General features: G+C 66.1%; 97 protein-coding genes and 1 pseudogene (2 of these 98 cut by a window edge). 60 read left to right on the top strand and 38 right to left on the bottom strand.

Features of this window, described 5'->3' with window-relative positions:
- Window positions 1-805, bottom strand: partial view of an HNH endonuclease signature motif containing protein gene (locus tag AC5Y5O_RS09210; protein ID WP_500024760.1) — the 5' portion only. The gene continues 647 nt to the left of window position 1, outside the view; 805 of the gene's 1,452 nt are visible here — the first part of the coding sequence; its start codon is at window positions 803-805; its stop codon lies off the left edge, out of view.
- Between the two features lie 305 nt (window positions 806-1,110).
- Here AC5Y5O_RS09210 and AC5Y5O_RS09205 point away from each other — a divergent pair, with 305 nt between their 5' ends.
- The gene (locus tag AC5Y5O_RS09205) at window positions 1,111-1,758 is read left to right on the top strand and encodes an alpha/beta hydrolase (protein WP_370496481.1); all 648 of its coding nucleotides are present in this window, start codon (window positions 1,111-1,113) and stop codon (window positions 1,756-1,758) included.
- A 416-nt stretch (window positions 1,759-2,174) separates the two neighbouring features.
- Window positions 2,175-5,750, top strand: coding sequence for a cobaltochelatase subunit CobN (gene cobN, locus AC5Y5O_RS09200; RefSeq protein ID WP_500024758.1), 3,576 nt, complete (start codon window positions 2,175-2,177; stop codon window positions 5,748-5,750).
- 1 nt (window position 5,751) lies between these two features.
- On the opposite strand, the gene AC5Y5O_RS09195 is transcribed toward cobN, so the two are convergent.
- From AC5Y5O_RS09195 to AC5Y5O_RS09180, 4 genes are read right to left on the bottom strand one after another with little or no spacing between them, the layout of a single operon-like run.
- Window positions 5,752-6,555, bottom strand: a complete 804-nt coding sequence (locus tag AC5Y5O_RS09195) for an SDR family NAD(P)-dependent oxidoreductase (RefSeq protein WP_096288355.1) — start codon at window positions 6,553-6,555, stop codon at window positions 5,752-5,754.
- A gap of 14 nt (window positions 6,556-6,569) precedes the next feature.
- Complete coding sequence (locus tag AC5Y5O_RS09190; RefSeq protein ID WP_096288353.1) at window positions 6,570-7,238, bottom strand: TetR/AcrR family transcriptional regulator; 669 nt, start codon at window positions 7,236-7,238, stop codon at window positions 6,570-6,572.
- Window positions 7,225-8,382, bottom strand: coding sequence for a sulfotransferase family protein (locus AC5Y5O_RS09185; protein ID WP_096288351.1), 1,158 nt, complete (start codon window positions 8,380-8,382; stop codon window positions 7,225-7,227). Before AC5Y5O_RS09185 ends, AC5Y5O_RS09190 begins: the two co-directional genes overlap by 14 nt.
- Window positions 8,379-9,608 (bottom strand): DUF1214 domain-containing protein, encoded by a 1,230-nt coding sequence (locus AC5Y5O_RS09180; RefSeq protein WP_207768540.1) that lies wholly within the window; start codon window positions 9,606-9,608, stop codon window positions 8,379-8,381. The genes AC5Y5O_RS09185 and AC5Y5O_RS09180 overlap by 4 nt, the downstream gene beginning before the upstream one ends.
- A 113-nt stretch (window positions 9,609-9,721) precedes the next feature.
- Here AC5Y5O_RS09180 and AC5Y5O_RS09175 point away from each other — a divergent pair, with 113 nt between their 5' ends.
- Window positions 9,722-10,108 carry a PPOX class F420-dependent oxidoreductase gene (locus AC5Y5O_RS09175; protein WP_096288349.1) on the top strand — a complete coding sequence of 129 codons (387 nt, stop codon included), beginning with the start codon at window positions 9,722-9,724 and terminating at the stop codon, window positions 10,106-10,108.
- 19 nt (window positions 10,109-10,127) lie between these two features.
- Complete coding sequence (locus AC5Y5O_RS09170) at window positions 10,128-10,985, top strand: type 1 glutamine amidotransferase domain-containing protein (RefSeq protein ID WP_500024755.1); 858 nt, start codon at window positions 10,128-10,130, stop codon at window positions 10,983-10,985.
- Here the strand turns inward: AC5Y5O_RS09170 and AC5Y5O_RS09165 are convergent.
- A complete protein-coding gene (locus AC5Y5O_RS09165; protein ID WP_500024809.1) occupies window positions 10,974-11,669 on the bottom strand; it encodes a dienelactone hydrolase family protein in 696 nt (231 codons plus the stop codon). The genes AC5Y5O_RS09170 and AC5Y5O_RS09165 overlap by 12 nt on opposite strands.
- 73 nt (window positions 11,670-11,742) lie before the next feature.
- Between AC5Y5O_RS09165 and AC5Y5O_RS09160 the strand changes: the two genes are divergently transcribed.
- From AC5Y5O_RS09160 to lnt, 3 genes and pseudogenes are all read left to right on the top strand, one after another.
- Window positions 11,743-12,261: an FxsA family protein gene (locus tag AC5Y5O_RS09160; RefSeq protein ID WP_500024807.1), complete on the top strand. Its 519-nt coding sequence runs from the start codon at window positions 11,743-11,745 to the stop codon at window positions 12,259-12,261.
- A gap of 101 nt (window positions 12,262-12,362) precedes the next feature.
- Entirely contained in the window at window positions 12,363-13,895 is a 1,533-nt protein-coding gene (locus AC5Y5O_RS09155) for an amidohydrolase (protein ID WP_500024805.1), read from the top strand.
- A gap of 115 nt (window positions 13,896-14,010) precedes the next feature.
- Window positions 14,011-16,640 (top strand): annotated as a pseudogene (gene lnt, locus AC5Y5O_RS09150) (apolipoprotein N-acyltransferase).
- Window positions 16,641-16,662: 22 nt separating this feature from the next.
- Here lnt and rbpA read toward each other — a convergent pair.
- Entirely contained in the window at window positions 16,663-16,998 is a 336-nt protein-coding gene (gene rbpA / locus AC5Y5O_RS09145) for an RNA polymerase-binding protein RbpA (RefSeq protein WP_090603109.1), read from the bottom strand.
- Between the two features lie 169 nt (window positions 16,999-17,167).
- Here rbpA and AC5Y5O_RS09140 point away from each other — a divergent pair, with 169 nt between their 5' ends.
- The 4 genes from AC5Y5O_RS09140 to AC5Y5O_RS09125 all read left to right on the top strand — a co-directional run bounded on the left by AC5Y5O_RS09140 (window position 17,168) and on the right by AC5Y5O_RS09125 (window position 34,147).
- Complete coding sequence (locus AC5Y5O_RS09140) at window positions 17,168-17,518, top strand: hypothetical protein (protein ID WP_096288337.1); 351 nt, start codon at window positions 17,168-17,170, stop codon at window positions 17,516-17,518.
- 217 nt (window positions 17,519-17,735) lie between these two features.
- A complete protein-coding gene (locus AC5Y5O_RS09135; RefSeq protein WP_500024752.1) occupies window positions 17,736-30,251 on the top strand; it encodes a type I polyketide synthase in 12,516 nt (4,171 codons plus the stop codon).
- A 72-nt stretch (window positions 30,252-30,323) separates the two neighbouring features.
- The gene (locus AC5Y5O_RS09130) at window positions 30,324-32,918 is read left to right on the top strand and encodes a sugar epimerase family protein (protein ID WP_500024750.1); all 2,595 of its coding nucleotides are present in this window, start codon (window positions 30,324-30,326) and stop codon (window positions 32,916-32,918) included.
- A gap of 146 nt (window positions 32,919-33,064) precedes the next feature.
- Window positions 33,065-34,147, top strand: a complete 1,083-nt coding sequence (locus AC5Y5O_RS09125; RefSeq protein ID WP_096288332.1) for an NAD(P)H-dependent amine dehydrogenase family protein — start codon at window positions 33,065-33,067, stop codon at window positions 34,145-34,147.
- Window positions 34,148-34,150: 3 nt separating this feature from the next.
- Here AC5Y5O_RS09125 and AC5Y5O_RS09120 read toward each other — a convergent pair whose 3' ends face one another.
- A complete protein-coding gene (locus AC5Y5O_RS09120; protein ID WP_500024748.1) occupies window positions 34,151-34,777 on the bottom strand; it encodes a TetR/AcrR family transcriptional regulator in 627 nt (208 codons plus the stop codon).
- Between the two features lie 93 nt (window positions 34,778-34,870).
- Between AC5Y5O_RS09120 and AC5Y5O_RS09115 the strand changes: the two genes are divergently transcribed.
- Both AC5Y5O_RS09115 and AC5Y5O_RS09110 read left to right on the top strand, forming a co-directional pair.
- A complete protein-coding gene (locus AC5Y5O_RS09115; protein WP_500024746.1) occupies window positions 34,871-36,082 on the top strand; it encodes a cytochrome P450 in 1,212 nt (403 codons plus the stop codon).
- Window positions 36,079-37,035 (top strand): SDR family NAD(P)-dependent oxidoreductase, encoded by a 957-nt coding sequence (locus AC5Y5O_RS09110; RefSeq protein WP_500024744.1) that lies wholly within the window; start codon window positions 36,079-36,081, stop codon window positions 37,033-37,035. Before AC5Y5O_RS09115 ends, AC5Y5O_RS09110 begins: the two co-directional genes overlap by 4 nt.
- A gap of 43 nt (window positions 37,036-37,078) precedes the next feature.
- On the opposite strand, the gene AC5Y5O_RS09105 is transcribed toward AC5Y5O_RS09110, so the two are convergent.
- Window positions 37,079-37,774, bottom strand: a complete 696-nt coding sequence (locus tag AC5Y5O_RS09105) for a hypothetical protein (protein WP_500024742.1) — start codon at window positions 37,772-37,774, stop codon at window positions 37,079-37,081.
- Between the two features lie 78 nt (window positions 37,775-37,852).
- Here AC5Y5O_RS09105 and AC5Y5O_RS09100 point away from each other — a divergent pair, with 78 nt between their 5' ends.
- Genes AC5Y5O_RS09100 through AC5Y5O_RS09090 form a run of 3 tightly spaced genes read left to right on the top strand, consistent with a single transcriptional unit; the run spans window position 37,853 to window position 41,911 of the window.
- Window positions 37,853-39,358 carry a carboxylesterase/lipase family protein gene (locus AC5Y5O_RS09100; protein WP_096288323.1) on the top strand — a complete coding sequence of 502 codons (1,506 nt, stop codon included), beginning with the start codon at window positions 37,853-37,855 and terminating at the stop codon, window positions 39,356-39,358.
- A gap of 58 nt (window positions 39,359-39,416) precedes the next feature.
- The gene (locus tag AC5Y5O_RS09095) at window positions 39,417-41,411 is read left to right on the top strand and encodes a DUF7064 domain-containing protein (protein ID WP_096288321.1); all 1,995 of its coding nucleotides are present in this window, start codon (window positions 39,417-39,419) and stop codon (window positions 41,409-41,411) included.
- Window positions 41,412-41,449: 38 nt separating this feature from the next.
- Window positions 41,450-41,911, top strand: coding sequence for a gluconokinase (locus tag AC5Y5O_RS09090; RefSeq protein WP_243394142.1), 462 nt, complete (start codon window positions 41,450-41,452; stop codon window positions 41,909-41,911).
- 3 nt (window positions 41,912-41,914) lie between these two features.
- Here the strand turns inward: AC5Y5O_RS09090 and AC5Y5O_RS09085 are convergent, their stop codons facing one another.
- A complete protein-coding gene (locus AC5Y5O_RS09085; protein WP_096288317.1) occupies window positions 41,915-42,931 on the bottom strand; it encodes a DoxX family protein in 1,017 nt (338 codons plus the stop codon).
- 72 nt (window positions 42,932-43,003) lie between these two features.
- On the opposite strand from AC5Y5O_RS09085, the gene pncA reads away from it, so the two are divergent.
- The 3 genes from pncA to AC5Y5O_RS09070 all read left to right on the top strand — a co-directional run bounded on the left by pncA (window position 43,004) and on the right by AC5Y5O_RS09070 (window position 45,166).
- The gene (gene pncA, locus AC5Y5O_RS09080; protein WP_500024739.1) at window positions 43,004-43,564 is read left to right on the top strand and encodes a pyrazinamidase PncA; all 561 of its coding nucleotides are present in this window, start codon (window positions 43,004-43,006) and stop codon (window positions 43,562-43,564) included.
- On the top strand, window positions 43,564-44,364 hold the full coding sequence (locus AC5Y5O_RS09075; protein ID WP_096288313.1) for a ketosteroid isomerase family protein: 801 nt from the start codon (window positions 43,564-43,566) through the stop codon (window positions 44,362-44,364). Before pncA ends, AC5Y5O_RS09075 begins: the two co-directional genes overlap by 1 nt.
- 157 nt (window positions 44,365-44,521) lie before the next feature.
- Entirely contained in the window at window positions 44,522-45,166 is a 645-nt protein-coding gene (locus tag AC5Y5O_RS09070) for a hypothetical protein (protein WP_165796414.1), read from the top strand.
- Here AC5Y5O_RS09070 and AC5Y5O_RS09065 read toward each other — a convergent pair.
- Complete coding sequence (locus AC5Y5O_RS09065; RefSeq protein WP_096288311.1) at window positions 45,163-45,519, bottom strand: DoxX family protein; 357 nt, start codon at window positions 45,517-45,519, stop codon at window positions 45,163-45,165. The genes AC5Y5O_RS09070 and AC5Y5O_RS09065 overlap by 4 nt on opposite strands.
- A gap of 184 nt (window positions 45,520-45,703) precedes the next feature.
- On the opposite strand from AC5Y5O_RS09065, the gene AC5Y5O_RS09060 reads away from it, so the two are divergent.
- From AC5Y5O_RS09060 to AC5Y5O_RS09035, 6 genes are read left to right on the top strand one after another with little or no spacing between them, the layout of a single operon-like run.
- A complete protein-coding gene (locus AC5Y5O_RS09060; protein ID WP_500024736.1) occupies window positions 45,704-46,711 on the top strand; it encodes a sigma-70 family RNA polymerase sigma factor in 1,008 nt (335 codons plus the stop codon).
- Complete coding sequence (locus tag AC5Y5O_RS09055) at window positions 46,701-48,026, top strand: ABC transporter substrate-binding protein (protein WP_096288307.1); 1,326 nt, start codon at window positions 46,701-46,703, stop codon at window positions 48,024-48,026. Before AC5Y5O_RS09060 ends, AC5Y5O_RS09055 begins: the two co-directional genes overlap by 11 nt.
- Window positions 48,023-48,985: a carbohydrate ABC transporter permease gene (locus tag AC5Y5O_RS09050; protein ID WP_096288305.1), complete on the top strand. Its 963-nt coding sequence runs from the start codon at window positions 48,023-48,025 to the stop codon at window positions 48,983-48,985. The genes AC5Y5O_RS09055 and AC5Y5O_RS09050 overlap by 4 nt, the downstream gene beginning before the upstream one ends.
- Window positions 48,972-49,814, top strand: a complete 843-nt coding sequence (locus AC5Y5O_RS09045) for a carbohydrate ABC transporter permease (RefSeq protein WP_096288303.1) — start codon at window positions 48,972-48,974, stop codon at window positions 49,812-49,814. The genes AC5Y5O_RS09050 and AC5Y5O_RS09045 overlap by 14 nt, the downstream gene beginning before the upstream one ends.
- A gap of 3 nt (window positions 49,815-49,817) precedes the next feature.
- Entirely contained in the window at window positions 49,818-50,888 is a 1,071-nt protein-coding gene (locus AC5Y5O_RS09040) for an ABC transporter ATP-binding protein (protein ID WP_096288301.1), read from the top strand.
- Window positions 50,885-51,841: a patatin-like phospholipase family protein gene (locus AC5Y5O_RS09035; protein ID WP_096288299.1), complete on the top strand. Its 957-nt coding sequence runs from the start codon at window positions 50,885-50,887 to the stop codon at window positions 51,839-51,841. The genes AC5Y5O_RS09040 and AC5Y5O_RS09035 overlap by 4 nt, the downstream gene beginning before the upstream one ends.
- Here the strand turns inward: AC5Y5O_RS09035 and AC5Y5O_RS09030 are convergent.
- Window positions 51,838-52,125, bottom strand: coding sequence for a DUF3349 domain-containing protein (locus AC5Y5O_RS09030; protein ID WP_096288298.1), 288 nt, complete (start codon window positions 52,123-52,125; stop codon window positions 51,838-51,840). The two genes, AC5Y5O_RS09035 and AC5Y5O_RS09030, sit on opposite strands and share 4 nt — an antisense overlap.
- A gap of 193 nt (window positions 52,126-52,318) precedes the next feature.
- Here AC5Y5O_RS09030 and AC5Y5O_RS09025 point away from each other — a divergent pair, with 193 nt between their 5' ends.
- From AC5Y5O_RS09025 to AC5Y5O_RS08975, 11 genes are all read left to right on the top strand, one after another.
- The gene (locus AC5Y5O_RS09025) at window positions 52,319-53,152 is read left to right on the top strand and encodes a DUF3097 family protein (RefSeq protein ID WP_096288296.1); all 834 of its coding nucleotides are present in this window, start codon (window positions 52,319-52,321) and stop codon (window positions 53,150-53,152) included.
- A 92-nt stretch (window positions 53,153-53,244) separates the two neighbouring features.
- A complete protein-coding gene (gene efeU, locus AC5Y5O_RS09020) occupies window positions 53,245-54,855 on the top strand; it encodes an iron uptake transporter permease EfeU (RefSeq protein ID WP_500024803.1) in 1,611 nt (536 codons plus the stop codon).
- Between the two features lie 7 nt (window positions 54,856-54,862).
- The gene (efeO, locus tag AC5Y5O_RS09015; RefSeq protein WP_500024801.1) at window positions 54,863-56,077 is read left to right on the top strand and encodes an iron uptake system protein EfeO; all 1,215 of its coding nucleotides are present in this window, start codon (window positions 54,863-54,865) and stop codon (window positions 56,075-56,077) included.
- 2 nt (window positions 56,078-56,079) lie between these two features.
- Window positions 56,080-57,393 (top strand): iron uptake transporter deferrochelatase/peroxidase subunit, encoded by a 1,314-nt coding sequence (gene efeB / locus AC5Y5O_RS09010; RefSeq protein ID WP_500024731.1) that lies wholly within the window; start codon window positions 56,080-56,082, stop codon window positions 57,391-57,393.
- A gap of 158 nt (window positions 57,394-57,551) precedes the next feature.
- On the top strand, window positions 57,552-58,076 hold the full coding sequence (locus AC5Y5O_RS09005) for an OsmC family protein (RefSeq protein ID WP_096288290.1): 525 nt from the start codon (window positions 57,552-57,554) through the stop codon (window positions 58,074-58,076).
- A gap of 17 nt (window positions 58,077-58,093) precedes the next feature.
- Window positions 58,094-58,570: a cyanase gene (cynS, locus tag AC5Y5O_RS09000; protein WP_096288288.1), complete on the top strand. Its 477-nt coding sequence runs from the start codon at window positions 58,094-58,096 to the stop codon at window positions 58,568-58,570.
- Window positions 58,567-59,634: an acyl-CoA dehydrogenase family protein gene (locus tag AC5Y5O_RS08995; RefSeq protein ID WP_500024728.1), complete on the top strand. Its 1,068-nt coding sequence runs from the start codon at window positions 58,567-58,569 to the stop codon at window positions 59,632-59,634. The genes cynS and AC5Y5O_RS08995 overlap by 4 nt, the downstream gene beginning before the upstream one ends.
- A gap of 10 nt (window positions 59,635-59,644) precedes the next feature.
- A complete protein-coding gene (locus AC5Y5O_RS08990; RefSeq protein ID WP_500024726.1) occupies window positions 59,645-60,259 on the top strand; it encodes an RNA polymerase sigma factor in 615 nt (204 codons plus the stop codon).
- A complete protein-coding gene (locus AC5Y5O_RS08985) occupies window positions 60,256-60,525 on the top strand; it encodes a hypothetical protein (RefSeq protein ID WP_096288282.1) in 270 nt (89 codons plus the stop codon). Before AC5Y5O_RS08990 ends, AC5Y5O_RS08985 begins: the two co-directional genes overlap by 4 nt.
- Window positions 60,522-61,436, top strand: coding sequence for a formate/nitrite transporter family protein (locus AC5Y5O_RS08980; RefSeq protein WP_500024724.1), 915 nt, complete (start codon window positions 60,522-60,524; stop codon window positions 61,434-61,436). Before AC5Y5O_RS08985 ends, AC5Y5O_RS08980 begins: the two co-directional genes overlap by 4 nt.
- Before the next feature lie 97 nt (window positions 61,437-61,533).
- On the top strand, window positions 61,534-62,427 hold the full coding sequence (locus tag AC5Y5O_RS08975; protein WP_096288278.1) for a universal stress protein: 894 nt from the start codon (window positions 61,534-61,536) through the stop codon (window positions 62,425-62,427).
- On the opposite strand, the gene mhpA is transcribed toward AC5Y5O_RS08975, so the two are convergent.
- Genes mhpA through AC5Y5O_RS08960 form a run of 3 tightly spaced genes read right to left on the bottom strand, consistent with a single transcriptional unit; the run spans window position 62,399 to window position 66,020 of the window.
- The gene (gene mhpA, locus AC5Y5O_RS08970) at window positions 62,399-63,958 is read right to left on the bottom strand and encodes a bifunctional 3-(3-hydroxy-phenyl)propionate/3-hydroxycinnamic acid hydroxylase MhpA (RefSeq protein ID WP_500024722.1); all 1,560 of its coding nucleotides are present in this window, start codon (window positions 63,956-63,958) and stop codon (window positions 62,399-62,401) included. The genes AC5Y5O_RS08975 and mhpA overlap by 29 nt on opposite strands.
- Complete coding sequence (locus AC5Y5O_RS08965) at window positions 63,955-64,890, bottom strand: fumarylacetoacetate hydrolase family protein (RefSeq protein ID WP_096288274.1); 936 nt, start codon at window positions 64,888-64,890, stop codon at window positions 63,955-63,957. The genes mhpA and AC5Y5O_RS08965 overlap by 4 nt, the downstream gene beginning before the upstream one ends.
- On the bottom strand, window positions 64,887-66,020 hold the full coding sequence (locus AC5Y5O_RS08960; protein ID WP_500024720.1) for a VOC family protein: 1,134 nt from the start codon (window positions 66,018-66,020) through the stop codon (window positions 64,887-64,889). The genes AC5Y5O_RS08965 and AC5Y5O_RS08960 overlap by 4 nt, the downstream gene beginning before the upstream one ends.
- A gap of 82 nt (window positions 66,021-66,102) precedes the next feature.
- Between AC5Y5O_RS08960 and AC5Y5O_RS08955 the strand changes: the two genes are divergently transcribed.
- Entirely contained in the window at window positions 66,103-66,753 is a 651-nt protein-coding gene (locus AC5Y5O_RS08955; RefSeq protein ID WP_096288270.1) for a TetR/AcrR family transcriptional regulator, read from the top strand.
- Between the two features lie 47 nt (window positions 66,754-66,800).
- Here AC5Y5O_RS08955 and AC5Y5O_RS08950 read toward each other — a convergent pair whose 3' ends face one another.
- The 13 genes from AC5Y5O_RS08950 to AC5Y5O_RS08890 all read right to left on the bottom strand — a co-directional run bounded on the left by AC5Y5O_RS08950 (window position 66,801) and on the right by AC5Y5O_RS08890 (window position 81,562).
- Window positions 66,801-68,129, bottom strand: coding sequence for an acyltransferase family protein (locus tag AC5Y5O_RS08950; protein ID WP_500024717.1), 1,329 nt, complete (start codon window positions 68,127-68,129; stop codon window positions 66,801-66,803).
- A gap of 108 nt (window positions 68,130-68,237) precedes the next feature.
- Complete coding sequence (locus tag AC5Y5O_RS08945; RefSeq protein ID WP_096288266.1) at window positions 68,238-68,750, bottom strand: type II toxin-antitoxin system Phd/YefM family antitoxin; 513 nt, start codon at window positions 68,748-68,750, stop codon at window positions 68,238-68,240.
- A gap of 239 nt (window positions 68,751-68,989) precedes the next feature.
- Complete coding sequence (locus tag AC5Y5O_RS08940) at window positions 68,990-70,540, bottom strand: MCE family protein (RefSeq protein ID WP_500024715.1); 1,551 nt, start codon at window positions 70,538-70,540, stop codon at window positions 68,990-68,992.
- Window positions 70,534-71,700: a virulence factor Mce family protein gene (locus AC5Y5O_RS08935; protein ID WP_096288262.1), complete on the bottom strand. Its 1,167-nt coding sequence runs from the start codon at window positions 71,698-71,700 to the stop codon at window positions 70,534-70,536. The genes AC5Y5O_RS08940 and AC5Y5O_RS08935 overlap by 7 nt, the downstream gene beginning before the upstream one ends.
- Window positions 71,701-71,714: 14 nt before the next feature.
- On the bottom strand, window positions 71,715-73,289 hold the full coding sequence (locus AC5Y5O_RS08930; RefSeq protein ID WP_096288260.1) for a virulence factor Mce family protein: 1,575 nt from the start codon (window positions 73,287-73,289) through the stop codon (window positions 71,715-71,717).
- Window positions 73,286-74,845, bottom strand: coding sequence for a virulence factor Mce family protein (locus tag AC5Y5O_RS08925; protein WP_500024713.1), 1,560 nt, complete (start codon window positions 74,843-74,845; stop codon window positions 73,286-73,288). Before AC5Y5O_RS08925 ends, AC5Y5O_RS08930 begins: the two co-directional genes overlap by 4 nt.
- A complete protein-coding gene (locus tag AC5Y5O_RS08920) occupies window positions 74,842-75,882 on the bottom strand; it encodes a virulence factor Mce family protein (protein ID WP_096288258.1) in 1,041 nt (346 codons plus the stop codon). Before AC5Y5O_RS08920 ends, AC5Y5O_RS08925 begins: the two co-directional genes overlap by 4 nt.
- On the bottom strand, window positions 75,879-77,195 hold the full coding sequence (locus AC5Y5O_RS08915; RefSeq protein WP_096288256.1) for an MCE family protein: 1,317 nt from the start codon (window positions 77,193-77,195) through the stop codon (window positions 75,879-75,881). Before AC5Y5O_RS08915 ends, AC5Y5O_RS08920 begins: the two co-directional genes overlap by 4 nt.
- Before the next feature lie 6 nt (window positions 77,196-77,201).
- A complete protein-coding gene (locus tag AC5Y5O_RS08910; protein WP_096288254.1) occupies window positions 77,202-78,065 on the bottom strand; it encodes an ABC transporter permease in 864 nt (287 codons plus the stop codon).
- Between the two features lies 1 nt (window position 78,066).
- Entirely contained in the window at window positions 78,067-78,780 is a 714-nt protein-coding gene (locus tag AC5Y5O_RS08905; protein WP_423790918.1) for an MlaE family ABC transporter permease, read from the bottom strand.
- A 550-nt stretch (window positions 78,781-79,330) separates the two neighbouring features.
- Entirely contained in the window at window positions 79,331-80,002 is a 672-nt protein-coding gene (locus AC5Y5O_RS08900) for a TetR/AcrR family transcriptional regulator (RefSeq protein ID WP_096288252.1), read from the bottom strand.
- Window positions 80,003-80,100: 98 nt separating this feature from the next.
- Window positions 80,101-80,415 carry a hypothetical protein gene (locus AC5Y5O_RS08895; RefSeq protein ID WP_096288250.1) on the bottom strand — a complete coding sequence of 105 codons (315 nt, stop codon included), beginning with the start codon at window positions 80,413-80,415 and terminating at the stop codon, window positions 80,101-80,103.
- Between the two features lie 151 nt (window positions 80,416-80,566).
- Entirely contained in the window at window positions 80,567-81,562 is a 996-nt protein-coding gene (locus tag AC5Y5O_RS08890) for an Acg family FMN-binding oxidoreductase (protein ID WP_096288248.1), read from the bottom strand.
- Between the two features lie 99 nt (window positions 81,563-81,661).
- On the opposite strand from AC5Y5O_RS08890, the gene AC5Y5O_RS08885 reads away from it, so the two are divergent.
- A complete protein-coding gene (locus tag AC5Y5O_RS08885) occupies window positions 81,662-82,633 on the top strand; it encodes an aldo/keto reductase (RefSeq protein ID WP_096288246.1) in 972 nt (323 codons plus the stop codon).
- Window positions 82,634-82,640: 7 nt separating this feature from the next.
- Here the strand turns inward: AC5Y5O_RS08885 and AC5Y5O_RS08880 are convergent, their stop codons facing one another.
- Window positions 82,641-83,774: a phosphotransferase gene (locus AC5Y5O_RS08880; RefSeq protein WP_096288244.1), complete on the bottom strand. Its 1,134-nt coding sequence runs from the start codon at window positions 83,772-83,774 to the stop codon at window positions 82,641-82,643.
- A 118-nt stretch (window positions 83,775-83,892) separates the two neighbouring features.
- Window positions 83,893-84,501 (bottom strand): TetR/AcrR family transcriptional regulator, encoded by a 609-nt coding sequence (locus AC5Y5O_RS08875; RefSeq protein ID WP_096288242.1) that lies wholly within the window; start codon window positions 84,499-84,501, stop codon window positions 83,893-83,895.
- A 138-nt stretch (window positions 84,502-84,639) separates the two neighbouring features.
- Here AC5Y5O_RS08875 and AC5Y5O_RS08870 point away from each other — a divergent pair, with 138 nt between their 5' ends.
- Together AC5Y5O_RS08870 and AC5Y5O_RS08865 are read left to right on the top strand one after the other, a co-directional pair.
- Entirely contained in the window at window positions 84,640-85,770 is a 1,131-nt protein-coding gene (locus tag AC5Y5O_RS08870) for an Rv3169 family protein (RefSeq protein ID WP_500024709.1), read from the top strand.
- Window positions 85,767-86,837, top strand: coding sequence for a phosphotransferase family protein (locus tag AC5Y5O_RS08865; RefSeq protein WP_500024708.1), 1,071 nt, complete (start codon window positions 85,767-85,769; stop codon window positions 86,835-86,837). Before AC5Y5O_RS08870 ends, AC5Y5O_RS08865 begins: the two co-directional genes overlap by 4 nt.
- A 5-nt stretch (window positions 86,838-86,842) precedes the next feature.
- Here the strand turns inward: AC5Y5O_RS08865 and AC5Y5O_RS08860 are convergent, their stop codons facing one another.
- The 3 genes from AC5Y5O_RS08860 to AC5Y5O_RS08850 all read right to left on the bottom strand — a co-directional run bounded on the left by AC5Y5O_RS08860 (window position 86,843) and on the right by AC5Y5O_RS08850 (window position 89,395).
- Complete coding sequence (locus AC5Y5O_RS08860; protein ID WP_096288238.1) at window positions 86,843-87,958, bottom strand: NAD-dependent epimerase/dehydratase family protein; 1,116 nt, start codon at window positions 87,956-87,958, stop codon at window positions 86,843-86,845.
- Between the two features lie 8 nt (window positions 87,959-87,966).
- Window positions 87,967-88,497 carry a nuclear transport factor 2 family protein gene (locus AC5Y5O_RS08855; RefSeq protein WP_096288236.1) on the bottom strand — a complete coding sequence of 177 codons (531 nt, stop codon included), beginning with the start codon at window positions 88,495-88,497 and terminating at the stop codon, window positions 87,967-87,969.
- Between the two features lie 85 nt (window positions 88,498-88,582).
- Complete coding sequence (locus AC5Y5O_RS08850; protein ID WP_500024705.1) at window positions 88,583-89,395, bottom strand: acyl-CoA thioesterase; 813 nt, start codon at window positions 89,393-89,395, stop codon at window positions 88,583-88,585.
- Between the two features lie 129 nt (window positions 89,396-89,524).
- Here AC5Y5O_RS08850 and AC5Y5O_RS08845 point away from each other — a divergent pair, with 129 nt between their 5' ends.
- From AC5Y5O_RS08845 to AC5Y5O_RS08825, 5 genes are all read left to right on the top strand, one after another.
- Window positions 89,525-89,923, top strand: coding sequence for a nuclear transport factor 2 family protein (locus tag AC5Y5O_RS08845; protein WP_165796413.1), 399 nt, complete (start codon window positions 89,525-89,527; stop codon window positions 89,921-89,923).
- Between the two features lie 78 nt (window positions 89,924-90,001).
- Window positions 90,002-91,330, top strand: a complete 1,329-nt coding sequence (locus AC5Y5O_RS08840; protein WP_500024703.1) for an acyl-CoA dehydrogenase family protein — start codon at window positions 90,002-90,004, stop codon at window positions 91,328-91,330.
- The gene (locus AC5Y5O_RS08835) at window positions 91,327-92,346 is read left to right on the top strand and encodes a zinc-dependent alcohol dehydrogenase family protein (protein ID WP_096288230.1); all 1,020 of its coding nucleotides are present in this window, start codon (window positions 91,327-91,329) and stop codon (window positions 92,344-92,346) included. The genes AC5Y5O_RS08840 and AC5Y5O_RS08835 overlap by 4 nt, the downstream gene beginning before the upstream one ends.
- Window positions 92,347-92,363: 17 nt before the next feature.
- Window positions 92,364-92,948, top strand: coding sequence for a TetR family transcriptional regulator (locus AC5Y5O_RS08830; RefSeq protein WP_096288228.1), 585 nt, complete (start codon window positions 92,364-92,366; stop codon window positions 92,946-92,948).
- 40 nt (window positions 92,949-92,988) lie between these two features.
- Window positions 92,989-93,573, top strand: coding sequence for a TetR/AcrR family transcriptional regulator (locus AC5Y5O_RS08825; RefSeq protein ID WP_500024700.1), 585 nt, complete (start codon window positions 92,989-92,991; stop codon window positions 93,571-93,573).
- Here AC5Y5O_RS08825 and AC5Y5O_RS08820 read toward each other — a convergent pair whose 3' ends face one another.
- A complete protein-coding gene (locus AC5Y5O_RS08820; RefSeq protein ID WP_096288224.1) occupies window positions 93,574-94,338 on the bottom strand; it encodes an SDR family NAD(P)-dependent oxidoreductase in 765 nt (254 codons plus the stop codon).
- Entirely contained in the window at window positions 94,335-95,366 is a 1,032-nt protein-coding gene (locus tag AC5Y5O_RS08815; protein ID WP_165796412.1) for a phosphotransferase family protein, read from the bottom strand. Before AC5Y5O_RS08815 ends, AC5Y5O_RS08820 begins: the two co-directional genes overlap by 4 nt.
- Before the next feature lie 307 nt (window positions 95,367-95,673).
- On the opposite strand from AC5Y5O_RS08815, the gene AC5Y5O_RS08810 reads away from it, so the two are divergent.
- From AC5Y5O_RS08810 to AC5Y5O_RS08755, 12 genes are all read left to right on the top strand, one after another.
- Window positions 95,674-96,906, top strand: a complete 1,233-nt coding sequence (locus AC5Y5O_RS08810) for an acyl-CoA dehydrogenase family protein (RefSeq protein WP_096288220.1) — start codon at window positions 95,674-95,676, stop codon at window positions 96,904-96,906.
- Between the two features lie 30 nt (window positions 96,907-96,936).
- Window positions 96,937-97,803, top strand: a complete 867-nt coding sequence (locus tag AC5Y5O_RS08805) for a hypothetical protein (protein ID WP_096288218.1) — start codon at window positions 96,937-96,939, stop codon at window positions 97,801-97,803.
- Between the two features lie 21 nt (window positions 97,804-97,824).
- Entirely contained in the window at window positions 97,825-99,003 is a 1,179-nt protein-coding gene (locus AC5Y5O_RS08800; RefSeq protein WP_500024697.1) for a cation:proton antiporter, read from the top strand.
- A gap of 112 nt (window positions 99,004-99,115) precedes the next feature.
- Complete coding sequence (locus AC5Y5O_RS08795; RefSeq protein WP_096288214.1) at window positions 99,116-101,467, top strand: heavy metal translocating P-type ATPase; 2,352 nt, start codon at window positions 99,116-99,118, stop codon at window positions 101,465-101,467.
- Window positions 101,468-101,647: 180 nt separating this feature from the next.
- Window positions 101,648-101,899: an Rv2628 protein family gene (locus AC5Y5O_RS08790; protein WP_165796411.1), complete on the top strand. Its 252-nt coding sequence runs from the start codon at window positions 101,648-101,650 to the stop codon at window positions 101,897-101,899.
- A gap of 132 nt (window positions 101,900-102,031) precedes the next feature.
- Complete coding sequence (locus tag AC5Y5O_RS08785; RefSeq protein ID WP_096288212.1) at window positions 102,032-103,027, top strand: Acg family FMN-binding oxidoreductase; 996 nt, start codon at window positions 102,032-102,034, stop codon at window positions 103,025-103,027.
- 40 nt (window positions 103,028-103,067) lie between these two features.
- Window positions 103,068-103,643, top strand: coding sequence for an Rv1733c family protein (locus AC5Y5O_RS08780; protein WP_500024694.1), 576 nt, complete (start codon window positions 103,068-103,070; stop codon window positions 103,641-103,643).
- A 41-nt stretch (window positions 103,644-103,684) separates the two neighbouring features.
- The gene (locus AC5Y5O_RS08775) at window positions 103,685-104,815 is read left to right on the top strand and encodes a 4Fe-4S dicluster domain-containing protein (protein WP_207768539.1); all 1,131 of its coding nucleotides are present in this window, start codon (window positions 103,685-103,687) and stop codon (window positions 104,813-104,815) included.
- Window positions 104,808-105,668, top strand: a complete 861-nt coding sequence (locus AC5Y5O_RS08770) for an FAD/NAD(P)-binding protein (RefSeq protein WP_096288208.1) — start codon at window positions 104,808-104,810, stop codon at window positions 105,666-105,668. Before AC5Y5O_RS08775 ends, AC5Y5O_RS08770 begins: the two co-directional genes overlap by 8 nt.
- Window positions 105,668-106,426 (top strand): NADH-quinone oxidoreductase subunit B family protein, encoded by a 759-nt coding sequence (locus AC5Y5O_RS08765; RefSeq protein ID WP_500024692.1) that lies wholly within the window; start codon window positions 105,668-105,670, stop codon window positions 106,424-106,426. Before AC5Y5O_RS08770 ends, AC5Y5O_RS08765 begins: the two co-directional genes overlap by 1 nt.
- The gene (locus AC5Y5O_RS08760) at window positions 106,423-107,715 is read left to right on the top strand and encodes a Ni/Fe hydrogenase subunit alpha (protein WP_096288204.1); all 1,293 of its coding nucleotides are present in this window, start codon (window positions 106,423-106,425) and stop codon (window positions 107,713-107,715) included. The genes AC5Y5O_RS08765 and AC5Y5O_RS08760 overlap by 4 nt, the downstream gene beginning before the upstream one ends.
- Complete coding sequence (locus tag AC5Y5O_RS08755; RefSeq protein ID WP_096288202.1) at window positions 107,712-108,176, top strand: hydrogenase maturation protease; 465 nt, start codon at window positions 107,712-107,714, stop codon at window positions 108,174-108,176. Before AC5Y5O_RS08760 ends, AC5Y5O_RS08755 begins: the two co-directional genes overlap by 4 nt.
- On the opposite strand, the gene AC5Y5O_RS08750 is transcribed toward AC5Y5O_RS08755, so the two are convergent.
- Together AC5Y5O_RS08750 and mgtA are read right to left on the bottom strand one after the other, a co-directional pair.
- Window positions 108,157-108,564, bottom strand: a complete 408-nt coding sequence (locus tag AC5Y5O_RS08750) for a DUF302 domain-containing protein (RefSeq protein ID WP_096288200.1) — start codon at window positions 108,562-108,564, stop codon at window positions 108,157-108,159. The genes AC5Y5O_RS08755 and AC5Y5O_RS08750 overlap by 20 nt on opposite strands.
- A gap of 82 nt (window positions 108,565-108,646) precedes the next feature.
- The gene (gene mgtA, locus AC5Y5O_RS08745; protein WP_096288198.1) at window positions 108,647-111,307 is read right to left on the bottom strand and encodes a magnesium-translocating P-type ATPase; all 2,661 of its coding nucleotides are present in this window, start codon (window positions 111,305-111,307) and stop codon (window positions 108,647-108,649) included.
- Window positions 111,308-111,520: 213 nt separating this feature from the next.
- On the opposite strand from mgtA, the gene AC5Y5O_RS08740 reads away from it, so the two are divergent.
- Genes AC5Y5O_RS08740 through AC5Y5O_RS08730 form a run of 3 tightly spaced genes read left to right on the top strand, consistent with a single transcriptional unit; the run spans window position 111,521 to window position 114,967 of the window.
- Window positions 111,521-112,702, top strand: a complete 1,182-nt coding sequence (locus AC5Y5O_RS08740; protein WP_096288196.1) for a site-2 protease family protein — start codon at window positions 111,521-111,523, stop codon at window positions 112,700-112,702.
- 34 nt (window positions 112,703-112,736) lie between these two features.
- Window positions 112,737-113,531: a universal stress protein gene (locus AC5Y5O_RS08735; protein ID WP_096288194.1), complete on the top strand. Its 795-nt coding sequence runs from the start codon at window positions 112,737-112,739 to the stop codon at window positions 113,529-113,531.
- Between the two features lie 41 nt (window positions 113,532-113,572).
- Window positions 113,573-114,967: a bifunctional lysylphosphatidylglycerol flippase/synthetase MprF gene (locus tag AC5Y5O_RS08730; RefSeq protein WP_096291178.1), complete on the top strand. Its 1,395-nt coding sequence runs from the start codon at window positions 113,573-113,575 to the stop codon at window positions 114,965-114,967.
- Between the two features lie 20 nt (window positions 114,968-114,987).
- Here AC5Y5O_RS08730 and AC5Y5O_RS08725 read toward each other — a convergent pair whose 3' ends face one another.
- Window positions 114,988-115,343 carry the 3' portion of a pyridoxamine 5'-phosphate oxidase family protein gene (locus AC5Y5O_RS08725; protein ID WP_500024688.1) on the bottom strand. 88 nt of this gene lie beyond the right edge of the window, so 356 of the gene's 444 nt are visible here — the last part of the coding sequence; the start codon falls outside the window, past its right edge — the gene reads right to left on this strand; its stop codon occupies window positions 114,988-114,990.

Raw genomic sequence — 115,343 nt, 5'->3', positions numbered from 1 at the left:
TGACGACGTGGATGACGACGCCCGTCGCGCGCTCGTCGGACTCTAGGCGCGCCGCGCATTCGGCATTGTCGCAGCCACAGCTGAGTCGCTCTGCTCCCGCGGCGAGCGCGCCCAGCGCATCGGCACGGCGCTGGGCGAGGGTCCGCGGGTCGTCGTCGCAGACATCGTGGGCCATGTGCAGGAGCCGTCGGTCCAAAGCCGCGGCGTCGGTGGCGTACAGCCGGCCCCACACCGCGGCGGTTCCCGACTCGTCATTGGCCAGGTCGACCACCAAGTCCCGGCTGCGCGCAGCCGCTCGGCTCCGGCGCACTGCACCGGGGTCATAGCGGTCGACTATCGCGTCGATGGCCTGCGCCGTCTTATTCACCGACAGTGGCCCGTATCGGGCCGCGCTCTTGGCCAGTGCCGTATCGACCAGCCGCAACGTGTCCGGGTCCTTGATCAATTCCGTGTGCCACACGATGGCCGCGGCCAGCCGAGCGCTGATGGCGCCGTCAAAGAAGAGGGCTGCTACTTCTGGTAGCCGGTCGCGCAATGCCACGGCTTGATGCATCTGACCGGACGCCATGGAGTGACTGATGCCTTGTGCAGCAGACACTTCGGCGGCCATCGCATCCCAGTTGTCACATGACCACATCGCATGGTCGACGGGACCCACCGCGCGGCGGCGCACCAGTTCGGCGATGGCCGCCAGCCGGCGCGATGAAGCGGCGGCTTCGGCTCGCGTCCACTCCGCGATCGCCGCGACCACGGTCGCATCGTCGGCGCGCAGTAGCTCGTCCGCACCCTGCAATCCATCGAACATATGTTCGAGTATACCCCGATCTACTGCCTCAAACTTTTGGCAGGGTCGCAGGTTGTGGATAACTGCGGACGTGACTGAAAGGTTGTTTACACGGTTCGGTCGCGGCGAACAAACATCCGGACCCTCTTCGATGGCGACGCCCTCGACATGGAAATCCAAGACTTCCGGATCGTCTGCAAACCCATCAGACCGCACCCCCAAACAGGCCTACCTCCACCTAGAAACCTGCCAACTTCTTGACGCAAGACAGACGTCCACCGACAAGTCCGAAGATTGCCGCGGGTCGCGGTGGGCACCCTGCTGTGGTGCAGACGATGGAGTACGCCCCAGGACGCTTGGCCGATGTCTTCGGGGATCGAACTCAGCCGGCCGTTCTTGTATGGCACGGCATGCAGGCCAATGCCCGCGCTGTCGTCCGGCCGCTGGCCGGCGTGCTGGCCGACCGCGGCGCCAACGTCGTGGTGGCCGACTGGGATTCGCATTCCCACGACGGAGGCCGCGCGGACTTGTTGGGATCGGTCGAGTTCATGCGCCAGCGCTGCAAGGGCTTCGTGCTCGTCGGGTGGTCGATGGGCGGCCTCGCCGCGGCAGGGTTGACACTGACTCGCCGGGATGTCCCGCTGACCCATACCGTCTGTCTGGCAGGCGCTTTCACGGTCCCCGACCCGATCACGGGTCGCATCCCGGGCGACGGACTGAGTCCCGGCCCGGCCGGTCCGCCGTTCACCCTGCTGCACGGCCTGGACGACGATGTGGTTCCGGTGACGGCCAGCCGCGACTTCGCCGCCCAGCTCGAAGCCGTCGGGTGGCCGGTGCAGCTGGCAGAGTTGGCGGCCGATCACGGGTCGATCGCCGGAGCGGAGTACGACCCGACCGCCGATCGCTACCGCGCGGCCGAGCCTGCTGACGTCGTGGGCGAGGTCGCCGCACGGATCGCGGCGGTACTCCATTGAAAACGATATGAACACGCGCGGGGCGGCGGCATTTGTGGCAATGTTTGCTGAGGGGGAAACGGTACGCACGGAGAGCTGCGATGTTCAAGATAGCGAATCGCTTGGCACTCATCCTCCCGACCGCTTTCGCACTCGCCGCCGCCGCGACCGCGATGTCGCCGGCGATTAGTCGAGCGGCCCAATGTGGCGAAGGGACCGTCTACGACGCGCCATCCAACACGTGCGTCGTCGCCGCCCAAGCGCCGGCCCCCCCGCCGCCGGCTGCCCCGCCGCCCCCGCCCCCGCCGCCGGCTTGGTCCGGCCCGCGGCCACACGTCTGGGTCAGCGTCTGCGCGCCCATCCGTTTCATCAGCATCTGCACCGGGATCTGAGCGGGCGCCGTCCGCCCACCGGTCGCGTTACGGTACGAATGATGAGTGGCTGAGCCGACGATCGTCCTGCTGTCGACATCCGACACCGACCTGATCAGCGCCCGTTCCAGCGGGAAAAACTATCGGTGGGCCAACCCCGCGCGGTTGTCCGACGAAGAGCTGCTCGACCTCTTGGCCGACGCCGAGATCGTGGTGGTCCGGATCCTCGGCGGCTACCGCGCCTGGCAAAGCGGCATCGACACCGTGCTCGCGAGTGGCATTCCGACGGTCCTGGTCAGCGGCGAGCAGGCCGCGGACGCCGAGCTGACCGGACTGTCCACGCTGGCCGCCGGAATCGCGGTGCAGGCGCACATCTACCTGGCGCACGGTGGCGTGGAGAACCTGCGCCAGCTGCACGCCTTCCTGTCCGACACCGTGCTGATGACGGGCGTCGGCTTCACCGAGCCGGTGGTGACCCCGACCTGGGGGGAACTCGAGCGGCCTGCGGCCCGGCAGACGGCGGGCCCCACCATCGCGGTGTTGTACTACCGCGCGCAACACCTGGCCGGCAACACCGCCTACATCGAATCGCTTTGCACGGCAATCGAAGACGCCGGCGGACGACCGCTGCCGGTCTACTGCGCGTCGCTGCGCACCGCCGAGCCCGAGCTGCTGCAACGGCTCGGTGACGCCGACGCGATGGTGGTCACGGTGCTGGCCGCCGGGGGACTGCGGCCCGCGGCCGCGTCGGCCGGTGGGGACGACGACAGCTGGAACGTCGAACACCTTGCCGCCCTGGACATTCCGATCTTGCAGGGGCTGTGCCTGACGAGCTCGCGGGATCAGTGGGACGAGAACGACGACGGCCTGTCCCCGCTGGATGTAGCCACCCAGGTGGCGGTGCCCGAGTTCGACGGGCGCATCATCACCGTCCCGTTCTCGTTCAAAGAGATCGACGACGACGGGCTGATCTCCTATGAGGCCGACGCCGAACGCTGCGCGCGGGTCGCCGGCCTGGCCATCCGGCACGCGCTGCTGCGACACATCGCCCCCGCCGACAAGCGGGTGGCCCTGGTGTTCTCGGCGTATCCCACCAAGCACGCCCGCATCGGCAACGCGGTGGGACTGGACACCCCGGCCAGTGCGGTGGCGCTGGTACAGGCGATGCGCGAGCGCGGCTATCGGGTCGGGGATCTGCCCGGCATCGACGCCAACGACGGGGACGCGCTGGTCCACGCGCTGATCGAACGCGGCGGGCAGGACCCCGACTGGCTCACCGAGGAGAAACTGGCCGGCAACCCGGTCAGGGTGTCCGCCGCGGACTACCGCGCCTGGTTCGCCACCCTGCCCGACGACTTCCGCGAGGCCGTCGAGACCCATTGGGGCCCCGCACCCGGGGAGCTGTTCGTCGATCGCACCCACGATCCCGACGGCGAGATCGTCATCGCCGCAATGCAATCCGACAACCTGGTATTACTGGTGCAGCCGCCGCGCGGGTTCGGCGAGAACCCGGTTGCCATCTATCACGATCCCGATCTGCCACCGAGCCACCACTATCTGGCCGCCTATCACTGGCTCGACGCCGGATTCGGATCGCACGCGGTGGTGCACCTGGGCAAGCACGGAAACCTGGAGTGGCTTCCGGGCAAGACGCTGGGCATGTCGGCGGCCTGCGGATCCGACGCCGCACTGGGCGACCTGCCGCTGATCTACCCGTTCCTCGTCAACGATCCCGGCGAGGGCACTCAGGCCAAGCGCCGGGCGCACGCGGTACTCGTCGACCATCTGATCCCGCCGATGGCCCGTGCCGAAAGTTACGGCGACATCGCGCGTTTGGAGCAACTGCTCGACGAGCACGCCAATGTCGCCGCCCTGGATCCCGGCAAGCTGCCCGCCATCCGCCAGCAGATCTGGACGCTGATCCGCGCTGCCAAGATGGACCACGATCTGGGCCTGACTGAGCGGCCCGAAGAAGACTCGTTCGACGACATGCTGCTGCACGTCGACGGCTGGCTGTGCGAGATCAAGGATGTCCAGATCCGCGACGGGCTGCACATCCTCGGGCAAAAGCCCACGGGGGAAGCAGAACTCGACCTCGTCCTCGCCATTCTTCGGGCTCGCCAGCTGTTCGGCGGCGAGCAGGCCATCCCCGGTCTGCGGCAAGCGCTCGGTCTCGCCGAAGACGGCACCGACGAGCGGACGACGGTCGATCAAACCGAGGCGGTTGCTCGCGAATTGGTCGCATCGCTGCAAGCCAGCGGCTGGGACCCGGACACCGCCGACACGATCACGGACAACGCCGAGGTCGCCACGGTGCTGCGATTCGCGGCCACCGAGGTAGTGCCCCGGCTGGCCGGTACCGCATCGGAGATCGACCAGGTGCTGCGGGCGCTCGACGGCCGGTTCATACCGGCAGGACCTTCGGGGTCACCGTTGCGTGGCCTGGTCAATGTGCTGCCCACCGGCCGCAACTTCTACTCCGTCGACCCCAAGGCGGTACCGTCGCGGCTGGCCTGGGAAGCCGGTGTCGCGCTTGCCGATTCACTGCTGGACCGGTATCGCAACGACCACGGGGAGTGGCCGCAATCGGTCGGGCTGTCGGTGTGGGGCACTTCCGCTATGCGCACCGCCGGTGACGACATCGCCGAAGTCCTTGCGCTGCTCGGTGTTCGGCCGGTGTGGGACGACGCGTCGCGCCGCGTGGTCGGATTGACTGCGATTTCGCCGACTGAGCTGGGCCGCCCGCGAATTGACGTAACCGTCCGCATCTCGGGATTCTTCCGCGACGCGTTCCCGCATGTCGTGACGATGCTTGACGACGCGGTGCGCTTGGTCGCCGAACTCGACGAGCCCGCCGACGCTAATTTTGTCCGCGCGCACGCGCAGGCCGATCTGGCCCAGCATGGCGACCAACGGCGTTCCACCACAAGAATTTTCGGTTCTAAACCGGGTACGTACGGCGCGGGGCTGCTGCAGCTGATCGACAGCCGGAACTGGCGCGACGACGCTGACCTCGCCCAGGTGTACACGGCCTGGGGTGGTTTCGCCTACGGACGCGACCTCGACGGTCGCGAGGCGGTCGACGACATGAACCGCCAGTATCGGCGAATTGCCGTGGCCGCCAAGAACACCGATACCCGTGAGCACGACATCGCCGACTCGGACGACTACTTCCAATACCACGGCGGCATGGTCGCCACGGTGCGAGCGCTGACCGGCAAGGCGCCGGCCGCCTACATCGGCGACAACACCCGACCCGACGCGATCCGCACCCGCACGCTGTCCGAGGAGACCACGCGGGTGTTTCGGGCCCGGGTGGTCAATCCGCGCTGGATGGCCGCGATGCGCCGGCACGGCTATAAGGGCGCATTCGAGATGGCGGCCACCGTCGACTACCTCTTCGGCTACGACGCCACCGCCGGGGTGATGGCGGACTGGATGTACGAACAGCTCACCGAGCGGTACGTGCTGGATCCGGAGAACCGCAAGTTCATGACGGAATCCAACCCGTGGGCGTTGCACGGCATGGCGGAACGACTGCTCGAGGCCGCCGGGCGCGGGATGTGGGAGCAGCCGCAACCGGAAACCCTGGACGGGCTGCGCCAGGCGCTGCTGGAAGCCGAAGGTGATCTCGAAGGCTGACCTAGATGAAGTCGGATCCGCCGTCCACATTCACCGTCGCCCCGGTGACGTAGCCGTTGCGCCGGGACGCCAGGTAGGCGGTGATGGATGCGACCTCCTCGGGAAGCCCGGCGCGACCAAGGTCACAGGGTTGATGAAAGTGGTTGTCGATCCAGGTCATGACGTCCACCGGGTCGGTGGCGTCCAGGCCGTCGGCCGCCAGGATGTCCTTCAGGTTTTCGGTGAAGCTGGCGGTCACGATGGTCCCCGGGCACACGCAGTTGACCAAGATGCCATCGGCGGCAAGGCTTTTGGAAAGATTCTTGGTGACACTGGCCAACGCCGCCTTGGATGCGGTGTAGGCGACGATGCGCGGGTTCTGTCGTTGAATGGAGTGTGCGGACAGCGTCACGATGCGGGCCCAGTCCGCCGCGCGCAGCAGCGGCAACGACGCGCGAATCGACCGCACGGCCGACATCGTTCCCAGCGCGAACGCCTCGTCCCATTGTGTGTCGTCCATCTGCTCGAAGTAGCCGTCGCCCGGCCCGATCGTGTGCACCAGAGAGTTGAGGCGGCCCCAGCGTTGGGACACGGCGGCGAAACCATCGGCGATGGATTCGGCGTCACCCATGTCCACGCTGATTCCCACGGCGTCGGGCGCGCCGGCTTTCAGAAGTGATTCCACGGCGGCATCGAGCGCTTCTCGGCTCCGTGCCATCACCGCCACGCTGGCGCCTTCGGCCGCAAGGGTTTCGGCGATGGCCAGGCCCATTCCCTTGCTGCCGCCGGTCACCACCGCCGTCGATTCGGCAAAACCCAGGTCCATCGATACTCCCTCGGTCAGTCTTGTGAACAGATCTGATTGATCGCACCCAGCGCTACGCCCAGCGCACGCAGGCAGAACCGGAGCGCGTCGTTGCGGACCTCGATGCGGTCGCAATCGCCGGTTCGCCACTGCCGGTTGATGCTTGCCCACACCACGCCCTGGATGAACTCCGCGTCGTTGACCGGGTCGATGTGGTGGAACACCCCGGCCTGCAGGCCCCGCCGCAGCGCATCGCCGAGCGGCTTGAGCATTTCGGCGTATGCGGGCTGAATCAGGCTGGGGGAGATCGACGTTTGCGATTGAGCTTCCAGCGACAGCCGCCGCAAATCGGATTTGACGTTGTCGTCGAACGCTAGGTCGAGCCGACCGTCGATCCAGGCCGCGACCGCTTCGATCTCGTTGGCGGCGCCCGACATTCGCCGTTGCAGCCGCCGCCTCTCCGCGCGCGCGGTATCCAGGAACACCGCGGCAACCAGTTCGTCCTTCGAGTCGAAATGCCGGTAGAAGGCGCGGGTACTCAAATTGGCGCGATCCAGCACCGCCGCGACGCTCAAGCCGGGAACCCCCTGTTCACGCAGGGTCGTCGACGCGGCCGCCAAAATCTCGCGACGCACCGCCGGATCTGGCTCCAGCTTGTCGCGGCGCCGCGTCCGGGGAGCGCTCGTGCCCTCAGGCGGTGGCATCGTAGGCGGCGAGGTAGTCCGCGAAGCGTTCGCGAACCTCCTCCGATGTCAGGCCGTACTCGGCGAGGTCATAGTCGTGTGCGCCGCGAGAGCCGGGTTTGTGGCCTTGCGCCCATTGCCTGACCGCGTTCGAGGCGGCGTCGGTGAAGCTCAACCCCAGGCGTTCGTAGCCGGCTTGCAACGTGCGCACCGGATCGGTTTGCAAATCGGCGAAGGAGATGTCGGCGAAGCGGTCCTGGCCACCATCCGAGCCCATCCGGCAACGGAAATCCATGGCCCGCCGGATGGCTTCGACCCAGCTGTCGAGTTGCTCGGCGCCCAGCTCGTGCGGATCGTTGCGGTCGCTGCTCCAGCTGCGGACGTACTGGATCAGGCTGCACACCGAACCCAGCACCCTGGCCGGATCGCGGTGACTCCACAGGAATTTGGCGTTCGGATAGGCCGCGACGAGCGCGTCGAGGGCGAACATGTGCACCGGGGTCTTGAGGTGCCACAGGGTCGGCGGGCAGTGCCACTGCAACAGCCGCAGCACCCGCCGGTGAAAGGTGTACGTCTCGCGCATGTCGCAGTCCATCAGCCACGACAGATATCCCGGAGCGCGCACCGCGCCGTCAAAGTGGAAGGTACGAAAGCTCATTCCCATCAGGTCCTGGCATTCGGTCGCGGCCGTCGCTTCGGAGTTGTGCATCGTCTTCATCAACGGGAACATGTCGTCGAGCATCTTCAGGCTCGCCTCGGTCTGCGCGATTCGCGGATCGGTGTGCTGAGTCGCGGACTCCGGCGGCGGGGTGGGTGCCTGAGATTCCCACGTCCGCAGCGACCGGAATTGCGGATCGGCGGCGACCAGTTGGCTCAATGCCGTGGTGCCCGTGCGGGGGAGGCCGATCACGAACACCGGACCGTCCACCACCTCGTCGTCGATCTCGGGATGCCGCCGGTAGGTGTCCTCGACCTTGAGGCGCTGAATCAGCGCGTTGCTGATGGTCGCGTGCTGGATGACCTGGCCGATGTCATTGAGGTCGGCTTCGGTGTTCAGCGCGTCGACGATGCGATCGAGTCCCTCGCGGTAGTAAGGCGATCCGAAATCGTCGAGACCGGTTGCCGCCCTGGCACCGTTCTCCAACTCGTCGGCGTCAAACGTCATCGGGCGAACCTTTCGCGCACGGCGGTGCGGCGCGCCGCGATGATGCAGGCCCGCTGCTCGCGTGTCACCAACGCGGTGTCCGGCGGCAATGCCGCACGAATGTCGTCGAACGGCACGACTCGCGTCGACGGCGTTGGCGCCGTCTTGGTCCGTACGCAACGCAAGATGATCGACCCGTTGCTGAAGCCCGCCGTGTCAAGCCAATTCGCGACGCCGGGGTCTTCCGAGCACAGCACCACGCGTACCAGTCCGTCGGCATCCACCGCAGCCTGGAAGGCGTTCAGGCTGGACTGATGACGACCGTAGTGAATCGTCTCCCACCACGGATTGCCGATGGAGAAACTCCAGTAAATCCCTTCGGGCGGTTCGGATTCCACGATCAGCGCCTCGCCCGGGCCCAGCTCCCACCGGCCGATCACCGGCCGGTTTTCCGCGGCCGCGCCGATATCGGAGCGGTCGATCGGCGCCAGGAATCCGTTCGTCGGTGCCGCGGCGCCGAATTGCAGGAAGAACGCGAGGTTGTCCTTTACGAAATCGCCGAGGGCAACCAGCTGTCGTGACACCGTCACGGCCGGATCGAGCGTGCGGCCGGTTGCGGCAACCGGGTCGCTGATCCGCTCGATGCGCAACGACGACGCGACTTCGGTGTTCCAGTCGTAGAAGAAATGCCGCACCGTCAATATGGGGTGATCGCCGTCGAGTCGCATCCAATCGCCGGCCGCCGGCTTCGAAGCGGACAGCACCACCTCGAAGTTCCCGTCGGCATCCACCTCGAGTTCGTCGACCAGTTCGTTGGCCGTTGCGACAATGCCGTTCATCGTCTGCAGACCGACGTAGCGTGCGGTGCCCCGATTGCCGAACAACCGGTAACTTTCACCCCCGCGCAGCACGGCGCTGGTGTAGACGCAGTCCGGACACTCCATTCCCCAGGTCACCAGATCGTCGGTGCTGGTGCGCTGCACACACAGGATGGGATCGGGGTCGAAACGCAGCACCTCGTGGATGCCGGCGGTGAGCAGCACCAGCAGGTGACGCATTCCCGCGGCGAGGTCGACCCGATTGCGGCCGGCCGGGTCCGATTGCACGATCCGCGCCGCGTCGCGCAGCTGGTCCTGCAGATACGACCACGCCTGGGACAGGTCGACCTCGTCGGCGTCGGAGCCTGCCAGCGCCGCCTCGGTGATCGAGAACGGCAGCCATGCCAGCGGCCTGTTCGGATCGCTCACGCGTGTCCTCGCTCCGGTCGTAGCCACAGATGCTTAAACGAAAACAATATTTTCACTTAACAGGATTGCAGCCGACTGCTGAGAATGTCAACGTTCACAGGTAGGTTGAGACCGTGACGCCCACCTTTGCCGATCTCGCCAAGGCGCAATACATCCTGCTGACCACCTTCACCAGGGACGGTCGAGCGAAGCCGACCCCGGTCTGGACCGCTGTGGACGGCGACCGCCTGCTGGTGATCACGCAGGCAAACTCCTGGAAGGTCAAGCGGATTCGTCATACACCCCGCGTGACGATGGCGACCTGCACCATGCGTGGTCGCCCGACGAGCGAGGCGGTCGAGGGCACCGCGGCGCTGCTCGACAAATCGGACACCGGCACCGTTTACGACGCGATCGGCAAGCGTTACGGCATCGTTGGCACGGTCTTCAACTTCTTCAGCAAGCTGCGCGGCGGCATGGAAAGCAACATCGGCCTCGAACTCCGCGTGGCCCAAGGCTAGTTTGGCCCGCAGGGCGCTGATGAGTACGGTGCTCATTCCGATCCCCGACCGTGACTTCGACCCGACCGAGGTCGCCGTCAGCTGGCGGGTCCTGACCGACAACGGTCACCGGGTGATCTTTGCGACCGAAAGCGGAGCGCCCGGTGTGGCAGACGACATCATGGTGACCGGTCGAGGGCTCGACATCTGGTCCGCGCTGCCGCTGGTGGGCTCACTGTCACTCGTCGGGCTGGCGCTGCGCGCCGACAAGAACGGTCGCGACGCCTACGCCGCCATGCTGGATTCACCGGAATACCGGCATCCCGTCAGCTGGACAGCGGCCACGCTGAACGGTGTCGACGCGGTGCTGCTGCCCGGTGGTCATCGCGCCCGCGGGATGCGCAGCTACGTCGACAGCGACGTCCTGCAGCGCCTCGTCGTCGAGGCGTTTGCCCGCGACATGATCGTGGCCGCGATTTGCCACGGGGTGCTGCTGGCCGCGCGCAGTATCGACCCCGACACGGGTCGCTCGGTGCTCTATGGACGCAAGACCACGGCGCTCACCTGGGCGATGGAACGGGCAGCCTGGCGGCTGACCCGAATCACCCGGTTCTGGGATCCCGATTACTACCGGACCTACACCGAAGCGCCCGGTCAGGCGAGGGGCTTTATGTCCGTGCAGTCGGAAGTCACACGCGCGCTTGAAGATCCGGCGGATTTCCGCGACGTCGAACGCGGTACGCCGCACTGGCGGCTGAAGTCGTCCGGGATGGCGCGGGACACCGCGACGGACTCGCGGCCCGCATTCGTCGTCGACGACGGCAACTACATCTCGGCGCGCTGGCCCGGCGATACCCACACCTTCGCGGGCGTCGTGTCGGACAAACTACGTCTTTAGCTGCTCCCCGAAGAAGGAGAAGACGCGGCTCCACGCGTCTTCGGTTGCGGCGTCGTCGTAGCCGAACCCCGCGATGCGCAGCAGTGGTTGGGCGGGAAGGGTATTCGCGAAGCTGTGCCCGGCGTCGGGATAGACCTTGACGTCACTGGTGATCTGCTTGGCCGCAACCACTTCACGCAATTTCTCGGGTGCGCCCTTGCCCAGCGGATCGCGCCCGCCGAAGCTGGCCACGATCGGGCACGCCCCCTCCAGTGTGTCGTTCAGGTGCCGGGGCAGGGGAGCGCCGTAGAACGGAGCGGAAGCGCCAAAACCCTTGGGCGACATGATGAGTGCAAACTGGCCGCCCATGCAGAAGCCGGCGATCCCGACCTGCCCGGTGCAGTCCGGCCGCTTCAGCAGGTAATCGCGGGCCGCAAGAATGTCATCGAGAGCGCGGCCACGCTGTGTCATCAGCTCACGCATCACCCGGGTGATGCAGCGGATGCGGCCGCCGCGCGCGTACATGTTCGGCGTGAGCGCCAGATAGCCCGCCCGCGCGATGCGGTCGTTGGTCTGCTCCTTGTCCCGGCCGTAGCCGAAGGCGTCGTGGATCACCACCACACCCGGCCAGGGGCCGTCACCGGCCGGGATGTTCAATAGCGCATCGATCGGTCCGTCCGGCGTATCGATCTCAATCGTGGTCATATCGTCATCTAACTGCAGCCGCGACACGGATCACCAGGGGAACTCGAGTGCAATGCACAGACGTTGGCATCACATGGTGAGCCGGATGTTACTCGTCTACGCCGTCGTCGAGCTGGCGGCGATCTTTGCGCTGGTCTGGACGGTCGGGTGGGGCTGGACCCTGCTGGGCCTGCTGGCCACGTTCGTTATCGGCTGGGGCCTGCTGGCCCCGATCGCGGGGTCGCAGCTGATTCGCGACATCGGGCGGATGCGCTCCGGGCGCAAGGAACCGCGCACCACCCTGGGCGACGGCGCACTGGTGACGGTGGCGACCGCGCTGGTCCTGGTTCCCGGCTTCGTCACCACGCTGGTGGGAATGCTGCTGTTGCTGCCGCCGGTGCGGGCGGCGGCCGGGCCGCGATTGACCCGGATCGCGCTGCGCGGTTTCCAGCGACACGCACCGCTGGTCATGACCGAGTTCACCGCCAACCGCGGGGACTACATCGACGGAGAGGTCATCGACGTCTACGACGTCGAGCCGGCCGCGCTGCCGAAGAACCGGCCCGCCGACGAGCACTGGGGCGGACCCCGTTACGCGTCCGGCCCGTACTGATGGGCTCTTGCGCCACGTAGTTTTGCTCTGTGAACCCGATTCCGACCACTCTGCTGCTCAACGGGCGGGTGCACAGCCCCACCAATCCCGACGCGACCGCGATGGCGGTGCGCGGTGAGGTCGTTGCCTGGCTGGGTAGCGACGACGTCGGCCGCCGGCAGTTTCCCGACGCCGAGTTGGTGGACCTCGAAGGCGGCTTCGTGGCCCCGGGATTCGTCGACAGCCACATTCATGTGACCGCGACCGGCCTCGCCCTCAGCGGCCTGGACCTGCGGGGGGCCACCTCGCGCGGGCAGTGCCTGCGGATGGTCGCCGACTATGCCGCCGCCCATCCCGGCGAGCCGATCTGGGGGCACGGCTGGGATGAGTCGTCGTGGCCCGAGAACAGCCCGCCGTCCACCGCCGAGCTCGATGCGGTGCTCGACAACCGGCCGGCCTACCTGGCGCGCGTCGACGTCCACTCCGCGCTGGCCTCGACCGGGCTGCGCAGGCTGGTGCCAGACCTGGCGGCAGCGCGCGGTTTCATCGCCGACCGGCCGCTGACCGGCGACGCTCACCACCTGGTCCGTGCGGTCGCCCGCGGCCTGCTCACGCCCGCGCAGCTAGCGGAGGCCAGGACCGCCGCGCTGGGTGCCGCGGCGGCGGTCGGCATCGTCGCCGTCCACGAATGTGCGGGACCCGAGATCGGTGGCCTCGACGACTGGCTACGGCTGGAGGCCGTCGACCACGGCGTCGAGGTGATCGGCTATTGGGGTGAGGCGGTCAGCACCGCCACCCAGGCCCGCGCGCTGGTGGAGCAGACCGGAGCCCGTGGCCTGGCCGGTGACCTGTTCGTCGACGGAGCGCTGGGCTCGCACACCGCCTGGCTGCACGAGCCGTACACCGACGCTCCGGACCGCGTCGGAACCCGCTACCTGGACGCCGACGTCATCGAAGCCCACGTACGGGCATGCACCGAGGCGCAGGTGACGGCGGGCTTCCACGTCATCGGCGACGCCGCGGTGTCGGCGGCGGTCGACGCGTTCGCACGGGTCGTCGCCGACCTGGGGGTGGTCGCCGTGGCCCGCTGCGGCCACCGGCTCGAGCACCTCGAGATGGTGACCGCCGACCAAGCCGCCAAACTGGGCGCGTGGGGCGTCATCGCCAGCGTGCAGCCCAATTTTGACGCCCTCTGGGGCGGTCGCGACGGCATGTACGCCGACCGTCTCGGCGCCGAACGAGGCAGCCGGCTCAATCCACTCGCGCTGTTAGCATCCCAAGGCGTGCCCCTCGCGCTAGGTTCCGACGCCCCGGTGACCGGGCTCGACCCGTGGGAAAGCGTGCGCGCGGCCGTCAATCACCACACCGCGGGCAGTGGGCTCTCGGCCCGGGCGGCGTTCGCCGGCGCCACCCGCGGCGGTTGGCGCGCGTGCGGCGCGCGCGACGAGAACATCGGCGCCCTGGTGCCGGGTGCTCCGGCCTCCTACGCGGTCTGGGACGCCGGAGACCTCGACGTCCACGCCCCGGACGACAGCGTCCAGCGATGGTCGACCGATCCACGGTCGCGGGTTCCCGCGTTGCCTCGCCTGGGCCCGGCCGACGAGCTCCCGCGGTGCCGGCGCACCGTGCACCGAGGTGCTGTCATCCATGGTTAGGGAGGAGCCGGACCCGCTCGAAGATTCCGCTGCTCAGGAAGACGCTCAGCAAGACGAGGCCGAGCCGAACCGTCCGGGCCGGGCCACTCGCGCTGCCGCCGCCACGGGCCACGGGCTGACCCGGCTGGGCAAGGGGGCGATCACCCGGCTCGCCGGCACAGGGGCCGCGCTGCGGCCCAGGCTGACGCGGCTGGTGGCCGCCGTCGCGGGCGGAGCGCTGCTGTGCGCCAGCTTCCCGTCAGTCAACTGGTGGTGGGCGGCCGTCGTCGCGGCTGCGTTGCTGGCCTGGGTGCTCAAACATCCCGCCACGACACTGGCGGGCGGATTCGGTTACGGATTCCTGTTCGGGTTCGCGTTCTACGCCCCGCTGCTGCCCTGGATCAGCCTGCTGGTGGGCGCCATCCCGTGGCTGGCGTTGGCCACGATGTGCGCGCTGTTCCCCGGCCTGTTCGGCTTCTTCGCCGTCCTGGTACGGCGACTACCGGGCTGGCCGCTCTGGTTCGCACTGCTGTGGACGGCCCAGGAGTGGCTGAAGTCGATCGTGCCGTTCGGCGGCTTTCCCTGGGGCGCGGTGGCCTACGGCCAAGCCGAGGGCCCACTGCTGCCGTTGGTCCAGCTCGGCGGGGTGGCGCTGCTCTCCATGGGGGTCGTCCTGCTCGGCTTCAGCGTGACCGCGATCGCGCTGGAAATCGCCAAGTGGTGGCGGACTGGTAGCCGGTCGCGCGGTGACGCCTCGGAGGAAGGTATGTCAGCCGCGCCCCCGCCCGCGGTCGTGCTGCCCGGCGTCTGCTTCTGTCTGGTGCTCTTTGCCGCGGTCATGGTCTGGCCGCAGGTGCGGCACTCCGGCGCCGGGTCGGGCGGCGAACCGACGGTCACGGTCGCGGCCGTGCAGGGCAATGTGCCCAGGCTCGGCCTCGGCTTCAACGAACAACGGCGCGCGGTGCTCGACAACCACGTCGACGAGACCCTGCGGCTGGCCGAGGACGTCCGGGCCGGGGCCGCCCCGCAACCGCAGTTCGTGATCTGGCCCGAGGATTCCTCCGACATCGACCCCTTCGTCAACGCCGATGCCGCCCAGCGCATCGCGGAGGCGGCGCACGCGATCAACGCGCCGATCCTGATCGGGTCGGTACTCGCGGTGCCAAACCACGACCAGGGACCCGAGCAGTACACCAACACCGCGATCGTCTGGAATCCGGTCACCGGGCCGGCCGATCGCCACGACAAAGAGATCGTCCAGCCGTTCGGCGAATACCTGCCCATGCGGTGGCTTTTCGAGCATCTGTCGAGCAAGGCCGGGCTGGCGGGCAATTTCGTCCCCCGCACGGGCACCGACGTGGTGCAGATCGCCGGTGTGCCCGTCGGCGTGGCCACCTGCTGGGAGGTGATCTTCGACCGGGTGCCGCGCAAGGCCGTGCTCAACGGTGCCCAGTTGTTGGCGGTGCCCGCCAACAACGCCACCTTCAACAAGCGCATGAGTGAGCAACAACTCGCATTCGCCAAGGTTCGCGCCGTCGAGCACGACCGTTACGTCGTGGTCGCCGGCACCACCGGGGTCAGTGCGGTGATCGCTCCGGACGGCGCCGAGCTGGTCCGTACCGACTTCTTCCAGCCCGCTTACCTGGACATCCAGGTGCGCCTCAAGACGGTGCTGACGCCGGCGACGCAGTGGGCCCCGATAGTGCAGTGGGTCTTGGTCGCGGCGGCCGGAGCGGTCATTCTGGCCGGAATACGGCACAATGGGAGCTTCCCGCGTTCGATTCGGCGGCGGTCCAGGCCGTCGGCTGAATCGGCAGACGTCGGGGCAGCCCCGGACGAACCCGGGTCCGACGAGAAGGCTCGGCCGGCGACCGAGCACGACGCTGCGCCGGACACACTCGGCGACTACACTCCGCTCCACCAAAAGGGCGGCCGACAACCTCGGTATCTCGGGCGACACAGAGGAGATAAATGACCACCGGCGAGCAGGCGACCCGGGCTCCGGCCAATCGTCCCAGCCAGCGTGTCCTGGTTATCATCCCGACCTTCAACGAGCGGGAGAACCTACCGCTGATTCATCGGCGGCTGACCGACGCCTGCCCCGATGTGCACGTGCTGATCGTCGACGACGGCAGCCCCGACGGGACCGGCGAACTCGCCGACGAGCTGGCCGCTGCCGACGGTGGCCGCACCCACGTCATGCACCGCACGGCCAAGGACGGCCTGGGCGCCGCTTATCTCGCCGGTTTCGGCTGGGGATTGAGTCGGGACTACGCGGTCCTCGTCGAGATGGACGCCGACGGCAGTCATGCGCCCGAGCAGCTGCGCCGGCTGCTGGACGCCGTCGACGCCGGAGCCGATCTGGCCATCGGTTCTCGCTACGTCGAGGGCGGCGCGGTGCGAAATTGGCCGAAGCGCCGCTGGGCCCTGTCCTGGACCGCCAACACCTACGCGCGGCTGGCGCTCGACATCGACATCCATGACATCACCGCCGGCTACCGGGCCTACCGCCGCGAGGTGCTCGAGGCGATCGATCTCGACGGCGTGGACTCCAAGGGCTATTGCTTCCAGATCGACCTGACCCGGCGCACTCTGGACAACGGATTCATCGTCGTCGAGGTGCCGATCACCTTCACCGAGCGCGAACTCGGCGTTTCCAAAATGAGTGGATCCAACATTCGCGAGGCGTTGGTGAAGGTCGCGAAGTGGGGCATTGAGAGCCGCCGCAACGGCGCACGGGCCGCGCGCGCGGCCAACCACAGCTAGCGGGCCGGGCGCACCGTCCGGGTCAGCCGCGTCGCTTCGAGCGGATCAGCTCGAGGCGCTCCTTGAGCAGTTCTTCGAGTTCTTCGACGCTGCGGCGCTCCAGCAGCATGTCCCAGTGGGTGCGCGGCGGCTTGACCTTCTTCGGCTCGGGCAGGTCACCCTCGATCAGGGTGCCTTCCATGCCGTTGCGGCACAGCCAGGTGCCGGGGATGTCGGCGTCGTCGGCGAACGGAACCTCGAATTCCTCGCCGTTCTCGGTGCGGTACTTCGCGAGCTGACGGGGCGCGAGATCGTGGTTGCGGTCGGTCTCGTAGCTCACGGCTCCGAGGCGACTGCCCCTCAGTACACGATCAGCCATGGCTGCTACTCCTTTAAATTGCTCTGAGCCCTAGGCTCCGGTGACGCGATTCTATTCGCATAGCAAACGTTAGGACGTTGTGCGTAGTTCCCGAGTCGACACGCGGCATACGCGACTCGACCGTCAATGATACCGGGATCGCGCAGTGGGGCCGACTAAAGTCGGCAGCGTGAGCCGCCGTTCCCACCCACAACCATGCCGCTGGTGCGGTCGAGACGTGACCGAAGTCGGGATGGGTCGGCGCCGGCAATACTGTCGGCAGTCTTGCCGGCAGCGGGCCTACGAGCAGCGGGCTTCGATCAACCGGGGTGAGGTGACGGCCGTGCCGGTCGATGCCGTGGTGCTCTCGGCTGACGATGCGTCCGACCTGTCAGATCGCGTCTACCAGGTCCGATGCGCTGCGGAGGATGTCGCGACGGCGCTGGACGAAGGCGCCGAGGCGACCGAACTGCGCGAGCTCTGCCAGGTGCTGATCCGCGCGGCCCAGGCCGCCGACGGCTGGCGTCGAGCGGTCGTCTGACCGCACTTGACCATGACAGATGGTTAGCCGGGTACAGTCGCGCCATGGACGGGCGCCCGTGCCTGCGGATTACGGGACGTTTTGAAATCCTGTCGGAGTTGGCCATACTCACCAGCGACATCTTGGGTCGTAGCAGCACGACCACGTCGCTCGTGCCGCAACTGCCGTGACTCGCATCCGGTGGTTGAACGGCCAGTGTTAGGCAAGGGGTACTGAGGTGGATCAACTCCAGCATGCGACCGAGGCGCTGCGCAAAGCGCTGGTCCAGGTTGAACGCCTGAAGCGCACCAACCGTGCGCTGCTGGAGCGCTCGAGCGAGCCGATCGCGATCGTCGGCATGTCCTGTCGCTTCCCGGGCGGGGTCGATACCCCGGAGCGGCTGTGGCAGATGGTGGCCGACGGCCGCGACGTGATCTCGGACTTCCCGACTGATCGCGGCTGGGATCTGGCGGGGCTGTTCGACCCGGATCCCGACGCCCGGCACAAGACGTACGCGCGCACCGGAGGGTTCGTCGACGATGTCGCGGACTTCGACCCGGCGTTCTTCGGTATCGCACCCACCGAGGCGCTCGCCATGGACCCGCAGCATCGAATGCTGCTGGAGCTGTCGTGGGAGGCGTTGGAGCGCGGCGGCATCGACCCCAGCGGGCTGCGCGGCAGCGCCACCGGAGTGTTCGCCGGACTCATCGTCCAGGGCTACGGCATGCTCGCCGAGGAGATCGAGGGCTACCGCCTGACCGGCATGACCTCCAGCGTCGCCTCCGGGCGGGTGTCCTACGTGCTCGGGTTGGAGGGCCCCGCGGTGTCGGTGGACACCGCCTGCTCGTCGTCGCTGGTGGCATTGCACATGGCGGTCCAGTCGCTGCGGTCCGGCGAGTGCGACCTCGCCCTGGCCGGCGGCGCGACCGTTAATGCCACGCCCACCGTTTTCATCGAGTTCAGTCGCCACCGGGGGCTCGCCCCGGACGGCCGGTGCAAGGCCTACGCCGGCGCGGCCGACGGGGTCGGCTGGTCCGAGGGCGGCGCGATGCTGGTCGTGGAGCGCTTGTCGGACGCGCGCCGGCTGGGTCATCCGGTGCTGGCGGTGGTGCGCGGCTCGGCGGTCAATCAGGACGGCGCTTCCAACGGATTGACCGCGCCCAACGGCCCGTCGCAGCAGCGGGTGGTGCGTGCGGCGTTGGCCAACGCCGGATTGTCGCCCGCCGAGGTGGACGTCGTCGAAGGCCACGGCACGGGCACCACATTGGGCGATCCCATTGAGGCGCAAGCGTTGTTGGCGACCTACGGCCAGGATCGCAGCGAGCCGCTGTGGCTGGGCTCGATCAAGTCGAACATGGGTCACACCCAGGCCGCCGCCGGCGTCGCGGGCGTGATCAAGATGGTGCAGGCGATGCATCACGAGACGCTGCCCGCGACGTTGCACGTGGATCAGCCCAGCCCGCACGTGGATTGGACCGCGGGCGCGGTGTCGTTGCTGAGCGAGGCGCGGCCTTGGAAAGTTAAGTCGGCAGCGGATCACGCGCGCCGCGCGGGGATCTCGTCGTTCGGTATCAGCGGCACCAACGCCCACGTGATCGTCGAGTCCGCCCCGCCGCAAGAACCGGCCGAACCCGTCCCAACCCCCGCGGTCGTGCCGTGGGTACTGTCGGCAAAGTCGTTGCCGGCGTTGGCTTCTCAGGCTTCTCGGTTGGCCGCGCACGTAGCGGCCTATGACGGGCTCGACATCGCCGACGTGGCGTGGTCGTTGGCGGGCCGGGCCACCTTCGAGCACCGGGCCGTTGTCGTCGGTGGTGACCGCGACCGGTTGCTGGCCGGGCTGGAGGAGCTGGCCGGCGACCAGCCGGGCGCCTCGATCATCCGGGGCACAGCGTTGCCTGCGGGCAAACACGTCTTCGTCTTTCCCGGCCAGGGCTCGCAATGGCTCGGCATGGGCATCGAATTGCTCGATGCCGCACCGGTATTCGCCCAGCACATCGAAGCATGCGCGGAGGCGTTCGCCGAATTCGTCGACTGGTCGCTGATCGACGTTCTGCGCGGCGCGCCGGGCGCTCCGAGGATGGACCGCGTCGACGTCGTGCAGCCGGTGCTCTTCGCGGTGATGGTGTCGCTGGCCGAATTGTGGAAGTCGGTCGGGGTCAACCCCGATGCGGTGATCGGTCACTCGCAGGGCGAGATCGCCGCGGCCTATGTCGCCGGTGCGCTGTCGTTGCGGGATGCCGCGCGCGTGGTGACGCTGCGCAGCAAACTGCTGCGCTCGCTGGCTCACCCCGGCGGCATGGTGTCCATCGCGTGCAGCACCGAGCGCGCGCGAGAATTGCTGGCGCCCTACGGCAGTCGGATCAGCATCGCCGCCGTCAATGGCCCGTCCGCGGTCGTGGTCTCGGGTGAGGTCGCCGCGTTGGAGGAACTCATCGGCTTCTGCGCCGATCTCGACCTGCGGACCCGCCGTATCGACGTGGACTACGCGTCGCATTCGGTCGAGGTCGAGGCGATACGCGAGGAGCTGACCGCGGCGCTGGCCGGCATCGACCCGCGCACCTCGCGGGTCGCCTTCTTCTCCACCGTATCCGGAAGCCGTTTGGACACGGCCGGTTTGGATGCCGCCTACTGGTACCGCAACATCCGGCAGACTGTGCAATTCGAGCAAGCGGTGCGCGCCGCGTGCGAGAGCGGATACCGGACATTCATCGAATCGAGTCCGCATCCCGCGTTGATCGCCGGCATCGAGGAGACCTACAACGACTCGGGCGCCCCCGGCGACACCGAGGCGATTGTCGTTCCCACCCTGGGCCGCGACGACGGTGGACTCGAGCGATTCCTGACGTCGGCCGCTGCGGCCTTCACCGCCGGCGTGAACGTGAACTGGCGCGGCGTACTCGACGGAGCCGGTTTCGTCGAGCTGCCCACGTATGCCTTTGACCGACGCAGGTTTTGGCTGTCGGGCGAGGGCATCGGCGCCGACGTCGCAGGTTTGGGGCTGGGCACCAGCGAGCATGCGCTGCTGTCCGCGGTCGTCGAGCTGCCGGCCTCGGGCGGGGTGGCGCTGACCGGGCGCCTGTCACCCAGCGTGCAGGGCTGGCTGGCCGATCACGCCGTGTCGGGCACGGTGGTGTTCCCCGGCGCGGGTTTCGTCGAGCTCGCCATCCGCGCCGGCGACGAAGTCGGATGTTCGACGGTCGACGAGCTCACGCTGCAGGCGCCGTTGCTGCTGCCGGTCGCCGATTCCGGGTTCGGTTCGGTGGCAGTGCAAGTCGTGGTGGGCCCGGCCGAAGAGTCGGGGCAGCGCAGTGTCGCGATTTTCTCGCGCGTCGACGCCGACTCCGCGTGGGTGTGCCACGCCGAGGGGGCCCTGAGCTCCGCGCCGGTCGAGCCGGGCGCCGATCTGTCGGTGTGGCCGCCGGCGGGTGCGGTCGCGGTGAACGCGGCCGACGGCTACCAGAAGCTGACGGCCCGCGGGTATGGCTACGGCCCGGCCTTCCAGGGCCTGACCGCCATCTGGGTCCGCGGCGACGAGGTGTTCGCCGAAGTGCGACTGCCTGACGCGGCCGGCGGCGTCAGTGGGTTCGGGGTGCACCCGGCATTGCTCGACGCGGCAATGCATTCCATGGTCATGGCTCACCAGGGTGACGACCAGGCCGCCGATGTGGTGTTGCCCTTTGCCTGGCAAGGCATTTCGCTGCATGCCGGGGGCGCCTCGGCGGTTCGCGCGCGCATCGCGCCGGCGGGCGCCGCCGGATTCTCGATTGAGCTTGCCGACGGGCTGGGGTTGCCGGTGCTCTCGGTGGGGACCGTGGTCGCCCGCCCGGTCAACGAGCAGCAACTGCGCGCGGCGATCGCGGGCTCGGGCCCGGACCGGCTGTTCGAGGTGGTGTGGTCACCTGCGGTCACCGGTACCAACCCGGCTCCGTCTCACCGACTGCTTGAATCCGTTGCCACCGAGGATGATCCGATGGCAGCTACCCATCCGCGCACCCATCAGGTGCTGGCCGCCGTGCAATCGTGGCTGACCGAACACGACTCGGGCGTCCTGGTCGTCGCGACCCGTGGGGCGATGGGATTGCCGGGGGAGGACGTCACGGATCTGCCGGGCGCCGCGGTGTGGGGGCTGGTGCGATCGGCGCAGACCGAACACCCCGGCCGGATCGTGCTGGTGGATTCCGATGCGCCCCTCGACGATGACGCGACAGCCGCGGTCGTGGCGGCCGGTGAACCTCAGGTATTGCTGCGTGGCGCAACGCTTTACACCCCACGGGTACGGGGCAGCCGCGCAGTCGACGGCATCTTGGTGCCGCCCGCCGAGGGGCCCTGGCGCCTGGGCATCAGCAACGCAGGCACCTTCGAGAACCTGCGCCTGGAACCGGTTCCCAACGCCGGGGCACCGCTGGAGCCGGGCCAGGTTCGGGTGGCACTGCGGGCCATCGCCACCAACTTCCGTGACGTGATGATCACCCTGGGCATGTTCACCCACGACGCCCTGCTCGGCGGCGAGGGTGCGGGCGTGGTGGTCGAAGTCGGTCCGGGTGTCACCGAATTCGCGGTCGGCGATTCGGTCTACGGATTCTTCCCCGACGGCAGCGGCACGCTGGTGCCCGGCGATACCCGTCTGCTGCTGCCGAAGCCCGACGACTGGTCCTACGCCGAAGCCGCCGCCATTTCCGCGGTTTTCACCACCGCATACATGGCATTCATCCATCTGGCCGACGTCAAGCCGGGCCAGCGGGTGCTGGTGCACGCGGCCGCCGGCGGCGTGGGCATGGCCGCCGTACAGCTGGGCCGGTACCTGGGTCTGGAGATTTTCGCCACCGCGAGCCGCGGCAAGTGGGACACGTTGCGGGCCATGGGCTTTGACGACGACCATATCGGTGACTCGCGCAGTCTGGACTTCGAGGAGAAGTTCCGCACGGTCACCGGCGGGCGTGGCATGGATGTGGTGCTGGACTCGCTGGCCGGTGAATTCGTCGACGCATCACTGCGCCTGGTCGCCCCCGGCGGTGTGTTCTTGGAGATGGGCAAGACCGACATCCGCGACCCCGGTGCGGTCGCCCGCGAGTACCCGGGTGTGCGCTACCGCGCCTTCGACCTGTTCGAGCCGGGCCGTCCCCGCATGCACGAGTGGATGCTCGAGCTCGCGCAACTGTTCGACAGCGGGGTGCTTAAGCCCCTGCCGGTGACGACTTTCGATGTGCGGCGCGCCCGTTCGGCGTTGCGGTATCTTAGTCAGGCCCGCCACATCGGCAAGGTGGTTCTCACGCTGCCCGACGCTTGGGCGGCGGGAACGGTGTTGATCACCGGTGGCACCGGGATGGCGGGTTCGACGCTGGCCCGTCACCTGGTGACGCGCCATGGCGTGCGGGACCTGGTGCTGCTGAGCCGCAGCGGTCCGGATGCCGCCGGATCTGCCGCGCTGGTCGCCGAATTGGAGGCGGCCGGGGCGAGCGCAAAGGTGGTCGCCTGCGACGCCGCCGACCGGGCCGAACTGGCCGCGGTGATCGCCGAGATTCCTGAGCTGACCGCGGTCATTCACGCCGCCGGCGTGCTCGACGACGCCGTGGTCACCTCGCTGACGCCCGAGCGGGTGGATGCCGTGTTGCGCGCCAAGGTGGACGCGGCCTGGAACCTGCACGAGCTCACGCGCGAACTCGATGTGTCTGCGTTCGTGATGTTTTCGTCGATGGCCGGCCTGGTGGGTTCGTCGGGCCAGGCCAACTACGCCGCGGGTAACACCTTCCTGGACGGGTTGGCCGCGCATCGCCGCGCCCACGGACTGCCGGCGATCTCGCTGGGGTGGGGGCTGTGGGACCAGGCCAGCGCCATGACCGGCGGACTCGACGCCGCCGACCGCGCCCGCCTGAACCGTGACGGCATTCTGGCGTTGTCGTCGGATGAAGCGATGGAACTGTTCGACACCGCCTTGATTGTCGACGAGGCCTTCATCGCGCCCGCCCGCATCGACCTGGCGGCGCTGCGCGCGCATGCGGCCGCCGTACCGCCAATGTTCGCCGACCTGCTCAACGCGCCAGCCCGGCGCCAGGTCGACGACTCGCTGGCCGCCGCGAAGTCGAAATCGGCTCTGGCGCACCGGCTGCACGGGCTCTCCGAGCCCGAACAGCACGCGGTGCTGTTGGATCTGGTCCGCTCGCACATAGCGACCGTGCTGGGCAATACGACCGTCGAGGCGATCGACCCCGATAAGGCCTTCCAGGATCTGGGCTTCGACTCGCTGACCGCGGTCGAAATGCGCAACCGGCTGAAAACCGCTACCGGACTGGCGCTTTCGCCCACTCTGATCTTCGATTACCCGACGCCGAACGGGCTGGCCGGTTACATCCGCAAGGAGCTCGCCGGAGTTCCGCAAGAAATCGCCCATACCCCGGCCGTGGCGGTCACCGGCGAAGACCCGATCGTGATCGTGGGCATGTCATGCCGCTACCCGGGTGGGGTGAGTTCTCCCGAGGACCTGTGGGAGATGCTGACCGAGGGCCGCGATGTCCTCACCGAATTCCCGAGCGATCGCGGCTGGGATATCGCCGGTGTGTACAACCCGGACCCCGATGTTCCGGGCACCTGCTACACCCGCACCGGCGGTTTCGTCGACGGGGTCGGCGACTTCGATCCCGCCTTCTTCGGCATCACCCCGACTGAGGCACTCGCAATGGACCCGCAACAACGGATGTTCCTCGAACTTTCGTGGGAAGCCTTGGAACGGGCCGGGATTGAGCCCGGTGCGTTGCGGGGCAGCGCGACGGGCATGTTTGCCGGCGTTTACACCCAGGGGTACGGCATTGGCGCCGCACCGACCGCGGAGGGCTTCCGGCTGACCGGTCAGTCCTCGAGCGTCGCGTCGGGCCGAGTGTCCTACGTGCTGGGCCTGGAAGGCCCCGCGGTGTCGGTGGACACCGCATGCTCGTCGTCGTTGGTCGCGTTGCACATGGCCGCACAGTCGCTGCGCTCCGGCGAGTGCGACCTGGCCCTGGCAGGTGGTGTCACGGTCAACGCCACCCCCGACATCTTCGTGGAGTTCAGCCGGATGCGTGGGCTGTCCGTCGACGGTCGTTGCAAGGCGTACGCGGGGGCCGCCGACGGCACCGGATTCTCCGAAGGCGGCGGCATGCTCGTCGTCGAGCGGTTGTCGGACGCTCGGCGGCTGGGTCATCCGGTGCTGGCGGTGGTCCGCGGCTCGGCCATCAATCAGGACGGGGCCTCCAACGGTTTGACCGCCCCCAACGGCCCGTCGCAGCAACGCGTGGTGCGCGCCGCGTTGGCCAGCGCCGGCCTGTCGACGGCCGACGTCGATGTGGTGGAAGGCCACGGCACCGGCACCACCTTGGGCGATCCCATTGAGGCCCAGGCATTGTTGGCGACCTATGGCCAGCACCGCACCGAGCCGCTGCTCCTGGGCTCGATCAAGTCGAACATGGGTCACACTCAGGCCGCCGCGGGTGTGGCCGGTGTGATCAAGATGGTGCTCGCGATGCGCCACGAGCTGCTGCCGGCGACCTTGCACGTGGATCAGCCCAGCCCGCACGTGGATTGGTCGGCGGGCGCGGTGTCGTTGCTGACCGAAGCGCGGCCGTGGCCCGCCGTGGGGCGCACGCACCGGGCGGGTGTGTCGTCGTTCGGCATCAGCGGCACCAACGCCCACGTGATCATCGAGGCTGCCCCCACCGACGTCGACGACATCGTCGAGCGCGCAGTGGGACCGGTGCTGCCGTGGGTGGTGTCGGCAAAGTCATTGTCGGCGTTGGGCTCTCACGCGTCCCGGCTGGCCGCCTACCTGCGCGGCCACCGTGACCTCGAGTCCGCCGACGTGGCGTGGTCGCTGGCGGGCCGGACGAACTTCGAACATCGTGCCGTCATCGCCGGTGCCGATCGCGCGCAGTTGCTGACCGGCCTGGACGAATTGGCCACCGGCGAGGCCGCTTCGGTGATCCGCGGCAGCGCAACGACGGGCAAGACCGTCTTCGTGTTCCCGGGCCAGGGCGCCCAGATTCTGGGCATGGGCATGGGCCTGCACGCCGGATATCCGGTGTTCGCCGAGGCGTTCAACAGTGTGGTCGCCGAACTCGACCGGCACCTGCTGCGCCCCCTGCGCGACGTCATGTGGGGTCGCGACGAGGCGCTGCTGAACACCACCGAATTCGCCCAGCCCGCCTTGTTCGCGGTGGAAGTCGCCCTGTTCCGGCTGCTCGAATCCTGGGGTGTGCGACCCGACTTCGTGATGGGTCACTCGATCGGCGAGGTGGCCGCCGCGCACGTGGCCGGGGTGCTGTCCTTGGAGAACGCCGCGGTGCTGGTGGCCGCCCGGGGTCGCTTCATGCAAGCGCTACCGGCGGGCGGGGCGATGGTGGCCGTGCAGGCCGGCGAAGAAGAGGTGCGCCCGTTGCTGACGGCCGATACCGGCATCGCGGCAGTCAATGCGCCGGGCTCCGTGGTGATTTCGGGTGCCGAAGACGGGGTCACCGCGATCGCCGAGCGGCTTCGTGCCGACGGCCGCCGCGTGCACAAGCTGACGGTTTCGCACGCGTTCCACTCGCCGTTGATGGATCCGATGATCGACGAATTCGGTACGGTCGCGGCCGGACTCGCCATCGGCAAGCCCACCATCCCGATCATGTCGAATGTGACCGGCCAGCTGGCCGGTGACGACTTCGCCACGGCGGCGTATTGGAAGCGGCACGTGCGCGAGGCGGTGCGATTCGCCGACAGCATCCGGTTCGTCAACGCAGCGGGTGCAACCCGTTTCCTCGAAGTCGGGCCCAGCGGCGGCCTGACGGTTTCCATCGAAGAATCGCTTCCCGATGCCCCGATCATCACGATGTCCGCACTGCGCAAGGACCGTTCGGAGCCGGAAACCCTGACCACGGCGATTGCGCAGGGGTACGTCGCCGGCATGGAGGTGGACTGGCGCGCCGCCATTGGCCGGGCTGAATTCGTCGAGCTTCCCACCTATGCCTTTGAGCGACGGCGCTTTTGGCTGGCCGGCGACGGTGCCCCGGCCGACGCGGCGGGCCTGGGGCTGGCGGCCGGCGAACATCCATTGCTGGGGGCGGTGGTCGAGCTGCCGGCCTCGGGCGGGGTGGTGCTGACGGGCCGGCTATCGCCGAGCGTGCAGACCTGGTTGAACGACCACGCCGTCGGTGGGGTCGTCCTGTTCCCCGGAGCCGGATTCGTCGAGCTGGCGATCCGCGCCGGTGACGAGGTGGGCTGTGGAACCGTTGACGAATTGAATCTCGCGGCGCCCCTGGTGTTGCCGGCCGGCGGGTCGGTCGCGGTCCAGGTGGTGGTCGGCGGTGCCGTGGGGGCACCTCCCGCTGGCGGGGGAGAGGGCGGTGTTCGGGCGGTGTCGGTGTTCTCCCGCGGCGAGGCCGGTTCCGACTGGGCGTTGCATGCCGAGGGGATGCTGCGCACGGGCTCGGCCGAACCGAGCGCAGACCTGTCGGCCTGGCCGCCGGTCGGTGCGGTTGCCGTCGACATCGGCGACGGTTATGGGCGGCTGGCCGAACGCGGCTACGGATACGGGCCCGCGTTCCGCGGCCTGAGCTCGATGTGGCGTCGCGGCGACGAAGTGTTCGCCGAAGTGACGCTGCCCGCGGACGCCGGGGTGTCGGTGGCCGGGTTCGGGGTTCACCCGGTGATGCTCGACGCCGCGCTGCACGCGGTGATCCTGGCTTCCGATGCCGACGAGCTTGCCGAAGGTTCGATGCTGGTGCCGTTCTCCTGGCAGCAGGTCTCGTTGCATGCCGCGGGCGCGGCGGCGGTCCGGGCGCGGATCGTGCCGGTGGGAGATTCAGCTGTGTCCATCGAGCTGGCGGATGGCCTTGGGCTGCCGGTGCTTTCGGTGGCGTCGATGGTCGCCCGGCCGGTCACCGATCAGCAGTTGCTGGCCGCGGTCTCGAACTCGGGTCCGGACCGGCTCTTCGAACTCGACTGGATCGTGCAGCCGTCATCCTCGGTACAACCGGTCGCGGTGTCCGCTTGGAACGCAACGGAATCCGAGGCCGTCGAGGGGCAGCGGCAAGCGGTGGTGTTCGAGTCGACGCCGGTCGCCGACGACATTCTGGCCGGGGTGTACGCCGCCACCCGCGCGGTGCTGCCGGTGCTGCAGTCGTGGTTGGCTCGTGAGGGCGCAGGCACGCTGGTGGTGTCGACCCGGGGTGCGATGACGTTGCCGGGGGAGGACATCACCGATCTGGCGGGTGCCGCGGTGTGGGGCTTGGTGCGCTCGGCGCAGACCGAGCATCCCGGGCGGATCGTACTGGTCGACACCGACGGTCCGCTCGACGACGAGGCGGTCGCCGCGGTCCTGGCCGCCGGTGAGCCGCAGGTATTGCTGCGTGGCGCAAAGGTTTACATCGCCCGCGTGCATGGCAGCCGCGCGGTCAGCAGTCTCTTGGTGCCGCCGGGCGATGGCCCGTGGCGGCTGGGGATGACCAGTCGCGGCACCTTCGAGAACCTGCGACTGGAACGGATCCCCGTGGCCGACGCGCCGCTGGGTCCCGGACAGGTTCGGGTCGCGCTGTCGGCGATCGCGGCCAACTTCCGCGACGTGATGATCGCGCTTGGTCTCTACCCGGACCCGGACGCGGTCATGGGCATCGAGGCGTCCGGCGTCGTCGTGGAGACGGGGCCGGAAACCGCCTCGCGGGAAGGCCGTTTCGTTGTCGGCGACCGCGTCATGGGCCTGTTCCCCGACGGAACCGGAACAATCGCCGTTACCGACGAGCGACTGCTGGCCAAGGTGCCGGCCGGCTGGTCGCACACCGCCGCCGCGACCACCACGGTGGTTTTCGCGACCGCCTATTACGCGCTGACGGATCTGGCCGCGGCCAGGCCCGGCCAGCGGGTGCTGGTGCATGCGGCTGCCGGCGGTGTCGGGATGGCCGCCGTGCAGCTCGCCCGGCACCTGGGCCTGGAGGTCTTCGCGACCGCCAGCCGCGGTAAGTGGGACACGTTGCGGGCCATGGGCTTCGACGACGACCACATCTCCGACTCGCGCAGCCTGGACTTCGAGGACAAGTTCCGCGCGGTCACCGCGGGGCGCGGCATGGATGTGGTACTGGATTCGCTGGCCGGCGATTTCGTCGACGCTTCACTGCGGCTGGTGGCCCCCGGCGGAATCTTGCTGGAGATGGGCAAGACCGACATCCGTGAACCGGATCAGGTCGCCGTCGAGCATCCGGGTGTGCGCTACCGCGCGTTCGATCTCTTCGAGGCGGGACCCGAGCGCATCCAGCAGATGCTGGACGAGCTGGCCGCACTGTTCGGCGACGACGTGCTACGGCCGTTGCCGGTCACCAGGTTTGACGTGCGACGCGCTCCGGCGGCGTTGCGGTACCTGAGCCAGGCCCGCCATGTCGGCAAGGTCGTGATGACTGTGCCTGTTGGACCGGGTAACTGGCTGGGTGCCGGCACCGTGCTGATCACCGGTGGAACCGGGATGGCGGGCTCGGCACTGGCCCGTCATGTGGTGTCGCGACACGGCGCCCGCAATGTCGTGTTGGTGAGCCGGCGTGGTCTGGATGCGCCGGGCGCCGCGGAATTGATGACCGAGCTCAGCGCAACCGGGGCCCAGGTGCAGGTGGTGGCCTGCGATGTCGCCGATCGCGAGGCGCTGGCCAAGGTGATCGCCGATATCCCGGTGACCCGACCGCTGTCCGGGGTGATCCATGCGGCCGGGATGCTCGACGACGCAGTCATCTCCTCGTTGACCCCGGAGCGGGTGGATGCGGTGTTGCGGGCCAAGGTCGATGGCGCCTGGAATCTGCACGAGTTGACCCGCGACCTGGATGTGTCCGCCTTTGTGCTGTTTTCGTCGATGGCCGGGTTGGCGGGGGCGTCCGGCCAGGCCAACTACGCGGCCGCCAACTCGTTCCTGGACGGGTTGGCGCTGCACCGGCGAAGGTCCGGGTTGCCGGCGATATCGCTGGGGTGGGGACTGTGGGACCAGGCCAGCGCCATGACCGGTGCGCTGGGCGCCGCCGATCGTGCCCGGTTCGGCCGGGACGGCATCGTCGCGATGTCCTCCGATCAGGCGCTGGAGTTGATGGACACCGCACTGATCGTCGACGAGCCGTTCCTGCTGCCGGCTCACATCGACCTTGCCGCGCTGCGGGTGAAGTTCGACGGCGGAACGCTGCCGCCGATGTTCGTCGATCTGATCAACGCGCCGACCCGGCGCCAGGTCGACGATTCGCTGGCTGCTGCCAAGTCGAAATCGGCTCTGCTGCAACGCCTTGAAGGCCTAGCCGAAGACGAGCAATACGCCGTGCTGCTGGATCTGGTGCGCTCCAATATCGCCACGGTGCTGGGGAGCTCCAGCCCCGAGTCCATCGATCCGGACCGCGCGTTCCAGGAGCTCGGCTTTGACTCGCTGACCGCGGTCGAAATGCGCAACCGGTTGAAGTCCGCGACCGGCCTGGCACTTTCACCCACGCTGATCTTCGATTACCCGAACTGCGCGGCGCTGGCCGGTTATATGCACTCCGAGCTCATCGGAACCGAAGAGCAAAGTACTCCGTCGGCCGCGCCCGGGGAAGCCGACATCCAGCGTGTGGTGGGCTCGATTCCGGTGAAGCGACTGCGGCAGGCCGGCGTGCTGGAGTTGTTGCTGGCATTGGCAACCGAAGACGCAACCGTGCCGGTGCCGGCTGCAGGGGTGAGTGCCGAAAAGGACATCGCGGACATGGACCTCGAGGACTTGCTCAATGCCGCGTTGAGCGACGACGACGAATAGCCGACGAAGGCGCGCCGGCGACGATGCAGAGCGTAGCGATGAGGAGGAGCGGCGCTTGAGCAAGGGAAGTCAGTGAGAGTCGCGGTCACCGGGGCCGGCGGTGTCCTCGGCCGCGGTCTGTCCGCCCGACTGCTCAGCCAGGGCCACGAGGTCGTGGGGATCGCGCGACACCGGCCCCAAAGCTGGTCGAGCGCGGCCGATTTCATCGAGGCGGATATCCGGGACGCGAGCGCGGTCAAACGCGGCATCGGGGGCGCGGACGTCATCGTGCATCTCGCCTGGGCACGATGCCCCGGACCTGACGAACGTATCGGCCATGAGGTCAACGTCGGGGGCACGGTCAACGTCCTGGAAGCGATGGCCGAGACCGGTTCCCGGCGCCTTGTTTTCGCCTCGTCCGCGCACGTCTACGGCAGGGCCGACGCGCCGAAAGGCGAGCAGCAGCCGATGGTTCCGGTGCTGGCCGACGGCGTGCATCAGGCCCGCGTCGAGGATCTGCTGGGTGGGTTGGACGCCGAGTGGGTCGCGATCCGCTCGGCGCTGATCGTCGGACGCAACGTCGACAACTGGGTGCGCGGGCTGCTGGCGTCGCCGGTGTTCCCCGAGGGATCTGACGATCGCCGCATACAGGTCGTCCACCTCGACGACGCACTGCGGCTGTTCACTCGCGCGGTAACGGACGCCGACATTGCCAACGGCCCAGTCAATCTGGCCGCCGCGGGCGGGCAGACGTTCCGTCAGATCGCCGCCGCGCTGGGTCGCCCGATCCGACGGCGGCGCGGGCCGTTGCGGCCCTGGGGACGACGCGGCGAGCTGGAGCTGGTGCGCGGCGCCCCGCTGATAAATACCACGCGGCTGCGCGAGCAGTGGGGATTCCAGCCGGCGTGGAACTGCGACGAATGTATCGAGGACTTCGCGGTTGCGGTGCGCGGCCGCATCGCGCTGGGCAAGCGGGTCGTGTCGCTGCCGTGGCGGCTGGCCAACGTCGCGGACCTGCCGGCCGTCGATGCGGCGGCCGATGACGGGGAGATCCCCAGATTGGCTGGGCCGGCAGGAGTTAACGGCGAGTTCGACACCCCGATCGACCCGCGGTTTCCGACCTTCCTGGCCACCAACTTGTCCGAGGCGCTGCCAGGGCCGTTTTCGCCCGCCTCGGCGTCGGCGACCGTACGCGGGTTGCGCGCCGGCGGTGCCATCATTGCCGAGCGGCTGCGGCCGGGCGGAATGGTCCAGCGCGAAATCGCCATGCGTACCGTCGCGGTGTTCGCCCATCGGCTGTACGGGGCGATTACGTCGGCGCACTTCATGGCCGAAACCGTGCCGTTCGCCAAGCCGTCGATGATCGTCAGCAACAGTGGGTTCTTCGGCCCCAGCATGGCCTCGCTACCCGTCTTCGGTGAGCAGCGCCCCGCCGAAATCGGCCGGGGCCGAAGGCAACTGCGTAATGCCCGCAACATCGGGGTATTCGGTGTCAATCTCGTCGGCCTGAGCGCCGGCGCATCCCGCGATACCGAAGACTTCATCGCCGACGTGGACCGCCTGGAACGGCTGACCGAAGATGTGACCCAGCTCGACGATCGCCGGTTGCTGAGCCTGATCGGGTTGGCGCGCGACCAGGTGGTGCACGGATGGGTGCTGGCCTCGGCGTCGTTCATGCTGTGCGCCGCGTTCAACGTATTGCTGCGCGGCTTGTGCGGTCGCGACACCTCCCCGGCTGCGGGGCCCGAACTGGTCAGTGCTCGCTCGGTAACGGCGATGCAACGGTTGGTTCTCGCGGCACAATGCGATCCGAATGTAGTGCGGCTGTTGGACGAACCGGGAGAGCGGCTCGACAAGCTGGCCGTCGACGCGCCGCAATTCCACGCCGCGGTGCTGGCCGAGCTGGCGTTGATCGGTCACCGCGGTCCCGCGGAGCTCGAGATGCTTTCAACGAGCTATGCCGACGACCCCGAGCTGCTGATCCGGATGGTGGCCAGGGCAATGAGCGCCCCTGCGGCGCCCAAGCCGCACCAGCCGCGAATTCCGTTGCGGGCCAAGCCGGTAGCGGTGCTGGCTGCAGGCCAACTGCGCGACCGCGAAGCCCGTCGCGACAAGGTGGTACGCGCCAACTGGGTACTGCGCGGTCTGCTGCGCGAATACGGGCGCAGGATGGTCGACGCCGGGGTCTTCGACGCCCCCGACGACGTGTTCTACCTGCTGGTCGACGAGCTCGACGCCCTGCCGCCCGACGTCAAAAAGCTGGTGGCACGCCGCCGGGCCGAGCGGCGCCGTCTGGTCACCGTCGCTCCGCCAACAGTATTCAGCGGGAGGTGGGAGCCTTCCACCACGTCGGCCCCCGCTCTTTCCAGCGGAGACACCCTGCGCGGTGTCGGTGTGTGTGGTGGACGGGTGCGCGGCCGGGTGCGGATCGTGCGGCCCGAAACCATCGACGAACTGCAACCCGGTGAGATTTTGGTCGCGGAGGTTACCGACGTCGGGTACACGGCGGCTTTCTGCTACGCCGCGGCCGTCGTGACAGAACTCGGCGGCCCGATGTCGCATGCCGCCGTAGTGGCTCGCGAGTTCGGGTTTCCGTGTGTGGTCGATGTTCACGGCGCCACCACCTCATTGCCGTCGGGCGCGCTGATCGAGGTCGACGGAACGACGGGCGAAATCTGCGTGCTTTAGCCGGCCGGTGCGGACGAGCGAGCCGGACTAGCTCGCGGATCGGCTGAATTCCCAACGCGTCCCCAGCGGTGGCTCTGCCGCCGGCACCCCTTACGCCGGTTTCCAGAAGGCGATACAGTAACCGCCACGGGAAGGACGACGTAACGATGCGCAGAGTGATCCAGTTCTCCACTGGGAATGTGGGCCGACATTCGCTGCGGGCGATCATCGGCCGGCCGGACCTCGAACTTGTCGGCGTGCACGCCGCAAGCGCGGACAAGATCGGCAAGGACGCGGCCCAGCTGTGCGGACTCGACGCACCGACCGGCATCGTCGCCACCGACGACATCGATGCCCTGGTGAACCTCGGTGCCGATTGTGTGGTGTACACGTCGCAGGGCGAGACCCGGCCGATGGAAGCGATCGAGCAGATGTCTAAGTTCCTCGCCGCGGGCACCAATGTCGTCGGTACCTCGATGGTCTGGCTGGTCACGCCGCATCACGCCGAAGACTGGCTGCGAGAGCCGCTGGAGCGCGCCTGCGCGGCGGGCAACACCTCGCTTTACGTCAACGGCATCGACCCCGGCTTCTCCGGCGATACGCTCGTTCATGCGGCGGTCAGCCTGGCGACTCGCGTCGATTCGATCACCGTGCAGGAGATCTTCGATTACGGGAACTACGATGATGCCGAGTTCACCGGCGCCGCAATGGGGTTCGGATCGACTGAAGACGACGATTCGCCGATGATGTTTCTGCCCGGGGTGATTGTGTCGATGTGGGGTGGTCAGGCCCGGAGTCTGGCGGACAATCTGGACATCGACCTCGACGAGGTGCGCCAGCGCGTCGAGCCCTGGTACACGCCACAACGAATCGACTGCACGATGATGACGGTCGAGCCGGGACAGATGGCCGCGGTGCGTTTTGCGACCGAGGGCGTGCTCGGCGGCAAGCCGGTGATCACCCTCGAGCATGTCACCAGGCTCACCAACGCGGCGGCACCGCACTGGGAATTCCCGCCCGAGGGCCACACCGGGGTGCACCGTGTCGTCGTGGAGGGCGAGCCGCGCGTCGAGATCAACACCCATCTTTCGCACCCGGTGCTGGATTCCACTGACGCGGGCTGCATTTCGACGGCGGGTCGCGCGGTCAACGCGATCGAGTGGGTGTGTCGCGCACCGCAGGGACTTGTTGCGGTGGAGGACATTCCGCTGTCCGCGACGATGCGCGGCGCGATGTGGGCCGAGGGCTGACCGTTACAGCGGCCAGTTGTCCGGGTCGATTGCGCGGAAAGTGGCCGCCGGCGGAAGCGGCCGTCGTTCACCGGTCGATATCGCGTCGAGCATCAGCGCCACGTAGCGCCGCCAACCATCGCTGAACGGCTCCATCGTCGACAGCACGCTGTACAGCATTCCGATCAGGCGCAACAGGTCCGCGGCTACCAGCTCGGCGCGGATCACGCCGTCCCGCTGACCGCGCCGTACCAGCTCGTTGAGCGCTTCGCTCAGCGAGTCGGACATGTCGGCACTCAGCGATCCCGCTCGTTGCGCGGCGATCAACAGGTTCTGCTCCCGCGAGCCCAGCGCAATCGTTGCTTCGAAGAGCTGGGTGAGGCCGCGCAATGCGTCCTCGCACTTGCGGGCGTCGGCGATGACGGGCATCAGGTCTTCGGCTATGCCCTGATCCAGTGCCGCCCGCACCAGGTCGGCCTTTGCGGGAAACCGGCGATAGAGCGTTCGTTCGCCGACTCCGGCCCGGCGTGCGACCGCCTCCACCGGCGCGTCGGGTCCCAGCTCGCTGTAAACGTCCCGGGCGGCTCGCAGGATCCGCTCGACGTTGCGAGCCGCGTCCGCGCGCAAGGTTCGGTCGGCAACCGCCGTCATTCTCACAGCTTAACTTCCCGTTGACTGCCAGTCCGCTAGGTCCTACGCTGAGGCAAATGGCAGCCAACTGACACTTATGGGGAAACGCGGCTAATGTCAATCGCTTTCGAAACCTCCGAATCCAGCCTTCCCGTCATACCCGTTCAACGTGCGACGCACTGCCCGCTACACCCGCCGGCCGAGTTCGTCAACTGGCGCGACGAGCCCGGACTGCGCAAGGCGATGTATCACGGCCGACCGGCCTGGGTGGTGAGCCGCTATCGCGACATCAGGGCGGCGCTGCTCGACCCGCGCCTGTCCGCTGATACCATCCCCGCCTCGCTGAAGCCCGAGAGCCCGGACCGCACCGTGCCGGTGATGTTCGCGCGCATCGACGATCCCGAACACAATCGGCTGCGCCGGATGTTGGTGCGCGACTTCACCTTTCGGCGTTGCGAGTCGATGCGGCCGCAGATCCAGGAAACGGTCGACGGATTCATCGAACAGATGATCGGCAACGGGCCGCCCGCCGACCTGGTCAGCGACTTCGCGCTGCCCATCCCGTCGCTGGTTATAGCGCTGTTGCTGGGCGTGCCGCCCGAAGACCTGGAACTGTTCCAGCGCAACTCGACGCTGGGGCTCGAGGTCGCCACACCCGATGACGTCAGGGCACAGGCCTTCGCCGAGATGTACGTCTACATACAGGATTTGGTGGAACGCCGGACGCACGATCCCGGCGACGACATGATCAGCCGCCTTGTCACCGACTACGTCGCGACGGGCCAGCTCACCCGCGAGACGGCGGCGATGAACGGCGTGGTGATGATGCTTGCCGGTCACGAAACCAGCGCGAATATGATCTCGCTGGGAACGGTTGCGCTGCTCGAGCATCCGGAGGTTTACCAACGTCTGGGCCGTACCGACGACCATTCCGTCATCGCCAACATCGTCGAAGAGTTGATGCGGTATCTCAGCATCGTGCACAGCCAGGTGGACCGGGTGGCGACCGAAGACTTCGTTCTCGGCGGTCAGATGATCCGGGCCGGTGACATGGTCTTGATGAACATACCCGCCGGAAACTGGGACGCCGAGTTCGTCGACAACCCTGAACGCTTTGACCCCGAACGGAATACCCATGGGCACTTGGGGTTTGGTTACGGCGCGCATCAGTGCATCGGCCAGAATCTGGCCCGTGTCGAGATGCAGGTCGCGTTCGCCACGTTGGCACGGCGACTGCCCGGCCTCAAATTGGCGGTCTCTGTGGACAAGCTGAAGTTCAAAGAAGCGGACATCTACGGCATGAAGGAACTGCCGGTCAGTTGGTGAACGAGCTGAGGTTCGACGATCAGGTCGCCGTCATCACCGGCGCCGGCGGCGGCCTGGGCAAGCAGTACGCGCTGCTGCTGGCCTCTCGGGGTGCGCGAGTCGTCGTCAACGACGTCGGTGGCTCGGTGACGGGGGATGGCTCGAGCAACCGAGTGGCGGACGCTGCCGCACGCGAGATTCGCGAGCTGGGCGGTCAGGCCGTCGCGGACACGCACAGCGTGACCAGCGCCGAAGGGGGACAAGCGATTATCGACACCGCCCTGAGCACATGGGGTCGTGTCGATATCGTGATCAACAATGCCGGAATCGTTCGGGATGCGCCGTTCGAGGACATGACCGCCGAGCGCTTCGAGCCGCTGCTGGACGTGCATTTGCGGGGTGCGTTTCACGTGACGCGACCGGCATGGAAGGCGATGCGCGAGCAGGGATATGGCCGGATCCTCAACACCACTTCGGCAGCCGGCATCCTGGGCAATGTCGGAATGAGCAACTACGGCTCGGCCAAGACCGGGCTGCTCGGTTTTACCCGCGTGTTGGCCGCCGAAGGTGCCGGCCGCGACATTAAGGTCAACGCGGTCGCCCCGATCGCCTACACGCGGATGCTGACGCACTCGATCGACGGTGCCGCGCCCCCGGCCGACGCCGCGGCGCGAGCCGTGTTGGACGACCTGACGAACCAATACCTCAAGAAGCTGGATCCGGCCCTGGTTGCTCCGGTGGCGGCTTTCCTGACCCATCGCGATTGTCCGGTGTCGGGCGAGGTCTATACCGTTGGCGCAGGCCATGTTTCGCAATTCTTCATCGGGCGGACCAAGGGCTTCTACAGTCCCGCACTGTCAATCGAAGAGGTGCGGGACAACCTGGGGCAAATCCGCGACGAAGCCGGCTACACGGTGCCCGGCGGACCCGCCGAAGAGATGGCCGAGCTCTTCGCCATGATCATGGCCGAGTAACCGCACTGGCGGCGCTGGTCGCCGCGGGGGTGCAACAAAGTCCTCAGCAGCTGAACGCAACGCCGATGCCGTCGGGCGGCGGCACCGACCGCAGACAGCCGAACTGCTGGATTCCGGCGCTGCTGAACCTTACGGCCGACTGGCGGGCGTAGTTCACACAAAACAGGCCGGCCGGGTCGGCGCGGCAGCGATAGTCGTCATAGGACAATGTGTCCCCGCCCGCCAATTCGGGCCCGTTGCCGTAGACGAACGGCCCCGGGTCGGCGCGGGCCGCCCCGATCTGCAGGTTCGCCCCGTCGAAGGTGACCCAGCCGCCTTTCCATTCGCCGTAGGCGGTGTCCGGGCGGGGCGGCGGACTGGACAGATCGACCAGGCAGGTCAGCGCGGCGCCGGTGTGCGCGGAATCCGTCGTGCAGTCGAGCTTGGCGGCCGGGACGCTGAACGCGACGTCGGTTCCGAGCTGGGTGGTGACACCGTCGCGGACGACCGCGTGATATCGGGCCGGATCGGCAGGATGACCTGCCTCGATCCAGGTGATGACAGCCGAGATCGGCGCGCCGGCCGCTGGCGGGGCCGACGGCCCCGGCGGTTTACTCCCGGGTGAGACCGTGCTGGTGGGGGAGAAACCCGACACCGCGGTGGTGTTCGGCGCCTGCCTGGGTGCCGATTGACCCCCGCCGCCGTGCGAGCATCCGGCGGCAATCAGCACCGAGAGTGTGACCCAGACGGCCATTCGCATGCCGACAGGCTATCCGTCACACCGTGGATTTAGCCGCTACGCGCGCCCCGTATACGTAGTGTCGGCTACCGTCGGCGTATGCACGAGCGCACTATCCGCGCACGCACCGCCAACGGCATCGTCGAAGGCTTCACCCGTGACGGCGTCAACCGTTGGCGTTCCATTCCCTATGCCCGGCCGCCGGTCGGACGGCTGCGGTTGCGGGCGCCGCAGCCGGCGCAGGCCTGGTCGGGCGTCCGTCATTGCCACGGTTTCACCAACTGCGCGCCCCAGCAGCGCCGCTACACCATGCTGGGTGTCGGCCGATATCAGCCGATGAGCGAGGATTGCCTCACGCTCAACGTCGTTGCGCCGGAGTCGGGCCACGACGGACCGTTACCGGTCATGGTCTTCATTCACGGCGGCGGATACATCCTGGGCAGCTCCGCGGTCCCGCTCTACGACGGCGCGGCGATGGTCCGCCGCGGCTGTGTGTACGTATCGGTCAACTACCGGCTGGGTGCGCTGGGATGTCTTGACCTGTCGTCGTTGTCGACCGCCGACACCACCATCGACAGCAATCTGTATCTGCGCGACCTGGTGATGGCGCTGCAGTGGATTCGGGAGAACATCGCGGGATTCGGCGGCGATCCCGGCAACGTCACCATCTTCGGCGAAAGCGCCGGTGCCTGTATCGCCGCCACGTTGTTGGCGGTGCCGGCGGCCGAGGGCCTGTTCGCGCAGGCGATTGCCGAAAGCCCGGCGTCGGGTCTGGTTCGGTCGAAGGAGATTTCGGCCCAGTTCGCGACGAGGTTCGCCGAGTTGCTGGGCGCGCGTCCCGAGGACGCCGCCAACGCGCTGATGCAGGCATCCCCGGCGCAACTCGTCGAGACCCAACACCGGCTGATCGACCAGGGCATGGAGAACAGGCTGGGCGCCTTCCCGATCGGTCCGGTGATCGGCGACGACTGCCTGCCCGAAGACCCCGTCGTGGCGATGGAGAACGGTCGGGCGCATCGGGTCCCGCTGATCGTGGGCACCAACGCCGAGGAAGGCCGGCTGTTCACCAGGTTCCTCAAGATGTTGCCGACCAATGAGTCGATGATCGAGGAGTTGCTGGCAGACCTGGAACCGGTTGCCCGCGAACGCATTATGGCCGCATACCCCGGTTACCCGTCATCCTCGGCATGCATCCAGCTGGGCGGGGACTTCGCGTTCAGCTCGGCGGCCTGGCAGCTCGCCGAGGCGCACAGTCATCACGCCCCGACGTATCTGTATCGCTACGACTACGCTCCGCGGATGCTGCGCTGGTCGGGGTTGGGTGCGACCCATGCCACCGAGTTGTTGGCCGTTTTCGACTTCTATCGAACCCGGCTCGGCGCGTTCTTGACCGCGGCGGCCGATCAGCGCGCCGCAATTCGGGTCAGCAACCAGGTGCAGCGCCGTTGGCGAGCATTCAGTCGCGACGGGGTGCCGGGTGAGGACTGGCCCGCCTACACGGTTGACGACCGCGCCGTGATGGTGTTCGACCGCAAGAGCCGTGTCGAATTCGATCCGCACCCGCATCGCCGGATGGCGTGGGCAGGCTTCTCATTGGCGCAGTGACCTGGCACGCTGACGTGGCACGCTGAACCCGTCAGCGAAATTCGGCCAAAGGACGTCAATGCAGACCCAGCCAGTCGAACGACCCAGTGATCTCACCGCTTCGTGGTTGACCGCCGCGATCGGAGCCGGCGAGGTCGCCGACTTCGAGACCGAACGCATCGGGACCGGCCAGATGAGTGAGTGCTACCGGGTGCGGCTGCGCTACGCGGATGGGGCCGCGGGACCGGAGTCGGTGGTGTTGAAGGTCGCGGCCAGCGATCCGATCAGTCGGCAAACCGGGTTGGCGCTGGGCCTCTACGAGCGAGAAGTCCGCTTCTACAGCGATATCGCGCCACGCCTCGGCGGGCCTGTCGCACCGTGCTATCACGCCGCGATCGACACCTCGACCGGTGTCTTCGATCTGCTGCTCGGCGACGCCGTTCCGGCAGTTGTCGGCAACGAAATCGCCGGTGCCACAATCGAACAGGCCACCATCGCGGTCGTTGAGTTGGGGCGGCTGCACGGCCCGCTACTCGGCGATACGTCGCTGGCCGACGCGCCCTGGCTCAATCGGCATGCTCCGCTCAACCAGGCCATGATCGCCCCGCTCTATGCCGGGTTCCTCGACCGCTACGGCGACCAGATCGCGCCGGCGCACCGCATGGTGTGCGAACGCCTGGTCGGAGCGTTCGATGCCTATCTGGCCGCCGAAACGGAACGAAACCGGATCCTGGGCCTGGTGCACGGCGACTATCGGCTGGACAACCTGTTGTTCGGCGCCGAGGGAGCCGACCGCGCGCTGACCGTCGTGGACTGGCAGACCGTCTCCTGGGGTGCGCCGTTTACCGACCTGGCCTACTTCCTCGGCTGCGCATTGTGCACGCAGGATCGTCGAACACACTACGGCGCGTTGCTGCGGGCTTACCACGAGGCGCTCGGTCCCCAAGTGCCGATCACGCTTGCCGAGGTCACCGAAGGGGTTCGGAGGCAAAGCTTTTTCGGCGTGATGATGGCCATCGTGTCGTCGATGCTGGTGGAACGCACCGAGCGCGGCGACCAGATGTTCATGACGATGCTGGCGCGGCACTGCGATCATGTGCTCGATACCGACGCGCTGGCGACGCTGCCCAATGCGGTCGCGCCCGAACCGCTGCGGCCAACCGATGACGACGAACTTGCGCATGTGCCGACCGACGAGCCGCTGTGGAGCGAGAGCTGGTATGCCGACTTCGTGGATGCGGCACAGGGATTCGGCGGCTGGTTCCGCATCGGCCTGGTCGCCAACCAGCGGGCCGCCTGGGTTCAGGTGCTGCTGTGCGGACCGGACCTGCCGACCGTCGCGGTGCTCGATTACGAAGTTCCGCTGCCCGAAGACCCGTGGGTGCTGCGCACCGACGCCTTCGAAATCAGCCACGCCGCCAGCGCGCCACTGCAGACCTACCGGGTCGACGTGCGGGCGAAGGGACAGTCCTACGCGGACCCGTCGGCGATATTGCGCGGCGAACCGGGAACACCCGTCGACGTGACAATGGATCTGGTGTGGACCACCGACGGTGCCCCATACAAGTACCGGGTGACGACACGCTACGAAATCCCTTGCACCGTAACGGGAACCGTCACCGTCGAGGGCACCACCTATCGGATGGATTCCGTTGCCGGACAGCGTGATCACTCGTGGGGTGTCCGCGACTGGTGGAGCATGGACTGGATGTGGAGTGCGCTGCACCTCGGCGACGGCACGCACCTGCACGGGTTGGACATCAACATCCCGAATGTTCCGCCGGTGGGTATCGGTTACATCCAGGACGCCGACCGTAACGTCACCGAACTGCACACCGTGACGAACCCAAGAGCATTCGGCGACAACGGGTTACCGCTTAAAATGACCTTGAGTCTGGACCCCGGCGGCCTGCGCGGCGACGTCGACATCCACGGCCACGCCCCGGTGCTGCTAACCGGCCCCGACGGACAAGTCAGTGAGTTCGCCCGCGCCTGGGTCAGCATCGAGACCGCGGACGGCCGCAGCGGCGTCGGCTGGATGGAATGGAACCGCAACCTCGAGCGACAGACCTAGGCGCGGTGCCGACCGCCGCGGCGTCGACCATCGTGGTGATGGGTGTGTCCGGGTCGGGCAAGTCGACGGTGGGTCGCGCGCTCGCCCAGCGGTTGCGGGTACCCTTCGTCGACGCCGACAGTCTCCATACACCGGCCAACGTGGCCAAGATGACCGCCGGGCAACCGCTGACCGACCAGGATCGCGGTCCGTGGCTGGAGCGCGTCGGGGAGTGGTTGGCCGATCACCGTGCGGGTGGGGTGGCGAGTTGCTCGGCTCTCAAACGCAGCTACCGAGACCAGTTGCGGGCACACTGGCCGGGCGTGGAGTTCCTGTATCTGAGCGGCTCCCCGGAGCTGATCGGCGCGCGACTGGCGGCCAGGTCGGACCACTTCATGCCGGCCGCACTGCTGCAATCACAATTCGACACCTTGGAACCGCTGGGGGCCGACGAGCCCGGGGTCACCGTCGACATCGATCGGGGTGTCGACGCAATCGTCGACACCTTCTTGGCGTGCTAGCCGCTACCAGGGACGACGGCGGGTCTTGACCTGCCCGCCGACTCGGTCGCGCGCCGCGTCGGCCAACTGGTTGCCGTGCGTGCGTGCGGTTTCGGCGAAGTCTTCGCCACGCACTCGAGCCTTCTTGGCCAGCTTCTCGCTGCGCTTGCGCGCCTTCTTCGCCAGCGGTCCGGCCTTCTCGGCGGCCTCTTCCGCCAGCTTTTCGCTGCGCTTGCGCGCCTTTTCGGCCCGCTCGGCCACCTCGTCGGCGAGCTGCTCACCGCGCTTGCGTGCCTTCTTGGCCAGCGGCTCGGCGCGTTCGGCCGCCGCGCTGGCCAGTTCGCGACCGCGATCCAAGGCGAGCTCGGCGTACGGCGCGCCGCGCTCGGCAGCGGTATTGGCCAGTTCACGACCGCGGTCGAGGGCGGCCTCGGCGTATGGGGCGCTTCGTTCGGCGGCCGTGCTGGCCAGTTCGCGACCGCGTTCGGCACCGACATGCAGGCCGTGCGCGATCTTTTCGCCGAGCTCGGCGAAGTCGGCGTCGAACAATGCGTCGTCGGACCCGGGCAGCACCGAGGACACCCGGTCGGAAAGGCGCTCGGCTGCCTTGCGGCCACGCCATCCCAGCGATGGCTTGCCGGCGGTGTCGGCGGACGCGATCATCAGCCCACCCAGCAGGCTCAAGTCTTTCAGGAACTCGCGGCGTCGCTCCGCTTTGCGCTGCGGATCGCTCTCGTTCCAGAACGAGTAGGAGCCGAAATTGGCCGGCAGCACCGTGAGGGCGAGTACGGCCGACGCGACGCGCGGCATTTTCCCGGTGGCCAGCAGCAGCCCGCCGCCGATCTGAACACCGGCGGTTATCTGGGCGAACGTTTGGGGGTCGTTGGGCATACTGCGGGCCACCTGGTCCGGCAACGCCTGCAGGCCATCCACCGCGGGGGCTGCGGCCTCGGCCGCAGCTTTGGGATTAAGCAGGGATTCAACTCCTTGGCCGATAAAGGCAACCGACAAGAGGGGACGTGCGATTCTGCGGATCACCATGGCAGGGGGTGTACCCGAGGAGTCGGCAAACAAACCGACTCGGCGACAGTTGACGGCGATATGGTGGAGCGCGTGCGAGCGTTGATCATCGTCGACGTGCAAAACGACTTTTGCGCGGGCGGCTCGCTGCCCGTGCGCGGCGGCGCTGAAGTGGCCGGTGCCATCAACGACTATCTGGCCCGCAAGCCCGGCTACCAACACGTGGTGGCCACCAAGGATTTCCATATCGACCCGGGCGGCCATTTCTCCGACCACCCCGACTACTCGTCGTCCTGGCCGCCGCACTGCGTTGCCGGAAGTCCGGGAGTGGAATTTCGTCCCGACCTCGACACCCGGCCGATCGAGGCGGTCTTTCGCAAGGGTGCCCGCGCGGCGGCCTACAGCGGCTTCGAGGGTGCCGACGAGAGCGGGACATCGCTCCTCGAGTGGCTGCGGCAGCGCGGCGTCGACGAGGTCGACATCGTCGGCATTGCCACCGACCACTGCGTCCGGCGAACCGCCGAGGACGCGGCGCGCAACGGTTTGAGCACCCGGGTGCTGCTCGACCTGACCGCGGCCGTGTCGCCGAGTTCGGCAGCGCAAGCACTGGTCGAGATGCGAAGTGCCGGAATCGAATTGGTCAAGGGCATCTGATGGTGGTGCCACTGGACCGCGAGTCGCTCCTGGCCGCGGTCGAGCGTTCCCCCCGGGCGGCCGCCGCGCACGACCGCGCCGGATGGGTGGGGTTGTTCACCGAGGACGGCCGTATCGAAGACCCGGTCGGCTCGCGACCGCATCTGGGTCGGGTCCAGATAGGGAACTTCTACGACACTTTCATCGGTCCGCGCGTGATCAAGTTCCATCGCGACCTCGACATCGTCTTCGGCACCGTCGTGCTGCGCGACCTCGAACTCGAGGTGTCGATGGGTGCGGCCGTCACGATGTACATACCAGCGTTCCTCCGTTACGACCTGCGAGAAGCGAACGGCCAATGGCAGATTGCTCATCTGCGCGCGTATTGGGAGCTACCGGCGATGATGCTGCAGTTCCTGCGGACCGGATCGTCGGCGGTGTCGCCCGCGGTGGCACTGTCGCGAGATCTGCTCCACAATCAAGGGCTGCCCGGAACTGCGGGCTTCATGGCCGGCTTTCGCCGGCCGGGTGCCCGGCACAAGAGGCTGGTGCAGACATTTCTCGGCGCTGTTTCGCGCGGCGATATCTTGGCTGCGGCTCACGCGCTATCACCTGCTGCCGCAATCACTTTAGGTGACAATGACCCGCTCGACATCGCCGAACTCGCAGCGGAACTCGCGGGCGGGAACTGGACCAAGATGATCGGTGCCGGGTCCACGGTCACCGTGTCGATCAATTCGGCTCATGGGCGCGCCATCATGTTCGCCGACCTGGGCCGGCGCGGTAAAGCGATCGATCACATCCGCTATTTTCCGGCCTGAGCGTTCCCCGATCGGCTTGCTGCGAGCACCGCCCGCAACGACGGCGGAGTTTGCGGGTCACCGCGACTCGTTCGGCCCTGCGTACCGCATGGCTGCATGTATTGCCGAGAACCTGATAGGTGCCGTAGAAATAGCTGTCATGAAACGGAGGCAAGCGATGAGTGTGATACGAACCGTCGGCGTTGGGGTGGCGGTCACCGCCTTGCTGACCGTCACGACAGCCTGTGGCAAAGACGAAAAGTCATCTTCCTCGTCCTCGTCCTCGTCCTCGTCGACGTCCTCGTCGACCTCGGCGGCATCGTCGAGTTCGGCCGCGTCCTCATCCGCTTCGAGTGCGGCGCCGTCGGGGACCGCGCCGCTGGCCGACTACTCCAACCTGCTGATCTCGGCCGCCGACATCGGCGCCGACACGACTTTGGGTCCGCCGGAGCAGAACCCGGGCGGCGTGGCCGGGGTGGCGGTGACCTTCAGCAACACCTCCAAGACTCACACGATCACCGATCTCCTCGTCGTGTTTACCGACCCGGCGTCGGCCGCCCAAGGCGCCAAGGACCGCCCGGCCTCCCTGGGCAAATACGTCACCGGTGCCCCGCAGCCGTTCGCGGTGGGGACCAACGGAGTCATCGTGGTCGGGCCGTCGCCCGATAACACCAAATCGGTGACCTACGTGGTGTTCTCCGAGGGCAAGGTCATCGTCGACCTGGAGTTCGACAGCGGACCCAACGACGCCGCGCCGCAGGACTTCGTGATGGACGTGGCCAAGAAGCAGGACGACGCGGTCAAGACCCGCATGACCAGTTAGTAGCGCCGACTCACCAGCAGCGCCAGTGACGCTGCGGACAGGCACAGGAACGCGCCCGGAAAGGCGATGTTGTACAGGACGTGTGCCCTGACGTGAGTCAGCACCGCCCCGATGAAGAACAGGACCAGGCCGGCCGCGGCCGCGATACCTAACGCCGGCAGACCGACCAGCCCGGCGACCAGTCCGACGGCCCCGGCCAGCTTCGTCAACGCCAACGCCGGTAGCCACGAACGAGGCACGCCGACCTCGGCGGAGTTCGCCAACACGAAGTTCGCCGGGATGAGGTCGGCGACGGCGATCCCGCCGGTGGCGATCACGGTGATCACGGTGATCACCAGGTAAGCGATGTGCATGCCAATCAGGTCCTTCCTTCGTTCAAACCCTTGTGGTGCAGCTATTTCCGCTGCGGCGAGCCCAGTGGCCGCGGTGCGCGCCGCGGCGCACAATCGGTAGGGTCATGGTGCTGGTCTCCTGGGTGCAAAGAGCTCGATCGATGCGGTCATCTTCTTGACGACTCCCGTGCGGAAAAGGTGACCCATGAATGCGACAGCCGAAGATCCGGTGGACCTCGACGATCTGGCGCAGCGGTTCGACGCCGATCGTCAGCACCTGCGGGCGGTGGCGTTTCGGCTGCTCGGCTCGACCGCGGATGCCGACGACGCGGTGCAGTCCGCGTGGCTGAAGGCCAGCCGGGCCCACGGCGTCGGCGATATCGGCAACCTGACCGGTTGGTTCACCACGATCACCGCGCATGAGGCGTTCGACCAGCTGCGCGCGCGAAAGCGCCGCGCCGAGCAGCCGCTGGCCGACGCCCACGAATTCGACCGGCTGACACCCATTGCTTCGGCGCCTGCGGACCAGGATGCGCTGCTGGCCGACTCGGTCGGCACCGCGATGCTGGTGGTGCTGGACCGCCTGTCGCCCGCGCAGCGTGTCGCATTCGTGCTGCACGACGTGTTCGCGGTGCCGTTCGAGACGATCGGCGATGTGCTGGGCCGGTCACCGGCCGCCGCGAAGAAACTGGCGAGTCGGGCCCGTTCGCGACTGCACGGCGGCCGGCCCGCTCAACCCCGCCTGCTCGCGGGGCACCTTGAGATCGTCGAAGCGTTTCTGACGGCATCCCGCGGCGGTGATATCGCCACGTTGCTCGAGCTGCTGGCCCCCGATGTCGTGCGCAGGGTCGATCGCGCGTTGGTTCCCGATGACGTGGCGGTGCAGGTTCGCGGGGCCCGTGAGGTCGCCGAGGAGACGCGTCGATTCGCACGGCGTGCGCGGGCCGGCGTGGTCATGCTGATCGACGGGGCGCCGGGCATCGTGATCGCGCCGCGCGGGCGCGCGCAGATTCTGTTGCAGCTCGGCATCGGCGCCGACAACCGCATTCACACCATCGACATCACCGCCGACGGCGGTCCGCGGCGGGCCGAACTCGCGCTGCCGCAGTGGCCGGCTCAGACATATCCCAGCCCCATCGGGTACCAAGGACATGGGACACCGCCGGCGGGGGCGTCGGCGACGGGGCGAGAACGGGAGCACGATGCCCGATAAGCCGTTCGGACGGCGCAGCTTGATGCGGGGCGCCGGCGCGCTTACGGCTGCGGCTCTGGCGCCGTGGGCCGGTGGGTGTGCTTCCGACGACGACGCGTTGACGTTCTTCTTCGCCGCCAACCCGGACGAGGCCGCCGCCCGCCTTCGTGTCGTCGCCGAGTTCGAGCGCCGCCACCCCGACATCAAGGTTCGGGCGGTGCGGTCCGGGCCCGGAGTAATGCAGCAGTTGTCCACGTTCTGCGCGGGTGGCAAATGCCCGGATGTGCTGCAGACGTGGGACCTCAGCTATGCCGAATTGGCCGCCCGGGGCGTGTTGCTCGACTTGAACGACCGATTGGCGCGCGAGAAAGCCTTCGCCGCCCAGCTCAAGTCGGACAGCGTCGGGCCGCTCTATGACACCTTCACGTTCGACGATCAGCAATCGGCTTTTCCCGAGCAGTGGTCGGGAAACTTCTTGTTTTACAACAGGCGGCTGTTCGCCGAAGCCGGGGTGGCGCCCCCGCCCGCGTCGTGGGACAAGACATGGACGTTCGCCGAATTCCTGGACACCGCCAAGGCCCTGACCAAGCGGGACGGATCGGGGCGCGTCACGCAGTGGGGTTTCGTCAACACCTTTGTCTCGTACTACTCGGCCGGGTTGTTCGCGATGAACAACGGCGTACCGTGGTCGACGCCGATTCGGAATCCGACCCATTTCAATTTCGACAACCCGGCGTTCATGGAGGCCGTGCAGTTCTACGCCGACCTCGCCAACAAACACAAGGTGGCACCGAATGCGTCCGAGGTGCAATCGATGTCGACGCCAGATCTGTTCGCCGCGGGCAGGGCGGCCATGGCGCTGGGCGGTCACTGGCGATACCAGACCTTTATTCGCGCCGAGGGATTGGATTTCGACGTCGCGCCCCTACCGGTGGGGCCATCGCTGCCCAGCGGGCACAGCGCCTGCTCCAACATCGGCACCACCGGACTGTCCGTCTCGGCGAGCAGCCGACATCAGGACCAGGCCTGGCAATTCGTCAAGTTCGCCTGCGGTCCCGTGGGTCAAGCGATCATCGCCCAATCCTGCCTGTTCGTGCCGGTGTTGCGATCCGTGCTTGCCTCGGACGGCTTCGCCAAGGCTCACCAGAGGATTCGCAACCTCTCGGTGCTCACCGAAGGACCCGCTTATTCCGAACCGCTGCCCGTCACCCCGGCTTGGGAAAAGGTCGTTGCGCTGATGGATCGCAACATGGGACCCGTCCTGCGTGGCTCGCGCCCCGCGACATCGCTGACCGGGTTGTCGGTCGCAGTTGATGAGGTGCTGCGCAACCCATGACATCGGTCAACAGGTCAGCCGTGCTCACCCCGGTCGCCGCGAAACGCCGTCCGCAGGGGCCGTATCCGTCACGGCGGCGAGCCTGGGCGGGACGCGTGTTCGTCGCGCCCAACCTGGCCGCGGTCGCGGTGTTCATGCTGTTTCCGCTCGGGTTCTCGCTGTACATGAGCTTTCAGCGGTGGGACGTGTTCAGGCCGCCGAAGTTTGTGGGCCTCAAGAACTTCGAAGAACTCTTCACATCAGACCCGTTGTTCCTCATCGCGATCCGCAACACCATCGTCTTCACTGTCGGAACAGTCATACCGACGGTCGTCATCAGTCTGATCGTGGCGGCCGTGCTGAACCGGAAAGTCAAGGGCATAGCCATCGTTCGGACAATCGTCTTCATGCCCCTGGCGATCTCCTCGGTGGTGCTGGCGGTCGTCTGGCAGTTCGTCTTCAACACCGACAACGGGCTGCTCAACATCATGCTCGGCTGGGTGGGACTCGGTCCGGTCCCGTGGCTTGTCGACCCGAATTGGGCGATGGCCTCGCTCTGCGTGGTCGCCGTGTGGCGCAGTGTGCCGTTCGCGACCGTCATTCTGCTGGCGGCGATGCAAGGCGTGCCGCAAACCGTCTACGAGGCAGCCAAAATCGACGGTGCCGGCGAGATCCGGCAGTTCTGGTCGATCACGGTGCCGCTAATCCGCGGGTCGGTGTCGTTCGTCGTCGTCATCTCAATCATCCACGCGTTCCAGGCGTTTGACGTGGTCTACGTTCTCAACGGTTCCAATGGCGGCCCGGAGACATCGACGTATGTGCTGGGCATCATGCTGTTCCAGCACGCCTTCTCATTCCTGGAATTCGGGTACGCGTCGGCGCTGGCCTGGGTGATGTTCGCGATTTTGCTCGTATTGACCCTGGTGCAGTTGCGGCTGACGCATCGGCGATCGTGGGAGGCTTCGCGTGGCCTTAGCTGAGGGAGTGTTCAAGCGCAGTGCTTTTCGCGCCGTGGTGGTCTACGCGCTGCTGGTCACCATCGCGTGGTGCTGGCTGTTCCCGGTCGCCTGGGCGGTGTCGGGTTCGCTGAAGCGGGAGGGCGAGATCAGCGAGCCGAAGCTGTTGCCGTCCCACCCGAGGTGGTCGAACTACGTCGAGGTGTTCAACGTGATGCCGTTCTGGCGAATGTTTTTCAATACCGTGCTGTACGCCGGATGCGTAACCGCGGGACAGGTGTTCTTCTGCTCGCTGGCCGGATATGCCTTCGCGCGACTGCAATTCCGTGGTCGCGACACGTTGTTCGTGTTGTACCTGGGCACGCTGATGGTACCGCTGACCGTGACGGTGATTCCGCAGTTCATCCTGATGCGGACGGCGGGCTGGGTTGATACACCCTGGGCGATGATCGTGCCCGGCCTGTTCGGCAGTGCGTTCGGCACCTACCTGATGCGGCAGTTCTTCCAAACGCTGCCCGCCGATCTGGAGGAAGCCGCGATTCTCGACGGTTGTACGCCGTGGCAGATCTACTGGAGGATTCTGTTGCCCCATGCCAGGCCCGCGGTGATGGTGCTCGCAGTGCTCACCTGGGTCAACGTCTGGAACGACTTTTTGTGGCCGCTGTTGATGATTCAGCGCAACAGCCTGGCCACGCTGACGCTCGGCCTGGTACGGCTGCGAGGCGAGTACGTTGCCCGCTGGCCGATCATCATGGCTGCTTCGATCATCATCATGGTGCCGCTGGTGATCATCTATGCGGTCGCGCAGCGTTCCTTCGTGCGCGGCATCGCCGTGACCGGGCTTGGTGGGTGAATCGTGGCGTCAGTGAGTTGGGAGCAGGCGACACGACACTTTCCGGGCGCGGAACGCCCAGCCCTGGACGGCCTCGACCTGTTTGTCGGCGACGGCGAGTTCGTCGTTCTGGTGGGGCCGTCGGGATGCGGCAAGACGACTTCGTTGCGGATGGTCGCCGGACTGGAAACGCTGGACGCCGGATGCGTTCGCATCGGTGAGCGCGACGTAACCCATGTCGACCCCAAGGATCGCGACGTGGCGATGGTGTTCCAGAACTACGCGTTGTACCCGCATATGACGGTCGCGCAGAATATGGGTTTCGCGTTGAAGATCGCGAAAACCTCCAAGGCCGAAATCACCGACCGGGTGCTCGCCGCGGCGAAACTGCTTGATCTGGAACCATATCTGGATCGCAAACCCAAGGACCTGTCCGGCGGGCAACGCCAGCGGGTGGCGATGGGACGTGCGATCGTGCGGCGCCCGCACGTGTTCCTGATGGACGAGCCGCTGTCGAATCTCGATGCCAAACTCCGGGTGCAAACCCGCAATCAGATCGCCGCCCTACAGCGACGGCTTCAGACCACGACCGTCTACGTCACCCACGACCAGGTCGAGGCCATGACGATGGGGGACCGCGTGGCGGTGCTGCGCGACGGCGTGCTGCAGCAATTCGCGGCGCCACGCGAGCTCTACCGCAACCCGGCCAACGTGTTTGTGGCCGGATTCATCGGGTCGCCGGCAATGAATCTGTTCACTCTGCCGATCGTCGATAGCGCTGTCTCGCTGGGGGATTGGCCGATCCAGTTGCCGCGTGAGATCGCCAACAATGCGAGCGAGATCGTCGTCGGTGTCCGGCCGGAGCACTTCGAGCTGGGCGGCCTCGGTGTCGAGATGGAGGTCGACGTCGTCGAGGAGCTCGGGGCCGACGCCTACCTGTACGGCCGGATCACCGACTCCGCGAAGGCAATCGACCAGGACGTCGTCGCGCGCGCCGATGGGCGCAATCCGCCACAGAAGGGCAGCCGGGTGCGGTTGCATCCGGAACCCGGGCATGTGCACTTCTTCGGGGTCGACGGCGAGCGGATCTCGTGAGTACGCAGCCCGTCGATCTGGTTTGCGAGGGCGGCGGCGTCCGGGGTATCGGCCTGGTGGGGGCGGTGGACGCGCTGTCAGCGGCCGGCTACCAGTTCCCTCGCGTGGCCGGGACGAGCGCGGGCGCGATCGTCGCAGCGCTGGTGGCAGCGCTGCAGGCGGCGGGCGAGCCACTCGGCTGGCTCGCCGAGATCATGCGTTCGCTCGACTACCGAAAGTTCCTGGACCGCAACCTGATCGGGCATGTTCCGCTGATCGGTGGGGGATTGTCATTGCTGGTATCGGATGGGGTTTACCGCGGCGCCTATCTCGAACACCTGCTCGCCGGCTTGCTGGCCGACCTGGGTGTGCGGACCTTCGGCGACCTGCGCACCGGTGAAGAACCCGAGCAATTCGCGTGGTCGCTGGTCGTCACCGCCAGCGACCTGTCCCGGCGCCGGCTGGTGCGCATACCGTGGGACCTCGACTCCTACGGAATCGACCCGAACGACTTCTCCGTGGCACGCGCGGTGCACGCGTCGGCGGCTATTCCCTACGTGTTCGAACCGGTCCGAGTGGGCGGCGCGACCTGGGTCGACGGCGGCTTGTTGTCGAGTTTTCCGGTGGAGCTGTTCGACCGGGCTCAGCCGCGGTGGCCGACGTTCGGGATCCGGCTATCGGCACGGCCGGGCATTGCGCCCACGCATCCGGTGCACGGGCCGGTGTCGTTGGGCATCGCGGCGATAGAGACGCTGGTAAGCAATCAGGACAACGCCTACATCGACGATCCATGCACGGTGCGACGCACCATCTTCGTGCCCGCCGACGAGGTGAGCCCGATCGACTTCGACATCACCGCCGCGCAGCGCGACGCCCTCTACCAGCGCGGATTGGTCGCGGGCCAGGAGTTTTTGAAGACCTGGAACTATGCCGACTATTTGGCGGCCTGCGGCGGGCCGGTCGCACAGGGTTAGCGCCGTGCGCACCCGATCGCATCGAGCCTTTGCTCGACGCGCGCGATGTCGTCCAGCGAGGGAATCTCGTTCGTGATCCGAAAGATCGCGACTCCGACATCGACGGTGCTGACCGGCCCTGCTTTACGCGTCATGAATTCACTTGTGATGGTGGTGATTTCGTCATCGGTGACGCGGCGGCGCAGCAGCGCCAGCAGCGGCACGTAACCGCGCTTCGGCGCACCGGTCGGATAGCCGGCGCGCAAAAACGCGACAGCCTTCGACACCAGGCCGGCAATCCCCATTGCTTCCACCTCATCAACTGCTGCGCGCAAGGCGCACCTAATTAACGTAGCAGCTAAGCGCTGGTTCGCGGGTGAGACAACGCGGTCCTTACGGGTTTCGCGCCGATCTTGCCGCTTCATTGACGGCCGTCGGCAGGCGCTCATGGCGCGCCGATCACCGATTTCGGCCGCGAGCGTTCCTAGTATTGCCCGCGTGATGGATCGCTACGGAACCGATGTGCTGGCCGCCGGTCGGCGCCAGCCGCGTTCGACCGAACACCCCGCCGACCTGGGACTTGTTGTCGAGGATGTCGAGACCGGTTACGTCGGTGCGGTGGTACGGGTCGAGTACGGACGCATCGACCTCGAAGACCGGCATGGCCACGTCCGAGGCTTTCCGCTCGGGCCCGGATACCTGCTGGAGGGGCGTCCAGTGATCCTCACCGAGCCGCGCCGCGCGGCGCCGGCCGCCGCGAGCCGTACCGCCTCCGGATCCGTCGCGGTACCGGGCGCTCGCGCCCGCGTCGCGCGTGCCAGCCGGATCTACGTCGAAGGCCGTCACGACGCGGAACTCATCGCGCAGGTCTGGGGTGAGGACCTGCGTATCGAAGGTGTCGTCGTCGAGCATCTCGGTGGCGTCGACGATTTGGTGGGGATCGTGGCAGAGTTCGCTCCCGGTCCGGGGCGCCGGCTCGGTGTTCTCGTCGATCACCTCGTCACGGGCTCGAAAGAGGCACGCATTGCCGAGGCGGTGCGCCGGGGGCCCGGCGGGCCCGACACGCTGGTCGTCGGCCATCCGTATGTCGACATCTGGCAGGCGGTGAAGCCGCAACGGCTCGGGCTGGCAGCCTGGCCCGAGGTGCCGCGGCACCTCGAATGGAAGCACGGCGTATGCCAGGCGCTTCGCTTGCCGCACGCCAACCAGGCCGACATCGCCCGGGCGTGGCAGCGCATCCGGTCGCGGGTGCGGGACTGGAACGACCTGGAACCCGCGCTGATCAGCAAAGTCGAAGAACTCATCGACTTCGTGACCGAGCCCGGTCGCTGACGCGGGCGGGAAGTGCCGGCGCTCTTAATCGCGACATCAAGTTAGGTTAGGCTAAGTCGAAGGTCCCGATCCGCGGGATGGGAATCGGACGCATGCAAGGCGTATTCGGCGTTTTCCTCGGCACGTTCCTCATCGGCCTGCGCGAAGGCCTGGAGGCGACGCTCATCGTGAGCATCGTCGCGGCCTTCCTCAAGCGAAATAGGCAATCGACCCGCCCGATGTTTGCCGGCGTGGCCTTAGCGGTGCTGATCAGCATTGCGGTCGGCGTCGGTCTGGATCTGTTCTCGGCGACGCTTCCACAGGCCCAGCAGGAGATGATGGAGACGGTCATCAACGCCATCGCCGTGGTGTTCGTGACCTCGATGATCATCTGGATGAACCGCAACTCCAGGCGGCTCAAAGGCGAACTCGAGCGCGAAGCCCAACAGGCGCTCAACCGTGGCGGAGCGCTCGCGCTCGTCGCGATGGCGTTCCTCGCCGTTCTCAAAGAGGGCTTCGAGACATCGGTCTTCCTGCTGGCGGCCGCACAGACGTCGCACGGCAACCGGTGGTTCGCCGTGTTGGGCGGCGTGGTCGGACTCGGGGCGTCGATCGTGCTGGGTGTCGGTCTGTACTTCGGCGGTCTGAAGCTCAATCTCGGCCGCTTCTTCCGTATCACCGGGGTGTTCCTGGTGCTGATTGCCGCCGGGCTGGTGCTGGGCGCACTGCGCACCGCACACGAGGCGGGCTGGGTGACCATCGGCCAGCAGCAGGTGCTCGACTTCTCGTCCTGGGTACCGAGCCAGTCCGTGCTGGGCGCGTTGCTCGCCGGCGTGTTCGGCATCCCCACCGACCCTCGCCTCATCGAGGTGCTGGGCTGGCTGCTGTACGCGGTGCCCGTGCTCGTCGTCTTCCTGTGGCCCGCGCGCCTGGCCGCAATGCCGCGTAGCCGCTGCCGGCTACAGCTGGCCGCCGCGGCGGTCCTGGTCATCATCGCGGCGGTGCTGGCGACGATGACGCCCGCCGGTAGCTCGTCGCCGAGCGCGCGGACGCGCACCGTCATCGACCACTCCGGGCACACCGCCCAGGTGTCGATCACGACCGGGCCGCACGGACGCGAATTGATTGTCACCGCCGAGGGCACCCCGACCGGCCGCAGTATCCCGCTGATCCCGGCGGACGACCAAACCGTGGACGGCTTACCGGTCCAGGCGTGGCAGGCTTCCGAGCCCGCCGGGGCCGATGGTGCGCCGGCCGTCACGCTGGATCAGTTGCGAGACATGGCGGGGGGCCGGCTGCCGGTCGGTCTCGCGCCCGGCCGCACCCCGGGGCCGTTTGTGGGGCAATGGGCGACGAATACCGCGTATGCCGTTCTTACGCAGGGTGATTCCGTGATCAGTGCGCAAGCGACGAGCAACCGCACGGCGATCTTGACCGGCGGCGGGCTGACCGGGGCCAAGACCGTCAGTCTCGGTGGGCTACCAACAGACTGGTCGACCGCCGCCGCCGAAGACCAGTCGACCGCCGCACAACTAGCCGCCGGCACCCAGAAGCACGCCGAGCGACAGTTATGGCGGGTCTGGCTTCCGTTGGTACTGGCCGGCTTCGCGCTGGTCTGTGCCCTTGGCGCCATAATCACGATGCGCGGCGACGCGCGAGGCCAACAGGAGAGGAAAACGAGTGATAGCGAATCGCACCGCCCGGGCAAGGTCGCGGTCTCGTGAATTCCGGCTGACCGCACCGGCTTTGGTCGCCATCACGGTGTTGGCCGCGGCCGGCTGCAACCACTCGAGCCCAGCCGCGAGCTCCCCGCCGTCTCGCCAAGCCAGTCCACCAGGCGGGACGAACGCTGTCAAAGTGACGATGGCCAACAGCGGCGGAAAAGACGGTTGCGCGCTGGACACCACCAGCGTGCCGGCCGGCCCGGTGACCTTCACCGTCGTCAACACCAGCGCGCCGGGCATCAGCGAGATGGAGCTGCTCCGGGATCAGCGCATCGTCGGCGAGAAGGAGAACCTCGCACCCGGATTGAACCCGGTGTCGTTCACCGTCACTCTGGACGGCGGCTCGTATCAGCTGTATTGCCCCGGTGCGAGTGTGGAATACCAAACCCTGGCGGTGACCGGTCAGGCGCCCGCCGGGCCGACGGGCACGGTGGCAAGCATCCTGGGTCAGGGCACCAAGGACTACGCGACCTACATCGTGACTCAGATCGGCCAGCTCAATGACCAAGTGAAAGCACTCGACGCCGCCATCCAGTCCGGAAACCTCGACGCCGCCAGGGCGGCCTACGCCAAAGCCCGACTGTTCTATGAGCGCGCGGAATCCAGCGTCGAAGGCTTCGTCCTGCCGGGCTTCGCGGTCGGCGACAACGCGGGCAGCCTGGACTATCTGATCGACATGCGTGCCTCCACTCCGGTTGACGCCAAGGTCGGGTGGAAGGGCTTCCACGCCATCGAGCGCGACCTGTGGCAGGGCAACGCGATCACGCCCGGCACCAAGGCGTTGAGCACCGAATTGGTCGGTAACGTAGGAAAATTGAAAGATGTGGTCGCCGGCTTGCAATACAAGCCCGAAGATTTGGCCAACGGTGCAAGTGATTTGATCGAAGAGGTGCAGAACACCAAGATCACCGGTGAGGAAGAGGCATTCAGTCACATTGACCTGGTTGACTTCTCGGGCAATGTCGAAGGCGCCCAACAGGCTTACGCGTCACTTCGGCCGGGCTTGGAGAAGATCGACGCCAACTTGGTCAGCCAGATCGATCAGCAGTTCCGTGCGGTGCTCAGTGTGCTGGACGGCTACCGCGACCCGGCCGCGCTGGGCGGCTACCGAACGTACACCCCGGTACTGCAGGGTAGCGATGCGCCGAAACTGACCGCGGTGATTCAGCCGCTGCACCAGAGCCTGTCGATGGTTGCTCAAAAAGTGGTCTCCGCCAACTGATCATGGCTGACGACGAACTGGCTGAACCTGACGGCGTTGAGACGCCGGCCGATGACGCGTCGGTATCGCGGCGGCGGATGCTCGGCGGCGCGATGCTGGCCGGTCTCACCGGGACCGCGATCGGTGCCGTCGGTGGCGGGTTCGCCGGCTATGCGTCCGCGACAGCCCACCACGGCGGGTCGGATGCTGGGGACGACATCGTTGACATGCGCCGTAGCTATCCCTTTTACGGCCAGCTGCATCAGGGCGGAATCGCCACGCTCCCACAGCGTTACGCCGTCTTCATGTCGTTCTCGTTGGCTTCGGCCGCGGCTCGCGCCGATGTCCAGGGGTTGCTGGCGCGCTGGTCGGCCGCGGTGGCGGTGCTGCAGCAGGGTAAGCCCGTCGGCACGGTTGCGCCCCAGGTCGAGGTGCAACCTCCTGCCGACACCGGGGAGGCCTACGGACTGAGCCCCGCCAGCCTCACCGTCACGATCGGATTGGGGCCGTCGCTGTTCGGTGATCGGTTCGGACTTGCCGCGCGGCGTCCGGCGGTATTCACTGATCTGCCGCCGCTCAACGGGGACAACCTCGATCCGAGGCTGCACGGTGGCGACCTGTCGGTGCAAGCCTGCGCCGACGACCCGCAGGTCTGCTACCACGCGGTGCGTAATCTGGCCCGAATCGGGCGCACTATCGCTTCGCCGTTCTGGGCGGTGCTGGGCTTCGGCCGAGCTTCGGCCGGCCCCGGTCAGCAGACCCCGCGAAACCTGTTGGGATTCAAGGACGGTACCCGCAACGTCACCACCGAGGCAGAGTACGAACGTTTCGTCTGGGTCCACAACAGCGACCAGTCGTGGATGAACGGCGGCACCTATCAGGTGGTGCGCAAGATCCGGATGCTGCTCGAGACGTGGGACGTCGACCGGATCGGCAACCAGCAGAAGATCTTCGGCCGTACCAAGCAGGAAGGAGCGCCGCTGAGCGGCAAGGCCGAATTCGACACGCCGAATTTCGCCGCCAAGGGCGCCGACGGCGAACCGCTGATCGATCCGCGCTCACACGTCGGCTTGGCCGCCCGGGAAAACAACGACGGGATCATGATCCGCCGCCGCTCGTACAACTACACCGACGGCCTGGACCCCAACGGCCAACTGAACGCCGGACTGCTGTTCGTCTCGTATCAAAAAGATCCCCAAGATTTTATTCGTTTGCAGAACCGGCTGGGCGCCAACGACCTGCTCAACGAGTACATCCGTCACATCGGATCAGCTATCTTCGCAGTGCCGCCCGCGCCGGCAGAAGGCCACTACATCGCGCAAAGTCTTTTCGGCTAAGCAAATTTCGCCTGCCTGCGGCTAGCTGCCGACCGCCGTTGCGTTTCGGGCATGTGATCTTTCGTGTCGGCTCTGTAAACCAATCCGGTCGACCGTCACGCACGGGTGTCGCGCGAGCACTAACGCCGTGAAGATCGAAAACTACAAGGAGAAACTTTATGACCGACGCGCTCGTCATCGACGCTGCAGGGCTCGACCGGCTGTCCTGTAATGCCAAGGAAAACCCCACCACCGGAAAGAAGACACTGAAGGCTAAAACTGTTTGTGAGGCCGGGTTTCGCAACATGACCTATGTGCGCGACCTCACACCAATGCTCGTCGGGGAACCGCCAGCACTGCTCGGTGACGACTCCGCACCCAATCCCTCCGAAACCGCTTTGGCCGCCTTGGGATCCTGCATCTCGGTGGGCATGCTGGCCAATGCCACGCACCGCGGTGTGCGACTGACCAAGATCGAAGTTGAGATGGAAGGCGACATCGACATCTCGGCGGTGTGGGGAGTCGGTGACACCCCGGACGGAAAGGTTCTCGGCTTCACCGCGGTGCGCTGCAAGGTGTCGTTGGCCGGAGATACCGACGACGAGACGCTCAAGCAGATCCACGACAACGCCATCGCCTGGTCGCCCGTGGTGAACACGTTCCGCCGCCCGGCAAGCGTCGACTCGACCCTAGTCATCGACTAGTCCGCAAGGAGCCGACCGTGACACATAGATTGACCAAGACGGACCTCGGCGAGGTCATCAGGTTGACTCGGTTCAAGCGCGGGCTGAGTTGGACGAAGATCGCCGAGGCGATCGGCAAGGACCGGGTGTGGACTGTTGCGGCGCTGCTTGGACAACATCCCCTCTCGGCGCAGGATGCCTCGACGGTGGCGTCGCTTCTCGACCTCGATGAGGAGGCGGTCGCCGTCTTGCAGCTGGCGCCGTACCGGGGAAGCGGCGACGTGCCCGCGTACGATCCGACGATTTACCGATTCCTCGAAGCGCTGTCCGTGTACGGGCCCGCGCTCAAGGAGTTGATTCACGAGGAGTTCGGCGACGGGATCATGAGCGCCATCAACTTTCAGTTGGATGTGCAACGCCGTCCCGACCCGGCAGGCGACCGGGTGATCGTGACGTTTGACGGCAAATTCCTTGACTACAGCTGGAGACACACCGAACAGGAGGCACTGGCGTGACCGCAACCGTGGACGCCGCAGTCCAGCGGCTCGATCCGGAGCTGCTGGAAGACATTCGTGCCCACGCCGGCGCGCTGGACCGCGGCGAGGAGACCGCTCGCCGCAGCTTCACTCGGCTCGGTGCCGCCGGCCTGCTCGGCCTCGGCGCCCCGGGGAACAACGATGGACAGCTCCCGCAGATGGCCGATGTGATCGGCGGTATCTCCGCCGAGTGCATGAGCACGGGATTCTCCGTGTGGGCCAACCGGATGGCCGTGGAGTATTTACTCACGGCTGCAACGCCATTCGGCCGCACGGCGGCCGAGTCGCTGCTTTCCGGAACCACGCTGGGTGTGAGCGGAATGGCGTCGGCTTTCAAGGAGGCAGCCGGCTGCGGCAGCCTGGAGCTGACCGCCGCTCCGGTCGACGGAGGCTATCGGCTGAGCGGTTCGCTGCGGTGGGCCAGCAACCTCTATCCCGACTCGACGATGATCACCGCGGCGCGCAGCGACGCGGGCGAGAAGCTGATCGTCGCGCTTCGGCTGGACACCCCGGGCGTTGTGATCGGCGATCACTTCAACCTGTTGGCCATGGGAAGCACCGCCTCGTCGTACCTGAAGTTGGAAAACGCCTACGTCAATGCGGAACAGGTGCTGTCCAACGACTTTGACGCATTTCTGCAGGCGGTGCGACCGACTTTCCTGGTCCTGCAGTCGGCCATGTGTCTGGGGTTGACCAGGACCACCGTCGAGCAGAGCAAGCAGGCGCTCACCGGGGTCAACGCGGTGTTCACCGCCGAAGTCGACGCGATCGCGGACAAGCTTGGCGCGGCACAGGCGACATTGGCCAATCTGGCCGGCGCTGTCGGCGGGCCGAAGTCACCGACGAAGAAGCAGCTGCTGTCGTTGCGCCTCGCCGCCGCTGAATTATCAAGTGCTAGTGCTGATTTAGAAATCCGGACAGCCGGCGGCAAGGGGTACGCGAGCCGGACTTCGGCCAGTCGGCGCTACCGGGAGGCGGCGTTCATTCCGGTGCAGTCGCCCTCGGAAGCGCAACTGTGCTGGGAACTAGGAAGATGCGCTTGAGTTCGGGCCGATGGTGACTCCGGTGGCGGTGCCACCGGAGGGCACTCAGCATCTGGTCGGCGGGATTCCGCTGGCCACTTTGGTTCGCGACTTTCATCGGCCGATGGTGAATTTCGCTCGCACGATGGTGAATTCGGCGACGGTAGCCGAAGAAGCGGTGCAGGAGGCATGGGTCCAGGTCTTGCAGTCGTCGGCGTCTTTCGAAGGCCGCTCCTCGGTAGGCACCTGGCTGTTCGGAATCGTCAAGAACACCGCCTCGCGGCATCGGCGTCGCGAATCGCGGATCCGCGACTACGAGGTACTGTCCGACGCGGACGCCGATCCGCTGTCGGGCCGCATGCATCTCGCCGGCCACGGCGATGCCGGGCATTGGAGTCTTCCGCCGTCGCGGCGCTTTCTTCCCGAGGACCGCACCGTGGCCCAAGAACTGATCGGCTACCTGCGGGCGGCCCTGGCCGCATTGCCGGAACGGCAGCGGCAGCTCATTATCCTGCGCGACCTTGTCGGCACCTCGAGCGAAGAGGCGGCGACGCTTCTTGACCTGTCCGCTGAGGCGCAGCGCGCGCTGCTGTATCGCGCCCGGGGAAACCTCCGCAACGAACTGGAGAAGCGGTACTGCCAATGACCATCTACGACAACACCGTTCCCGCGATCGACTGCGTCGATTTCGTCCGGCTGGTCGACGATCTCGTCGACTCGGATCCAGACCAGTGGGGTCCGATCGTCGCCAAACATCTCGAGGACTGCCCGCCATGCCTGGTCTATCTGCAACAAATGCTCGACCTCAAGATTCTGCTCAACCACGTCTTTGAGGGGGAGAAGCTCAGCGACGAGCACATCGCGGGGGTCCTCAATGGACTCAACAACTTCAAGGAAGGCGATCAAGGATGACGATCGAAGCGCGGGCACCGCAACGAGAATTACAAGTACCGATGCAGCGCACATTGGCCGGCTCGACTTCTGGTGCCGCCATCGGCCGGCTGGGCGACGACCCGTTCGAGCCGCTCAGCGTCGGTGCCATGGTGGACCGGGTCGCCGCCATGGCCGTGGAAAAGGCGGCACATCCCTGGGCGTTCTTCGTGCGGTCCCTGGTCGGCGGCGTGTTCGTGGCGTTCGGGGTATTGCTGGCATTGGTGGTGAGCACCGGCGTCAAGACGCCGGGCATCGGGAGCCTGCTGATGGGCTTGGCGTTCGGCATGTCCTTCGTACTGATTCTGGTATCGGGGATGTCGCTGATCACTGCGGACATGGCCGCGGGATTCCTCGCGGTGCTCAAACGCAGCATGCGGTTGCGAACTTACGTGTTCCTGGTATCGGTCGGCCTGGTCGGCAACATCGCCGGCGCATTGGTATTCGTCACGGTCTGTGGCGGGGCCGGCGGCCCGTACCTGGGCGCGTTCGCCGAGCGGGCGGCTACCGTCGGTGCGCTGAAAGCCGGCCAGCCGTTCTGGACGGCGTTCCTGCTGGCGGTGGCGTGCACCTGGTTCCTGCAGACCGCGATGTGCATGTACTTCAAGGCGCGCAGCGACATCGCACGAATGGCGTTTGCGTTCTACGGCCCCTTCGCCTTCGTGATCGGCGGCACCCAACACGTGATCGCCAATGTCGGCTTTCTCGGCTTTCCGTTGCTGCTCAACCTTTTCCACCCCGCGGCACCGCGTGGCGGGATCAGCTGGGGCTTCGGTGACGACGGGCTGCTCACCGACATCTGCATCACCACCGTGGGAAACCTGGTCGGCGGGACGCTGTTCGTGGCCCTGCCGTTTTGGGGCATCGCGCGCCTGCAACGGCGCCAGATCTAGAGCGCGAAGGTCCTGAAGTCCCGGTGGTTGGGGACCAAAGCCTCACGACCGACCCCCAGCGGGTCAATAGCGTTACTCCTGACGAAAGGAGTACGAAATGTCGGCACCTGTCAAAACACTCGGTATCGTCGTTGCGGTCGATGGCTCACCCGCATCGGACACCGCCGTTGTCTGGGCGGCCCGCGACGCGGCGATGCACAACATTCCGCTGACCCTTTTCCACGCGGTGGTGACTCCCACCACGACCTGGCCGCCGGTTCCCTATCCCGACTCGCTGTTGGTCAAGCTGGAAGATGATTGCCGCCAGCAACTCGCTCACGCATTCAAGTTGGCCGAGGAAGCAATGCCGGCAGGCCGTAAGGTCACCATTACCAAGGAGTTCGTCTACTCGACTCCGGCGCTGGCCCTGATCAAGATGTCCGACGACGCCGAGATGATCGTCGTCGGCAGCTCGGGTCGCGGGCTGCTGGCGCGCGGTGTGCTCGGTTCGGTCAGTTCAACCGTGGTGCGCCACGCTAAGTGCCCGGTCGCGGTCATCCGTGACGAAGACGTGCCGGACCCGCAGCGCGGCCCGGTTCTGGTGGGCATCGACGGTTCACCGGCGTCGGAACTCGCAACGGCGATCGCGTTCGATCAAGCGTCTCATCGGGGAGTCGATCTGGTGGCGCTGCATGCATGGAGTGATGTCGCAATCCTCGAACTTCCAGCATTCGACTGGGAGTCGGTCGAGGCCGAGGCCGAGCGCAGCCTCACCGAAAGGCTGGCCGGTTGGCACGAACAGTATCCCGATGTCACCGTGCGCCGTCTCCTGGCTCGGGACCTGCCGGCCCAACAGATCATTCAACAGACGAAGTCTCTGGAAGCGCAGCTGGTGGTGGTGGGCAGTCACGGCCGCGGTGGTCTCACCGGCCTGATCCTGGGATCGGTCAGCAATACCGTCCTGCATTCGGTGTTGGTGCCGGTCATCGTTGCGCGGCCGACGCAGGTGTAGGACCGAATCGGCCATTCACGACGTCACATGCCCATGCGCACAGTGCGCAGACGTCGCGCCCCGCGCGCATGACCGTCCGATCCGGGCGGATGAGCGCGGCGGTGGCGTGGCCCTCGCGCAGCCAACGCGCCAGCTCGTCGCCTGGCTGGGCAACCAGCACGATGAAGCCGCGCCGCGCCAGCGCGGCTTCATCGGCGGCACTCGGGCTGCGGGTGGTGATCAGGCCGAAGCCGCTTCCCAACACCTCGTCGAGCCGCTGATCACCGCCCAGCTGCGGGTTCGGGCACAGCGTGCCGGCGAGGTGGCCGGGCCGGCGTGATCTGCCCACCAGCGCGGAAGAAGACAGTGCCGGTGTGGTGGAGTCCACCACCTTGTCGCGCAGGCCAGGGATCAGCCGCAGCCGGGGCAGCACCACGCGGCGTAACGCGTCGCCCACCCGGGCGCCGCCGGTCATCGCACGACCGACGTTGAGCGCCAAGCGAATCAGGCTTCGGGTGTGCGGTTTACGTTCCTGCTCATAGGTGTCCAGAACGGCAGGAGCAAGATTGCCATGGTGTACCCCGGCGATCTTCCAGGCGAGATTCATCGCGTCGCGTACCCCGGCTCCCATGCCTTGGCCGATAAACGGGGGAGTGAGGTGCGCCGCGTCACCGAGGATGAAGATGTTGCCCCGGCGCCAGCGCTCGGCGATCTGGGCGCGAAACGTGTACTCCGCGACGCGCAGCAGCGTCAGCTGGTGGTCCTCGACACCGGCGGTCCAAGGTGTGATCAACGGCCGCAAGGCAGTCAAAGTGCCGAATTCGTCCGCACTTTCGTCGTCGAGCAACCGAAACTCCCAGCGGTAGCGTGACGCTCCGATGCGCATGTAGGTGCCCGCGCGCGCCGGATCGCACACCTGGTGCACGCCTTCCCACTGGTGCAGGTCGGTGTCGGTGGCGACGTCGACCACCAGCCAGCGCTGTTCAAAGTTCAAATCCTTGATCACTGAGCCTATTTGGGCGCGCACCAGGCTGTTGGCTCCGTCGCAGCCCAGCAGGTAGTCGGCATCGACCTGGTGCACGGTGCCGTCGGTGCGGTCGGTGAAGGTGACGCGCACGTATTCGCCGGTGTCGGTCACATCGGTAACCTCGGCGTCGCCGCGCAGTTGAGCCTGCGGGCGTCGCTTGAGGTTTGACCGCAGTAGTGCCTCCAACTCCGGTTGGTCGAACATGTTGGCCTGCGGAAATCCATTGCGGCTGCGGGCGGTGTCGCGAGTGAACTCGGCGAGGACGCGAAGACGACGGTCGAGCAATCGCAAGCCCAGCGTCGGCCGGGAAATGGCGGCGAATTCGTCGGCGATGCCGAGCCGGGCGATAATCCGGTAAATCTCGTCGTCCAGATGGACGGCGCGCGGTTGTTGATAGACGCCGCGCCAGCGATCGAGGATCAGGTTGTCGACGCCGTACTGAGCCAACAATGTGGCGGCGGTGATGCCGGTAGGTCCGGCGCCGACGATCACGACGGGAACGCGCCGAATTGCCTTAGTGCTCAATCGAATCGGACTGTGTTGCGCTGCGCCCCGAGGTCGATGGCTCCGTCATCGGTGGCGACCGACGCCTCGACGACGTCCCCGTGTCGCAGATAATTCGGGTTGCCGGCCTGACGACTGAAGAACACCTTCCACTTGAGGGAGGTCGGCAGCAGGTTCCCGATCATCGCCAGCGGCTTGGGTGGAGCGCTGAGCGCGGTGCCGGCCGGGGTGCCGGTGAGCACCAAGTCGCCGGGGGCGAGTTCCTGGAACTGGGTGAGTGACTGCAGAGCTTGCAGCGGCCGATACAACATATCCCCGTCTACCAGCGCGTTCTGCCGTTCGACGCCGTTGACGCTCAGACGCAGCCGCAGATCGCCGAAGCGGGCGAGCTCGTCGGCCGTCAGCAACACCAGCTCCGGTCCCACCGGGGTGAACGTCGGATACGACTTGGCCTCGTAGAACTGGGTTTGCGGAAGCTGGACGTCACGCGCCGAAACATCGTTGGTGACCACCAATCCGGCGATGAACTCGGCCAAGTTCGCCTCGGAAATGGTGGTGCCGACCGGGATTGCGCGCCCGATCACCAACCCGATTTCCACCTCGTAGTCGAGCAACTGAACGTGCGGCGGTTTGACGATCTCGTCGAACGGACCGGTGATCGATGCCGAGGCCTTGCGAAAGAACGTCAGCGGAACCGATGCTGGGTCCATGCCCGCGTCCCTGACGTGCGACTCGAAGTTGGTCATTTGAGCCACTACTCGGCACGGCCGGGTCACCGGCGAGAGCAACGGGAGGTCGGCCACCGAGACGGTGTCGGTGTGCGCGGCGGCTTCGATCGCCGCTCGATCCGCCAGCAGCGCGCCGGTCGTGGTCGCCGCGGTGTCGATCTTGGCCGCACCCGTCCCGGTTTTGAGCCACCAGGCTTCGGCAGTACGCAGGACGGAAACGGTCATGATGTGGGTACTTTCAGTAGGCCGATGAGGCGGCTGATGTCGAACTCGTTGCGGGCACGCAGCGCGGTGATTATCGAAACCAGTTCGTGGCGAGCCGATTTCAGATCAGTTCCTAAAAAGTCTTTGGTCGCTGCCGGTCCCCACTGGGCCAAGCCGGACGCGCGAAACGGTGCCCAGCCGGGTTCGACGGTGTTGTCGAACAGGTCTCCGTCGGCGAAGTGCTCGACCAGAAATCCGTCGGGATCGCGCCAATAGTCGAAGATCTGGCTGCCCTGGATGTGCCTGCCGATTCCCCACGACCGAAAGTAGCCACGCTCGTGCAAGTATTCGCCGCCCGCGGCCAGGGCATCGAGATCGCTGACCTGATAAGCGGAATGGACGTAGCGGTTCGCCGGACCCAGAGCCAGCGCCAGCGTGTGGTGATCGGCGGGGGTCGCTCCTCGATCGCACCGGATGAAGCTCATGGTCGGTCCGCGCTCGCGCTGACCCGGAAAGAACAGGAAGTCGCTGACGACCATCCCCAGATTGTCCAGATACCAGTTCAGAGTTTCGACGTACTTCGTGGTCTGCAGCACCAGGTGACCCAGCCGTTGCACTCGGGCGGGCACCCGTGCCGGGCGCTGGCCGGCGTTGATCCGCTGCGGGTGGTCTCCGAAGTTGAACGTGTGAGGCTGCTGACTCGGCAGTTCCGGCAGCTCGTGCGTGCCGGCGACCACCCGGACCGGCATGCCGCCGGGGTCGGCCAGGTCGACCGTCACGCCGCCGAGGGAATCCGGCAGCGGCCGCGCGCGGGTGCCGCACGCGTCGGCCAGGCGCAACACGTCGGCCTCGTCGCCGGCCCGAAAGGCCGCGCCGGTGAACCGGGTTCGGGGACCGCGCCGCACGATCACACAGGGTGCACCCGTCCGGGTCCCACGGAGCTGGATTTCGTCCGGGCTGCGCTGTGCCGTGTGAAACCCGAAGGCTCGCGCGAATGCCTCGGCGCGGAGCAGTTCCGGCTTCTCGAACTCGAGCCATGCGATGTCGACGACCTTGATCACCGGGTTCCGGGACCGGCCGCTCGGTTCACCCGGGAGTGCGCCCTGCTCGCTGTGCAGTTCCCGGTGCGTGGTGCTGGCTTGAGTAAACATAACTGACGAAATCGTCACATACGAGACAATGCTCAGTCAAGGTATCTGACGAAATCCTCAAAAGTGATGCATACTTTGTGAGATGAGCGCGATGCCGGAGGAGGCCGCTCCGCCCAATCGGCTGGAGCGGCGCAAGCAGCGCACCCGGGCGGCGCTGATCCAGGCGGCGCAGCGATTGATCGCCGAGGGCAAGCTCAACGTGCCGGTGCTCGAGATCACCCAGGCCGCCGACGTCGGAATGGGTTCCTTTTACAACCACTTTGGCACCAAGGAGGAGTTGTTCGAGGCCGCGGTCGCCGACGTGCTCGATGCCCACGGGGCGATGCTGGACCGGCTGACCGAATCGATCGACGATCCGGCGGAAATCTTCGCCGCCAGTTTCCGGCTGACCGGTCGGCTATTTCGTCAACGACCCCAGGAGAGCGAGATTCTGCTCGCGCATGGGCCCGCGTTGCTATCGTCCGACCGCGGCCTGGCTCCCCGGGCGCTGCGCGATATCAAGGCCGGCGTCGATGCGGGCAGGTTCGACGTCGACGACCCGGAACTCGCCCTCGCCATGGCCGGCGGTGCACTGCTCGGGCTCGGAAAGCTACTGCGCGACGACCCGGGCCGCGATGACGCGCGTGCGGCCGACACCGTCACCGAAAATGTGCTGCGCCTGTTCGGGTTGGGGGCCGACGAGGCCCGCGACGTTTGTCGGCGTCCGCTGCCCGACGCGTTCAGCCAAGGCTAGGTCAGTCGTAAATCGGCGTCACGTCGACGAGTGATCGTCGCCGGCGCTCAACCTGTCGTCGTCGCGGGCGCCGCGGGTCGCGGGCTGACCTGTTTGGGACGAAGCGCCACCAGGAGCGTGCCGACCGCGAAGACCCCGACCGTAACCCGGGCAAAGTGCCCGTCCGGGGCGAACCCGTCGGCGGCGACGAACTCGAGGCCATATGCCGCGAGCACGGCTCCCAGCACCATGACCGGTTCGGCCCAGCGCTGCGGCAGTGGAATTCCGAGCAGGGGGAGTGGAGCGGCGAACAGGCGCCGTCCCCACCACAACAGCATCATCTCGACCGCCGTCACGAGTCCCAGGATGGCAACCCATTGCAGCCGGCCCAGCCACCACTGCGCCGTGCCCTCCGCGGGTTGCATCAGCAAGCCGGCCGGGTAACAGACGAGGGCCACGATCACGACGGGAATCATGTGCCACAGATAGAGGGCCATCACGTTGTTGTTGCCGACGGCGAGCACTCGCCGGATCGCGCCCGCGCGCAGGATGCGATTGAGCGCCGGGGCGGCCGCCATCGCGATTCCGGCCTGCGCACAGCCGAATGCGAGCATGGCGACCGTCGGGGGTGAGGTGTTCTGCACGGCCTGGCCGGGAACGCCGATCATGCTGACCGGATAGCGCGCCAGCCAGATCAGGAGTGCGAGTGCGATAGCAGATCCGGTGGCGAGCAGCAGGGGCCTACGGCCGGCCAACAGCCCACCATGCCAAGCGATGCCGAGCTGATACAGAGTTCCCCAACAGAACAAGTAGTTCAGCCAGCCGAGGTCGTGCAACGGCCCCCGCTTCAACGTGGTGTCCACCACGGTGACCGCCACGGCGACCACTACCGGCACCCACAGCCCCCAACGGCGTTGTGCGGCAATCGCAATCGGAGTCAGCGAAACCACCAAGACGTAAACGGCGAGGAACCACAAGTGCATCGCCACCGCCCAGCCCGCATATTCCAGTAGCGAGCCGCCGACACCGTAGGCCGCGGCAGCCACCACGATCGCCGAGACCAGCGCGACGTAAACGACGGTCGGGCCCAGAACCCGCGCGAGCCGGCGCCGAAGCCAGGCCTGGCGCGACACCCCGCCGCTTTCGCGGTGATGCGTCCAGGACACCGCACCCGCATAACCGGCCACCAGGAAGAACACCGGGACCGCCTGAAACGGCCAGGTCAGCCACTGTGTCCAGGGCATGTCGACGAGCGGATTCTGCCGTCCGAATTGACCGTCATGGTAGGTCACGGATCCGGCCAGCCAGTGTCCCAGCACGATCAGGATCACGCCCGAGACGCGGTAGTAATCCACTGCCAGATTGCGGTCCGGACGCGGGGTGTCTGCCTGGTCCATCAGGTCGCGCGAAGCTCGAGCGGATACACAGCGCCACGGTACCCGTTCGCGGTCAAGCCGCATCGGAGATCAGCTGGTGGAAATTATGTGGTTGCGGCGCGCCGATTTTCACAGCGCGTGGTGCAGCTCCAGCGATTCGGCGGTGTCGCCATCGGCTGACACGATCTGGGCAACCAGCTTGCCACCCCGGACCACCTCGATCGTCTGCCCAGCGGCAACCCTGTCGAAATAACGCCCCGCGCGCTTTCGCAGTTCGCCGAGTTCGATCCGTCGGCCAGCGTCCGCCGTGGTCGGGATCATCCTCGAATCACCCGCCGGCACGATCCGCGCCAGCAACCTGCCGCCTCGGACGACACAAATCGTCTCCCCGCCGGCGACCCGATCGAGGCACCGCCCGGCGCGCGTTCGCAGTTCGTCCAGCCCGACCCAGCCGCCGGCGTCCGGTGCCACGACCGTGGCAGAGCGTGCGGGAATCGGAGCCACCCGCCAGTCGCCGACTGGCACGATCCGGGCCACCACCTTGCCGCGACGGACGACGTCGATAGTCTCCCCGGCGGCTACCTGCTCCAGATACGCACACGCGTTGCTCCGGAGTTGGCCTAGGCCAATCACTTCCCGCATTTCGCTCCGATCTCGGTCTGCATCCGCGGTGCGTTGCGCCGGGCTGGGCGCAAAGCCGCGACACGCTCCGATTGACGGAGCCGACCGTCGACCGCCAGTATATGACTGTACGTGCGGTCAGTGTCAACGATTCTGCCGTACTCGGCGCTGAATTGAGGAAACCAGCACGACGACGTTGAGGGCTGGACGATTGTTCTTGAAAAGCGCTGTGAATAAGGGAGATTGACGCAACATGGGGCTCAGCCGGGTGGTGCGAGCATGTCCTTCCAGCCGTCGTCTCCCGTTTTGGCCGAATTTTGGACGGAGTATTTGACACCGTCGGGTCCCACCAGTTCACCGCTTTGTGGGCGGTAGACGGCCGGGGGAGGGGCGCCGGGAGTGTAGACGCAGGGATTCGGCTGTTGCCCATTGCATTGCACGGTCCCCGATCCCGGCCGCTGCAGGACATCGCTGATCGGAGGCGGTGTTCCCGCTACCCGGTCGGAAGGCGCCGGGTTGAGGCCGTTGTCGATCGACGGCGCGGGCATCACCTGGCCGGGTTTCACCGGCTGGTCGCAGCGCGCCGCGGGCGCCGGGCAGGTCAGGATTTGGTTCGGGTCGCCGTACCAGGGGTTGGTTCCCGCCGGAACGTAGGGTTTGGGGTCGCGGCACTCCCGGGGGGTCGCGGCGCGCTTGCCGGGGACGTCGACACACGGGAGGTTGCGTGCTCCGCGAACGGCGTTGGCCGGAGCGTCCTGCGGGATCTTGCAATACGTTCCGGATGGCATCGGCGCCAGGCTGGTATCGGCCGGCGACCGCCACTGCGATGCCGGGAGAAAGCCGGTCAGGCACGGCGGGGGTTGGTTGATCGTCAGCGAGGTGCCCAGCGCGGCGTAGCCCGGGAAAGGCGTCGTCACCGTCTGGCCTTCCGCTGCGCCCTGGGGATATGCGACCAGCAGTTGCTCGACGCCTTTGTGGTAGCGCTTGAGCATGTCCCACACGATCTCGAGATTCGCCAGTGTCTGCGGCAGCGACTCCCTTACGTCGTTGAAGACCGCATCGACCTGATCGGCGGTCGGCGCGGCGTGGGTCAAAATGCTTTGCACCCGCTGGTCGTTTTCCGCGCTCTGGGCGGCCAGGATGTCCAGATTGTGCGACCAGCGCCGGATCGAGTCACCCGAATCGACCTGGCTGTCGATGATCGGCCCGGAGTTTTCAATGATGTCGTCGACGTCGCCGAGGTTGGTCTTGAAGTCGCCGGCGATCGCCTGCGTCGCATCGACCAGGCGTTGCAGCGCGGGGCCCAAACCTCCTACCGCTTGCGCTGTTTCGTCAAGCAGGGCGGCGATTTTCTCCTTGGGCAGGGCGGCCAGCCCGCGGTTCGCCGCGTCCACCGCCGGCCCGATCTCGGTGGGCACGGTGCCCTTGGTAACCGTCTGTCCCGGCGCGAAGTACGTGCCCGGGTTGCCCGACGACACCAGATCCAGATACTGCTCACCGACCGCCGACACCGAATGTACGTTCGCCGACGCGTCAATCGGGATCTTGTAGCTGTCGGCGATACTCATGGTCACTCGCGCGCCCGTCTCGGTCGGTTCGACCGCGGTCACGGTGCCGATGGTTTCACCGCGGTAAGTCACGTTGGCGGTCTTGTACAGACCGCCCGATGCCGGCAGGTCCGCCTTCAGCGTGTACCGGCCAATCCCCGCCGCGGTGGGAATCTGCAAGTAGTACCACCCCAAGGCAATTGCCGTGATCACGCTGAGAATGCTGAAGATGATCAACTGGCGCCAGATGAAGCGCGTCAACATTGCCTATCCGCCCTTTCGACCAGCGGACCGCCCGGGGCATCGTTGGGGTTCGGCGTGTATCGGACGTCGGGGATCATCGTTTCGGGGTCACGGCCCCACGACTGCTCGAGCGCGCGCAGCCCTCCGGAGAAACCGGTCCCGGTGAGGATTGCGTTGTCGACCGAGCTGAGGGTCAGGTCGAGCGTCAGCGAAAGGTTGAAGTAGTCGCCGCGGAACGACTTCGGCACGGCGTCGACGTCGAAGGGCCGCACGAGGATCAGCTTGAGGGCGCGGATCAGATACGGCGAGGCCCGGCCGAGTTCGCGCAACGGGCATTGCAGCGACAGCAGGTCGGAATGCAGGTCGCTTCGCGAGCCGGAAAGATATTGGTCGGCAACTGCGCTCAGCCGTCCTGTCGAGTCGACCGCATCAACCAGAAGTTTCTGCTTGTCGGCGAAATGCTTTAACAGCGGCGGGAACTCGGTGAGGACCCGATCCAAGACATCCGAGCGCGAGCTCACGTACGCCAACAATCGGTCGGTGGAATCGATCGCTGCAGTGATGTCCTCGCGTTGCTCGTCGAGTCGGGCGGTGAAGGTGTCGAGCTTGCCCAGGAAGGAGTGGATCTGCTCGGCCCGCCCATTGAGGATGTTGTAGACCTCGTTCTGCAGCACTTCGAGGTTCGGGATACCCCCGCCGCGCAGGATCAGCGCCAGACTGGCCAGGGTCTGCTCGGTCGTGGGGTAGGCGAACGAATTCTTCAGCGGGATGGTGTCGCCGTCCCTGAGCGGCTCTGCGGACGGGTTGGGCGGGGAGGTCAGCTCAATATGTTGAGAACCCAGGAGACTTGTCTGCCCGATCTTGGCGGTGGCGTTCTTGGGCAACTTGACGTTCTTGTCCAGACGCAGCGTCAGCGTGGCGACCCAATTCTTCAGCTGGATCGCGCGCACCGTGCCGACAAAGACGTCGGCCACCCGAACCCGGCTATTGTCGTTCAGCGCCAGCGTGTCGGGCATCTGGACGTAGACGGTGTAGGAGCCGGGCCCGCTCCCCGGGCCCCCGGGCATCGGGATATTCGCGATTCCGTGCCACTTCGAGCACGACGTCAGCGTCACTGCGGCCGCGAGCAGAGCTAGCCCCTGCCACGCGCGGTGGCGACTGCGAGAAGCCCACGTGCGCAACGTGGTTGAGCCTCTCACGAGCCCGGTCCCGTCGACGCGGCGGCCTGCGCGGGCGGTGGTGGTCCAGCTGGAGTCGGTGCGACCGGTCCCGGGATCACACCCGGTGCCGGGGGCGGTGGCGGAATCGGCACCTGGGGCAGGCCGATAACAGGCGCGACTGGGTTCTCGTCGTAAGCATTCGGCGGTCCGGGCGGCGTCTGCAGCCCTGACGCCGGCGGTGCGATGTCGGGGCCGCCCATCAGTTCGGCCAGCGATTCGGGGGTCAACAGGCCCCCGGTGATCGGGCCCACCTGGACGCCCTGCATCCCGGGCGCGACAACCCAACCGGGCTGGGTGTTGCGGTGCGACAACGGCGTATCGGGCACCCAGACCCCCGGAACGGTGGTGTCCTTGTACCCGTTGGGCGGCTGCAACCGCGGCTCGGAGTAAGCGACCTCCTTAGGCAGCGTCTCGGCGGTGCTGAACAGGTTCAACCCGAATGGCAGGTAGTTGAACTTGATCGCGTCGAGAATCGGCGCCAGGTACTGCGCACACAATTCGGCGGAATCTTGATAACCGAGCCTGCTGCCGGCCTGAATCATGCTGCACACGAACTGCATTGGATTCGCGAAGTTCGGTATCGCCGGGATCGACATGACCGCACCGTGCGCCGGGTGGTAAATCTGGCTGAGGTTGGTCTCCAGCGTCGGCAGCACATGCAGCGCGGTCTCCAAACCATTCAGCGGCTCGGGTTGTACCAGCGTGGTGGTCAAGTTGGCGAGGTTGGCGATATCGTGCGCGAACACGCCACGGTTCTTGGCCAAAAACGGGCGCAGTGTCGAGAGCAGGCTGTCGAATTGCTGTATCGCCGTGGCAAGGTCGCCGTCAGACCCGGTCAACCTGTCGGTGAATTGAGCTAGGTTACGATTCAACGCGACGAATTGTTGGTCGTCTTTGTGCAAGGCGTTGACGAACAAAGCCAGGCTGTGCACCACCGCGAAGAAATTGCCACGGCCCTGATTCAGCGCGGTGAGTGCCCGCGACAGGCTGTCCAGCGTGGCGTTGATCTGCTTGCCCTTGCCGGCCAGTCCGTCCGCGTAAGACTCGATGAGGTCACCGAAGGGGCCCTTGGGCTGCTCGGGGGTCGGGCCGAGTTTGTTGATGGTGTTGGCGACGCTCTCGCGCAGTTCATCGAACTCCGTTGGCACCTGGGTACGCTCGATCGGGATGACGGCGTTGTCGGTCATCACCGGGCCGCCCTTATACGGTGGCTCTAATTGAATACTCCGCGATGCCACCAGGGTTGGGTTCACGACCACGGCGGACGCGTTGGCGGGCACCTTGTATTTGTTGTTGTAGTGAAACGTCACCTTCATCTTGCCGCCGGCCGGCTCGATCTTGTCGACTGAACCCACCCGAACGCCCATGATCTGGACCTTGTCCCCGGAATAGAGCGCGTTGGCGGCGGGGAGATAAGCGACCACGGTGTTGGTGGTCAACTTCTGGTAGAGCCGCCAGCCGGCGAGCCCCACAGCAATGGCCAGCACCAGTACCAATGCTCCGACGACGCTGCGGCGCCCAGGGCGGCGGAAATTAAAGATAGCGCTCAATTCTGGCTACCTCCCGTGATGCCGCTGCCTCCCGTGCCGCCGGGGTTGATGAACGGCGCCGGCAGCTGGGTCCCGGGTCCGGGCGGCGCGGGTGGCCCTGGCGGCAGACCCGGCGCCAACGTCGACGAGTGCGGGACGGGACCCGCGGGCTGCAGGTTCTCCGTGCGTGCGCCCGGCGGTGCCTGGGCGGGCAGGGGCGCCGGCGTGCCCGGCACGTCGGGCGGCGGTTCACCCGGACGCCCGGCGATCGCGATCCCCGGTGTCGGTGGCAGACCATTCGGGTTTGGCGGTGAGGTCTGCACGTCGATCGGTGCCGGGAAGGCGCCGCCGAACGGCCCGGCGTCTATGCCCATGCAGGGCAGCGGGTTCCACGGCCGCGGGGGAGCACCGGGCGCCGGAACGTACGAACACGCCGTTCCCGGTGGGACGGCCGGACCCGGATGATCCGGGGTGCCTTCGGACACTGGGGGTGCGGGCGGGGGCGCACCGTTGGGCAACCGGGTGCCGTTGGGGTCGGGCCAGCGGAACGCGGGCAGGCCGGCGCTGCGCCAGAAGTCCTCCGGGTCGATCCCACGCTTCTTGAAGGCGGCATCGACAGACGGCTGCAGGACCCAGTACGGCAGCAGATTGGACAGGACGATCTTGAAGAACGGTCCGGATGCCACGGATTCGCCCAGCGATGCCGCGAATTGACTTACGTACGTGAGAGTTTGAGCCAAGTCGTCCTTGCGCGCCACCAGCACATCGCTGAGGGCACGCAACTGTTCGAGGACGCGATTCAGGTTCGGGTTGTCGTTGATGAATCCCTGCACCTGTGTCGAGAAAGCTGAAACATTTTGCAGCAGTGCGTCAATCGCCCTGCCGCGTTCGTTGAACGCGGCAAGCAGCGTCTTGGCGTTGACGAGCAGCCGGTTGATTTGCTCGCTGCGGTCACCGAGCACGCTGGCAACCTGGCTGGCCTGAGTGAGTAGGTGCTTGATCGCGTCGTCGCGCTTGCCGATGGTGTCGGAGAATTTGGTCAATCCGTCGAGGGCAGGGCTCAGGTGCGGATACGTCTGATCGATGGTCTGCGACAACACATTCAGCGATTGCTTGACCCTGTCGATGTCCCAGCCCGCGGCGGCCTTGTTGACATCGAAGACCGCGTCGTAGAGCTGGTAGGGGGTGGTGCTTTGACCCAGCGGCAACACGCCCCCAGGCCGCAACGTCTGGGCTCCCCGCGGCTCGATCTCGAGCACCTTCTTACCGAGGATGGTGTCGGTCTTGATCGCGAGCCTGCTCTCGGTGCCGATGGTGTTGGCGCCGATGGAGAACTTGATCACGACGTGGTCGCCGTCGATGTCGAGCCCCTCCACCGTGCCGACGTTCACACCGCTGATGCGCACCTTGTCGTTCTTGTTCAGTTGACCGGTATCGGTGAACTGCCCGTAGTAGCTGGGACTCGCGAACAGCATCGGGACACTGGTGAAGCTTTGGCCGACGGCGACGACGAGAGCGAGCACGGTGATGCCCATCAGCCCGACCCGGCCGCGGTTGAATTCCGTCAGTGTTCTCATTGCGGCGTGCACCTGCCCGTGGGCTGCTGCCAGAGCCGGACCGTGCGGACCGGGCCGCCGGGCTGCAGTCCGTTCCACTTGATCGTGAGGTCGCAGAGGTAGAAATTCACCCAGTCGCCGTAGAGTCCGATGCTGCGCCCGATCAGGTTGAGCGCTGTCGGAGTCTTGCGGATCAGGTCGTCGAGTTGATCGCTGCGGTCGATGAGCGGCTGCTGCAGCGCCTGCAGGTAGTTGATCTCCTTGTGCAGCAGAGCGCGGTCCTCGGCCAGCAGGTCGGCTACCGTTCCGGCGGCGTTGCTGATGTTCGCGGTGCCCGCGGCCAGTGGATCGGCGTGATTGGCCAGCCCCGTGATCAATTTCTCGAAATCGTCCACGGTCTGGTCGAATTCCCTGCGATGCCTGACCGTGGTGTCCAGCACGACGTTCAGGTTTTTGACTACCTCGCCGATTGCCTGGTCGCGTTCGGCCAGGTGCGCGGTCAGCCGTGCGGTCTGATCGAGGATGTCGTTGATCGTGCCGCCCTGCCCCTGAAACACAGTGATGATGGCCGACGCGATCGTGTTGACCTTTTCCGGATCGAGCGCCCGGAACAGCGGCTTGAAACCACCGATCAGGGCATCGAGATCCAGCGCCGGTGACGTTCGAGCCAGCGGGATGAACCCACCCGGCGGCAAGACCCGGTCGGCGCCCTCGCCTTCGCCGCGTTTGAGCTCCAAATAGCGGTCGGCGAACAGATTCAGATAGCGGATCTGCGCGGTCGTGGACTCATAAAGCGGTATCGAGCGATCGACGGTGAAGTCCACTCGCACTCGCGTGCCGCCTTGCACCAGCTGTACCTTTTCGACCTTGCCGATCTCGACCCCGGCCGCGCGGACGAACTGGCCGTCTTTCAGGCCGGTGGCATTGCTGAATTCCGCGGAATAGCTGTTGGTGCTGTTGAAGCGCATTTGACCGAACACCACAACGATCGACAGGGTGATCAGCAGCAGGACAAATGAGATGGTGCCGAGCTTGATGGCGGGTCCGGTGATTTTCATGGGTTGATCGTGTTGTCCCCGACCTGGCGGCCCCACACATACTCAATTGCGTACGGGGAGCCGGTTTCTAGATGGTTATACGGCGCGAGGCTGGCGCCGGTGTCCACCACCAAGGACGGTGCCGGCCACAGGTCATGGGTGATGGCCTGCCAGCACCCCGGAGCGCCCCCGGGACCGCCTCGAGCATTCACCCGCGGCAGATTGTCGGGATACACATAGGGATTCGGCGCCCCGCCCACCACACCGGCCAGCCCGAGGAGCCCCATGGTGGCCGCGGTGCCGGCCAGCCCGGGCAGGGTCAGCAGGCCTCCCAACCCTGACGTCAGCTCGGTCATGGTGTGCAGCGCGTAGCCGTTGCCGCCGCCCGTTGTCTCATAGGCGTGGGGTTCTTCGTCGTAGTAATTGCGGACGGTGCAGAAGATTTCGGGACTGTAGGTGTCGAGCAGCTGCGCGGTGGGCACCAGATCGGCGGTCCCGCGCTGCAGGTAGGGGCCGCCTCGCCGGACGATGTCCTCGCCCGTGTTGCCGAATCCCGCCGCCGCCAACAACGCAGCATCCAGGTCGGATTCCTGGCGGTGCAACGTACGCGCCGTTATCACGGAGTTGTTGAGGGCGTCGAACAGAGAGGGTGCCGCGTCGGCATACGTGTCGCCCAGTGCCGCCAGTTGCCGGATGTCGTGCCGGATCCGCGGCATCTGCGGATTGATGTCGTCGAGAATCGCGTTGGCGTTGACGATCGACTGCCCGAACTTGTCGCCCAACCCGGTGAATGCGGCTGCGGCCGCGGCCAGCGTCAGATTCACCTTGACCGGATCCACCTTCTCGGTGATCGAGTTGAGGGTCTCGAACAGCGTATTGAACTCCGTCGTCACCGATCTTGCATCGATGATTTGATTAGGTGTAATACGTTGTGGGGTAGGGTTTTTCGGCGAAGTAAGCGACACGTACTTGTTGCCGAACACCGTGGTGGCCTTGATATTGGCGTCCACATTCGCCGGAATGAGGTTGACGTACCTCGGATCGACATCCAAGACGAATTTGGCCGCCGGGACACCGTCACGTTCGATCTCCGAAATGCTGGACACCCGGCCGATTTCCGCGCCGTTGTAGGTGACCTTCGAACCCGGATCCATCACCAATCCGGACCGGGGCGCCAGCATCGTCAAGTTCGTCTTCGGCGTGAGCTCGCCCCGGAACTGCAACCACACGAGCGCCAGCACCAGCGCCGCGACCGCCAAGAACACCGCGGCCGCGGTCTTATACGGCGGGATACGCGGCTGATTCTCCTTGACTTTCGGGGCCGGGGCTGTCATTGGCGGCTACACGGTGAGGTTGAAGTTCGGGCTTTTGCCATAGACCGCCATGGCGGTCAGCACGACCACGACAACGATCGTGATCAACGACAGCCGCATCGACCGGCCGACCGCTTCACCGACGCCGACCGGGCCGCCGGTGGCGGTGTAACCGTAGTAGCAATGGGTGGTCATCACGACCACCGCAACCAGGATCACCTCCGCGAAAGACCACCCCACGTCGGTGAGGCGCAGGAATGTGTGGAAATAGTGGTTGTAGGTGCCGATGGACTGCCCGTAGAAGAACACCGTGGTGACCTGCTGGGACAGGAAGGCCATGGTCATCGCGAATCCGTAGAGCGGGACGATGACGACCAGACCCGCCATCACGCGGGTCGACGCCAGAAAGGCGACCGACCTGATCCCCATCACTTCCAGGGCGTCGATCTCCTCGCTGATGCGCATCGCGCCCAGTTCGGCGGTGGCCCCGGCACCGACCGTGGCGGCCAGCGCCTGACCGGCGGCGACCGGTGCGACAAACCGCACATTGACCAGTGCGGCCAGAAATCCGGTGAATGCCTCGACACCGATGTTTCCCAGCGTCGCGTAGCCCTGAATGGCGACCAGGGAGCCGGCGGACAGGGTGATGAAGCCGACGATGGCGGCCGTGCCGCCGACCACGGCCATGGCGCCGGTGCCCATCCCCATCTGGGCCACCATCCGCAGCAACTCCTTGCGGTAGTTGTGCAGTGCGTACGGGATCTGTGCGACCGCGCTCAGCGCGAACCAGACCATCTCTCCGATCTCGACCATCAGCCGCACCGGGATGTGCCGGTATCGAAGTAAGGCGGCCCGCGGGAAACGGATATGGGGCGCAGCGGCTGTCGTCATGTCAGCGCCCCGTTCCGAAGCGGACGCCGATGGTGGTCAGCGCGGCGTTAACCGCGAACAGCGCGATGAAACACAGCACCACCGTCTCGTTGACAGCAGTGCCGAGACCTTTGGATCCGCCGCGGACGATCAGTCCGCGATAACAGCCGACCAGTCCGGCGATCAGGCCGAACGTCGCGGCCTTGATGAACGCGATCACCACCTCGGGTAAGCCGGTGAGCGCTGTCAACGTCGAGAGGTAAGCCCCGCTCGAGACGTTTTGCAGGTACACGCTGAACAGGTAGCCGCCGCCCAGGCCTACGGCGACCACCAGGCCGTTGAGCAGCACCGCGACGATCGTCGAGGCGACCACGCGCGGCAGGACCAGCCGGTGGATCGGGTCGATGCCGAGCACCTCCAGCGCATCGATCTCCTCGCGGATGGTGCGCGCACCGAGGTCGGCACAGATGGCGGTGCCCCCGGCGCCGGCGACCACCAGCACCGTCACGATCGGGCCGAGCTGGGTGACTGCGCCGATCGCGGCACCGGCACCCGAGACGTCGGCGGCGCCGATCTCGGCGAGCAGGAGGTTGAGGGTGAAGATCAGCAACACGGTTTCCGGGATGGACACCGCGATGGTGGGCAGCAGCGATACCCGCATCAGGAACCAGCCGTTCCAGATGAACTCGCGCCATTCGAACGGCTGCTTGAGGGCCTTCGCGGTCAGCACGCACATCCGGAAGAACCCGCCGGCAACTTCTGTCCCCGGTCGGATCCTGGCGAGCACTCGGCCGCCTATCACGTTCGTCGTTGTCACCGGCGCGGCCTTCGACGTAACCACGCTCGGCGGATCGCGTCCCCAGCCGGTGTTCTCGTCGCCGTCGTCATATGCGCCCGCGATATAAGGTTGTCGCGAAAACTGGTCCGCCATATGAGATTTCAGATCCGGTCGGGACGACGGCGATTTCGGGCCTTTCCGCGCGGAGCCCCGGAGTCCGGGTTATCGCCCCCCGGATAACTATCGGCCGCGTTTGCTCCACGCAGCAACTATGGCACTAGACCGTACGGTCAGTCAATAAATTCGGACGACGTGGTCCGACCGTGCCAACCGCCCCGCGCCGGGCCATAGGCCGCGTGGGCGTCTTTGCCTGCCTGGCGGGCGCCGCAGCGTCGGATGCCCGCTGGAAACACCGCGCTCAACGGCGAACGGCCGCCGACGCCTCGGCGGTTCCAAATAATTTGATGCACCAATTCCCGTGGCGCGCAAAATAATCCGCGTTAGGCGGTCAAGTTGTCGCACTCGTTACTGCGGCAAGGCATTCGCGCACCACCGAGACGACGTTCGCCGACGGGTCCGCCCACTTGCTCAGCCCTAAGCGGTCGAGTAACAGCCCGCCGAGAAACACGTCGACAAAAGCGGCGCCGACTTGTTCCGGAGTTCGGGAATCGGCGGGATCAAACCAAACCCACATCCACTGCAATGACCCCCACAGTTGCAATGCCGCCAGCTCGACGTCCACGGTACGGAACACACCGCTCTCAATCCCGTTGCGGATCTCGTCAACGGCAAGAGCTTGTAGTTGCTGACGCAGCTTACGCACGTGCTGCATAGCCGGATCGTCGGACAACTGCACGACTTCACGCTGGCTTGCCACCGTCGCATTGCGGGCGATCACTTGCAACATGGCCGAGGCGTAGATGATCGCTGCGATGCGTTCGTGCGGCGTGTCCAGCCGATCCCATACCATCCCGAGCGCGTCGAGCTGCAGGCCCAGATGGGCCTCTTCCAATTCGCGCAACATCTGCGCTTTGGTTCCGAAGTGATGGACGATGGTGCCTTTAGACATGCCGAGCTCGTCGGCGATGTCACCCATATTCGTTCTGTCGTAACCGCGTTCGGCGACATAGCGGACAAACGCGTCGAGAATCTCGCTGCGTCTACCAGGCAATCGGGGCATCTTGAACCCTTCGGCTAACCGTACGAACGGTCTATCATAACCTCCGGGACATGAGAAGCCGCCCACCGGTCGAGCCGGCGTGGATCGTGTCCGGTAGTTCAGAGGGCCTTCAACGCCCGCGAGCCCGTCGCATCCGGTGCGGTGATCACGTGCGTGTTCGCACCGGGTGCTGACTTGATTTCGCCGGCGGTGTATATGGTCATGAGCTCTCTGCCATCGCTGTCCGCGATGCACACGTAGGTGTCGGTCTCGGGGTCGTAGTCGAAGCTGTCCCAAGCCAATACGAACGCCAAGCAATTGCCGTCACGATCTGTGACGACCAACTTGTGTACACCCGACTCTTTCAAGATCTTGGCGTCCTGCGCTCGCTGCTGAGGGGACCGATTGTGATGGACCGTTACGCTGTTCGACATTTGCGTACTCCTTTGCCGATGCAATCTTCGTCTGCCCGAGCGCTCAAATACTCCAATCTCCTGAACATTACTTTTCCGCATTACGTCCGACGAGGGCATTACGGCCCCTTCCAGGAGGCCGTAGGTCGCATCGCGCAGAGTCTGGCGGAGCTCAACCAGATTCGTTGGGATTGAATGTCAGAACCTCACCGAGCGGCCGCCGCGGCGTCAGTGGGGCTGCGTCGGTGGGGCCAAGTGCTTCGCCGACACGGATCAGGAGTTGTGGCATCGCCGCCCGCCCGATCAGGGTCGCGATGAGATCGCGGCTGGCCCACAGTTCGGTGAGTTGGGTCAGTGTGCACGTCGCCATCCCGGCTAACGTGCATTCCAACAACACCGCGGACAACGCTTCGCCACATCGCAGAGCATCAGCGGGCGTGTCCTCGTCGGTCGACAACACGAGCACGGTGGATTGGTCTCTTCCAAGCGGCGTGTGCCGCTCGTTGTGCGGGCTAACCGGGAAGGCCCTTCCGATGTCGACCTGATCGTTCTCGGCTGCCGACAACAGCGAGGTGCGCGGAATTCCGTCAACGTTCTCGAAATGACCTGTCCACCAGTCTAATTCGGTATGATACGAGGTATCGTATAGCCGCAGCGACTCGGTGAGCCGGGACGCGCGGGCTAATTGTGGCCGCAGCTCTTCAGGGATCACGTCGAGGTGAACTGTGGCGGTGTCCGCGGCTTCGCGCAGCCTCGCCTCCAACGCCGCCCAGTTGCTCGGTGGGGAGAAGGGGAGCCGATCGGTGCGCCGGTGCGCGATGGCCTCGGCTCGCGAGCGCCGGTCATCGGTGACGGGACGCTGCGGGCCGAGATCGACGGACGCGAGTAGATCGGAGTTCTCCGGGTCCGGAAAGAGATCGACCCGGCTGTCCCACCCTGCTGCTGCCAACGCCACGCGCAGATGGTCGAGCACGGCGCCGCAACTGATCAGCGCCTCGCGGCCCGATTTGTCGGCGGCCGGCAGGCTGCGGCTTTCATCGATGTAGAGGAGCAACCGTGAGCCGGTGGCAACCCACTGCCAGGGCTGGCTGTTGTGCAACGACGGGGCCCGGCAGGCCAGCTGCACGGCGTCCCTGACTACGTCGATGTCCACCAACGCATCCGGCATGTTCGACCTCCAATCTAAGGTCAATCGTGGAACACGAGCGCGAACAGCGCCAGGGTCGTTGGTCCTCGAGTCCAACAGGCACGAACAGGAGAACGTGGCATGAAACAGGCTCACCTCGGCGACCTGCAGGTCGGCCGTATCGGCTTGGGCGCGATGGGTATGTCCGCCGCGTATTCGATCGGTGGGTTCGACGACGCCGAATCCATCCGCACGGTGCACCGCGCCATCGATCTCGGTGTCACGCTGATCGACACCGCGGAGATCTACGGCCCCTTCGTCAACGAGGAGCTGCTCGCCCGCGCGCTGGAGGGCCGGCGTGACCGCGTGTTGCTGGCCACCAAATTCGGCCTGATCTCGCACACCGGACGCAACGGCCTCGACAGCAGCCCCGCCAGTATCCGCGTCGCGGTCGACGGATCGCTGAAGAGGCTGGCGACCGACCACATTGACCTCTACTACCAACACCGCCTAGACCGCGACACCCCGATCGAGGACACCATGGGAGCGCTCGCGGAGTTGGTCGCCGCCGGCAAGATTCGGCACATCGGTCTTTCCGAGGTCGGTGTCAACACCATCCGCCGCGCGCACGCGGTGCACCCCGTCGCCGCCGTGCAATCGGAGTACTCACTGTGGACCCGCGACCCCGAAGACGGGATCCTGGCGGTGCTGCGCGAGCTGGGAATCGGGTTCGTCCCATACTCGCCGCTGGGCCGGGGCTTCCTCACCGGCACAATACGATCCAACGCGGAGTTTCCCGACACCGACTATCGCAAGACCAACCCGCGCTTCTTCGACGAGAACTTCCAGCACAACCTGCGCAGCGCGGACGAGCTGCGTGAGATCAGCACCGACATCGGCGCCACCCCGGCTCAGGTCGCACTGGCCTGGCTGTTGGCCAAGGGATCCGACATCGTGCCCATTCCGGGGACCAAAAAGGTTGCGCGCCTTGAGGAGAACGTCGGTGCCGACGGCGTCGAACTCTCGCCTGAGCAGCTCTCCCGGCTGGACCAACTCACCCCGGCCGCCGGGGGCCATCACGCCGAAGCGCAAATGGAATGGATCGACCGCTAGCCGCTGGCTACAACGAACGTTTCAGCGCGGCAACGGTTTCCAGGTCTTCGAGGGCCGCGACACCGCGTCGCAAGCCTTCCATCGCGATGTCTTCGACCTGCATTCCGCCCATGCCCGCGGTGATCAACGGTGCGACATAGGCATACAGTGCGGCCTGCCGGTAGCGCAGCCAGAGGTCGTCGCGGTCCAGATCGGGTCCGCCGGCTGCGAGCAGTGCCTGTCGATAGATGTCGAGCAGTTCGCGCTGGGCACTCTGGCGGTCGTCGGGCGTAAGGCTCGTGACCAGGGTGTAGGCCAGTTCGCGGGACGGATGGCCGCGTCGCACGGCCTGCCAATCCAGTAGCCCGGCCTCGCCGTGGCGGAAGTAGATGTTGCCGGGGTGGGCATCGCCGTGCATGACGGTATGCGGTGCGGTGTCGATCACCGCGGCGACCGCGCGGTAGTTCTCGGCGATGAATCGGCCGTTCTCCACCGGGATGGTGGTGCGCTCAGCGAGGCGCTTCATCGAGGTGGTCATCAGTGAACCGGTCAACAGCGATGTGACGTCACCCGACGGTGTGTAGAGCCAGCCCAGCGGGCCGCGCCCGTTCTGGCGCATGCGGTTCCAGAACGTCGCGTGCAGGGTCGCCAGCAACTCGACGACGAGGCCCGCCTGGTCGGTGGACAGCGGGTGCAACGTGTCGGGGAAGACGCACGACTCGGGCAGGTCTTCCAGCACCAGCAGGTAGCGACCGGTCCAGGTGTCGAAAGCCGCGCCGTAGGCGATCGGGACGCCCGGGAGTTCCGGGGCGAGCTGGCTGTAGAAGCGCACCTCGGTGTGGCCCAGCCGGCCCAGCTCACCCATCAGCCGGGTGGCGGCGGTCTGCGCCGTGATCTTGACGAAGACCGACTCCGGTACGTCGTCGCCCGTCAGCACGAGCCGGGCCCGCGACGAGGTGCCGGCATCGCTGTTGAGCACCCGGATCGACCTGACATTTCGGCCCATCACGCGCGACAGCGCGGCGGTGGTGAGGTCGTCGACCGTACGGGGCAGTCCCGCCCGGCTGCCGACGACGGCGTCGGCGGTCACCCGGCCGATTCCCCGGCCGAGATGCGCGGCCAGTCCGACGACGGAAATGGCCTGTTCAACCGCATGTGTCATGACTGTCCATCCCTGGGTGCACCGGCGCCGGATCCAGGGAGCGGCGCGCGCGTACGAGTTGCCGAGACAAAAATAGCTCAATGTCTGGACATCAGACAAAGTGAGACTAATGTCTGATCTATGGCACCAGGGCTCGTACCAGGAACTGCTCGACGAATTCGCGCTTGTCGGCAACCGGGCGGAGTCGCCATGCCGGCGACAGCAGGAACAGCGTCGTCGTGCTCAGCCATTGCACGATCGAGCGGGGGTCGAGGTCGGTGTAGAGCTTGCCCGCGTCCTTCCATCGCTGCAGCAGCGGGCCGTAGTGCGCCAACATCAGTTCGATCATCGGTTCGGAGCCCAGCTGTAGAGCCGCCGGCACGGCGGTGCTCTCCGCGGCGAACAGCGCCTCGTTCAACGGGTTGCCCGCCACCGACTCCACCCGCGCCAACACCATCTCGGGTAGCGAACGCACCGGGTCGTCGGGGTGACGCAACGAGCCGACCAACTCGCCCAGCGCCGTGTCGACCCGCGCCAGCATCAAACCCAGCAGGACCTCGTCGCGGTTGGGGAAGTAGCGGTACACCGTCGAGCGGGATACGCCAGCCTCATCGGCCAACTCGGCCATCCGGATCTGGGCGTTGCCCCGACGCACGATGCAGCGGCCCGCAGCGTCCAGCAGCCGCCGCCGCGCCTCCTCGTCATCGAGGATCGCGCGGTCGTCGCCCCACCACCGGCTCGGCTCCATTGCAGCGATAGTAGGGGATGCGTTGTGCCATTGAGTATCTGATGCGCGAGGTTTCGTCACAAATTTTTCGCCGACCCGATGTGGTCGTTAAAACCGTTCGACGACAGTCGATTTCGTCATCAGGTGGAAAGGCAATTCATGGGTTACAGTGCCGCCGACGAGTCGTTCACCCATCAGCTGCCGACGACATTCGATCAGGTGCATGATCCCGATCCGACTTGGTCGGACCGGTGTTACTTCTTCGCCGCCTCGCCGGACGGCACCCTGCTGCTGGCCAGCGGCTACGGTAACAACCCGAACACCGGCACCGGGTTGGGATACGTCAAGGTCAGTTTCGCCGACGGCCGGCACTGGGATCTGTTGGCCGGACGTCCGATTGACGGTGGCGGCCGCGGCGATCTGAAGGCGGGTCCGATGCGCTGGACCTGTGTCGAGCCCCTGAAGAAGTGGCGTCTCGACGTGGAGCCCAACGATTCCGGAATCGCGTGGGAGCTCTATTACGAGCCCAGCACGCCGATGTGGGAGCTGTTGCCGATGAAGGTGCACGACTCCGATGGCCGGATGCTCGCCGACATGTACCACATGAAAGAGCCGGGAAGATGGACCGGCTGGGTGCAGATCGACGGCGAGCGGATCAGTGTCGACGGCTTCCACGGCGGCCGGGATCGCACTTTCGGGGTGCGTGTCTCCGACAAGATCGATTTCTGGTTGTGGCTCGACGCCGGTTTCGAAAACCGTGCGATCGAGGCATGGATCATCGAATCATCCGATGGCACAGTCAACTACGTAGACGGCGGCATCACCCACAATAACGGCACGCTATCGAAGCGATTCGTGAAGATCGAGCACGACGTAGAATTCGACGCCGACCGCAAACGGCCCGCGCGGGCGGTGCTCGTTTTCACCGACGAGGACGGCACGACCTACCGGGTCACGGCCGACGCTCCGCATCAACACGTCAACGCCTACTACGGCCTGCCGATGGCGCACTGCCAGTATCAGGACCTCGGCGACGGTGCATACTTCATCCACTTCCAATGGGACAGCACTGATTCCGCGCAACTCAGCGAGACCGAGGGTAAATCGATGGCGCTGGACCAGTTGATGCGGTTTGAACTCGACGGCGACACCGGCTGGGGCATCTTCGAATTGCTGATGGGCGGCCGGGGCTATGCCCGTTACCCGAACTGGGCGGCGATGGACATGTCGGCCTTCACGCAGGACAAAACCCCGGTCGAACGGCTGCCGGACGATGGAGTGCGCCAATGACGCACGACACCAGCGTCGCTGAGTGTTTGACCGCGTGGCTGCGCACCCAACTCAACGCCGCCGAGGTCCGCATCGAGGGCCTCGATCGGGTGAACTTCGGCCACTCCGCCGAGATGATGGTGCTCACGGTCGTCACCGGGGACACCCGCCGTGATGTAGTGGTGCGGCTGCGCCCCAAACCGCCTGCGCTGCTGGAACCTTACGATCTCGCGCGTCAGTTCTCGATCCTGCGGGCGTTGCAGGACAGCGCTGTTCGTGTTCCGCCGGCACTGTGGCTCGAGGACAGCGGCGACGTCCTGGGACGGCCATTCTTCGTGATGGAGCGGGTCGGCGGTGACGTCTACGAAATGGAAGCACCCGCCGACGCGCCGGGCGCGACGGTGGTGCGGATGTGTCAAAGCCTGGCCGAACAGCTTGCGGCCATCCATTCTGTCGACCTCGAGCAGACCGGGCTTGACGCCCTTGACGACGGCGGCAACCACCTGCGCCGCGAACTCGACCATTGGGCAACCGAAATGGACCGGGTCAAGCGGGATTCATTGCCCGCGCTGGAACGGCTTTTGCAGGCACTGCGGGACAGCTTGCCGGAGCCGTGTCCGAAAGTCGCCCTGGTGCACGGGGACGCCAAACCGGGCAACTTCGCGTTCACCGACGGGGAGGTCAGTGCGGTCTTCGACTGGGAGATGACCACCATCGGTGATCCTCTGACCGACATCGGCTGGCTCGAACTGCTCTGGATGCAGCCGGTCGGCATCACCAGTCACCCTGACGCGCTGGGCATCGAGGCACTTCTCGAGCACTACCAAAAGGCCAGCGGCATCACGCTGCAGAACCGTTCCTGGTATCGCGCGTTCAACGCGTACAAGATGGCCGTCATCTGCCTGATCGGTGCCATGCTCGTCGATGATGGGCATAGCGACGATCAGAAAATGCTGCTCGCCGCGTACGGCACCTCGATGCTCACCCAGGTCGGGCTGTCGGAGTTCGGTATCACCGAGCCGATCGACGACGGTCCGGTTCTGCCACGTGAGGAACGCATCCAGCAACTGCAGGCATCCGCCCGCTAGGGGTATCAGTCCGATTGCTTGTCGGCATGGGCCAGCGCCGCAGGGCCGTACTTGTTTTCGATCATCGCCCAGGGGTCGGAGTAGGGACCACGGCCCTCGGCGCGGTTCTGCAGCTTGATCACGATGCGCAGTACCGGCCGCAGTATCGGACCCAGGACACGCAAGACGGTGCGCGTTTTCCCCTGGGATTTACTAACCCAGTCCATGGTTTGCTGCCAGTCGTGCTCTTGAAAGCCAAGCAGCGCTTGCGCTTCCGTGGTGTCGTACCAGCCGGTGAAACTCCAGCCCCGGTCGTCGTCGGGATCGCCGGTCAGACCCGCTGATGGACCGAGGCGACCCAGTCCGACGGCGGTCATCAGGTCACCCTCGAGTTCATGCTGAAGCATGACGCACGTTTCGTTTCCCCCGATCAGCAGCGCCTTGCCGGAAATCGTGGCTTCGCGATCGACACCGTTGGCAAATGCCAGCGCCGCGTCTCGTGCGTCTACCGTGTGAATCCGGTTGTCGACGGGCATAGAACGCATGATCACCAGGTTGTCACCGTCCACCCCACCCGATTGGGTGTCCGGCGAGATGACGCCGGCCAGTCGGTACAGCGCATGGGGGAGACCGCTGGCCCGGATCGCGGCTTCCGCCAGCACTTTGTCCTGCCCATACTGATCGATGGGGTTCACCGGAGTATCGGGGGTGATTCGTTCTGGAAACCGGTGGGGATTGCGGGAGCCGTAGACCGCGGCACTGGACGCCAGCAGGAACAGCGGAGGCCGCGGCAGTGCGGTGGCCGCCGCCAACAGGTTTTCGGTGCCCCCGACGTTGACCTTTCGTGCAAGCGCGGGATTGCGGTACGAAACCGGTGCGACCACCGCGGCCAGATGAATGATGGCTCCCGGCTGGTGGGTCATGATCAGCTCCCGCACCGCTTCGGCGTCGGTCAAGTCGACGTAGCTGGTAATCAGCGCCTCGGGTTTGGCGCTGGCCGACAATTCTTTCTGCACCGCAACGGTTTTGTCGTTTCGTAGGTCGGTCGCGATGACCGTTCGGCCCCGCTCGAGCAGAATCTGAGCGCATCGCTTGCCGACCTGTCCGAACGCGCCGGTAACCAGGATGGTGTCGACAGTCATGAAGTCTCCTATTTCTCCAGCAGCCGGTTGGCGAACCTGGCGGCGGTATTGCGGATCCGGTTGGAGATGTAGAACGAGAAAACCGGTGTGACGATGTCCTCACGCAGCCGAGTTAGCTTGGAGCTCTTGATAAGCCACTGCCCGGCCACGTTTTCGTAGGTCTCGTGGTAATGGCCGTAGCCCACCAGGCTGACGCCGGGCCCGAACCGCACGACATCTTGCAGCGCCCACACCCCGCGCGCCGTCGTCGCCGACGTGAGCTCGATCTCGGGGGCGTGTACCTGGTGTGCCGTGGCCTGTGCGGCGCGTCCGATGCTCTTGCGGGTGAACGCGACGAAGTCGTCGGCGCCGGTGATCAGTTTTCCGCCCGCCTCGGAGGTGTCGCTGACGAAGTCGTCAGCGAAGATCGCACGCCACGCGGCCCAGTCCTTGGTGTCCAGGTGCCGGCAGTAGCGGGCCTTGAGTTGCTTGATGGACTCGATCGCCAGCAGTGCGGCGGCCTGGTCGTCCGCGATCACATCGTTCGGGCGCTCAGTCATTGCGGCTCGATTCTGGTGCACCGGTCTTTTGCGAGGTCACGCCCAGCCTGACATTGATGCGCGAGCCGCTCATCAGCGGGGCCGGTCAGGCCTTGAAGTAGACGATCTGATGCGTGCTGGCCAGCAGCACGCCGTGGCGACTCCACACTTGCGCGCTCTGATCGGAGTATCCGTGGGTGAACCGATCGGCGTGAGCGCAGGCCAGGACGAAGTCGCCGCCAAGCGCGTCCAGCTCCTGCTGATCGGCATGGAAGTAGGTTGTCATCGAGATGGTCCCGACCGGGACGACGCCGCCGCGGCGCTGGAACACCCGCGGGTAGAACACGTCGCACAGGGCGGCCAGCGCCGGGTAGTCGACCGGGCGCTGCGCGCGGTCGCGCACCCACAGTGCGATCTCCGATGCCGGGCTGGGCCGGGCGCCGGGGCCGGGAAACGCACCCTCGGCGAAGCGCATGTCGTACAGGCGCGCCCAGGCGACGACGATCTCCGGGCCGCCTCCGGGAGCCAGTTGTTCCGGGGGAGGCGCGCTCGGTGGCCGGGCTTCGGTGTCGGCCCAGGTATCGCGCCGGATACCGAAGACCGCGGTCGCGGTGGTCTTGACGTCACCGTCTTGGCTGAGCTCGGCAATCCAGTGCTGACTGCTGCGGTTGGTGCGCGGGGTCCGAAGGCGGATGTCGAAGTCGCCGTCGGCGACGGGGCCGGCGAAGTTGATGGTCACCGCCAGCGGCTCACCGATACAGCCGGGGTGAGTCTCGATGGCACGCAGCAGGATTGCCGTGGTGATCCCGCCGAACGGGCCGACCATGTTGGCCCACTCCGGATGCGTGCGGCCGCGCCTGGTGTCGGCATCCAGGACATCGAGCCGCAGGGCTCTGTCGAAAGGGTGGATCGGCGTCATGCTGACGGCAGACTACTTCGCGGCGACCCGAACTCCGGACACCGGGGTTATCACATTCGGCTGAAGCCCCGGCGCATTGGAAATCGGTGTTATTTTGAGAACCCGCCGCGGCTGCCTGGGAGGGCCGATATGACCGAGTCGTCGACGCGGGCGTTGCTCACGGCACTGGTGGCCGCGTTCGGCGATGCCGAGCGTGTCACCGAACTGCTAGCGCCCAAGGCGCAGTGGTGGATCACCCCGGCGGTCGGGGTGCTGGGCAGCCCGACGGTGGGGCGCGACGCGATCCGGGCCGGCATGCGCATCATTTTCGGCCAGCTGTACGCCGACGTGCGGACGACGGTGCACCACGTGCTCTGTGATGACGACATGGGTGCGGCGCGCTTCACGATGCGGGCAACAGCGTTGTTCGCCGGGCGGCAATCCTACGAGAACGAGTACTGCGTGTGGGTGCAGGTGCAGGACGGGTTGATTATCCGGGTCTGGGAGTATCTCGACGTTGCCCATGCGACAGCGCAATTCAGCTCATGATCGATCGAGGGTGCGGCAGGAGTTGCGCCAATGCATGACACCATGATTACACTGTGATTTCGCTGTAAGGAATTGTCGATGCCGCGAGCACGGTCGATGGTGAGGAACGCGATGGCATGGGATTTCGAGACGGATCCGGATTTCGCTGAAAAGCTGTCCTGGATGCGCGGTTTCATCGATTCCGAGGTCATCCCGCTGGAACCGATCCTTGCCGAGATTTCGCCCGACCAGTGGCTGCCGGTCAAGCGCTACCTGCAGGACCAGGTCAAGGCGCAGGGGTTATGGGGTTTGTTCCTCGATCCCGGCCTCGGCGGTGCGGGGCTGGGCCAGCTCAAGCTCGCGCTGATGTCGGAGATCATCGGCCGGTGCATGGTGTCGATGGAGCTGTTCGGGGTCCAGGCGCCCGACAGCGGGAACATGGAGTTGCTGGCACACGGGGCGACCGACGCGCAGAAGCAGCGCTGGTTGTACCCCAATCTCAGCGGGGAGATATCGAGCGCGTTCGCGCTGACCGAACCGTTCCTGGCCGGCGCCGACCCGACCGTCATCGCCACCACCGCCGTGCTCGACGGCGGAGACTGGATCATCAACGGCCACAAGTGGTTTACCACCAACGCGTCCTGCGCCGACATCATCTTGGTGGTCGCGGAGACCGATCCCGCCGGCCGGCCGCACCGGCACGCGTCGATCTTCGTGGTGCCGACCGGAACGCCGGGGTGCAACATCGTCCGGGACATTCCCACCATGGCGCATCCCGATCCGGAGTTCGGCCGGCGTGGCAACCATGCCGAGGTGGTTTTCACCGACTGTCGGGTTCCCGCGGATCACCTGATCGGCCCGCGTGGCGGCGGATTCGTGCTGGCGCAGCAGCGTCTCGGCGGCGGACGTATTCACCACTCGATGCGTTGGCTCGGGCAGGCGCAGCGCGCCCTGGATATCATGGGTGAACGTGCGGTCTCACGCCGGTCACATGGCCGCCTGTTGGGCGAACACCAGCTGGTGCAGGACTATATCGCGTTGTCGCATACAGAGATTCAGGCCGCGCGATTGCTGACCTTCCAGACCGCTTGGAAGATGGACCGTTTCGGCGCGGGGGAGGTGCGCGCCGAGCTGGGCATGATCAAGGCTCATGTTTCGAAGGTGGTGCTCGCGGTCCTCGATCGCACCATCCAGGTATGCGGGGCGTTGGGGTACTCCGGGGACCTGCCGGTCGAATCGTGGTACCGGATGACGCGGTTCGGATCGATCGGCGACGGGCCCGACGAGCTGCACAAGTCGGTGTTGGCCCGGCATGTGCTCAAGAAGTACCGTCCGGTGGAAGGCTGGCCGACCGACCACCTTCCGTCGCGGCGGCCGGCCGCGGAACAGAAGTGGCAGGCACTACGTCAGGAGGCAGGCGTCGCATGAGTATTCCGGACCGTCAGCAGGCCATCGTCATGCCCGGGCCCGGCGAGCCCGTGCGGACCGTCGAGATGCCGGTGGGTGAGCCCGGTCCCGGGCAGGTGCTGGTCAAGGTCAACGCCTCGAGCCTTAATTTCCACGACAACATCAATCTGATGGGCCTGCTGCCCGGGCCCTGGCCGCGCGTACCGATGACCGATGGCGCCGGGGAAGTGGTGGCGATCGGGCCGGGAGTCGACGAGTTGCGGCCAGGAGATCGGGTCATGGGAGCGTTTCATCCGGGCTGGCAGGACGGGCCGCCCAACCCGGAAGCCAAGCGTGAGGTGCCCGGTGATACCTGCGACGGGTGGCTGCAGCAATACCGGGTCGAACATGTCGCCGGCCTGGTCCGCACGCCTGCGCACCTCAGCGATGTCGAAGCCGCGACAATCCCCTGCGCGGGCGTCACGGCGTGGAGTGCGTTGGTGGAAGCCAACATCGGCGACGGGGACGTGGTGGTGACCCAGGGCACCGGTGGGGTATCGCTGTTCGCCGTGCAATTAGCCCGGCTGCGGGGTGCCACCGTGATCCTGACTTCGTCGTCTGACGACAAGCTCAAGGTCGGATCGGATTTGGGGGCAACGCATCTCGTCAACTACCGAACCCACCCGGACTGGGAGACGCAGGTCAAGGAACTGACCGCCGGTCGCGGCGCCAAGTTGGTCGTCGACCTCGGTGGTCCTGCGACGCTGCCGCATTCGCTGCACGCGGCCGCGATAGGCGGCACCATCGCGGTGATCGGTGTGCTCAGCGGATTCGACATGGCGTCCATCGCGGTTGCCGAGGTGATGCTGAACAACCTGCGCGTCATCGGAATCACGGTGGGCAGCGTGCGCGCTCACCGCGAGATGTGCGAGGTGGTGTCCACGGCCGGCATCAAACCGCAGATCAGCCACGTCCTCGACTGGGAGCAGCTCGACGAGGCGCTTCGGGTAATGCGGGCAAACGAACATATCGGCAAGATCGCCCTGACTATCCCGTAGCTTGCGAGGAGTAAGACGTGCCCGGCGAACTGGAGCTCGACGCGGACCAGATCGTGGCTGCCGCAGTGGAAATCATGCGGGAAAGTGGCCTGGACGCGATCAGCATGCGCAGCGTGGCTAACCGGTTGGGCGTCACGCCGCCACCGGTCTATTCCAGAATCGGAAACAAGGATGCGCTGATCGATGCGATCGCCGAGCACATGCTCGACGATCTCGCTCCGGAGCTGGAAAGCGACGAATCCTGGCCGGACTACGCGCGCCGCTGGACCCGTCAACTCCGCGCACGGCTGACCGATGCCGCCGACTGCCGGCTCTTCCTGCAGGCGAAGCGCCCGGCCTATCTGAAAGCATCGCGCCCGCTGCTGAAAAGCATGCGCCGCGACGGTATGTCGACCGATATGTCGGTGCGGGCCTGCCGCCTGTTGACCTGGGCGGCCGTGGGTTTCGTTGCGATGGACCATCCGCCGGGCACGAACTCGACGCGCCGGCGGGGCCGCCTGGCCGGCAGCGATCCGGCCGGCGTGACTCGCGAGGAAGTCGACGAGTTGTTCGCCACGCACATCGACTACCTGATCGAAGGTATTCGTCGCGACAGCGCTTAGCCTGCAGGGTCGCCGCGGCCGGGGCTTGTACGATGCAGCGATGGCCAAGCCGCTGATCCCGGCCGACGACATCCTCACCCACGCGCTGGACATGCTGGATTCCGAAGGCATCGAGGCGCTCAGCGTCCGTCGACTATCGGCCGCACTGAAGATCTCGCCTCGGACGCTGTATCAGCAGGTCGGCAATCGCGAAGCGTTGATCAGGGCGCTGGTCGCGCGCCACTTTGCGCAGCTGAAGCTCGACTTCAAGGAATACGACACCTGGGAGTCGACGGCACTGCATTGGTGTCAGGCGTTGCACGACGCCCTGCGAGCGCATCCGTTTCTGACCGAGCTGATGACCATCGACGACCGCAGCGCCGTTGCCGATTACGTCAACGCCTTACTCAAAGCCACTCTGCAAGAAGGAATTCCGCGCCCGCTGGCCACCGAGTGCTGCCGTGGCCTGGCGCACATGACGATCAATCATTCCATCGTCGAGGTGCGCGGGCTGCGCGAACCGAAGCGCTCGGAGTCCGAGACAGCCAAGATCGATCGGAATTTTCCCCGGCTGGTCGAGTGGGTGATCTCCGGGGTGCGCGCCGAGGCCGGGGGCGTCGATGCCGCAGCGAAGCGGTGCCGCTGATCAGCCGGAGACACCGCCGTCGATGGTCATCAGTGACCCGGTGGTGTAACTCGACGCGTCGGAGAGCAAATAAACGACAGCTCCGACGATCTCGTCAGGCCGGCCCACCCGACGAAGCGCGATGCGGCGGACCAGTTCCGGCAGCAGGTCGGGGTCGCGGACGAAGCCCGACGCCGCGTCGGTATCGAAGGTCCCGCAGATGATCCCATTGACCCGCACGCCCACACCGGCGTATTCGATGGCCGAGGCGGTGGTCAGCGCGTTGAGGCCGGCTTTGGCCGCCGCGTAGACCGTAGTAACGGGAGTGGGTTTCACCGACGCCAGCGAACTGATGTTGATGACCGATCCACCGCCGGTCGCGGCCATTGCCGTGGCAGCCAGCGCCGTCAACCGGGTTGGGCCTTTCAGGTTGACGCCGATCACCTTGTCGAACAACACCTCTGAGGTTTCCAGCAGCGAGGGCGCAAGCGGGCTCATGCCGGCGTTGTTGACCAGGCCGTCCAGTCGGCCCCACCGGGAAACGGTGGTCTCGACGATGCCGGGGAGAGACTCCCAATCACCGACATGGCAGGCCAACGGGTGGGCCTGTCCGCCCGACTCGGTGATCGTGGCAGCTAGTGCCTCGCACGACTCGATTTTCCGGCTGGCGATCACCACTCGTGCGCCGCGCGCGGCCAGCCCGACACTCATCGCGGCACCTAGTCCGCGGCTGCCGCCGGTGACCAGGATGACCCGGTCGGCGACGTCGAACAGCTCGTCGATCATTGCGCGAACCTCCTTGCGCGGCTGAGCAGTTCATCGATCACCGCTCCGAAGAACTCATGGACGGGATTGCGGGACTCGCCGCGCAGAAACTTCGCGTAGGACGCCTCCAGGACGATCGCCAGCTTCCACGCACTGAACACCTGATACCAGCCGAACTGTGACAAATCGCGGCCGGTGGCCTCGCCGTAACGCTCGATCAGTTGATCCGGTGTCTGGCAATGGTCGCGATCAATGCCGTGCGCTGCGTCCGGCGACCCCAGCGCAATGGGATTTCCTGCCTCGGGCCAGAAGATCATCGCCCATGCCAGGTCGATCAGGGGATCGCCCACCGTCGTCATCTCGAAGTCGACGACGCAGGCGATCCGTGGTGGCGGCGCGGGTGACCAGATGACGTTGTCCAGCTTGTAGTCCCCGTGCATGACGGTGAGATCGCCGTCGTTGGGCAGGTTCTCGCGCAGCCAGCCGGCGAGCTCGTCCACGCCGTCCAGCGGGCGGGTTCGATAATTCTGCAGTTGCGCGAGCCACCGATCGACCTGGCGCGGCAGAAACCCCTGCGGGTGCGACAATTCGGCCAGTGCCGTGTCCATCCAGTCGACCGAGTGCAACGCGACCAGGGTGTCGATCAGCTGTTCGCCGATCAAGTGGTGTGACGACGGAGCCCGGTGCAGCGCTTCGGGGAGTCCGTCGCGGCGGATCACGCCACCGTCGACGTAGGACATCACGAAAAAAGGCGCGCCCAGAATGGCGGGGTCCTCGCTGCGAGCCAGCACCGTGGGCACCGGTATTCCGGCGGCGCCCAGCGTCTCCATGATGCGCGCCTCGCGGATCACCTGGTGAGCGGTGTCCGAGACCGTGGCCAGTGGCGCCCGGCGCACCACCCAGGCCTGCCCCAGCCGGTCGATGCGGAACATCTCGCAGCTGCCGCCTCCGCGAATGGGCGCCACCGATACGTCCGCCGGCTCGCCGGTTGCCTCGGCCAGCCAATCGCGAAACCGCGGAACGTCGAAACCCGTTGCGGCAGCGGCCATGCGCCGATCCTCCGATCGCCGGTTAAAATAGCGCCGATTCCCAAACATGTCAGCCCCGGACGCGTAATCGGCAGGGCGGCGAATGCGTCGAGCCTGCGCCTAGGGCGCAAATTTCCGAGATTTCTCGCCGTGGGCGCAGACTCAAAGCGGTGGACGCGTACTCGTTGACACTGCGGCGGCAGGACGTCGATGTGTACAGTCATTAGCCGGGCGCTGTACGGTCGCCCAGCACACGCTCGAGGTTTGGGCACGACAACGGTGTCGGGAGGTCAGCGGCGATGACGCACAGACGAATTCGGCACGCCTGGTGATCGACGAGACCGTAGCGGAGTTTCGCCGCCGGGCCAGGGCCTGGTTGGCCGAGAACATGCCGCGGCAGGGTCCCGCCGAAGCGGCGCTTCTCGAACGCGATGCGGAGGTGTCCTGGCACCGGGCGCGCGAATTGCAAAAGACGTTGTACGGCGGCGGATTCGCTGGCATCTGCTTTCCCCGGGAGTACGGCGGTCTCGGACTGGGCTACGAGTACAAGAAGGCCTTCGACGCCGAGGCGCAAGGCTATGAAACACCGTTGCTGCTCAACGTGCCGTCCTTCGCCATCTGCTGCGCCACCATCCTCGACATGGGCAGTGAGGAGCAGAAGCGCACCCACATCTCCGCGGCGCTGCGGGGCGACGAGGTGCTGGTCCAATTGCTGTCTGAGCCGAGTGGGGGATCGGACCTCGCGGGCGTCATCACCCGTGCCGACCGCCGGGACGGGCGGTGGATCATCAAAGGCGCCAAGACGTGGAGCACCTGGGCGTTCGCCGCGGACTACGGGTTATGCCTGGCCAGGACCGATTGGGACGCGCCAAAACACGAAGGGTTGACGATGTTCCTGGTGCCGCTCAAGCACCCCGGAATAACGATCAACCGCATCCGGCAAATCAACGGCTCCATCGAATTCTGCGAGGAATTCTTCGATGACGTCGAGGTGGGCGACGAAGCCGTCGTCGGCGAGCCGGGCAAGGGGTGGGAAGTCGCCTCGCGACAGCTCTACCACGAACGGCGCAGCATGGGCGACGGCTCGGAGTACACCAGCGGCCCGGGAATCTCTGAGGCCGAAGACGTTTCGATCGACCTACTGGCGCTCGCCGAAAAGACCGGCCAGCTGGACGACGAACGCGTCGGCGAGATGATCGGACGTGCCCTGGTCCACCGGACGGTGGCGCGTCAACTCAGCGAGCACGTCTTCCACGCCGTGGCCGGCGGTGCGCTGCCGCCGACCGCGGGATCGATCATTCGCTTGCAGATGGCCGCGGTCCACGACGTCGAAATCGATACCGCGATCGCCGTCGCGGGGACCTCCGCGGTCGTCGAGGACGACGCGCAGCTGCTCGATATCGGCATCCGGTATCTGGGCCGCCAGATCGCCAGCATCGGCGGCGGCACCACCGAAATGGCGCGCAACGTGATCGGCGAGCGGGTGTTGAACTTTCCCCGCGAGTACGCCGCCGACCGCGGCGTGCCGTTCAACCAGGTGCGGCGAAACAGACTGTCCTGACGGACCGAAGTCGGGGAGAGGTGGCCATAAGTGAGCGACCAATTGCGAGACATCCGAGAGTTGGCCGGCGACGCCGATGCCTATCGCGATGAGCTGTACCGCCGGTGGACCGGTCTGCTCAGTTACCGCTACATCGGCCGCAAGCACTCGTCGATGGACATCGGCGACGTCGACGACACCGTCGTGATCCGCCGCGACATGCGCAACGAGGCAGGCGGCATTATGGTTGCACCGCTGGCCATCTCGTCGCCCGAGGGATGTCAGACCGACATGGTCGCGGTGCCCAATCCGGTCATCGCGTCGGTGCAGATCATCGACCCCGGTTACGACGTCTCTGCCGTCGAGATCGTCGGCTCCGGCATCGTGCACCAAGGCCGGACCATGGGGTACGGGCGGTGCAAGATCGTCGACGCCGACAACCCGGACCGGGTGATCGCGTTCAACGAGGGCCAGGGCGCGATCATTGGGATCCCGCCGGAAGGGCTTGACAGGATGGATGTTTCGGGCACCGAGCTGGTTGTCGAGGACTCGCCCGAGCTGCCGCCGCTGTGGGCTGCCTTCGGGGCCTCCAGACGCGACGACGGACACTGGATACTGCCCGCGCTCAGCGCTGAACTCGCCTCGCCGGATGCGGCGCTGCACATCGGGCCCCAGCACGTCGTGCTGGAGACCGCGGCGATCGACCTGGCCGCCGATCTCGCCTGTACCCGCAAGCTGCAGGTCGTCAGCTGGCACGTCATGTTCATGTCCCGCGGGAAGGCCGGGCCGTTCCGGGTGGCGGGCACCGCCCATGCCGGCGGTCCCGGACGCATCGGCGTGCGCATGCTGCTGCACGACGAGGGCAACGCGGACAAGGCCGTGACGTCGGCCGCGGCGATCTTCGAGGTGGTCGGCTGATCGCGCCGCGGGGCTACTGAGATGTCGGGGTTCGGCTTCGAGACGCTGGCGCTGCTGGCCGCGGTGGGTTTTGCCGGCCCGCTGGTGGCTTCGCTGCCGCGCCTGCGGATTCCGCTGATCGTCGGTGAGCTGCTCGCGGGACTCGTGCTCGGCAAAACCGGTTTCAGTGTGCTCGACGAGTCGAACCCGACCTTTCAGCTATTCGCCAACATCGGCTTCGCGCTGGTGATGTTCGTCGCGGGCACCCATGTGCCGGTGCGAAATCCTGACGTGCGCGGGGCACTGCCGCGGGCGTTGGCGCGAGCGGTGCTGTGCGGCGTCGTCGCAACGGCCCTTGGTGTGGCGTTGGCGTGGTATTTCGGTACCGGCCACGCGGCACTGTACGCCGTGCTGATGACGTCGTCATCGGCGGCGCTGGCACTACCGGTGATCGGCTCGCTGCGCCTGCAGGGGCCGTCCGTGCTCTCGCTCACGGCACAGATCGCCATCGCTGACACGGCCTGTGTCGTGTTGCTGCCCTTGGTGATCGACCTGAGCAGAGCGCCGACGGCAGCACTCGGTGCGCTGGCGATCGCGGCGTGTGCGGGACTGGTTTACCTGGTTCTACTCGCGGTCGATCGCCGGGGCTGGCGCCAGCGCGCGCACGACTTTTCCGAGGATCACAAATTCGCGCTGGAGCTGCGCACGAATCTACTGGTGTTGTTCGCACTAGCGGCACTCGCACTCAGCACCCACGTGTCGATCATGTTGGCCGGCTTCGCATTGGGATTGGTGATCGCGTCGGTGGGCGAGCCGCGACGGCTTGCGCGCCAGCTGTTCGGGATCACCGAGGGGTTCTTCGGTCCGTTGTTCTTCGTCTGGCTGGGCGCCTCGCTGCACGTGCGCGAGCTGGGCGCGCACCCGAAATTGATTCTGTTGGGCGTGGCACTGGGGCTGGGCGCCGTGTTGGCACACTGCGTGGGCAGGCTGCTCGGCCAGCCGATAAGCCTGGCCGTGCTCTCGGCCGCCCAGCTCGGTGTGCCAGTGGCCGCGGCCACGATCGGGAACCAGGAAAACCTGCTCGCGCCGGGCGAAGGTTCGGCGCTGATGCTCGGCGCCCTGCTGACGGTCGCGGCCACCTCGATCGCCGGCGCGTTGGCGGCACGGCGGCAGCCGGCGACCGGCGCGGATGGCGCAGCACCAAGCGACAAACGCGAGTAACGGACCACTACGGCCCAAAGACCCGCGACGAACGGGTATTACGGCACTTGCCAGAGAACCCGGCGACTGATCGACTTTATTCCGAAAGTCATTGTAGCCGAAGGGGTTTGTCATGGGCAGCCGTTGCGCTGGCCGCTTTATCCTTCGGGCGCGCTCGTTGGTCGAGCCAATCTTGGCGGTATTCACGTTGGCCGCCTTGGCGGCCGGTGGCGTCGCCTGGCTGGCCGGCTGGCGGGAGTTGGCCGACGGCTGCTGGATCGCCGGTACCGCCGTCGCGATCGCGCCGGCATCGGTGTGGGTGGTGTCAGGATTGCGGCGCAAGCGCGGCGGCGTTGACATTATCGCGGTGTTGTCGCTGGCCGGGAGCCTATTGGTCGGTGAGTATCTCGCCGGAGCGCTGATTGCTGTGATGATGGCGGGTGGCCGTGCGCTGGATTCGGCGGCCGAGCGTCGCGCGGCACACGATTTGCGTGCCCTGCTCGAGCGCGCCCCACGATTCGCCCGGCGACGGACGGGCACGCAGGTCACCACCATCGCTTTGGCTGACGTCAGTGCCGGCGACGTGCTGGTCGTCGGCCCCGGCGAGGTGGTGCCGGTGGACGGGCGGGTTGCCGACGCGGTGGCGGTACTCGACGAGTCCGCCCTGACGGGCGAATCGCTGCACGTCGAACGCGGCATCGGTGAGCCCGTGCGCAGCGGCGTGATCAACGCGGGCAGCCCTTTCGAACTGGATGCGACCGCAACGGCCGAGGAGAGCACGTATGCGGGCATCGTTCGATTGGCGCAACAGGCAGGTGCGCAGACCGCGCCCATTGTGCGGTTGGCAGACCGCTACGCGGCGTGGTTTCTTCCTACGGCGTTGATAGTCGCCGCCGTCGCGGGACTGGCGAGCGGTTCGGCGGTGCGCGCCGTGGCGGTGCTGGTGGTGGCGACTCCATGTCCGCTGCTGCTGGCGGCACCGGTCGCGATTGTCTCCGGGTTGTCCCGGGCAACTCGGGACGGCGTGGTCATCCGCGGCGGTGGGGTCCTGGAAAACCTCGGCCGTGCGAAAACGTTGGTGATGGACAAGACCGGCACCCTGACGGTGGGACGGCCGACGGTGGTCGACGTGATAGCCGCTCCTGGTCAGGACGCGACGTCGGTGCTGCGACTGGCCGCATCGGTCGACCAGTTTTCTCCGCACGTCCTGGCCGAGGCCATCGTCACCGAAGCGCTGCGCCGCGGCTTGCGGCTGTCGCTGCCCGTCGATGTACTCGAGCAGCCTGGCACTGGTGTCGTAGCCAGCGTCGACGGACGTCGGTTGTCTGTCGGCAAACTCCCCGCCGAGGCGGTGACCGCCGCATGGACACGCACGGTGCTCGATCGCGCTCGTCTCGACGGCTCAGCCGTCGCATGGGTCTGCACCGACAATCAGGCGTTGGGTGCTGTCTTCCTGCGAGATCCGCTGCGCCGAGAGGCGCCGCGCACCGTACGACGACTGCGCGAGGCGGGACTGAATCGGTTGATCATGCTGACCGGCGACCGATTCGAGCCCACCCGCGAGATCGCTACCGTCTTGGGACTGGACGAGGTTTTTGCCGAACAGACACCCGCCGACAAGTACGCCGCAGTGCGCGCCGAAAGTGAACGGGCGGCCACGGTGATGGTCGGTGACGGAGTAAACGACGCTCCCGCATTGGCCGCCGCCACTGTCGGGGTGGCAATGGGTGCCCGCGGCGCCACTGCCTCCTCGGAAGCCGCCGACGTGGTGCTGACCACCGATCGCATCGATCGCCTTGCCGATGCGATGGACATTGCCCGGTGGTCTCGGCGGATCGCGGTGCAAAGTGCGGTCATCGGTATGACGTTGTCCGTGCTCGCGATGGGGATTGCCGCACTGGGTTGGCTCCCGCCGGCAGCGGGCGCCCTGCTGCAAGAAGGCATTGATGTCGCGGTGATCGTCAACGCGTTGCGGGCTCTGCGAGGCAACCCGGAAACGGAGGTGCCGTTGGCCACCGGCACCGAGGAGTTGCTGCAACGCTTCTCCGCCGAACACGACGAACTGCGCGACGCCATCGGGCTGCTCCGCGACAGTGCGGATCGGCTCGTCGCGGGTCCCGACGCCGTGGCGTTGGAATCGCTTGCCGCGGCCCATGCGGTATTGATCGATCGGGTGCTGCCCCACGAATTGGCCGAGGAAACCCAGCTTTACCCGGCGCTGGCCAAGCCGTTGGGCAGCCAAGCCACCCCGACAATGAGTCGGACGCACGCCGAGATCCGTAGGCTTTCCGATCGCATCGGAACGCACCTCGCGATTGCGCAAGCAGAAGGGGAGATTCAGCCGGGGCAAGTCCATGACTTGCTCGCGTGCCTCTACGGTCTGTACACCCTGCTGCGGTTGCACTTCGTGCAGGAAGAAGAGAACTACTTCGTGCTAGCCGACGATGAGATCGGCAGTCACGAAAAGCACTGTCCAACAAGGTGATCTGTGGTCGTCGTCGAAGGACCTTGGGCCTCCCGGGTCCGGGGACCAAAGGCCCCCCAGACAGGGACTTCGGCGTGGTCCTCGATGCGACCGAAGCACCGCTGGCCGGTTTCGTTCGCCTCTATCGGCCGCATCGATCGACTGGTCGGATTGGTCTCAAGGCCGGTGGAGGAGGCTGCGATGAGATTCGTAAAGCACACGACGCATGGGGAGCGGATGTATTGCGTGACCGATCGCCTGCACGGTGGCCGTACGGTTCATGTGCACGGTGACGAGATCGCAGCCATCGTCACGAAGTGGCTGCGAGAGCTGGGTGCCTACAGTCCGCTGGTTGAGGACCTCGCGCGAGCAGCGTGCGTCGGCGACTGGTCTGCTGCCTATGCCGTGGGCAACCAGTTGTCCGTTGAAGTGACGCTTGCGTCGGCGGCCTAGCTGAACTCGGTCAGCGTGTCTCTCCCACCGGGCGTGGCACAAAGTCCCTCGGATCAAGGTCGTCATTCCCTCGTCCCGTGGCGGTAAACCCGGAATCGTTGACATCAGAATTTTCAGAAAGGGGCGACTGCCATGAATGCGCACTTTCCTGATGCGGGCACGATTCGCACGGTCCTGGCACTGGCATCTCGGGCCCCCTCCGTCCACAACACCCAACCCTGGCGGTGGCTGGTGGGCGAGCAGAGTCTGCATCTCTACTCCGACGCAACCCGGCAACTACCCAACACCGATCCGGACGGGCGCGACTTGATGTTGAGCTGCGGCGCGGCGCTGAATCACTGCGTCGTCGCATTCGCGGCGGTCGGATGGCACGCCAAAGTGTCCCGCCTGCCCAACCCGGCGGACCCGAACCACCTTGCCGCAATTGAACTTTCACAGCACACCGCTGACTCCTCCGACATTGCGCTCGCCGCGGCGATACCCCGGCGGCGAACCGACCGCCGGCACTACAGCTCCTGGCAGGTACCCGTCGGCGACATCGCGCTGATGGCGGCGCGTTCGGCGCGCCACGGTGTGACGCTGTGCCGGGTGGAAGACACCGACAAGCTGAACAAGATCGTGGCGCAGTCCGTGTGGGATCACATGAACCACGAGTATCTCGCCGAGCTCACGGAGTGGAGCGGCCGCTACGGCTCTTTAGCCGGCGTTCCGGCGCGCAACACGCCGAAGTCCGATCGTGAGGCCACGATTCCTGGCCGGTACTTCGCAGGTCCCGTACTCGCCGAGCCGCCCGGCTCGTCATCCGCCGAAGACAACGCCGTGGTTCTCGCGCTCGGAACGCGTGCCGACGACCGGTTGGCGCGGCTGCGCGCCGGCGAGGCCACCAGTGCTGTTCTGCTGACCGCTACGTCGACGGGCCTGGCCAGTTGCCCGGTGACCGAACCCCTCGAAGTCGCTGAGACACGCGAGGCGGTGCGCTCCGAGATTTTCGGGAGCGACAGCTATCCACAAATGCTGCTGCGGGTGGGCTGGGCGCCGATCAATGCGGATCCGTTGCCATCGACACCGCGGCGCGAACTCTCCGATTTCGTCGGGTGGATGTCGGACCTCGCAGATGCCGGCGAGTAGGCGCCAAACGCGAAACACTCCGTTGCGCAGGAAAGTTGAGATGGAGACATTCACGCTTGACCCGCGCCACTGGTCGGTCGCTCGCATTTTCGGCCGCAACGCGCTGCTTCGCCGATCCGACCGCATGGAAGCTTTGGTCACACTGATCGCGTTCGTTGTGTCTCTGATGGCGATTCCCTTCGCCGGAGTGGCGGCCGGCATCACCTACGGTGTTCGGGACCGGGTTTACGTCCAACAGGCGCATCAGCGTCACACGGTCACGGCAACGATTACGCAGACCTCGAACGACGATTCGGGTATCACGCTCGTGCAGGCGAAGTGGCCTGCCCCGCAGGGTGAGCGCACCGGTCAACTCGAACTTGCCGATGCTGCCGCGTTGGGCGATCGCACCACGGTTTGGGTTGATATGCATGGCGATCTCGTGACGCCGCCCACCCCGACCTGGCAGGCGGTGGGGGACGCGTTCGCCGCCGCCCTGGGGACGGTGCTGGTTATCGCTGTCGGGGTGGCAGCCCTGGTGATCAGCGTGCGTTCACGGCTCCATCGCGCCCGCGACGCCCAATGGGATCGGGAGCTGAGTTGCCTGCAGGCAGACGGCGGCAAGACGATTCCTTGAGACGAACGCCTCTATGCACCGCAACCCACGGGACGGATGATATGTCGATGGCCGGCGAAGATTCTCAGGTCGCAGTGTTCGACGCGGCTGCATTGCATCGTCTCGTCGAGGTGCTGATCGAACGGGGCTATCGGGTGATCGGACCGACACTGCGGGACGACGCGATCGTGCTGGCAGAGCTCGAGTCGGCGAACGATCTGCCCCGTGGCTGGGGTGTAGATGTGCGCCCGGGACACTATCGGGTGCGCCGGCGCGAGGATGACGCGGCATTCGGGCATTCGGCCGGCCCCCAGTCCTGGAAACAGTTCCTTCATCCACCGCGGCAGCGACTGTGGGCCGGTACCCGGGACGGGACAAGCGTCGACGAGGACGACGAGATCCCCCGATACGCATTCCTGGGAGTGCGAGGGTGCGATCTGGCCGCGATCGCAACCCTCGGCGGCGTGCTCGGCCGTGCCGAACATCCCGACAACTCCTTTGTCCGACGCCGGCAGCGGACCTTTGTCGTCGCGGTGAATTGCACTGAGCCTGGCGGACTTTGCTTTTGCGCATCGATGGGTACCGGTCCCGCGGTCGGGTCCGGTTATGACCTCGCGCTCACGGAGCGGTTGGAGGGTGCTACTGCTTCGTATCTGGTTGACATCGGTAGCCCGCAGGGCGAAGACGTGCTCGCGCAGATACCGCATCGCTTCGCCGAAAGGCAGGAAATCGATTGTGCGCGAGCAGATGTCGAATCGGCATCTCATCGGATGGGCCGGCAGATGCCGGACGCGGACCTACGTAACCTGCTGATCGAGTCGAGAGAGTCTCCGCAGTGGGACGAAGTCGCAAGCCGCTGCCTGACGTGCGGCAATTGCACGATGGTGTGTCCGACCTGCTTTTGCACGAGCACCGAGGACGTGAGCGACCTCACCGGAGAGCATGCCGAGCGGTGGCGGCACTGGGCGTCATGTTTCGAGTTCGATTTCACCTTCATCCACGGCGGAGGCAGCGTTCGTCAGTCTGGTGCATCGCGCTACCGGCATTGGCTGACCCACAAACTGAGCACCTGGCACGACCAGTTCGGGATGTCCGGCTGTGTCGGCTGCGGAAGATGTATTGCCTGGTGTCCCACCGGGATCGACATCACCGCGGAGATGAACAAGATGGCCCGGACGGCGAACGATGACTGACACGGTGACCGGCGCTGCGCCGGCTGTACACTCCGCGATGGCGCCGGTGCCTTATCGAGTGCGCAGCCGCGTCGTGGAGAGCCCCGATTCGGCGACGCTCACGCTGGTCCCGCTCGGCGAAGCACTGCGCAGTCCGCAGCCGGGGGAATTCATGATGTTGTACGCCTTTGGTGTAGGCGAAGCGGCGATCTCGATCAGCGGTGACCCGACGGTCACCGACGGGTCGATCACCCACACCATCCGCGCCGTCGGTGCGGTCAGCCGTGCCCTGCACGACGCCGAACCCGGCGCCGTGATCGGGATACGGGGTCCGTTCGGTACGTCATGGGGATTGGCCGAGGCCGCCGGGCGAGACCTGGTCATGGTCGCCGGCGGCGTCGGATTGTGCCCACTGCGTCCCGCCGTGCTCGGGGCGCTGGCCGAGCGCACGCGCTACGGCAAAGTGACGTTGATCGCGGGCGCGCGCTCCCGAGCCGACTTCGTCTTCGCGGCCCAGCTCGAAAAGTGGGCTGCCGAACCGCAAATCGAACTGCATCTCGTCGTCGACGCGCCGACGCCCGGCTGGAAGGGCGAGGTCGGATTGGTCACCGCGCCGCTGAGCCGGTTAGAGCTGGATGCCGATCGCACCACGGCCTTTCTGTGCGGACCAGAGCCGATGCTGCGCTTCGGGGCGGCAGCACTGATCGCGAAAGGGCTGGCCGCCAAGGATATTCGCGTGTCACTGGAGCGCAACATGCAGTGCGGGGTCGGGTGGTGCGGCCATTGCCAGCTCGGTCCGCTCCTGCTGTGCCGTGATGGCCCGGTTGTCGGCTACGACGTAGCCGGACCACTGCTGGCGGTGAAGGAGCTTTGATGGCCCGAACCCGCTTGGCCGTATGGAAGTTCGCCTCGTGCGACGGTTGTCAGTTGACGCTGCTCGACTGCGAAGACGAACTCCTGACCCTCGCTGACCACGTCGAGATCGCTCACTTCGCCGAGGCCTCCAGCGCGACGGTCGGCGGCCCCTACGACGTGTCACTGGTCGAAGGCTCGATTACTACTCGACACGACGAACAACGGATCCGGGCAATCCGGGACCAATCGAAACTGCTGGTCACCATCGGCGCTTGCGCGACCGCGGGGGGAGTGCAGGCGCTGCGCAACTTTGGCGACATCGCCGAGTTCACCTCGGTCGTCTATGCCAACCCGGAGTACATCTACACACTGGCCACCTCCACGCCCGCATCGGCACACGTCGAGGTGGACTACCAGCTGCCGGGGTGCCCGATCGACCGCGGACAGCTGCTCGACACTCTCGCGGCGCTGCTGATCGGGCGCAAGCCGCGACTGCCGGCCAAAACGGTATGCACCGAGTGCAAATTGCGCGGGGTGACATGCGTTATCGTCGCCGACGGTACCCCGTGTCTCGGACCAGTCACCCACGCCGGCTGCGGAGCACTGTGCCCGCGACATCGTCGCGGCTGCTATGGCTGTTTCGGGCCGTCCGCGGCGCCCAAGACCGCTACGCTCATTCCACTGCTGCGCCGCGACGGTATGTCCGACGCAGACGTCGACCGGGTTTTCTCGACATTCAATGTCGCCAGTTTCGCCGCCGAGCGGAGCAAGGAATGACACCACCAACCCGCAGTCTGCGGGTCGACGCGCTGACGCGGGTGGAAGGCGAAGGCGCACTGAATATTTCGCTCAGGGCTGGCGAGCTCGAGAGCGTGCAGCTCAATATCTATGAACCGCCCCGGTTCTTCGAGGCGTTCTTGCGTGGGCGCGCCTATACGGAGCCGCCGGACCTGACCGCCCGGGTTTGTGGAATCTGTCCCGTGGCCTATCAAGTCAGTGCATGTAATGCGATCGAAGACGCGTGCGGCGTCCAGGTGGATGAGGATATCGTCGCGCTGCGGCGGTTGCTGTACTGCGGCGAGTGGATCAACAGCCACGCGCTGCACATCTACCTGCTGCATGCGCCGGACTTCCTCGGCTACTCCGACATCGTGGGCATGGCACGCGATCACCCGGCGGCCGTGGAACGGGGTCTGGCCCTGAAGAAGGCCGGCAACCGGTTGATGGAGTTCGTCGGCGGTCGCGCCATACACCCGGTGAACGTCCGGCTGGGCGGCTTCTATTCCGTGCCAACGCGGTTGGAGTTCGCGCCGATCGCTGAGCAGTTGCGCCGAGCGCTGGACGACGCACTGGCCACCGTCGAGTGGGTATCGCGCTTTGAGTTCCCCGACCTGGAAGTTGAACACGAGTTTCTGGCACTCACGGCGACAGGCCGGTACCCGATCGAAAACGGTGCCATCGCGCGCAGCGTGGGCTTGCCCTTTCCGGTTGCCGATTTCACCAGCCACATCGCCGAAGCTCAGGTGCCTCATTCCACGGCGCTGCACGCGACCCTCGATGGCGGTCGCTACCTGACCGGGCCGTTGGCGCGATACTCGTTGAACTCGTCGGCACTATCGGTGGTCGCTGCCCAGGCGGCTGCAAGCGCCGGACTACCGCCGGAATGTCGAAATCCTTTTCGCAGCATAGTCGTCCGCGCCGTCGAAGTGGTGTATGCGATCGAAGAGGCGTTACGGATAATCGCCGAGTATCAGCGTCCGGCACACCCTTTTGTTGACGTTGGAGCCCGCAGTGGTATCGGACACGGGGTCAGCGAGGCGCCTCGCGGCCTGCTCTATCACCGATATGAGATCGACACGGATGGACTTGTTGCCGCCGCGACCATGATTCCGCCAACGTCGCAGAACCAAGCGGCCATCGAGGCCGACTTGGGCCGCGCCGTCTTCGACAATCTGTCCCTTGACGATGCCGCGCTGACCATGCTGTGCGAGAAAGTAATCCGCAGCTACGACCCCTGCATCTCTTGCTCGACGCACTTCTTGACGCTTCGGGTTGAGCATCATTGACCGGCGAGGTGGTCGTTGTCGGCCTCGGTAACATCCTTCGCAAGGACGACGCGGTGGGCATCGTCGCCGCTGTGGCGCTCAAAGACCTTGACTTGCCCGGTGTTTGCGTAGTAGCCGGCGTTGCGGAGCCGCTGAGCCTGCTCGATGCGTGGTCGGGGGCGCGGCTTGCCGTAGTGATCGACGGCACGGTTTCGTCGCCGCCAACGCCGGGCTACATCCGCCGCTGCTCGGTCGGTGATGTGGTCGACTCTTGCGGCGCATTGAGTTCGCACACGGTGGATATCGGCCGCACTTACGCGCTCGGTAAGGCGCTTGGAAATCGAGTACCCGACGAGCTTGTCGTGTTCACCATCGACATCGCGGCTACCGATCACGGCATCGGTTTGACTCCACAGGTCGCGCGTGCCATTCCGGACGTGATCGGAATGGCAGTAGACGAAATCAACCGCAACTGGCATTGAGCGAGGCGATGGCGGCGCCCAGCTTGGCGGTGACCTCGTCGGCGATCGCGATGAGCGCCGATTCGCCGGTTACCTCCAGTAAAAGCCTCGGATCCATCGCCTCGACGATTATCGTGCCTGGGTTGCTTTGGTCGGCACGCAGCAGGATATTGCAGGGAAGTAGCAGTCCAATCTCTCGATCGATATTGATCGCTTGGTACGCCAAAGCCGGGTGACACGCACCGAGTATCAGATAATCCTCAATCTCCACGCCGAGCTTGGTATTGAGCGTTGCTTTGATGTCGATTTCGGTTAGCACGCCAAACCCCTGTTGCGCAAGGGCTTCTCGGGCGTATTTGACCGCGCGCTCAAAGTCCGTATTCAGGTGCGTCGATAGCGCGATGCTCATAGCAAACATCCGATCGTTTGCAGACCGGCCACGGTAGGGGCGAAAGTCCCGAGACCGTGGATTTCGAGCATCACTGCGCCGCTTAGCCGGTCGGCGATGGCAGTGGGCCCGAATGGCTGAAGCGGGCAGCTCGCCGGTGAATGCGGTGGGCCGTTCCCCGGGTCCGCAGCAGCCGGTCCCCGATGTGCGTCGGACTCGAATAGAACCATTTCTTGGTGATCTCCACGAGGACCATGTAGGTGAGGGTGAGTCCTAGCAGCGCAGCGAAGAATTGCCACGGCAGCGCCCGAAATCCAAGGTTGGCGGCGAGCGGCGACACCGTCAGGATCACGCCGAGCGCGACTATCGACAAAGTGGCGGCGGTGAGTAATCCGCCCGGTCTGCTGCGCAGAAACGGCACCCGCCTGGTGCGAATCGCGAAGATGATGAGCGTTTGGGTAGCAAGGGATTCCACGAACCAGCCGGTGCGAAACTCGATCGGCCCCGCATTCAAGACGCCAAGCATGAGGCCGAAGGTGAGGAAGTCGAACAACGAACTGATCGGCCCGAACGACAGCATGAACCGTCGGATAAACGCGATGTTCCAGTGTGCGGGTGCGTGTAACTGCTCTTCGTCCACCCGGTCGGTGGGAATCGCGAGCTGGGAGGTGTCGTAGAGCAGATTGTTGAGCAAGATCTGGCTCGGCAGCATCGGCAGGAACGAAAGAACGGCCGACGCCGCGGCCGCGCTGAACATGTTGCCGAAATTACTTGAGGTGCCCATCAATACGTATTTGATCGTGTTGGCGAAGATACGCCGGCCCTCGGCGACACCGTCGGCCAGCACGCCGAGGTCCTTCTCCAGGAGGACCACGTCGGCGGCGTCCTTGGCGACATCGGTGGCCGTATCGACCGAGATGCCGACGTCCGCCGAATGAAGGGCCAGGGCGTCGTTCACTCCGTCCCCGAGAAAACCGACCGATCGCTGGGAATTGCGCAACGACGAAATAACGCGGGCTTTCTGCTCCGGTGAGATGCGTGCGAAGATCGTGTGGTTGCGCGCCGCCACGGTGAGTTCTTCGTCACTGAGCTGCTGCAACTCGGCGCCGCTGATCGTGCCCTTCGACGGTAATCCGATGTCGTTGCAGACCTTTTCGGCGACACTGGCGTTGTCGCCGGTGGCCACTTTTACCTCGATGCCCAGCGCCTTGAGTCGTGACAATGATTCATGCACGTCGGCTTTAGGGTTGTCCGCGAAGACCAGGAAGCCCTCGAGTGTCAAAGCCGCCTCGTCGGCTACGCACAACGTCTCCTGACCCGGCGCCGGTTTACTGGCTATCGCCACGACCCGACGTCCGTCGGCAAACAACCGCGTCAAGGTCCGGTGCGCGGCTTCGGTGACGTCGTCGCAGCGTGCCATGACCTGTTCGGGTGCGCCCTTTACCACGATGCGCCTACCACCTTCGCCATCGACGAGCGCCGAGGTGGCCCGTCGGGTGTGATCGAAGGGCAACGTCGCCAAGCGGGTGACCCCGGCGATGGGGGGCCGATCACGCCACAGGGCGGCGTCGAGATCGTTCGCGCTTACCCCGCCTGCCGACGGGTCCACATCGGCGGCGAGTAAGCCGGAACCCAGCACCGAGTCTGCGTGGGTACCGCGGACATCGACGGCGTCGATCAAGTCGAGGCGGCCATCGGTCAGCGTGCCGGTTTTGTCCGTGATCAATATGTCGATGTCGCCGAGGTCCTCGATGCACACGAGGCGCTTCACCAGGACCTTCAGACGGGCCAGCCGTCGTGAACCCGAGGCCAGGCTCGTGCTGACGACAGCGGGAAGCAATTGGGGCGTGATGCCGACCGCGATTGCCAATCCGAACAGCGCCGCATCGATCAGCGGCCGTCGCAGGAGCAGATTGCTGACGATGATGATGACGGTAAGTGTCAACGCGACTTTCAGAAGCAGATAGGAGAAGCGTCGCAGTCCCTGCTGAAAGTCGGTCTCCGGCTGGCGCGAGCCCAAGCCGACTGCTATGCGACCGAATTCGGCGGCGGCGCCCGTCGCGAAGATCACGCCTGTCGCCTCACCCGCACTGACCACGGTGCCCATGAACGCCAAACTGGATGCGTCGGTGATGGTTGCATCCGGTGCGGCGGGCTCCGCCGACTTCTCCGACGGCGCCGATTCGCCGGTGAGGATGCTTTCGTTGCACTCAAGTCCGTTCACCGTGATCAGTCGCACGTCGGCCGGCACCAGTTCGCCGAGTTGGAGGCGGATGACGTCCCCGGGGACCAGAGCGGTGACGTCGACACGACCGAACTGGCCGTCGCGGCGAACCACAGCGGTATGACGGACCCGCTCGTGCAGAGCGGCCGCTGCCCGTTCCGCGCGGTATTCGTTGAAGAACGAAAGGCCAACGCTGATGAACAAAATGATGCCGATGATGATGGCTTGTGTTCCGTCGCCCAGGAAGAAGGACAGTATCGCGGTCACCGCCAAGAGCACCAACACCGCGTTATTCAACTGACGGCCAAGCACTGCCAGAGCGCTGACTCGGTGAGTCCGAACCGAATTCGGTCCGATTGATGCCAGCCTGGTATCCGCCTCGATTGAGGAGAGCCCCTCTTGAGAGGTATGCAACGAGCCCATCACGTCGGTAAGCGGTGCGCTCGCGACGTCCTGCAGCGATCGGGCGGAGAACTCAGGGACATCGCCGAGAGCCGACCCGTTGGTTCTACCCGCGTAGCCGGCATGACAGGTGCCCATGTGTCCACAATGGCCGCTGCACCGGTGCCGCTGTAGCGCCGGAAGGCCGGTTACCTCTCGCTGAAAGTCACTAGGTGCTAGGGCATTAAGTCCCTAGTTCAGCCACATGGGACTTCGGTCCCTTTTCAAACGCGTGCGAAGACGATCGGATGAAGTCCGGAGGTCCGCTGGCCGACCTTCGAGTCATGCGATACACACGCTTTCGGAGGTTCGGTGTCTGAGGCAATTCCGTTGGGACGATTTGCGGGTTTCCCGGTGCGGGTTCATTGGAGCGTGATTGTGATCCTGTGGCTGTTCACCTGGAGCCTGGCGACCACATTGCCCCACACCGTTGCAGGATATTCGCGGCCGGCTTACTGGTTGGCCGGAGCGTGCGGCGCGGTGGTACTGCTGGCTTCGCTGTTGGCCCACGAACTCGCCCACGCGGTGTTGGCCCGTCGCTGCGGGGTGCCCGTCGATGACGTCACACTATGGCTTTTCGGCGGTGTGACGAGCTTGCAAGGAGAGGCGAAGAGTCCGAAGGCCGCCTTTCGCATCGCATTGGCGGGCCCAGCCACCAGCCTGGTCCTGTCGGCGGTGTTCGGAGGGATCGCGGTGGCGCTGTCGACCCTGCACGCCCCGACGATCATCGGCAGCGTCGCCTGGTGGCTGGCCAGCATCAACTTGCTGCTCGCACTGTTCAACCTGTTGCCCGGTGCCCCGCTGGACGGTGGGCGGTTGGTGCGCGCCTACTTGTGGCACCGCCACGGCGACAGTGTGCGCGCGGCCATCGGCGCGGCACGTGCCGGACGAGTGGTCGCAATCGTCCTGATTGTGTTGGGGCTGGCTGAGTTTCTCGCTGGTGGCATGATCGGTGGCGTCTGGCTGGCATTCATCGGCTGGTTCATCTTCGTCGCCGCTCGAGAAGAAGAGGCGCAGGCGACCAGTCAGCAGATCTTCGCGGGAGTGCGCGTTGCCGAGGTGATGACCCCGCAGCCGCATACCGCTCCCGGATGGATAACGGTCGAAGATTTCATCCAGCGTTATGTGCTCGGCGATCGCCACTCGGCGTACCCGGTTGCCGACCCGAACGGATCGATCACCGGCTTGGTCACGTTGCGGCAGTTGCGCGAACTCGCACCCCAGCAGCGCACCACCACGAGCGTCGGCGCGATCGCCCTTCCGTTGCAGAGCGTACCGACTGCCACTCCGCAAGAGCCGCTTCAAGATCTGTTGCGTCGGATGGCGCCCGCCGGTCCTCGCAGTCGCGCTCTGGTCGTAGACGCAGGCACGGTCGTCGGCATCGTCACGCCAAGTGATGTGGCACGCCTGATCGAGGTCTATCGGCTAGCCCGGCCGACAACGGACGGGGTCGCCGATCAGCACGACGTGGGTAGTTATTCCGGCGCTGGGTAAGCCGGCATTGGTGGCTGGGGAAGGAATAGGGACCATGAAACCAATCGTCGTGGGTATCGACGGTTCATCGGCCGCGATCGCCGCCGCGATCTGGGCTGTCGATGAGGCCATCGAGCGCGCCGTCCCGCTCCGGCTGATCTCGGTCATCAAGCAGACGCACTCATCGCCGGACGACTACGCCCGCGATCTCGAGCACGCCGAGAAATCGCTTCGTGACGCACAATCCGCGATCGAGGCGGGCCAGAAGCCTGTCAAAATCGAAACCGACATTCCGCGCGGACCGGCTGGATCGGTGATGGTGGAGGCGTCGCGCGATGCCGAGCTGATCTGCGTCGGTTCGACAGGCATCGGGCGCTACGCCCGCGCCCTCTTAGGCTCCACGGCAACGGAACTCGCCGAAAAGGCCCACTGCTCCGTTGCGGTGTTGCGGACGGATCCGGACCAACCGCCACCCGACATCAACTGGATCGTGGTGCGGATGACCGACGCACCCGGCAACGACCGCATCATCGAGTGCGCTGCGTGGGAGGCGAAATTGCGCACGGCGCCCTTGTTGGTCCTCGGGGGGCGGCCCGAAGACCTGACCGAGCAAGCCGACGGCGCTTTCGAACGGCGAGTACAGGATTGGCAGCGCCGTCATCCCGAGGTGCGCGTATACCCGATTACCACCAAGTACGCCATCGCCAGCTTCCTGCGCGTCAACGAGGAGCGAGTGCAACTCGCCGTGATCGGCGCCGCCGAGGCCGCTGCGCTGGCGCAACTGGTAGGCCCCTCCGGGCACCCGCTCTTCCATCACGCCGAATGTTCAGTTCTCGTCGTTCGCGAATAGGGCCGCCAGTGAAGATCAAGCACCGAAGTGGTGACGCTGCAATGGTGAACGCCGGCGAGCGGGTGCTGGTCAAAAGCGATGTTCGGATGGGCCGCTTGGTCTGCGGGTTGACGATGCTGGGTGTCGTGGCGTGGACGGCGGCGCTGGTCGTCAGTGACCACTTCGGTTACCGCCCGGTCGCGCCCGGCCGATTCGGTTGGTCACTTGCGTTACTTGCCGCGGTGGCATTGATTGCGCGAGGGGTTTTTCTCGGCCGTCCGGTGACGAGTAGGCATGCGATGGCCGCGGCGGCGAGCGTGTGTTTAGGTCTCGGTGCGCATTTCTTGTCATACGGGGCCCTGGGCAACATTCTGCTGGGTGGCAGTGGACTCGCTCTGATGTGGCCCGCGACGGCACGAGCACAGCCCGAGTTGTTGCCTCAGGTGTGGACTCTCGTGGACGCCACGCACGGAGATCCCTTGGCGCCATTCGCCATGCACTCGAGCAAGAGCTATTACTTCAACCTCGACAAGACCGCGGCTATCGCCTATCGCACCCGGCTTGGGTTCGCCGTAGTCAGCGGCGACCCGATCGGTGACGATATCCAATTCCAGGCGTTGGTGGATGATTTCACCCACATGTGCCGCAGTCGGGGCTGGCGGATCGTCGTATTAGCCTGTGGTGAACGGCATCTGAAACTTTGGCGTACGAAGACGGGTGGACGGCTGAAGCTCGAGGTCCCGATCGGGCGCGATGTCGTCGTTGACGTTCGTCACTTCACCCTGAAGGGGAGACGCTTTCGTAACCTGCGGCAAGGTGTGCAGCGCACCCACAACTACGGCATTACCACCGAAATCGTTGACGAGCAGGAGATTTGCGGCCGGCTGGTCGACGAACTGACCGAGGTCCTGTACGCCGCGCATCACGCGGCCGGTACCGAGCGCGGGTTCTGTATGACTCTGGACGCAGCCTTGCAGGGCCGATTCCCGGGGATCAAGTTGGCGATCGCCCGGGACCGCGACGGTCGGGTAGTGGCTTTTCACCGATATGCGACCGCCGGGCGCGGAACGGAAGTAAGTCTCGATGTGCCGTACCGTCAACCGGACGCTCCCAACGGCGTGGACGAGCGACTCACCGTCGACATGATTACCGCGGCGAAAAGTCAGAATGCAGAAAGGCTTTCGCTCGCGTTCGCAGCGTTTCCGGAAATTTTCCAAGCCGCCCATCCCGGCGGGATGCAGCGGGTCGCGTACCGGTTGATTCATCTGCTGGACCCATTTATCCGGCTCGAGTCCTTATACCGGTATCTCCGCAAGTACCACTCGCTGGGCGAGCGTCGATACGTCCTGCTGCGCGCCGGCCATATTCCCGCGGCGCTGCCGGTATTGCTGTCGCTGGAGTTCACACCGCGGCCGCACCACGCGCGGCCAGTTCGAACCGGCGTCGTGCGACGCTAGCAGCAGCTCCGCGAGCTCGGTCAGATGTGAATGGACTGTTCCATCGGCGGAGAGCCGAATTGGAAACGCCGGCCCGTCACCATCTCCGGAATCACCCGTACATAGTGCGACTTCTCGGAAGTCGTCCACGGCAATACCTGAGCTCGCTGCGCATCCGCGATCTCCTCGTCGCTGCGAAGAGAGCGTGCGGTGCCGCGCACGATCACGCTCCAGCCCCCGGCGACATTATGGTCGTCGACCTCGAACACCACCTCGTTGTTTATCGCGGCGCTGACCAGCTTCGTGCCCGGCGCGGTACGAAACAGGATCGTTCGCCGCTGGACGGCATAGTTGACCGGAAAGATCTGCGGCCGGCCATCCACGCTCGTGACCAGCC

The sequence above is a fragment of the Mycobacterium sp. NGS40 genome (genome assembly GCF_059812735.1).
This window is presented reverse-complemented; position numbering and strand designations above follow the sequence as displayed.

Coding starts and splice junctions, on each gene's coding strand:
- AC5Y5O_RS09195 (WP_096288355.1), bottom strand. CDS start 6,555: ATGGACCTGGGTTTTGCCGAATCGACGGCGGTGGTGACCGGCGGCAGC.
- AC5Y5O_RS09190 (WP_096288353.1), bottom strand. CDS start 7,238: ATGCCACCGCCTGAGGGCACGAGCGCTCCCCGGACGCGGCGCCGCGAC.
- AC5Y5O_RS09185 (WP_096288351.1), bottom strand. CDS start 8,382: ATGACGTTTGACGCCGACGAGTTGGAGAACGGTGCCAGGGCGGCAACC.
- AC5Y5O_RS09170 (WP_500024755.1), top strand. CDS start 10,128: ATGAGTACGGTGCTCATTCCGATCCCCGACCGTGACTTCGACCCGACC.
- AC5Y5O_RS09165 (WP_500024809.1), bottom strand. CDS start 11,669: ATGACCACGATTGAGATCGATACGCCGGACGGACCGATCGATGCGCTA.
- AC5Y5O_RS09160 (WP_500024807.1), top strand. CDS start 11,743: ATGGTGAGCCGGATGTTACTCGTCTACGCCGTCGTCGAGCTGGCGGCG.
- AC5Y5O_RS09155 (WP_500024805.1), top strand. CDS start 12,363: ATGGCGGTGCGCGGTGAGGTCGTTGCCTGGCTGGGTAGCGACGACGTC.
- rbpA (WP_090603109.1), bottom strand. CDS start 16,998: ATGGCTGATCGTGTACTGAGGGGCAGTCGCCTCGGAGCCGTGAGCTAC.
- AC5Y5O_RS09125 (WP_096288332.1), top strand. CDS start 33,065: ATGCGCAGAGTGATCCAGTTCTCCACTGGGAATGTGGGCCGACATTCG.
- AC5Y5O_RS09120 (WP_500024748.1), bottom strand. CDS start 34,777: ATGACGGCGGTTGCCGACCGAACCTTGCGCGCGGACGCGGCTCGCAAC.
- AC5Y5O_RS09115 (WP_500024746.1), top strand. CDS start 34,871: ATGTCAATCGCTTTCGAAACCTCCGAATCCAGCCTTCCCGTCATACCC.
- AC5Y5O_RS09105 (WP_500024742.1), bottom strand. CDS start 37,774: ATGCGAATGGCCGTCTGGGTCACACTCTCGGTGCTGATTGCCGCCGGA.
- AC5Y5O_RS09100 (WP_096288323.1), top strand. CDS start 37,853: ATGCACGAGCGCACTATCCGCGCACGCACCGCCAACGGCATCGTCGAA.
- AC5Y5O_RS09095 (WP_096288321.1), top strand. CDS start 39,417: ATGCAGACCCAGCCAGTCGAACGACCCAGTGATCTCACCGCTTCGTGG.
- AC5Y5O_RS09090 (WP_243394142.1), top strand. CDS start 41,450: ATGGGTGTGTCCGGGTCGGGCAAGTCGACGGTGGGTCGCGCGCTCGCC.
- AC5Y5O_RS09085 (WP_096288317.1), bottom strand. CDS start 42,931: ATGGTGATCCGCAGAATCGCACGTCCCCTCTTGTCGGTTGCCTTTATC.
- AC5Y5O_RS09075 (WP_096288313.1), top strand. CDS start 43,564: ATGGTGGTGCCACTGGACCGCGAGTCGCTCCTGGCCGCGGTCGAGCGT.
- AC5Y5O_RS09070 (WP_165796414.1), top strand. CDS start 44,522: ATGAGTGTGATACGAACCGTCGGCGTTGGGGTGGCGGTCACCGCCTTG.
- AC5Y5O_RS09065 (WP_096288311.1), bottom strand. CDS start 45,519: ATGCACATCGCTTACCTGGTGATCACCGTGATCACCGTGATCGCCACC.
- AC5Y5O_RS09060 (WP_500024736.1), top strand. CDS start 45,704: ATGAATGCGACAGCCGAAGATCCGGTGGACCTCGACGATCTGGCGCAG.
- AC5Y5O_RS09055 (WP_096288307.1), top strand. CDS start 46,701: ATGCCCGATAAGCCGTTCGGACGGCGCAGCTTGATGCGGGGCGCCGGC.
- AC5Y5O_RS09050 (WP_096288305.1), top strand. CDS start 48,023: ATGACATCGGTCAACAGGTCAGCCGTGCTCACCCCGGTCGCCGCGAAA.
- AC5Y5O_RS09030 (WP_096288298.1), bottom strand. CDS start 52,125: ATGGGGATTGCCGGCCTGGTGTCGAAGGCTGTCGCGTTTTTGCGCGCC.
- efeU (WP_500024803.1), top strand. CDS start 53,245: ATGCAAGGCGTATTCGGCGTTTTCCTCGGCACGTTCCTCATCGGCCTG.
- efeB (WP_500024731.1), top strand. CDS start 56,080: ATGGCTGACGACGAACTGGCTGAACCTGACGGCGTTGAGACGCCGGCC.
- AC5Y5O_RS09005 (WP_096288290.1), top strand. CDS start 57,552: ATGACCGACGCGCTCGTCATCGACGCTGCAGGGCTCGACCGGCTGTCC.
- AC5Y5O_RS08990 (WP_500024726.1), top strand. CDS start 59,645: ATGGTGACTCCGGTGGCGGTGCCACCGGAGGGCACTCAGCATCTGGTC.
- AC5Y5O_RS08985 (WP_096288282.1), top strand. CDS start 60,256: ATGACCATCTACGACAACACCGTTCCCGCGATCGACTGCGTCGATTTC.
- AC5Y5O_RS08980 (WP_500024724.1), top strand. CDS start 60,522: ATGACGATCGAAGCGCGGGCACCGCAACGAGAATTACAAGTACCGATG.
- AC5Y5O_RS08975 (WP_096288278.1), top strand. CDS start 61,534: ATGTCGGCACCTGTCAAAACACTCGGTATCGTCGTTGCGGTCGATGGC.
- AC5Y5O_RS08965 (WP_096288274.1), bottom strand. CDS start 64,890: ATGACCGTTTCCGTCCTGCGTACTGCCGAAGCCTGGTGGCTCAAAACC.
- AC5Y5O_RS08960 (WP_500024720.1), bottom strand. CDS start 66,020: ATGTTTACTCAAGCCAGCACCACGCACCGGGAACTGCACAGCGAGCAG.
- AC5Y5O_RS08955 (WP_096288270.1), top strand. CDS start 66,103: ATGAGCGCGATGCCGGAGGAGGCCGCTCCGCCCAATCGGCTGGAGCGG.
- AC5Y5O_RS08950 (WP_500024717.1), bottom strand. CDS start 68,129: ATGGACCAGGCAGACACCCCGCGTCCGGACCGCAATCTGGCAGTGGAT.
- AC5Y5O_RS08945 (WP_096288266.1), bottom strand. CDS start 68,750: ATGCGGGAAGTGATTGGCCTAGGCCAACTCCGGAGCAACGCGTGTGCG.
- AC5Y5O_RS08940 (WP_500024715.1), bottom strand. CDS start 70,540: ATGTTGACGCGCTTCATCTGGCGCCAGTTGATCATCTTCAGCATTCTC.
- AC5Y5O_RS08925 (WP_500024713.1), bottom strand. CDS start 74,845: ATGAGAACACTGACGGAATTCAACCGCGGCCGGGTCGGGCTGATGGGC.
- AC5Y5O_RS08920 (WP_096288258.1), bottom strand. CDS start 75,882: ATGAAAATCACCGGACCCGCCATCAAGCTCGGCACCATCTCATTTGTC.
- AC5Y5O_RS08915 (WP_096288256.1), bottom strand. CDS start 77,195: ATGACAGCCCCGGCCCCGAAAGTCAAGGAGAATCAGCCGCGTATCCCG.
- AC5Y5O_RS08910 (WP_096288254.1), bottom strand. CDS start 78,065: ATGACGACAGCCGCTGCGCCCCATATCCGTTTCCCGCGGGCCGCCTTA.
- AC5Y5O_RS08905 (WP_423790918.1), bottom strand. CDS start 78,780: ATGTGCGTGCTGACCGCGAAGGCCCTCAAGCAGCCGTTCGAATGGCGC.
- AC5Y5O_RS08900 (WP_096288252.1), bottom strand. CDS start 80,002: ATGCCCCGATTGCCTGGTAGACGCAGCGAGATTCTCGACGCGTTTGTC.
- AC5Y5O_RS08895 (WP_096288250.1), bottom strand. CDS start 80,415: ATGTCGAACAGCGTAACGGTCCATCACAATCGGTCCCCTCAGCAGCGA.
- AC5Y5O_RS08890 (WP_096288248.1), bottom strand. CDS start 81,562: ATGCCGGATGCGTTGGTGGACATCGACGTAGTCAGGGACGCCGTGCAG.
- AC5Y5O_RS08885 (WP_096288246.1), top strand. CDS start 81,662: ATGAAACAGGCTCACCTCGGCGACCTGCAGGTCGGCCGTATCGGCTTG.
- AC5Y5O_RS08880 (WP_096288244.1), bottom strand. CDS start 83,774: ATGACACATGCGGTTGAACAGGCCATTTCCGTCGTCGGACTGGCCGCG.
- AC5Y5O_RS08875 (WP_096288242.1), bottom strand. CDS start 84,501: ATGGAGCCGAGCCGGTGGTGGGGCGACGACCGCGCGATCCTCGATGAC.
- AC5Y5O_RS08870 (WP_500024709.1), top strand. CDS start 84,640: ATGGGTTACAGTGCCGCCGACGAGTCGTTCACCCATCAGCTGCCGACG.
- AC5Y5O_RS08865 (WP_500024708.1), top strand. CDS start 85,767: ATGACGCACGACACCAGCGTCGCTGAGTGTTTGACCGCGTGGCTGCGC.
- AC5Y5O_RS08860 (WP_096288238.1), bottom strand. CDS start 87,958: ATGACTGTCGACACCATCCTGGTTACCGGCGCGTTCGGACAGGTCGGC.
- AC5Y5O_RS08855 (WP_096288236.1), bottom strand. CDS start 88,497: ATGACTGAGCGCCCGAACGATGTGATCGCGGACGACCAGGCCGCCGCA.
- AC5Y5O_RS08850 (WP_500024705.1), bottom strand. CDS start 89,395: ATGACGCCGATCCACCCTTTCGACAGAGCCCTGCGGCTCGATGTCCTG.
- AC5Y5O_RS08845 (WP_165796413.1), top strand. CDS start 89,525: ATGACCGAGTCGTCGACGCGGGCGTTGCTCACGGCACTGGTGGCCGCG.
- AC5Y5O_RS08840 (WP_500024703.1), top strand. CDS start 90,002: ATGCCGCGAGCACGGTCGATGGTGAGGAACGCGATGGCATGGGATTTC.
- AC5Y5O_RS08835 (WP_096288230.1), top strand. CDS start 91,327: ATGAGTATTCCGGACCGTCAGCAGGCCATCGTCATGCCCGGGCCCGGC.
- AC5Y5O_RS08825 (WP_500024700.1), top strand. CDS start 92,989: ATGGCCAAGCCGCTGATCCCGGCCGACGACATCCTCACCCACGCGCTG.
- AC5Y5O_RS08820 (WP_096288224.1), bottom strand. CDS start 94,338: ATGATCGACGAGCTGTTCGACGTCGCCGACCGGGTCATCCTGGTCACC.
- AC5Y5O_RS08815 (WP_165796412.1), bottom strand. CDS start 95,366: ATGGCCGCTGCCGCAACGGGTTTCGACGTTCCGCGGTTTCGCGATTGG.
- AC5Y5O_RS08800 (WP_500024697.1), top strand. CDS start 97,825: ATGTCGGGGTTCGGCTTCGAGACGCTGGCGCTGCTGGCCGCGGTGGGT.
- AC5Y5O_RS08795 (WP_096288214.1), top strand. CDS start 99,116: ATGGGCAGCCGTTGCGCTGGCCGCTTTATCCTTCGGGCGCGCTCGTTG.
- AC5Y5O_RS08790 (WP_165796411.1), top strand. CDS start 101,648: ATGAGATTCGTAAAGCACACGACGCATGGGGAGCGGATGTATTGCGTG.
- AC5Y5O_RS08785 (WP_096288212.1), top strand. CDS start 102,032: ATGAATGCGCACTTTCCTGATGCGGGCACGATTCGCACGGTCCTGGCA.
- AC5Y5O_RS08780 (WP_500024694.1), top strand. CDS start 103,068: ATGGAGACATTCACGCTTGACCCGCGCCACTGGTCGGTCGCTCGCATT.
- AC5Y5O_RS08775 (WP_207768539.1), top strand. CDS start 103,685: ATGTCGATGGCCGGCGAAGATTCTCAGGTCGCAGTGTTCGACGCGGCT.
- AC5Y5O_RS08770 (WP_096288208.1), top strand. CDS start 104,808: ATGACTGACACGGTGACCGGCGCTGCGCCGGCTGTACACTCCGCGATG.
- AC5Y5O_RS08765 (WP_500024692.1), top strand. CDS start 105,668: ATGGCCCGAACCCGCTTGGCCGTATGGAAGTTCGCCTCGTGCGACGGT.
- AC5Y5O_RS08760 (WP_096288204.1), top strand. CDS start 106,423: ATGACACCACCAACCCGCAGTCTGCGGGTCGACGCGCTGACGCGGGTG.
- AC5Y5O_RS08750 (WP_096288200.1), bottom strand. CDS start 108,564: ATGAGCATCGCGCTATCGACGCACCTGAATACGGACTTTGAGCGCGCG.
- mgtA (WP_096288198.1), bottom strand. CDS start 111,307: ATGGGCACCTGTCATGCCGGCTACGCGGGTAGAACCAACGGGTCGGCT.
- AC5Y5O_RS08735 (WP_096288194.1), top strand. CDS start 112,737: ATGAAACCAATCGTCGTGGGTATCGACGGTTCATCGGCCGCGATCGCC.
- AC5Y5O_RS08730 (WP_096291178.1), top strand. CDS start 113,573: ATGGTGAACGCCGGCGAGCGGGTGCTGGTCAAAAGCGATGTTCGGATG.